Source organism: Ruegeria sp. K11, assembly GCF_056531905.1.
Map to the genome: position 1 here is coordinate 56,322 of NZ_JBQFMP010000006.1, position 111,963 is coordinate 168,284.

Here is a 111,963-nt window from a genome sequence, read left to right on the forward strand (position 1 = left end):
GACTTTGCGCAAAGCCGTGAGATATTCCTGACCTTCTCGAAACCTCAGAGCGGGGGTGCAGGCACCGCTGTGGCCGTCGCCCGTCTGTCAGAAAGCGGGAACCGGCTGACCAACCTGCGCGTGATCTTCGAGGCCATACCGGGCGGAAGCGGTGGTCGTCATTTCGGCAGTCGTGTGGTCGAGGCGCAGGATGGCCGGTTATTCTTCACCATTGGGGATCGGGGCGACCGTCCGCAGGCGCAGGACACGTCGAACCATATGGGCACGGTGATCCGCATCAACCGGGACGGCTCGGTTCCGGCGGACAATCCGTTTGTGGGGCAAGCAGGTGCCAGGCCCGAAATCTGGTCATACGGTCATCGAAATCCGCAAGGGGCCGGGTTGGATGCCCGCGGACGTCTGTGGGTGTCAGAACATGGTGCGCGTGGGGGAGATGAGGTTAATCTTGTTAAGCCCGGCGCGAACTATGGCTGGCCGGTGATCTCATACGGCCTGCATTATTCGGGCAAAAAGATTGGTGAAGGGACCGCAAAACAGGGGCTCGAACAGCCACAGCATTACTGGGACCCGTCCATCGCTCCGTCCGGCCTGCTGGTCTATTCGGGCAAGCTTTGGCCGGAATGGAAAGGGGACATCTTTGTAGGGTCGCTGAAGTTCGATTATATTTCGCGCTTGTCGGGCAATCCGTTGCAAGAGGTTGAGCAGATCAAAGGCCCGGAAACGGAACGCGTCCGCGATATTGTCGAGGCTGCGGATGGCTCGATTTGGTTCATTTCTGTAGGCGAGGGGGCAATATTCCGGCTTTCTCCTGACAGATAGGGGTCCGGTTTCAATCCTTGACTGTTGGTTCTGAACCGGGCTTGATCTGGGACTTCGGAACCATATCAATCCATGTCAGGGAGCGCTCCATTGCGCGATTTCTCGATAGAACTGTGTCAAAGCCTGCCGGATCGGGAAGAGCTGAACGGCATCCTGTCTCAGTACTATGCGTTGATTGTTGAGCGTATGACGGCAATGGGGTTTGATATTGACCCGGCTGTTCCGCAAAGCGCGTTGGCCGAGTTTTGGGCGCGGTCGGATGACTATCTGCCGCCGAACGGCTGCCTTGTGCTGGCCAGAAACCACGCGGGCCAGATCATTGGCTGCGGTATGATGAAACGGCTGGATCAGAGCACCGGGGAATTGAAACGGATGTTCGTCACAGAATCCGCACGCGGCACAGGTGCGGGGCGCGCCATGGTTCAAGCCCGAGAGGAGGCGGCCCGAGCGCTGGGGCTAAAACGCATTGTGGCCGACACGCTTACACCGAATGTCGAGATGCGAAACCTGTACCCGAAACTCGGATTCGTCGAACTGTCCGAACCTATTGAGACGACAACCTATCTGGACCAACCCATGCTGAGACCACACCTGCATTATTTTGCAAAGAACCTGTGAATCTGCGTCAGACCGAAAGCCGCCCGGCCTGCGCCCCGCGTTCGCGGTAGGGCGTTGTGTTGTAATGCGCCCGGTAACATTTCGAGAAATGGCTGGGCGACGCAAAGCCACAGGCTAGCGCCACATTGATGACGCTCATATCCGTTTGCATCAGCAGGTTGCGTGCCTTGTGCAGGCGCAATTCCATGTAATACCGCTTGGGTGACCGGCTCAGGTACCGGCGGAACAGACGCTCAAGCTGCCGCGTCGACATTCCCACATCCTTGGCCAGAACGGATGGCGAGATTGGCTCTTCGATGTTCTTTTCCATCATCATGATGACCTGGCTCAGCTTGGGATGCCGCACCCCGATACGCGTCGGGGTCGACAGGCGCTGGGTGTCCTGATCCGTGCGGATCGAGGAATAGATCATCTGATCCGCAACCGCATTTGCCAAATCCTCACCATAATCGTCTGCGATTATCTTCAACATCAGGTCGATCGAAGATGTACCGCCAGCCGTCGTCATGCGGTTGCCGTCGATCAGGAAAACGGATTTCGTAAGCTCGACCGTATCAAATTCCTCGGCAAAACTGTCGGAGTTTTCCCAGTGAATGGTGGCTTTCTTTCCATCCATCAAACCGGCTTTGGCCATTGTATACGCCGCCGTGCACAACCCGCCGATTTTCAGGCCCTTGCGCGCTTCGCGTCTCAACCAGTTCAGAATCCGTTTCGTGGTGGCGGTGTGAACGTCCACGCCGCCACAGACAATAATCACCTCGTCGCGCTGCAATTCCAGCAGGTCGCAATCGAGCTTGAATGTTGTGCCAGCCGAACACTTAACGACCTCACCACCTTCGCCCGACAGCTGCCAGGTATAAAGCTCGCGGTTGGCCATCCGGTTTGCAATGCGCAGGCTGTCCAGTGCCGACGCAAAGGACAAAAGGGAAAATTTGTCCAGAAGAACAAATACAAAATTATGTGGCTTGGCGTCGCTGTGGTCCACGGTGACAACTTGGCGTTGCTCTTGCATTGCGAACTGTCCTTGATTCGATGCGCACCGGAATTCTCGCGGTGGCGGATGTGCCTGCCAACATGCTCAAAGCTTGTTTGCGCAGTCAAGAGGGTCAAATCGGATATGGTCACTCTTCAAAGCATTTTGTATAGAGGCCACCTGAAATACCTCAGCGGAGATCAAGGCTATGACCGAATGGCAAAAAACGAACTGGCGCAACAAGCCCCGGGTTCAGATGCCAGACTATACCGACGCGGCCGCGTTGGTCAAAGTCGAGGCCCAGCTGTCGCAGTATCCCCCCCTGGTCTTTGCCGGCGAGGCGCGACGTCTCAAGCAACAATTGGGTGCTGCCGGGCGCGGTGAGGCATTCCTGCTTCAGGGCGGCGATTGCGCGGAAAGCTTTGAACAATTCAGTGCGGATGCGATCCGCGACACGTTCAAAGTGATGCTGCAGATGGCGATGGTGCTGACCTATGGCGCCAAGGTGCCGGTGGTCAAAGTGGGTCGCATGGCGGGCCAGTTTGCCAAACCGCGCAGTGCGCCGACCGAAGTGGTGGATGGCGTGGAACTGCCGAGCTACCGTGGTGATATCATCAACGAGCTGGACTTTACCCCCGAGGCCCGAATCCCCAATCCGGGCAAGATGCTGCAGGCTTATACGCAGGCTGCAGCAACGCTGAACCTGCTGCGCGCGTTCTCGACCGGTGGGTTTGCCGATATGAGCATGGTGCATTCGTGGACCCTTGGTTTTGCGGATGAACAGGACGTTCAGAAATACTCGGAAATCGCGGACCGGATTCAGGACACGATCGATTTCATGGGGGCAGCCGGTATCACAGCGGATACCACCCACGAATTCTCGACTGTGGAGTTTTACACCAGCCATGAAGGTCTGTTGCTGGAGTATGAAGAAGCGCTGACCCGACTGGATTCGACATCGGGTAACTGGCTTGCGGGCTCTGGCCACATGATCTGGATTGGTGACCGCACCCGTCAGCCTGACGGCGCGCATGTCGAGTTCTGCCGGGGTGTGCTGAACCCGATCGGCATGAAATGCGGTCCCACGACCAGCGCAGAGGACCTCAAGGTTCTGATGTCCAAGTTGAACCCGGACAACGAAGAAGGTCGCCTTACCCTGATCGCGCGCTTTGGTGCGGGTAAGGCGGGTGAGCACCTGCCGCGCCTGATCAAGGCCGTCAAAGAAGAAGGTGCCAATGTTACATGGGTCTGCGATCCGATGCATGGCAATACGATCAAATCGGCTACGGGCTACAAGACTCGTCCGTTTGATTCGGTTCTGCGCGAAGTCCGCGACTTCTTCGGCGTGCATCAGGCCGAAGGCACCATCCCCGGTGGCGTGCATTTCGAAATGACCGGGTTGGACGTCACTGAATGCACGGGTGGCGTGCGTGCGGTGACCGAAGAGGACCTGTCAGACCGGTACCACACCGCCTGCGATCCGCGTCTGAACGCGACCCAATCGCTGGAGCTGGCCTTCTTGGTGGCCGAAGAATTGACCCAACTGCGTGGGGGACGCACCAAGCGCGTTGCCAGCTAAGGTCGACTGACAAATATTGGTAAAGGCGGGTCTTGTGCCCGCCTTTTTCGTTTGTCGATCAGTCGTCCCGGGATGACACAAGTTTAAGATGACCGCGCTGGGGCCGAAACGCGCTTTGCTCTTCTGCAAATCCAGCTGCGTCCTGCAACACAGGGTGCGGCGGCTGGCGAATGCCAGATACCGGGCGAATGGCACTGTCTGAAATACGGAACCTGCGCGGGGTCATCCCGATTGCGCCGTCACTGACGAAAACACCCAAGGCCCGGCTTACATCACCCAGATCGCTTTTCAAGGGCAACAGGATCATCCGCGCCTGCAATTGCGTGCGACCGATTTTGCCTTTGGACACAAGGCCCAACTCGGCAACGGCCGGCGCGGAAAAGACATTGTTGAGATGTTCGGTCACTGCGTCGCGCGCCGGGGCTTCGAAAAAGGATGTCAAAGGCATGCCCCGCACCTCCATTCCCGCAAGCGCGTTCAAATGGCGCCCGGCCAGACGAAACCGGGCCAGACCCGGTGCGATCCGCTCCAGTATGAATGTGTATTGCAGAATATTCTCTAACCCACGCGGGTCGATCTGGGATCGCATCGGCACTTCGTTGCCGTTGAGCAAAGCGGTCCAGTAGGCCTCGGCCTGACGGATGGGGGCCACGCTGCGTCCATTGTCAAAACGGTCCATTGCGACGATCTTTCCAAATCCCTGGCCCGATCCGAACCCGAAAAAGGTTTTCATTTCATCACCCTAACGTCTTTCCGTCGCGATTTTCCTAAAATGCCACATAACGGGCAGAGCTGCGACACACCAACCTCTGTGACAGACAGAATGACACGGGGTAGCTCTATTTTGGAGCAATTCATTAACGATTGGTTAACGCGGCCTGCGACCGGCGGGAATCAGCAAGGACTTGCCCCGACTGAGCGGATGGCATTAGGTGCGGCAAGCGGTACGGGGACCGTTGAAGAAGGAAAGGGCAGGTATGATCAGATCCATGACCGGGTTCGCCTCGGGCAAAGGTGCATTCGGTGCATACAGCTGGGCATGGGAGCTGCGCAGCGTGAACGGCAAAGGGCTGGACATGCGCGTCCGCGCACCTGATTGGCTGACCGGCCTTGAAGCTGCTTTGCGGGCGGACATGTCCAAGGCGCTTGGCCGAGGCAATGTCACGCTCTCCTTGCGGCTCACGCGTGAAGAGGCTGTGACCGAGATACAACTGAATACCACAGCCATGCAGGCCGCCTTGAATGCGGTCGCGCAGACCGAGGCGATGGCGGCCCGGCAAGGTGTCACCCTTGCGCCATCTTCGGCCAGCGACTTGCTGGGCCTCAAGGGTATGCTGGAGGCGGGCAGCGATGACGAGGACATCACGCCTCTGGTCGCGCAGCTGAAGGCTGAGTTTTCCGACCTGCTGGCGGCATTTCTCGACATGCGCCAGACCGAGGGCGCATCGTTGGCCAATATTCTGGGGGAACAATTGCGGCGGATTGCCGAACTGACAGAACAGGCCGCCGCGCTGGCGGAAAAGCGACGGGATGAAACCGCCAAATCCCTGCGCGACAATCTTGCGCGTGTGTTGGACAATGCGCAGGGCGCGGACCCTGACAGGGTGGCGCAGGAGCTGGCGCTGATCGCGGTCAAGGCGGACATCACCGAAGAAACTGACCGGCTCGCCGCGCATGTCGAGGCCGCAAAAGCACTGCTGACCCAGGATGGTCCGGTCGGGCGCAAGCTGGATTTCCTGATGCAGGAATTCAATCGCGAGGCCAACACGCTGTGCTCGAAATCTCAGAACGCCGATCTGACCGCGGTGGGTTTGGACCTGAAAGCGGTGATTGATCAGATGCGTGAACAAGTGCAGAACGTGGAATAAAGACAGGAGCCAAAACATGGCAGATCGCCGAGGCCTACTTATTATTCTGTCCTCACCTTCGGGCGCGGGTAAATCCACTCTGGCCCGACGGCTGATGCGTTGGGATTCCGAACTGGAATTCTCGATCTCGGCCACAACCCGTGCGCCACGTCCGGGCGAAGAAGACGGGCGAGAATATTACTTTCTGACCGAGGACGCCTTCAGACAGCAAGTGGCTGACGGGCAGATGCTGGAACACGCGCACGTGTTTGGCAATTTCTACGGCTCGCCCGCCGGACCGGTACGCGAGTCTATCAACACGGGTCGGGATGTTTTGTTCGATGTGGACTGGCAGGGCGAGGTGCAGATTCGCAATTCCGATCTGGGTAAGCATGCGCTGTCGATTTTCATCCTGCCGCCCTCGATCCCCGAGCTGCGCCGCAGGCTGGAGAGCCGGGGGCAGGACAGTGAAGAGGTGATCGCAAAGCGGATGCTCAAAAGCTGGGACGAGATCAGCCACTGGGGCTATTACGACTATGTTCTGATCAACGACGATCTGGACGCGACCGAAGACAAATTGAAAACCATTGTCAGCGCCGAGCGGATGCGCCGCATTCAGCAACCGCGCCTGCAGTCTCATATCCGCAAGCTGCAAAACGAGTTCGAGGGGATTTCATGACAATATACGCTCTGGGCCAGGACGCACCCGAATTGCATGAAGACACTTGGGTGGCCCCCGATGCCAACCTGATCGGCAAGGTGGTTCTCGAGGCCGGGGCCTCGGTTTGGTTTGGTTGCACCATCCGGGCAGATCACGAAGAGATCCGCGTGGGCGCGGGCAGCAATGTGCAGGAAAACTGCGTGATGCATATTGATGCCGGTTTTCCGCTGACCATCGGCTCCAATTGCACCATCGGCCACAAGGTGATGTTACATGGCTGCACCATTGGCGATAACTCGTTGATCGGGATGGGTGCCATCATTCTGAACGGCGCTCGGATTGGCCGAAATTGCCTGATCGGGGCAGGGGCGCTGATCACGGAAGGCAAAGAGATTCCCGACAATTCTTTGGTCATGGGATCCCCGGGTAAAGTCGTGCGGCAATTGGACGATGCGGCGGCGCAGCGCATCACCTTCAGCGCGCTGCATTATCAGGATAATATGCGAAAGTTCCGCACCACTCTGAAACCGGTCACTACCTAGCAGGAAAGCGTCCGCTATGTCAGAGGAATTACTTGCCGAAATCGTTTCGGCGGTTCCGATGCCCGCCCTGATCGTTGATCAGACAGAACGCATTATTGCCGCCAACACCGATGCCCGCACATTGTTGGGGCAGAGCATACAAGGTCGCCATTTCGCCACGATCCTGCGCCAGCCGCAGGTGATCGAAACGCTGGAAAAATGCCTGGGAACCAAGGAGAGTGCCAGAACGCGACATCTGTCCAGCGATGGCGCTCAGGATACCACCTTCGAAGTTGAGTGCCGGTATATGAACGGCGTAGGTACGGTGGCGGGCGGTGCAGTAATGATCACATTTCAGGATGTCACGCATCTTGAGCAAGCCGGTCAGATGCGACGTGATTTCGTCGCCAATGTCAGCCACGAATTGCGCACACCGCTGACCGCATTGATGGGCTTTATTGAAACACTTCGGGGGCCTGCCCGCGACGATGCCAATGCTCGCGAACGGTTCCTGCAGATCATGACCGATGAGGCCAACCGCATGAACCGGCTGGTCGGTGACCTGTTGTCGCTGAATCGTGTGGAAAGCGAAGAGCGCGTTCGTCCGCGCGAGCAGCTGGAACTGGTCGGGCTGCTACAGTCGACGCTGAACTCACTAAAACCGCTGGCCGACGACGCGTCTGTGGTTCTGCAAATGAATGCGCCAAGTGGACCCGTTCTGCTGCCCGGCGACAGCGATCAGTTGCGCCAGGTGTTCACAAACCTGATCGAGAATGGAATCAAATATGGCGGTAGCGGCGGACGTGTCGAGGTGAGGGTGATCCCATCAGACCGTGACACGGCGATGCGGGGACCGTCGGTCCGGGTGCAGATTGTCGATCAGGGACCGGGCATCGACGCCGTTCATCTGCCCCGCCTGACCGAACGATTCTATCGCGCCGACAGTCACAGATCACGAGAGCTTGGCGGGACCGGTTTAGGGCTGGCGATTGTGAAACATATCGTGAATCGGCACAGAGGTCGGCTGCGAGTCGACAGCGAGCTGGGCGAGGGCGCGGTTTTTACTGTCATTCTTCCGCGTTAGGCGGGGCGCCCGAAGTTTCAGTGGCCGTGCTGCGTTAACGTTTTCCCTGCGTTATCTAAAGTTTTTTTCACACTGTCATGAAACCGTTACATACCTGTCACAAAAGGCTTACGCGCGGTCCTTAGGGGTGCCCGCAAGATCATCATGGGGGTGATCAAAACCAATTTTCTCAAGGAGACTGTGATGTCCTTTGTAAAACTGTCGGCTTCGGCCCTTTCCATCGCTGCTGTTTCGGCCACTGCTGCTGCGGCCCGTGATCAGGTACAGGTTGCCGGTTCTTCGACCGTTCTGCCCTACGCTTCGATTGTTGCCGAAGCCTTCGGTGAAAACTTTGACTTCCCGACCCCGGTTGTTGAATCCGGTGGTTCGTCGGCTGGTCTCAAGCGGTTTTGCGAAGGCGTTGGTGAAAACACCATCGACGTCGCAAACGCGTCGCGCCAGATCCGCGAAAAAGAAATCAAGGCCTGTGCCGACGCTGGCGTGACCGACATCATCGAAGTGCAGATCGGTTATGACGGCATCGTTTTCGCATCCGACATCAACGGCAACTCGTTCGAGTTCACGCCGGATGACTGGTACAAAGCGCTTTCCGCTCAGATCGTTGTTGACGGCCAGCTGGTCGACAACCCGAACAAGACCTGGGCCGACGTAAACCCGAACTTCCCGGCGCAGCCGATCGCGGCTTACATCCCGGGCACCAAGCACGGCACCCGTGAAGTGTTCGAAGACAAAGTGATCCTGGCTGGCTGCGAGCACACCGGTGACTTTGACGCCTACAAAGTGGCCAATGGCGACGACAAGAAAGCCGCTGAAAAGGCTTGCATCGCGCTGCGCACCGACGGCGTGTCGGTGGACATCGACGGCGACTACACCGAAACGCTGGCTCGTATCGACAGCAACAAAGACGGCATCGGCGTCTTTGGTCTGGCCTTTTACGAGAACAACACCGACAAGCTGCAGGTTGCAACCATGTCCGGTATCGTTCCTTCGACCGAGTCGATTGCAACCGGTGAATACCCTGTCTCTCGCCCGCTGTTCTTCTACGTGAAGAAAGCGCATATCGGCGTGATCCCCGGCCTGAAAGAATATGCCGAGTTCTTCGTCGCGGACGAGATCGCAGGCCCCGATGGCCCGCTGGCTGAATATGGCCTGGTTTCTGACCCAGAGCTGATCAAGGTTCAGGAAGCCGTTGCGAACGAGACCGTTCTGGGCGGCGGCTCCTGATCTCTCTTGCCTATGTAACCGGGGCGGGTTAAGCGCGCCCCGGTTCTTTTTGACTCTCCCACCGCCATCCCAACGGGGCCTCCCATGTCATTATCCTGGCTGCTGCTTATCCTTCTTGCTTTGGCAGTAATCGGTTACCTTTCGGGGCGGGCACGCGCTCTGGCCAGTGCCGGAGGTGACGCGCGCGATCTGCATTCCCTGCCGTCCTATTACGGGTACAACGTCGCGCTGACTGCGCTGGTTCCGGCGCTGGCGCTGCTGATCGTCTGGTTGCTTGCACAGCCGGTGATCGTAAACAGCACGATTTCAGGGATGATCCCGGAAGCAGCAATCGCAGAAGGTACCGACCGAGGGCTTGTACTGAGCGAAGTGCGCCGCGTTGCAGATGGGCTGGACGGTGCTGTTAACCTGGGCACGATGACCGAGGCGCAGGCCCGAAACGCCGAGGCCGATATCGACGTGCTGACCCAGCAGCTGAAAGATGCCGGACAGGTACTGACGCAGGACATCACCAAACCGATTTTGGTCGCCGCACAGAAATACCGCAGCATGACTGCGACCGGGACGGTCGCGATGCAGGTTCTGGTTTTGCTGGTGGCACTGATCGGGGCCGCGTTCGCCTATATTCGTACGCACAAAGAGTTCCGCGCGCGTAACGTGGTCGAACAGGGGGTTCTGGCGCTGCTGCTACTGGCTGCTTCGATCGCCATTTTGACCACGGTCGGCATCGTGCTGTCGATGTTCTTTGAAACGCTGAACTTTTTTCAACTGCATTCTTGGAAAGACTTCTTCTTCGGCAGCACATGGGCTCCTAACTTTCGGGGCGGCAGTGAGCTGTCGATCCTGCCGCTCTTGTGGGGCACACTTTATATCTCGCTGGTCGCGTTGCTGGTGGCGGTTCCAATCGGCCTGTTTGCCGCGATTTATCTCTCGGAATACGCCTCGGGCGCGGTGCGCTCTGCCGCCAAGCCGTTGCTGGAAATCCTCGCTGGCATTCCGACCATCGTATACGGTCTGTTCGCCTTGCTGACCGTTGGCCCCGCACTGGTTTCGATGTTCGGAGAGGGCGGCGCGTTGGGCGTGGGTTGGATGGCCAGCTCGAACGCCGTGCTGACCGCCGGGCTTGTGATGGGCATTATGCTGATCCCCTTTGTCTCGTCCCTGTCGGATGACATCATCAACGCGGTGCCGCAATCGATGCGTGACGGCTCGCTGGGACTGGGCGCGACGCATTCTGAAACCGTGCGTCAGGTGGTTCTGCCCGCCGCTCTGCCGGGGATCGTAGGTGCGATCCTGCTGGCCGCCAGCCGCGCCATTGGGGAAACGATGATCGTTGTGATGGCTGCCGGGGCAATCGCTAAATTCTCGGGCAACCCGTTCGAGGCCATGACCACGATTACCACCCGGATCGTCAGCCAGCTGACCGGGGACACCGACTTTGCCAGCCCCGAAACGTTGGTGGCCTTTGCGCTGGGTCTGACCTTGTTCGTCATCACGCTGGGGCTGAACATCTTTGCCCTCTACATCGTACGTAAATACCGGGAGCAGTACGAATGACCGATATTTCTCAATCGCCGAACACTGCTCCGGCCGCAAAGCCCAAAGGCGGATCGCTGTTCGAACAGGACGCCCGTACCAAAAAGCGCAACGCGGCCGAAACCCGGTTCAAGATGTACGGTATCATCGCCATCGGGATCGGCTTGCTGATGCTGATTGTTCTGGTCACAAACATTATCACTGCGGGAACCGGTGCCTTCCAGCAGAGCTTTCTTGAACTGAATGTTGAGCTGAAGGAAGACAAGCTGGACAAGAAGGGCAATCGCAATATCGACGACATCAAGAAGGTTTCGACTTTCGGGTATGCCCCTCTGATCGCATCGGCCATCGTAAGCGAAGTTCAAAAGCTGGGCATTCAGACGGACCTGAAACCCAAGGATATGGGAAAGATTCTGTCTAAAGCGGCACAAGCTGAACTGCGGAACTATGTCATAGCTAACCCCGATGAGATCGGTAAAACCATCAGCTTCCGCTTTCTGGTCAACAGCCGTGTCGATGGCTACATGAAGAGTCGTGTGACGCGCGAGTCCATCGCCAATGACAAAAGCACATCAGTCGAGCAACTGAATCTGGTTGATCAACTACGCGATGCAGGGGTGCTGTATAAAGCGTTTAACCCTGACTTTATCCTGGGCTCGGACGCATCCGATCAACGGCCGGAAGCCGCCGGGATTGGTGTGTCGATGCTGGGTTCGCTGTTCATGATGCTGGTGGTTCTGGCGCTGGCGTTGCCAATCGGCGTTGCGGCCTCGATCTATCTTGAGGAATTCGCCCCGCAGAACCGGCTGACCGACATCATCGAGGTGAATATCTCGAACCTGGCCGCCGTGCCGTCCATCGTGTTCGGTATTCTGGGCCTTGCCGTGTTCATCAACTATATGCACCTGCCTACGTCGGCGCCGCTGGTGGGCGGTCTGGTGCTGACGCTGATGACTTTGCCGACGATCATCATCTCGACCCGCGCGTCGCTGAAGGCGGTGCCGCCGTCAATCCGGGATGCCGCACTTGGGGTAGGGGCCTCGAAAATGCAGGCGGTGTTCCACCATGTTCTGCCACTGGCCGCGCCCGGTATCCTGACCGGCACAATCATTGGTCTTGCTCAGGCTTTGGGTGAAACTGCACCACTGCTGCTGATCGGGATGGTGGGCTTTATCGCCTCGAACCCGCCCGACGGGCTGGTGGCGGGCTTCCTGTCCCCGAACTCGGCCATGCCGGCGCAGATCTACGAATGGTCCAAACGCGCCGACCCGGCCTTTTACGAACGCGCATGGGGGGGCATCATCATTCTGCTGCTTTTTCTCGTGACGATGAATACAATCGCGGTCATCTTGCGCCGCCGCTTTGAACGCCGCTGGTAAGAGGGGGCTGTGATGAACGATATGACACGAGTGGAGAGAGACGTGGACTCCAAAACAATCAAGATCGCCGCTAAGAACGTGCAGGTCTATTACGGCGATACCCATGCCATCAAGGACGTGGATGTCGAGATCGAAGACAAGACCGTGACCGCGTTCATCGGCCCTTCGGGCTGTGGCAAGTCTACGTTTCTGCGCTGCTTGAACCGGATGAACGATACGATCGATATCTGTCGGGTAAAGGGCGATATCCTGCTGGATGGCGAGGATATCTATGACAAGCGCGTCGATCCGGTGCAGTTGCGCGCCAAGGTGGGTATGGTCTTCCAGAAGCCCAACCCGTTCCCCAAGTCGATCTATGACAACGTGGCCTATGGCCCGCGCATTCATGGGCTGGCCAAGAACAAGGCGGAACTGGACGAGATTGTCGAGAAATCCCTGCGCCGAGGCGCAATCTGGGACGAGGTCAAGGATCGTCTGGACGCCCCCGGCACCGGCCTGTCGGGCGGTCAGCAGCAGCGACTATGCATCGCGCGCGCTATCGCTACAGCGCCCGAGGTTTTGCTGATGGACGAGCCGTGCTCGGCTCTGGACCCGATTGCAACCGCACAGGTTGAGGAACTGATCGACGATTTGCGCACACGCTTTTCAGTTGTGATCGTGACCCATTCGATGCAGCAGGCCGCGCGGGTCAGTCAGAAAACGGCGTTTTTCCATCTGGGTAATCTGGTCGAGTTTGGTGAAACGGGTCAGATTTTCACCAACCCCGAAGATCCCCGCACCGAAAGCTACATCACTGGCCGGATCGGCTGAGGACAGGTAATTGAGTATGACCGAACAACATATTGCATCCGCCTTCGACCGTGATCTCGAAGCCATTCAGGCGCACATCATGAAGATGGGCGGGCTGGTCGAAGCCGCGATCATGAACTCGGCCCGATCGCTGGAATCACGCGACGAAGAGTTGGCGCAGAATGTGCGGCAGGGCGACAAGGCCATCGATGCGCTTGAGGAACTGATCAACGAAGAAACCGCGCGTCTGATTGCCCTGCGCGCCCCGACAGCAGGGGACCTGCGTCTGGTCCTGTCGGTATTGAAAGTCTCGGCAAACCTTGAACGGATCGGTGACTATTCCAAAAACATTGCCAAGCGGACCACGGTTCTGGTGAACACGGGCGAGATCAACGGCAGCGCCGCCGCCTTGCGTCGTATGGCCCGCGAGGTTGAGCATATGCTGCGTGATGCCCTGGACGCCTATATTCAGCGCGATGCGGAGCTGGCAACCGATGTGATCGAACGCGACGAGGAAGTCGACCAGATGTATAACGGTTTGTTCCGCGAGTTTCTGACATTTATGGCTGAAGATCCGCGAAACATCTCGTCCTGCATGCACCTGCATTTCATTGCCAAGAACATCGAGCGCATGGGCGACCACGTCACCGCGATCGCCGAGCAGGTGGTTTATCTCGTTACGGGCGAACGTCCAACCGAAGCACGTCCGAAGGCCGACATTACATCACATACCCCTCAGGAGATCTGACCAATGTCTGCGGACCAACCAACAGTTCTGGTTGTCGAGGATGAACTGGCCCAACGCGAGGTGCTTGCCTACAATCTGGAGGCCGAGGGTTTTCGCGTCTCCAAGGCCGAAAACGGCGACGAGGCGATGTTGCTGGTGGATGAGGATTGCCCCGACATCATCGTTCTGGACTGGATGATGCCAAATCTCAGCGGGATCGAGGTATGCCGGCGTCTGAAAACCCGACCGGACACGCGATCTATTCCGATCATCATGTTGTCGGCGCGGTCTGAAGAGGTCGACAAGGTCCGGGGGCTGGAAACCGGTGCGGACGACTATGTGGTCAAACCTTATTCCGTCGTGGAACTGATGGCGCGGGTCCGGACTCAGTTGCGGCGCGTGCGCCCGGCGACTGTGGGCATCCGTCTGGAATTCGACGATATCATCCTGGATTCCGAAACCCACAAGGTCAGTCGGGACAACAAACCGCTCAAACTCGGCCCGACCGAGTTTCGCTTGCTGAGCACCTTCATGGAAAAGCCGGGCCGCGTCTGGAGTCGCGAGCAATTGCTGGACCGGGTCTGGGGTCGCGACATCTATGTAGATACGCGCACCGTGGACGTTCATATCGGGCGTCTGCGTAAGGCACTGACTCAGCATGGCGGCGAAGATCCGGTTCGGACCGTGCGCGGTGCGGGATATGCGCTTGGCTAAGACCTAACGCGGCAGCGTTTCATCTGTTTGTGCCTGTGACGCGAGCCAGTGCCGAAACTGCCTGAGGGTGGGGTCGTCCGATTTCTCTGTCGGCCAAACCAGATAATACGCGCCCACCGTCTCAACGGCGTCCGAAAAGGCGGCGATCAGCTGACCGGTCGCAAGGTCCTGTTCGATCAGGTAATTCGGCAGCAATGCGATACCCAGCCCGTGCAAAGCGGCCTGGTTCAGGGTCGTGAACTGATCGTGGACCATGCCGGGCAGGGGGGACGGGGCCGTCACACCCATTTGCCGGAACCAGTCCTGCCAGGCGCGCGGTCGTGTCTGAATGTGCAATAATGGCAGTTTCAGCAACTCATCTGGCGATTGGGGCATGCCCTTTGGCAGCAGGCCTGGCGCGCACACGGGCAGAACACGTTCGGTTTTTAACAGCAAACGGTCCGTTCCCGGCCAATCCGGTTCACCAAAATGCAGCGCAGCATCGAAAGATTCATTGGCAAAGTTGAAGGGGCGCAGTCGGCTGGACATGTTGATGGTGATATCGGGATGGCCGCGCGTGAAATCCGGCAGTCTTGGCACCAGCCAGCGCATCCCGAAGGTCGGCAGAATTGCTAGGTTAAGCGTCCCGCCGACAGGTGCGATATGCAGTTTCAGTGCCGCCTGCGCGATCTGGGCCAAAGCGGGACGAATATGTTCGACATAGTCTTGTCCGGCTTGCGTCAGCCGTAGTCGCTTTCGATCCCGGTGCACCAGAACAGCGCCCAATTGGGTTTCAAGGGTTTGAAGCTGACGGCTGATGGCGCTCTGGGTCAAGGCCATTTCCTCGGCCACGGCAGACGCGGAACCAAGCCGATCTAGGGCTTCCAGTGCACGCAGGGTCGAGATTGGGGGAAGAACAGGACGGTTGGCTTTCATCTATGCGTTTTAGTCATGAAAACTTGAAAATGTCTCGCTGTTTTTTGCGGAATACTCAGATTACAGTACGGCCAAGCAGTTTCCATGGAGCCCAAAAATGAATGCGCCTGACCGCAAACCGACATTGAAAGCCAAAGATGCACCCGAACTGGGCGGTTTCTCGTGGGAGGATCCGTTTCGTCTGGCAGACCAGCTGGAAGAAGATGAGCGCCTGATCGCCGACAGTGCGCGAGCCTATTCGCAGGAAAAACTGCAACCACGGGTTACCAAAGCGTTTCAGAACGAAGAAACCGACCCGGAAATATTCCGCGAAATGGGCGAAATGGGTCTGCTGGGTACCACAATCCCAGAAGAATACGGAGGGCTTGGCGCAGGGTACGTAACCTATGGTCTCGTTGCGCGGGAAGTTGAGCGGGTGGATTCCGGCTATCGCTCGATGATGTCGGTGCAAAGCTCGTTGGTGATGTATCCGATATATGCCTATGGCAGCGAAGAACAGCGTCGTAAATACCTGCCAAAACTGTCGAGCGGTGCGTGGATTGGCTGTTTTGGTCTGACCGAAGCTGACGCAGGTTCGGATCCGGCGGCGATGAAGACACGGGCCGAAAAGATCGACGGCGGCTATCGCCTGACTGGCAGCAAAATGTGGATATCGAATGCGCCGATTGCGGATGTGTTTGTCATCTGGGCCAAGTCCGACGCTCATGACGGTAAAATCCGGGGCTTCGTTCTGGACAAAGGCACAAAAGGCCTGAGCGCACCGAAGATCGAAAACAAACTCAGCCTACGCGCGTCGATCACCGGCGAAATCGTTTTGGATGGCGTCGAAGTGGACGAGGGCGCCTTACTGCCGCATGTGCAGGGTCTGAAAGGCCCGTTCGGCTGTCTGAACCGCGCGCGTTATGGCATCGGCTGGGGCGTGATGGGTGCTGCGGAATGCTGCTGGCACGCGGCGCGGCAATATGGTCTGGACCGTCGTCAGTTCAATCGTCCTCTGGCACAAACGCAGCTGTTCCAGCGCAAGCTTGCGGATATGCAGACCGAGATCGCGCTGGGTTTGCAAGCCAGCCTGCGCGTTGGACGATTGATGGATCAGGCCGAAGCGGCACCCGAGATGATCTCGATCATCAAGCGTAACAACTGCGGCAAAGCACTGGATATTGCACGGATGGCGCGGGATATGCACGGGGGGAATGGCATCTCGCTGGAATTTCAGGTGATCCGTCACATGGTGAACCTTGAGACAGTCAATACTTATGAGGGCACACATGACGTCCATGCGTTGATCCTGGGGCGGGCCCAGACTGGACTACAGGCGTTTTATTAAGCCCATCACTATGTTGCAACCAAGTAGAAATGTCACCGGGTTCGCAAAGCAGGAATGTCAACATAGTGCGCTACGGTAGCAAAACCTGACAGGGCGGAGACTTCATATATCGCAGCCCTGGCTGGCTTTGCGTTTTCTGTCCGCGAGTGTGTTCCAACCGTTGTTTCTGCGCCCGTTCTTGCGATATCCATTGCGATCGCTTTCTGGTTTGACTGTGGTTTTGATTGGGCCTCTTTCCTGTTCTTCCTTGATATGGGCGAGGACAGCGCCGAGGCGCTTGTTTTCCGTGATTGCGGCATGTGTGACGCGCTGCTGGTGCGGATCGAAGATGCTGCAGGGCAGGGCAACGCCTTTTGCACGTACTTGGATCCGACCATCTGCGAACTCGTAGGTATCGACGTATTTGCCGACCAGGCCGCGCGAGAGATCATTGACCTCTAATCTGATGCGCTTGCGGTCGTACTTCGGCGTCAAATCTCTGGTCACATAGCGTTTGTTGCGCAGACAGAAGACTTCGGCGAGGCGATCCGGTTCAATGTTCAAAGCGCGGTGCAGGTTGTCTGGCTTAGCCGGAGCTTTGGCGAACCTGGCGTTATAGCGCTCGACAAAGTCTGTCAGGAACGCGTTGCCATCATCTATGTTTGAGATGCCCGCAATGCGCAGTTCTTTGACCAAACGATCTTGTAGCGTCCGGTTTGCACGCTCGACCCGACCTTTGGCTTGAGAGGAATTGGCGCAGATGATCTCGACGTTCAGTTCCGCCAGTGCGCGGCCGAACTGTGTCATGCCAGTCATATGTTTGTTAGGCTTGGGAACTCGAAAGACGGTGTGTTTGTCACTGTAGAAAGCGACGGGACGGCCATGCTTAAGCAGGTAGCGCTCCAAGGCTTCGAAGTAGCTGAACGTGCTTTCGGAAGTCACAAACCGCAACTCCATCAACGTGCTGGTAGCGTCATCAATGAAGACGAGCAGGGTGCAGGGGTCGTTTCGATCCTCGAACCATCGGTGATCCGAACCATCAATCTGGATCAGCTCGCCATAGCATTCACGGCGTAGACGTGGCTGGTGGAAAGTCCGTCGCTGTTTGCGCGACAGCCAAATCCCGTCTTCGACCATCCATTTGCGCAATGTCTCGCGTGAGACCTTGAACCCGTGATGTTCAGCCAATTTTTCAGCGGCCAAAGTCGGCCCGAAATCAGCATAGCTTTCTTTGATCAACGCCAAGGCATAGTCGCGCTTTGCCTTGTGAATCCGGTTGTTCGGAGGTTTGCCGCGCGCCTTGTGCCGGATCGCAGTTGCTCCATCCACGCGATATCGCCTCAACAGCCGAAACACCTGGCGCCGCGTCAGATCCAGCAGGTTGGCCGCATTATCAACTGTCAGCCGGCCATCATCGACCTGCGCCAACACCTCTACGCGGTTCAAATCGCGCTCGCTCATCATCACCCAACCCATGTCCACTCGTCCTCAATGATTTTTGAGGGTAGAGTGACATTCCTGAATTGCTCATGGGTGACATTTTAGCTTTGCGGCTACATCACTAAGTTTCGTATAATTGGTATTATGTAAAAGAAAGATACCGCCATGTAACCCAATTGGCGGTGCCTTCTCATGGTGTTACGCTGGTTTGTGAAACCAAACGTCACAGGATGTGCCATGCAGCTTCAGAACAAAACCGTCGTGATCACCGGCGCAGCCAGTGGCATTGGCAAAGGTCTCGCGCAGCGGTTTGCCAAAGATGGCGCGCATGTCATTTGTTCGGATATCAACGTGACAGGTGTCGAAACCGTTGCACGTGAGATTGGTGGCCGCGCCCTGTCTTGCGATGTCGCGGATGAAACTGCGATCCAGACTTTGATCGAAACGGTTGAGCGTGACTGCGGCCCAATCGATCTGTTCTGCGCGAATGCGGGTATTTTGACATTGGGTGGCCTTGACGTTCCGGATGCAGAATGGGAACGGATTTGGAAGATCAACGTGATGTCGCATGTATGGACCGCACGGCATTTGATCCCGCGCATGGTTGCGCGCGGCGGCGGCTCTCTGATGATGACGGCATCGGCCGCCGGATTGCTGAACCAGCCGGGTGCTGCGCCATATGGAGTGACAAAACACGCCACCATCGGTTTGGCTGAGTGGATTGCGCTGACCTATGGGCACAAGGGTATTCGGGTCTCGGTGCTGTGTCCTCAGGCTGTGCGATCAGAAATGACCCGTGGGTTCGAGGATTCGGTGGCATCCATCGATGGGATGCTGGAGCCGGAAGACGTAGCTCAGGCCTGTGTTGACGCGTTGGAAAAAGAAGAATTCCTGATCCTGCCACACCCGCAAGTTCTTGATTACATACGCATGAAGACAGCCGACTATGATCGATGGTTACTTGGTATGAACAAGCTAAATCAACAGTTTATCGGCAACTCCTAAGGCTTCGTCCGTCGCCGTTGCAATCCCTCCTGCGCGACGGATGCAACCAATGTGCCGTCCTGTGCGAAGATTGAGCCCCGGTTGAAACTGCGTCCCTGCCCGGTCCAAGGAGCCTCCATCGCATAAAGATGCCAATTCTGAAACTGCACCGGCGCGTGAAACCACAGGGCGTGGTCCAAACTGGCGGCGTCGACCTCCCCCGTAAACCAACTCAGCCCATGCGGCCGTAAACCAGAACTCAGCAAACTCATATCCGACGCATAGGCCAGCAATAGATGTTGCGTGACCGTATCCGCACGATCCGCTGCACCCATACGGAACCAGAGCTGGTGCTTGTCATCTGCGATCTCTGGCTGAAACAAGTCCAAAGGCGCAACATCGCGAACCTCGATCGGGCGTTCGCGCAGCAATTCGGATTTGAATTTCTCTGGCACACGAGACAGGTATTTCTGCCGAAGTTCATCGCGCGAGCGATGATGTTGCGGCTCGGCAATCCCTGGCATCGGATGTTGATACGTCCAGCCGTCATCTTGTTTGTGAAAGGATGCGGACATGTTGAGAATCTGTTTGCCATGCTGGATTGCAACCACTCGGCGGGTGGTGAATGATCCTCCGTCCCGGGCGCGATCCACCTGATAAATAACAGGAATAGATGGATCACCGGGGCGAATGAAATACGCGTGCAGCGAATGACATAACCGGTCTTCGACAGTCCGGTAAGCCGCCGCCAGGGCCTGTGCAATCACCTGACCGCCAAAGATGCGGGTCGGCGTTTCACCGCCCGAGCCGGTGCCGCGGAACAGATCGACCTCAAGCCCTTCAATATTCAATAAATCCAGCAGGATACGTTCAGCTTCGGTCATGTTTGCGCTCCGCATTGGGTGGCACAGCGGTAGCATTCACCGCCGTGTCAATCAATCAGTGCCCCGAGGACAAGCGCCTTGAGTTCAGAGCGCGACGGGTATGAGCTGGAGGGCGATAGTTGGGTGAAGAATACACAGGACACTGCGTTAACCGGATCGATCCAGTAATAGGTCGATGCCATCCCGCCCCAGCCGAAATCACCGACCGAGCCCGGCGTACGAGTGCGTGCCGGGTCGAGGACGACGGCGCCACCGATCCCAAACCCGGTACCGTCCATTGGCTGTTCGGCAAAGCTTTTTGGTCCCATTGATGCAATGTCGCCGGGCAGATGGTTTCGCATCATGTAGTCGACGATTGCCGGGCTTAGAAGCCTTACGCCGTCAAGATGCCCCCGGTTTAGCAGCATTCGAGAAAACCGGCTGTAATCGTCCAGAGTGCTGATCAACCCGCCGCCTCCCGAAAAGGTCGTCGCCTTCAGAAAGGGTGAATCTGTGGCGTCATCCACCAATCGCAAAGTCTCGCCGCCCGATTTTGACGCATTCAGCGCCATCGCATCGCCTTCCAGCGGTGTGTAAAGCGATGCGAACCGGTCCCCTGCCCCATCCGGCACCGAGAATCCGGTGTTGTGCATGTTCAGCGGGTCGAGAATCCAGTCGGTAAAGAACCTGTCCAGCGGTTGTCCGGACACCACTTCGATCACCCGACCAATGACATCGATGCCGACCGAGTATTCCCAGCGTGACCCCGGACGAAACGCCAAAGGCAAGTCTGCCAAAGCCAAGACCCGATCTGCCAAGGGACCCTGGTTCGGCCCGAAGATCAGATCTTGATCGTCCATGGCCTCTGGCAACAGCCCCGGATTGAACGGGTAACTGAACCCGCTCGTATGTGTCAAAATCTGATGCAGGGTTGGCGTCGGAACGTTTTCGGTCTGATCTATCCGTGTTGCACCCGGAACAAGAGCCTGCATCGATTTGAATTCCGGCAGAAATTCTGAAAGCGGTGCGTCCAGGTGAAACAACCCGTGTTCCAGTAGCATCATCAGGGCCGCGGATGTGACGGGTTTTGTCATTGAATAGATACGTACCAGGCTATCACGTTGAAACGGTAAGCCGTGTTCAACCGAGCGATGGCCACAGGCGTGAAAAAAGACCTCGTGACCTTTGTGGTGTATCAGGACGGAACTGCCGGGGTATTTCCGTTCATCCACATAACGTTGCATCCAGTCGCTGATGCGGCCGAGCGAGGACGGATCGAATTCCATACGGTAACTCCGGTCTGGTGTTTCCTGAACTTTGCCGCGAGACGCGCCGAAACAACAGAGAAATCCATTTTGGCACGGGGTTTATATTCACGGTGCGTAAAATATCTACGGTCGATGTGACATGTGGCCCCGCCGGTCGTGTTTGGTGTCAATGTACCTGTGTAACCATCTGATTAATACTACATCAACGCGTTTAAGCCATGCCGGGAAAATACGGGCACATAGGCCCCAAAAGCACGTGCGCGGGTCGGATCAGACGCGTTCCCATCCAACGCGCGCTTGTAGACGCCCTGTAAAATCGCCGCCATTCGGAAGAAGTTGAATGCGAGATAAAAGCCGAAATTGTCAATTCCGGCGATATCTCGACGGCGGCAATACGCATCTACAAAGACCTGATCAGACGGCAGACCCAACGCCGCACGATCTACTCCTGCCAGCCCACGCCCTTCTTTGCCTGGCGGAAGCTGCCACTGCATAATGACGGCCGCCAGATCGGCATAGGGATGCCCGATTGTCGAAAGCTCCCAATCCAGAACGCCGATGCAGTTTGTTCCATCCGATTGGAACATCATGTTGTCGATACGGTAATCTCCGTGGACCAGCGTGCGCTGGCCGTCATCCGCTGGTATCTGCCGTTCAAGCGTGGTGATCAGGTTATCCATTTCCGGGATCGTCTCAGTTTCGGAGGCGCGGTATTGCTTGGTCCAGCGTGCCAACTGCCGTTCAAAGTAGTTCCCCGGCGGCCCGTAATCCGACAAACCTACGGCGTCGATATTAACCGCATGCAGCGTCGCCAGCACGCGATTCATCTCGTCCAGAATGCGTGCGCGGGTTTCATTGCTCTCACCCTCCATCAGCGGGTCCTGAAAACTGCGGCCCTGCAGATGCTCCATGATGTAAAACGCCGATCCGATCACACTTTCGTCTTCGCACAGCACATGCATCCGCGGCACCGGAACGCCGCTGCCCGCCAAGGCCTTCTGAACGCGGAATTCGCGATCCACAGCATGTGCCGATTTCAGCAATACGCCCAAAGGCTTGCGACGCAATACATAAGACTGCCCCGGACATTCCAACAGATAAGTCGGGTTCGATTGGCCAACCGCAAATTTCGTGGCGCTGACGGGGCCATGAAACCCCTCAATGTTCGCTTCAAGATACGCAGTTACTGCGTTCAAATCCAATGTGGTTGTCGGCTCTGACATGTGGACACCCTAGACGATTACAGCGCTTCGGCAAAGATATTGCCTGCCGTTTGCACGTTGATCCCGCCGGATACTGGAATGACGCCGCCGGTCACATAGCTACCGCCCCGTCCACACAGGAACAAAAGGCATCCGGCAATGTCGTCGTCGCGGCCCACCCGGCCCAGAGGCACAGATTTGCCCACTTTTTCACGGGTCTCCAGGTCCTGCGTTGCAAAGGCGGTCATGCGTGAGACAAACGGCCCGGGAGCCAGTGCGTTCACTGTGACGCGGTAAGGGGCCAGTTCCTTGGCCATGATTTTGGTGAGGTGGATAACCGCGGCCTTGGACGCGGAATAGCTGTAGGCACCATCTCCCATCGGAACCTCTCCCATAACCGAGGCGACATTTACGACCCGGGCCGGGTCGTCGTCCGAGCCAGAATGCATCAGAAGGGGCAGCAGTTTTTGGGTCAGCTCGAATATCCCGGCCACGTTCACCGACATCACCTTGTCCCAGGCGTCATAGGGAAACTGACCCATTGGTGCACCCCATGATACACCGGCGTTGTTCATCAGAATATCAAGAGTTTGCGTCCGACTTTTAACTTCGTCTACCAGCGCTTGTATGCCGACTTCGCTACCGATATCCCCGGCAAACCCTTCTGCCGACCCGGGGGCATCCAGTGCGTTCATCTCTTCCGCCACGGCTACGCATGCCTCGCCCTTGCGGGACGCGATCAGAACCCGCGCACCCGCGCGCACCAAGGCCTCGGCGGCCATGCGCCCGATGCCGGTTGCGCCACCAGTCACCAGAGCCGTTTTGCCGTTCAAAGAAAACAATGTTTCGGGTGTCACAGGGCATCCTCCGTCAGTATTTGCATTAACCATCGAAGCTGACCCCAAGGAAAACGGTCCGCACTCGGCTATTGGCTTGACAACATCTGTTTGCAATCCAACGATTTCACAAACCATGAGGCAAGGGGCAAGAACCACAGATGCAAGCATTACTCAGCGTAACGCCGGGCGGGCCTGAAACTCTGGAGATGACCTCGCTGCCGGATCCCACGCCTCAGAAGGGGCAGATTCTGATCCGGGTGCACGCGGCAGGAGCAAACTTTCCCGATACGCTTGTGATCCGGGACTTGTACCAGATCAAACCACCCCGGCCCTTTGCACCCGGCGGTGAGGTCGCCGGCGAGGTGATCGCGTTGGGCGAAGGTGTCAGCGGATTTGTCCCCGGTGACCGGGTTCTGGCGCTGACCGGGCATGGCGGGTTTGCCACGCACCTGACCCTAACGGCCAAATCTGCGGTGAAGATGCCAGACGCGATGCCATATGAAGACGCAGCCTGTTTCATCTTCACTTATGGAACATCCTATCACGCGCTCAAGGACCGGGCGGCGGTGGCTGCTGGTGAGACGGTGCTGATCCTCGGGGCGGCAGGCGGCGTTGGCTCTGCCGCAATAGAACTGGCCAAAGCAATGGGCGCACGGGTCATTGCTGCGGTCTCATCACAAGACAAAGCTGCGTTCTGCAAAGACCTTGGTGCAGATGAAACCCTTGTTTATCCGCGTGATCTGGACAAGGCCGCCCAAAAAGAGCTGTCAGCCCAGATCAAGGCGCTGGCGGGCGGAGAAGGCGTCGATGTGGTCTATGACGCGGTTGGCGGAGATTACGCCGAACCAGCGTTGCGCAGCATGGCATGGAACGGTCGTTATCTGGTGGTTGGCTTCCCGGCGGGTATTCCAAGCCTTCCGCTCAATCTGACCTTGCTCAAAGGATGTCAGGTCGTAGGCGTGTTTTGGGGGGCATCCGTGTTCAGGGACCCCAAAGGTCATGCCCAGAACATGTCAGACCTGTTCAACATGTATGCATCTGGCGAGATCAAACCGCGGATCACAGCCCGATTTCCACTGAAACGCGCTGGTGATGCGCTGGAAATGCTGAGCAATCGGTCGGTTCTGGGCAAGGTTGTCGTTCTGATGGACGATATGTGACGCGCGTTACAGCGCAAACCCGTGCTCTTTGACAACATAATGAACCAAGTGTGGTGGCGCGACCCTGACGCCGCTGGACCTCCGCATGTTTCATGCGTAAGGAAAATATTAAGTTGGGGACAGTTTGACGATGCAGAATATCCTGGTTTTGAATGGTCCGAACCTGAACATGCTGGGTATCAGGCAGCCTGAGGTTTACGGTCGTACATCGCTGAAAATGCTCGAGGAGCTGTGCGTGTCGCATGGCGCGACGCTGGGGCAGACTGTCACGCATTTTCAATCCAACCACGAAGGTGCCTTGGTTGACGCAATTCACGCCGCGCGGGGGACGCAGGACGGCATTGTCCTGAATGCCGGGGCGTATACACATACATCGATTGCCCTGATGGACGCGATCTCGTCCGCCGAGGTTCCTGTGGTCGAAGTGCACATGTCCAACATTCACGCACGCGAATCATTTCGGCACAAATCCTACATTTCCCGAGTTGCCATCGGCCTGATTTGTGGTTTCGGGGCGCAAAGCTATGTCCTCGCCCTTGAGGCACTGGCAGCGCATATTCGTGCGGAGGGCGCGGGATGAACCTCAAAGAGTATCTCAATTTTCTAAGTTATACGAAAACGCTGGAAGAGCTTTGGGATGCACATTGCCGTCAGATGGCGCAATTTGGTTTTGACCGTCTCTTGTACGGCCACACCCAGTTCCGCACGGCGACCTCGTTGGGCGATCCGGAAGACTTTGTCATCCTGACCAATCACTGCAATGACTATCTGAACGGTTTTCTCCGCTCGGGCCTGTATTTCCATGCGCCGATGTTGAAATGGGCGCTGAAGAATGAAGGGGCCGCCAGTTGGAGCATGATCGGGGATATGATGTCCAATGACGTACTGTCAGCGGATGAACTCAGAGTGTTTGAATTCAATAAATCCCGTGGAATCACTGCAGGTTACACCGTCAGCTTCACATCAGTTTCCATGCGGTCCAAAGGGGCTATCTCGCTGTGTTCCAGAAACAGCGAGAGCCAGGACGAGGTCGATGAGATCTGGCGTGAACATGGCGACGACATTCTGTTGATGAACAACGTGGCGCACCTTAAGATTCTGACCCTGCCCTACAATGCGCCCAACCGCGCGTTGACAAAACGCCAACGCGAGGCGCTGCAATGGGTGGGTGACGGTAAGACCACGCAGGACATCGCGTTACTGATGGGGCTGACTGCCGCTACGGTCGAAAAACACCTGCGTCTGGCGCGCGAATCCCTGTGTGTAGAGACAACGGCACAGGCCGTTCTAAAGGCGTCTTTGCAGAATCAGATGTTTGTGATGGAAGCCTAGGGCTGGCTATGATGCTAAGCCGCGTCAGTTGACGCTAGGTAAGGAAATCATTACTTTCCAAAGACACCCTCTAAGTTGCAAAGTGATAATGTTCCGTGAGTGGTGGCTTTAGCCAGGGAACATTTGGTCAGACCTCTGCAATACCAGAGCTCTCTGATCGCTCTGACATGGGGGCGCCTATTTGTCCGCGTGCCTACGTTGGAATTTGTGAGGGGTCCTGTCCATCCCCATCATGCAGGGCCCCTCATTCTATTTCAGGACCCGTTTTCTGCAGTTCTTGTTACGCATGAAAAAACCGGCCACGCGATGCGGCCGGTTTCATAACATTCAAAGGACCCTTTTCTGGGGCCAGCGTCTTTAGCCCTGAGCGGCCTTGGCGACTTCGGCTGCGAAGTCTTCTTTTTCGACCACGATGCCTTCGCCAACTTCCAGACGGATAAAGCCTGTGATGGTGGCACCCGCTTCCTTGGCTGCCGCTTCGACGGTCAGGTCAGGGTTCACAACAAAAGACTGGTTCAGCAGAGTCGACTCGGCCACGAATTTCTTCATGCGGCCTTCGATCATCTTTTCGATCACCTGCTCCGGCTTGCCGGATTCGCGGGCGATGTCCATCTGAACCTGCTTTTCCTTTTCGACAACAGCCGGATCCATGTCCGCCTCGGACAGGGCCGCCGGGTTCACAGCCGCGATGTGCATCGCAACCTGTTTGCCGATCGCTTCGTCGCCGCCAGTCAGAGCAACCAGAACACCGATTTTGCCCATGCCGTTGGTGGCTGCGTTGTGGACATAGGACACAACGGTGTCGCCCGACAGCTTCGCCATACGGCGCACCGACATGTTCTCTCCGATGGTCGCGATCTTGTCGGTCAGAGTGTCGGCAACGTTCTTGCCGCCCAGATCAGCGGCCAGCAGGGCCTCGACGTCAGCAACGCCTTCCGCTGCATAAGCGATCTTGCCGACCATTTCCTGGAACTCGGCGTTCTTCGCAACGAAGTCGGTTTCCGAGTTCACCTCGACCGCAACACCGTTGCCGCCATTGACGTGAACAGCAACCAGACCTTCGGCTGCGGTACGGCCCGATTTCTTGGCCGCTTTGGCCAGGCCTTTGGTGCGCAGCCAGTCAACGGCTTCGTCCATGTTGCCGCCAGTTTCGGTCAGCGCTTTTTTCGCGTCCATCATGCCTGCGCCAGTCGAGTCGCGCAGTTCTTTCACCATTGCTGCTGTGATTGCCATCTTTGGCTCTCCTCAATTCAAACGGATTAGGGGCAGGTCTACCCTGCCCCATATGTCATTCACGTGACGGGCAGCTTACGCCTGCGCCGGAGCTTCGGCTTCGGCGGGCGCTTCTTCCGCAACGACTTCTTCAACCGGCGCTTCCTCGAACGCACCCAGGTCAACACCTGCAGCACCCATCTGAGCGGTCATACCGTCCAGCGCGGCACGAGCGGCCAGATCGCAATACAGAGCGATTGCGCGGGCTGCGTCATCGTTGCCGGGGATGATGTAGTCAACACCGTCGGGCGAGCAGTTGGTGTCGACAACAGCCACAACCGGGATACCCAGTTTGTTGGCTTCGGCGATGGCCAGTGCTTCTTTCTTGACGTCGATGACGAACAGCAGGTCAGGAACGCCGCCCATCTCGCGGATACCGCCCAGCGAGGCCTGCAGCTTCTGCTGGTCACGCTCCATGCCCAGACGCTCTTTCTTGGTCAGGCCCTCGGCGCCCGATTCCATCGCTTCGTCGATCTGGTTCAGACGGTTGATCGACTGGGAAACGGTTTTCCAGTTGGTCAGCGTGCCGCCCAGCCAACGGTGGTTCATGAAGTACTGGGCCGACTTTTCGGCCGCTTCAGCGATCGGGCCAGCGGCCTGACGCTTGGTCCCAACGAACAGAACGCGGCCACCTTTTGCGACGGTGTCACGCACGGCCTGCAGCGCCTGATCCAGCATCGGAACAGTCTGGGTCAGGTCCATGATGTGGATGCCATTGCGCGAGCCGTAAATGAACGGGCCCATGCGGGGATTCCAACGCTGTGTCTGGTGACCAAAGTGAACGCCAGCTTCCAGCAGCTGACGCATGGTGAACTCGGGAAGAGCCATGCTTTACTTTCCTTTTCCGGTTTACGCCTCGGCGGGGGTGAAAGAAGCGGATGCTCCAACCGGCGGGCCGGATAAGGATGTCTCCCCTAAACAGCCCAAACCCCGCCTGCGGGTTTGAATGGCGCGCGTATATGACAGGATTGGATGGGGCGCAAGGGTCAAACGCCCTTATTTTTCAAGCCGTGCGAGGGCATGGGCATGGCGCACGACCTCTTCACAATGCGCGGCCAGTTGTTTGCGGTTGTCGAAATCGTTAACCCGCGCGGGTGCGTGATAGATCAACTCAACCGATCCCTGTCGGCGCGCGCCCAGCGTTTTGATCAGATGCGGTCCGAAATCCATATCGCCCCACCAGCCATAGAACCTGTCAGGCTGGCCTTTGGGTGCGTGAAAAATAACCGAGACCGGTTGCACATACATAAAACTACGCAGATCATCTGCAAAGAATGCCGCGAAGAGTGTTGTTTTAAAAGGTAAAACGCGCAGCCCGTCGGTCGAGGTGCCCTCGGGGAAAAACAACAGTTTATGCCCTGCATTCAAACGTTCCTGAAAAACACGGGTCTGTTCGCGGGCTTTCTTCGGGTTGCGTTCGATAAAGACGGTTCCAGTGGCCCGGGCCAGCCAGCCGATGCCAGGCCAACTGGCAACTTCGGCCTTCGACACAAAGTAAATCCGTTTGCGTGCGTTCAGCGCAAAGATATCCAGCCACGAGGAGTGATTGGCCACTACTGCACCATGTTCGTGCATCAAAGTGCCTGAGGTGCGAAATCCCATGCCCAGGATGCGGAATGCATTGCGGCACACGAATTGGGTGATAAACGGCGTCACCGGGCGGCGGACGCCAAACAGCGGACGCTCGACCAAGCGGACGCTTAGTAGTACGATAAGCCCCCCGAAGACCAGCAAAGCCAACGGCAACCCACGCAACAGGACCAACGTCCAGCCAAGCAGGCCAAGCCGGATCGGGTCAGGTGCGTCGTCGCTGTCCCAAAGGGGTTCGTTCACCGGATTACGCCCCGCTATACATACGGCGCTGTCGCTCGTTCATCCGTGCCGTGTCGAGGATCAGGCACACATCGGTGGTGTTAAAGCTGTGATCGATGAACGCGCCCTCGCCCACGTAACCTCCCAACCGCAGATAGGCTTTGATCAGGGCGGGAACCTGCACCATCGCTGCGCGACGGTCCAGGTCGTCGGGTGCAACCAGATCCATGGATTGAAACACGCCGGGCTGGGCGCGCACGCGCAATTCTGGTGGGGCAATATGGTTGTGGTGAAGCAAGGACAGCGGTTGGGCCAATGCCTCAATATCGGTGCCGTGGAAACTGGCGACGCCGAACAAAACCTCGATCTTGTGCTCGGCCACATACCGCCCCAGACCGTTCCAAAGATGGTACAGCGCCGTACCTCCGCGATAGTCGGGATGAACGCAGGACCGCCCAAGTTCCAGCAACTTGCGCCCGCTGTTCTTCAGAACAGTCAGATCGTATTCATCTTCTGAGTAGAACTGCCCGAGTTCCGCTGCACGTTCGCCCGGTAACAGTCTGTAAACGCCAACAACTTTGCCGGTTGAGTTGTCATAGACCAGCATGTGGTCGAAATAGGGGTCAAAGCGGTCCTGCTCCAGGCCGGATGCGTGGTCGACCAAGTCACCACCGCCGCCCAGTTCGCGAACAAAGACATCATAGCGCAGCCGCTGAGCGGCCTTCAGCTCGACCTCGGTCTCGGCGAGTTTCACGGTGAATGAGGGGCCTGCATCCGGCATGTGCTGTGTCCGTTCTTGCTTCTGCGCGCTGATACCTCAGTTTTTCGGCGGAAGGCAACTGCCGTAGCTCTGGCCAAGGTTGTTAACCTTTCCTAAACCAGTTTCACGGATCAAAGACCGGCATCAGGGCGATGCGTGTCCCGTCGATCACCACTTTCCCCTGCTCGCGAAAGTTAACGGTGATCTTGCCGCCGATGTTGGACTGTACCTGTCCAACGCCCCAGTCGGGGTAGTCGGGGTGACGGACATACATGCCCGGTGCAAGAATTGCATTGAGGTCTGACATGGCTGGGCTCCGGGTCCGGCGGCAGATCGTATCAGGAGGTACGCATGAGCGGTACGGACGTCAACCTGGCCGAATTGATCGGGTCGCGGATTTGTCATGATCTGATCAGTCCCATCGGGGCGATCACCAACGGGTTGGAACTGCTGGAAATGGTCGGCGCCGCACATGGGCCTGAGATGGAGTTGATCACCGGCAGTGTGGGCAGCGCCAAAGCCCGGATCAGGTTCTTTCGCGTGGCCTTTGGCGGTGCTGGCGATCAACCTTTGGGAAAGGGGGAAATTGCCGAGCTTTTGCAGGATGTGGCTGGCGTCGGGCGTGTACGCGTCAACTGGAACCTGACCGAACCTGTTCCGCGCAATCAGGTGAAACTGGTGTTTCTGGCGGTGATGTGCTGCGAAAGCGCCATGCCCTTTGGTGGTCAGGTGAACATTCAGACCGCCGGGAAAAACTGGAACGTGACCGGAACAGCAGACAAGCTGAATATTGAGCCTGAGCTTTGGAAGGGTCTTGCGTCCGGCCGGTTCGTCAACAAGGTGACCCCGGCACAGGTTCAATTCGCGTTGCTGCCCGAAACGGCTGCCTCCATGGGGCGACGGGTGGCGGTGGACACCACCTCTACCCGCGTGGCTATCCGCTTTTAGGCGCGCACGGTTCCGTTGCCGCGAACCAGATACTTGAAGCTGGTCAGTTGCGCCGCGCCCACTGGCCCACGTGCATGCATCTTGCCGGTCGCGATGCCGATCTCGGCTCCCATCCCGAATTCACCACCATCAGCGAACTGAGTTGAAGCGTTGTGCATCAGGATCGCACTGTCGAGCCGTTCAAAGAACCGCGCCGCCGCCTCAGCATCTTCGGTCATTATGCAGTCGGTATGGTTGGATCCGTATTGGCGAATATGAGCAATTGCGGCATCGACATCTGCGACCGGTCTGGCGGCGATCATGCTGTCGAGATATTCCTTGCCCCAATCCTGCTCGGTCGCGGAGACGGTGCCTTCGACTGCCAGCGCCCCTTCGGCGTGAACCTCAACCCCGGCTGCTTGCAGCGCGGCGATCGCGTCGCGGCCAAGAGTATTGACGACATCCTGATGTATCAGCAGGCATTCAGCTGCGCCGCAGATCCCGGTGCGGCGGGTCTTGGCGTTCAGCACCACGTCGAGGGTCTTTTGCGGGTCAGCAGCCTTGTCGATATAGATATGCACGATGCCTTCAAGATGGGCAAAAACCGGCACCCGCGCCTCACGCTGCACGAGACCGACCAGACCTTTGCCACCGCGCGGAACGATGACGTCCACATAATCCGTCATGGTCAGCAATTCCTGCACCGCCGCACGGTCGCGGGTGGGCACAAGCTGAATGGCATCCTCGGGCAGGTTGGCCGCTTTCAGCCCCTCGACCAGACAGGCGTGGATCGCGCCCGAAGAATGAAAGCTCTCGGACCCGCCGCGCAGTATCACGGCATTGCCGGACTTCAAACACAACGCGCCTGCATCCGCCGTTACGTTCGGGCGGCTTTCATAAATTACGCCGATCACACCCAGCGGCGTGCGCACGCGCTGAATGTTCAGGCCCGAGAGCATGTCCCATTCGGCGATCACCTCTCCCACCGGATCGGGCTGATCGGCCACGGTCCGCAGCCCGTCAACCATGCCCTGCACGCGGGCCTCGTCCAGCATCAGGCGGTCCATCATGGCCGGGCTCAGGCCCTTATCACGTCCGAATTCGAGGTCTTTTTTGTTGGCCTCAATGATGTCCGCACGGTTGTTCCAGACGGCTTCGGCGGCGGCGATCAGCGCTGCGTGCTTGCGTTCGGCACTGGCAAAGGCAAGCTCGGCCGAGGCCCCTTTGGCGCGTGCACCAAGGTCAGCCATCATTGCGGGAATATTGTCAAAATCCTTCATCTCAAGCGCCTTTCGGTCTCAGTATATCCAATTGGGCCATCACAGCGCCAGGTCATCGCGATGTATCAGCACCGCCCGGCCGGGATAGCCCAACGTCGCCTCGATCTCGGACGATCTCCGCCCTTTGATCGCGTCCGCTTCCTGCGCGGTATAGCGGCTGAGCCCTTGCGCCAGCCTGCGGGCCTGCGCATCCAGAACAGCCACCGGATCGCCCCGGCCAAAGTCTCCGGTGACCTCGACTATGCCAGCAGGCAGCAGGCTTTTGCCATTGGAAAGCGCCTTGGCCGCACCGTCATCAATCACGATTTCGCCGCGCGGTTTCATGGCCGAAATCCAGCGCTTCCGGGCCGCATGCGGATCAAGCGTCGCCGTGAACCAAGTACAATTCGCGCCGTTTTCAAGCGTTTTCAATGGGTTCAAAGGCGATCCCTCGGTGATCGCCATATCACATCCCGCAGCCGTCGCCATCTTGGCGGCCAACAGTTTGGTCTTCATGCCACCCTTGGACAGACCTGATCCGGCGTCGCCTGCCATGGCCTCGATCTCGGGCGTGATCTGTTCGATCACATCGTAGCGGGTGGCGGAGGCGTCCTCGTTGGGATTGCCGGAATAGAAACCATCAACATCCGACAGCAGAATCAATTGATCCGCCCCAATGGTCACGGCAATCTGCGCCGCCAGCCGGTCATTGTCGCCATATCGGATCTCATCCGTGGCGACTGTATCGTTTTCGTTGACAATCGGAACGACACCAAGCCCCAGCAGGGTTTCCAGCGTCGCGCGTGAATTCAGATATCTCCGTCGGTCCGCGCTGTCCTCCAGCGTGACCAGCACCTGCGCAGTTTTGATCTCATGCGGCGTCAGAGCCTCTTCATAAGCGCGCGCCAGCCTGATTTGACCGACCGCCGCGGCGGCCTGAGACTGTTCCAAAGGCAGGTTCTGCATCGGTAGGTCCAACACGCCGCGCCCCAGGGCGATTGATCCGGACGAGACCAGCACGACATCCGTGCCCTGCCCTTTCAGCCAGGCCACGTCCTGCGCCAGCGATTTCAGCCAGTCCGATCTCAGCAATCCCGTATTCCGGCCGACCAGAAGGGCCGACCCGATCTTGACCACCAGGCGGCGGGCCTGCGTCAGGGTTGCCAAGGCGCGGCCTCCTCAGCGGGTTTATGGCGCACGCGGTTGTCGTCAATCCGGGCACGCAGGGCGCGCAGCACCTCGGTCACGCCCAGATGCGCGACGCCGGACATGGTCATGACCGGGCCGCCGACGGCCTCTTGCAATTCGGCCTTGGCCAGTTCCCGTTCCTCATCATCCAGCGCATCAACTTTGTTCAGGACGGTGATGCGCGGCTTGTCGGCCAACTCTCCGCCATAGGCCTCAAGCTCATGGATGATGGTGCAATAGTCTTCGGCCACCGTGTCCGAGGTGCCATCGACCAGATGCAACAGGACGGCACAGCGTTCCACATGGCCCAGAAAGCGGTCTCCGATCCCCCTGCCCTCATGAGCGCCTTCGATCAGACCGGGGATGTCGGCGACGACGAACTCCACGTTATCGACACCAACGACGCCCAGATTGGGGTGCAGCGTGGTAAACGGATAATCTGCAATCTTGGGTCGCGCGTTCGACGTGGCCGCCAGAAAGGTCGATTTGCCCGCGTTCGGCATACCCAACAGACCCACATCCGCAATCAGTTTCAGGCGCAGCCAGATGGTGCGGTCGATCCCCGCCTGCCCCGGATTGGCCCGACGCGGCGCCTGATTGGTCGCCGATTTGAAATGCAGGTTGCCGAAACCGCCATTGCCACCCTTGGCCAGCAGCACACGCTGGCCAACCTCGGTCAGGTCGCAGATGACGGTCTCTTCGTCTTCGTCCAGAATCTCGGTGCCCACCGGTACGCGCAGGATGATGTCGTCACCATCCTTGCCGGTGCGTTGCTGGCCGCGACCGGGCTGGCCGTTCTTGGCGAAGAAATGCTGCTGATAACGGAAGTCGATCAGAGTGTTCAGGCTGTCCACAACCTCAACCCAGACCGAGCCGCCTTTACCGCCATCCCCGCCATCAGGACCGCCGTATTCGATGTACTTTTCGCGCCGAAAGCTGACGCAACCGCCACCTCCGGCCCCGGACCGGATGTAGACCTTTGCAAGATCGAGAAATTTCATGACTGTCCCCTACTGCAAAGGCCCCATCGGCCACAAGTCAGAGTTTCTTGGTATAGGTCCAGGTGGGCACATTCGCATCGCGCGCCACCGAATAGGTTTCTGCATCACCAAGGTATTCAAAACCGCAATGCGTCAGCACCCGCGCCGAGGCCGGGTTATCCTGAAAGACGCTCGCGAACATGTTCGCGTTTTCCAACGGGTTGGCATTTACCAACGCCTCAACCGCAAGCGACGCGATGCCGGTGTTCCAATAAACCGGAGCGACCCAATAGCCCACCTCGGACTGGTTGCGATCCAACCGCGTCAGCGAGATCAGGCCAATCAACTCGGGGCCATCCTCCTTAGTAGCATCCATTGCCCAGACATCCTCGTCCCGGTCTTCAGCCATCGAACGGGTCACGAACGCTTCGATCGAGCCGGGTGGCAATGGGTGTGGAATCCGAGTGGTCATGCGCGCCACGCGCTCGTCGCCTGCATAATGCTCGATGAGACCCATATCCGACCGACGCAGAGGGCGCAGGTCGAACCGCTCGGTTTCGATGACCGGCTGGTTTATTATCGTCTCAAGTTTCATGAATGCGTTCCTCCTCCGAACAACACAAAAAATACGGACGCAACCGTTAGGCCGGCCAGTGTCCACATCAGATATTTTTCCGCAGGCCGTCCTTCAACCGTATGGGCGATCCGATCCCCCGCGAAGGTCCAGATCGGGTGCAAAACCGCCTGACAAAGCAATAAACAGAGAGCAATCGTGAACGTGGCGTTAACGCTGGACGTTCCCGCCGCAACAAATCCGGTAAATCCGGCGATGATCATAGCCCAGGCCTTTGGGTTCAGCGGGTGTACGATCAAACCCGCCCAAAACCCGGGTACATCTCGCGGGCTGGTCCCGCGAGACAGCCGCAGATTGGCGATTTTCCAGGCCAGCCAGCAAATATAAGCGGCCGACGCGTATTTCAGCACCGAGAACACCAGCGGCGCCTGCTCGGCCACCTGCATCAGGCCGAATCCGACCGGCCAGATGATCAATTGTTTGCCCAGTATGACCCCACCGACAAAGGGCAGCGCCGCCCGAAAGCCATAGCGCGCACCGGTGCCCAGCAGGACCATGTTGGCCGGTCCCGGCGTGCCGACCTGGCTGGCGGCAAAGATCAGGAAACTGGTGGTTGCGACGGTCACTGCAGCGCCTCCCACGAGGTCCGCGTCAACTGCATGTCCTGTATGATCACGTCTTTGTTGGTCGAGCGCACTGTCGCCCGATGCTGCCCGCCGGGCTGGAATCCAAGCCGGTTCAAAACTGCTGCGGACCGCGCGTTACCTTCGTGATAGCCAGACCTAAGCACCTGCACATCAGACCGGAAGTGACGCGAGACCATCGCCCGAGCGGCCTCGGACACAAATCCCCGTCCCCATGAGGGCTTCCCGACCCAATATCCCAGCTGATTGCCGATCGAGATGCAGCCGATCAGCGTGTCATCATTTGTGATCGCAAACGCATCCTGTTCGTCAGCCATCGTTTCGATGAAAGCCGACGCATCCTCGGGGCCATAGGGATGCGGAACGACAGTCAACCACCGCACCACATCCATGTCGTTCAGAAGCGCGACCAGACGCGCCGAGTCGTCACGCCGAAAACGACGCAAGACCAGACGTTCTGTTGTGATCACTTCGGTCATAAGACCACTCCTGAAAACGAGAAAGGGGACCGGTATTTCTACCGATCCCCTGCTTTTTCAAACCTTATGGGTTTCGGCTTACTCTGCGGCCTCCGCCACTGGCAGGACCGAAATAAAGGTGCGGTTTTTGAGCCCCTTGTGGAACTTCACAGCGCCATCGACAGTTGCAAAGATGGTGTGATCCTTGCCCATACCCACGCCTTCGCCCGGCCAGAACTTGGTGCCGCGCTGACGTACGATGATGTTGCCTGCGATGGCCGCCTGGCCACCATAGAGTTTCACGCCAAGGCGACGACCCGCTGAGTCGCGACCGTTACGGGAGGAACCGCCAGCTTTTTTATGTGCCATTCTCTCTCTCCTTAGCCTTGGGCCAGTTCTTTGGCCTGCTCAACCCATTCGGGTTTCACTTTGACGGTGTCGATAGCAGCAATCTGCTCGTCCGACAAGGCGGCCAGAGCGGCAAAGCTCTCGATACCGGCCTCAACCAGCTTTTTGGCAGCGGCAGGGCCGACACCGTTCAGCTTGGTCAGATCGTCAGCAGCAGCCGCAGCGGCGGGTGCCTCTGCCTTGGCTTCCGCTTTCTTGGCAGGCTTTGCAGCAGGTGCCGCTTCGCCAGCCGGAGCAGAACCGGTTGCAGCTTTGATGCCCGACTTGTCAGCGCCCGACGACAGGATGTCGGTGATTTTGACCAGAGTCAGTTTCTGACGGTGGCCAACGGTACGCTTCGAGCTGTGCTTACGACGGCGCTTGACGAATTTGATGACCTTGTCACCTTTGATCTGTTCGATCACTTCGGCCTGTACGCCAGCGCCTTCAACGAAAGGTGCGCCAACAACCGGAGCGTCACCGCCCAGCATCAGAACATCGTTGAATTGAACTTTTTCACCTGCGTCGGCAACCAGCTTTTCAACACGGAGCACGTCGCCCGCCTGAACCTTGTACTGCTTGCCGCCAGTCTTGAGGACCGCAAACATGCGTCTTTCCTTTGTCTAACCGCGTTCTGTGGTCCCCGTCTGGGTGTTTTGGCCCCAAGAAACTTGAAAGCCACCTCGAACAGCGCGCCCTTTTCGGGCTGTGTGAAGACCCTGAGGCGCACGCCTTGGGTCAAATAATAACGAGACCCGGCGCGGAAGAACCGGCCGGGATGCGGGCTTATCCAAACAATAGGGGGTAAAGTCAACCCTAAACGAACATCACAAATCCGAGGCCCGCATAGCTTGCGCAACCGCCGCACCGAGCTGGTAGGAAATGTCATTTATCAAAGTGTCGAATCCCTCGAACAAGGCATGGTTCAGAGCCTGGCCGGTGTCGGTTCTGGAAAAGGCGATGTTCTCGCGCAGTTGGCCTTCGTTCAGCGGTTGATAGGCCAACAGGAGAAACGCATACATCCATTCCGTGGTTTCTTCTTCGGTATTGTCCTGGTTTGACAAAAGTTCGCTCAGGATCGCCTCATCATCCGCAGGCACGCCCGGCCCCGATGAAAGACCGCGATAAAAGCTGAAATCCGCGCTGATTGTGCCGCGCACGTTCTGGTCGATCAGATCGTTGACCCGGATATACTCGTCCACAAGCTGATAAAAAGCGCTGTCCGTATCCACGGTCTGATAGGTCGACCGCGCCATGTCTTCGATGGTGTCTTCCCCCATCGCGCGACGGGCCGAGTTTTCCAATGACACGATGGTCTGCCCCAAATCGCTTTCAAAAAAGATCGCTGCCTGTTCAAGCTGCGCCTCCGTCATGTGAAGACCAACGGTTTCAGCCATTTGCGCCGTCATCTGTTCAGGGTCATAAAGATCGGCCACCTGTGCCGCGAAATAGGCACCGCCTGAACCGCCCAGCAGCCCCTCATTCATCATGCGGCCCTGTTCCCGCCCTTCGTCACTCAAGATCTCCATGAAGGCGGGCACCTGCATCGCTTCCATCAATCGATCCACATTGGGATTGGCGGATGCCGACACAGCCCAGATCGCGCAGATCAAAGAGATGGCAAACGCGCGCATCAGATGTCTTGCGCCGGGCGCAGTTCGGACATCCGCGCGGCCAGAACTTCGAACCGCATCGCCATGATCTCGTATTGGATAGCATTCAGAAGCTCATAGACTTCCTGCATCAACGGGTGCTCCAATGCCACGACATAGGCATCGACTTCGTCATCCGAGAAGTCCTTGTACGTAGCGGCTGATCCCGCCAAAGCCGACAATTGCAGCGACCGGCGCATATCGGCCTCGTTCCGCTTCATCCTTTCGCGCAGCTCGTCACCGCTCAGTTGCAGGTCGATTACCCCGGACGCGCTGGCGGCCAGCAGGAACCGCACCTGAATCTCTTGCAAAGCCCGCAGCGAGGTGCCGCTGGCATCCACCGCCCGGTTCATCCGTTTGAAACTTTCCACCCGCTCCGAGCCGTTCTTGATCAGCTCCGAGACGATTTTCTGTCCCTGCAACTGTTTTGCTTCGTCGTCATCATCCATATGCGCCGCGTTTTCTGCCTCGACCAGCCGTTGTCCCAGATCGCTGGCATAGAACGTGACCGCATGGGTCAGCGCCTCATCGCTGAGGGTTTGTTCAAGGATGGACACAGCGGTTTCGTGCATGCCTTCGGTGTCGAACACCTCATTCGTCAGGCGCGTCCAGTCCGAGCCGAACCCGTCCGCGTCAATCCCCAGCATGTCCGGTGCCGAGGCCGACGCAAACGCAATGCTTTCCAGCGCCACGTCAAAGCCGGTCGTGGTCAAAAACGCCTCAATCCGTTCACGGCTGGCGGCGTGCGTTTCCGAAACAGTCCAGCACAGGGCGAAGATGGCGATGCAGAGGTTCAGGGCGAATGTGCGAATGTGTTGGGTCATAACAAACAGCGTAGGAGATTTCAGCCCGCTGGCAATGGAAAATCCTTCTATCTTGAAAATCGGGAATTTTCTGCTTGCACCCCTGCCCGTTCCTCACTAAATCCCCCCTTCACAGACCCCCGCGGAGAGGTGCCGGAGTGGTCGAACGGGGCGGTCTCGAAAACCGTTGTGGGTGCAAGCCCACCCAGGGTTCGAATCCCTGTCTCTCCGCCACTATCTCGTTGAAAAAACACTATTATCGCATTAAGGACGTTCCGCGATTCCCTTTGTAGCGGCAATCTGGAGCCAAAGGTGTCATGCTATGACACCCTGTGCTGCCTCTGTGATCCTTGCGCTAAAACGCCGTTCAAGACTGGAAAGGTCCGAACGTGATCAAGCCCACGTGTTTTTCCGTTCCAGTGGTGCAAGCTCAGTTTCCTCGCTCATGGCATGAATCCGCCACGCGAATGTGCGGCGATCAGCGTCGCGTGGCTCAAAACCATGCCGTGATTTCAAACCGGAAGTTTTCCCCTTTGTTATCAGATATTTTCAAATCATCTGGCGACACATTTTCGCGGAAGGAGATCAGCATGTCGCGATTAATCATTATTACAATCATCGCAGTCATAGGTGTCGGTGCCTATTACTATGCAACCCAACCCGAACCCACTCCGTCTGAACAACTGCAATCGGCGGCAGAAGAGGCTGGTGACGCGGTATCCGAAGCTGCAAGCGCCGTTCAGGAGGCCGCCAGCGCGGCGGTTGACGCAGCGACGCAGCAAGGCGCAGACGCCGCAGCGGAGGCCCAGGATCAGGTTGCGGCTCTGGCGGCTCAGGGACAGGAACTGCTCAACAGCTGGGTGCAGGACGGTCTGTTGACAGCGCAAGAGCTTGACTATGATGCCATGATTGCATCCGTTCAGGACAGTGCTCTGGCGCAAGACGTCAAAACCCGGGTGATCCGGATTCTGGAAGACATCAAGGCCTCCCCAGATCTGGCCGCCGAAAAGATTCTGGAACTTCGCAACTATCTGTCTTCACAATAAATGAAGGTATGGACGGGTGATTTAAATCCGTCCCACCATTTCGCCGTAGGGCAATTCCGCGACGTTAGGGCTGCACGCGATTGACGCTCACGCTTCCATTTGTTTGGTTTGCACAATACGCACAGCCGGGCGCTCGGATACCACGACAATGCACTGAACGCCCGTTCCGAATTCGCCAAAACCTTATTGTCTGCAGACCAAGGATACACATATGACTTCCCTGCCATCCACAATGTTCGCCGTTGTTCAGACACATGAGGGATACGCAGCGACAGCATCCGGGCCGACGCTTGACAACGCTTCGGACTGGCTGGCAGATGCCGAACTACCGTTGCCGCAACCCGGGCCGGGACAGGTTCTGATCCGGCTGCGAACAGCCTCGGTTAACCCTTCGGACATCCATTTTATAAAAGGCGAATATGGCCAACCCCGAGTCAAAGGCGCGGCAGCGGGGTTCGAGGGATGTGGTGATGTGGTTGCCACAGGGGCTGGTGCCGAGGGCCTGCAAGACAAGCGCGTCGCCTTCGTCGCGGCGGGTTCAGGCGCATGGGCAGAATATGTGGTCACGCAGGCCCAGATGTGCATCCCCCTCCGGTCTGACATCTCGGACGAGGATGGTGCTGCACAGATCGTCAACCCACTGACGGCGATGGCCATGGTGGATATCGCGCGACAGGCGGGCGATGCCTTTATCGTATCTGCTGCGACCAGCCAGTTGGGCAAGCTGATGTGCAGCCTTGGCCGCGATCTGGGGTTGAAATCCATCGCTCTTGTACGTCGTGCCGAAGCGGTTTCGCCGCTGAAGGCCCTGGGAGCGACCGAGGTTCTGGTCACCTCTGACCCGGACGTAGTGCAGAAATTCGCGGCTATCAGTGCGGAACTGAAACCACGCGTGTTTTTGGATGCCGTGGCAGATCAACTGTCTGAACAGGTTTTTTGCGCCATGCCCAATCGGGCCAGATGGATCTGTTACGGAAAGCTCAGCACCGAGTTTCCGCAACTGACCCAGACCGGGCAATTGATTTTCATGAACAAGCGGATCGAAGGGTTCTGGCTGACTCAGTGGATGATGTCCACGCCGCCGGAAGATCAGATGCGCGTCATTGCCGAGGTGCAGGCGCGTTTTGCCGATGGACGTTGGAAAACTGACGTGTCCGGGCACCTGTCTCTGCGCAATGTGGTCGCCGATCTGGCGGGCGCGCTGAAAAAGAGTGACGGCAAGGTGATTATCACGCCATAATGGCATAAGACCTGCGAAGACGGACAGAATCCGGGGCGTCAAACAGGCCGGACATAACGGCATGGGAGGATGAGTTTGGATAACGCACAGCTGCTGATTAGCGGGCTGGCGAATGGCTGTGTCTATGGCCTGATCGCCCTTGGCTTTGTACTGATTTACAAGGCGACCGAGGCGGTGAACTTCGCGCAGGGCGATTTCATGATGCTGGGGGCGTTTGTCACGATCGGTCTGACCAACACCGAATATATGGGGTTGCCGTTTCTTCTGGCCTTGCCGATCTCATTGGCCATCATGGGTGCGCTTGGATATCTGATCGACCGCCTGATCATTCGCCGTCTGTTCGGAGAAAGTCAGGTTGCCGTGGTGATCCTGACCATTGCCTTGGGCTTTGTCATCCGCTTCGTGGCAGGCCTGATCTGGGGCCACGAACCCCAAACCCTGCAAAACCCGCTGGCCGGGAAAGAGGTCCGATTTGGCGGCTTGGTGCTGGGCATGGAAGATGTGGCCGTGATTGTTGTCACCATCCTGCTGACTTGGGGCCTGTATGTGTTTTTCAGCAAAACAAAACTGGGTCTTGCGATGCAGGGCGCATCTCAAAACCAGTTGGCGGCGTATTACATGGGCATTCCCGTGAAACGGGTTCAGGGCTTTATCTGGGCTCTGGCCGGGGTCGTTGCCGGCATTGCAGGCATTCTGTTCGCGGCCAAGGGATCTGTCGATCCGACAACGGGACTTTTGGGCATCAAGGCCTTCGCCGCTGCAGTCATCGGAGGCTTTGGCAGCCTGCCCGGCGCATTGGCCGGAGGCCTCATCGTCGGTGTGATCGAACCCTTCGCCAGCCGGTATATCGCTGCCGGGTACAGCCAGATTGCGCCTTACGCTTTGCTTCTGGCCGTTCTGATCTTTCGCCCACACGGTTTGTTCAGTCAGGTCAGGGTCAAGAAGGTCTGAGCGCCATGAGGATTGTCTTCAAAACCAATTACATGCAGGATATCCGACCCTGGAAAGATGGCTATCAGCTTTGCCTCTATCTGATCCTGCTCGCGGTGGTGGCCGCCGCCCCGCTGTGGCTGGACGCATTTTATCTGGGAGAGCTGACAAATGTTCTGATCTGGGCGATTGCGGGCCTTGGGCTGATGATCCTGACCGGCCATACGGGGCAGGCCAGCCTGGGCCACGCGGCGTTTCTGGCCGTGGGCTGCTATGCGAATGTCGTGCTGATCGAATCGGGCGTGCCCTTCCTGATCGCCTTTCCGCTGGCCGGGGTCATCACCGGTATCGCGGGGGTCACGGTGGCGATCCCTGCCCTGCGTCTGCATGGGATTTATCTGGCGATCTTCACATTGGCGCTGTCGGTTCTGATGGATGACATCATCGTTCTGGCGGAATCGATCACCGGTGGCGTCGCCGGAAAATTCCTTGGCGGGGTTGAGATTTTCGGCGTTCTGGTCGACCGCTGGGCCACGCCCAACCTGTTCTTCTGGCTGGTTCTGTCGGTCGCCGTGATTGTGACGCTGGGCTACATCAATCTGCTGCGCTCGCCCCTTGGGCGCAGCTTCATCGCCGTTCGGGATTCCGAGGTTTCGGCACAGGCCATGGGTGTCGATCTTGCCAGAACCAAGATGATTTCGTTCGCCTTGTCCTGCGCGATCACGGGATGGGCGGGCGCCTTGATGGGGCTGTTTGCCGGAGCCTTCAACAACGAGACCTTCAGCGTTGTGATCTCGATCCAATTGCTCATGATGATCGTGATCGGCGGTCTGGGCTCGATCCATGGTGCATTTTTGGGGGCGACGGTGATCGGCTTCCTGCCGCAATTTCTGTCCATCTCGAAAGAATATGTCGGCGCGATTTTTGGCGGCAACACCGTCGCGATACCGGGGCTGGAGTTCGGCATTTTCGGCATGATCCTGATCGCCTTCATTCTGTTCGAGCCGATGGGCATGTATGGTCGCTGGCTCAAGATCCGTACGTGGTTCGAACTGTTTCCCTTCTACCGTAAGGATATGTTCAAAAAGCAGAAATCCTACCTCAAGACGGAGCGTCTGAGATGAGCCTGCTGGAGTTCCAAAACGTCACCCTGAAGTTTGGTGGCCTGACGGCAGTGGATGATCTGTCTTTTTCAGTCGATGAGGGCGAAGTTTTTGCCATCGTCGGTCCCAATGGCGCGGGCAAGTCCACTGTGTTCAACCTGATTTCGCGGTTTTATGACCCGTTTGCAGGGTCGATCCGCTTTGACGGGCACGATCTTCTGCACGTCAAGCCTTCGGGCGTTGCGTCCTTCGGGGTGGCGCGGACCTTTCAGAATATCGAGCTGTTCGAACATGCCTCGGTCCTGCAGAACCTGCTGGTCGGACGACATCGTCACCGCAAAACCAACATGCTGTCAGACATCCTGTTCCTGCCGTCGGCACGCCGACAAGAGATCGAGAACCGAGAGAAGGTCGAGCAGATCATTGATTTCCTCGATCTTCAGGCGTTCCGCGACAAGATGATCTCGGGCCTTCCTTACGGTGTGCGCAAGGTGGTCGAGGTCGCCCGCGCGCTGGCGACAGACCCCAAGCTGCTGTTGCTGGACGAACCGGCCTCGGGGCTTTCGGTCGAAGAGACCACCGACATGCGCTGGTGGATCGATGATATCCGTCGGCAGATGGGGATCACGGTGCTGATGGTCGAACATGATATGGGGCTGGTCTCGGGTGTCTCGGACCGTGTTCTGGCGATGGCCGATGGCGCGATGCTGGCGCTTGGCACGCCTGCTCATGTGCAGTCCCATCCGGCTGTGGTCGAGGCCTATCTCGGGAAAGCCTCATGACTGAGCCGGTCCTGAAAATTCGCAATATCGAAAGCTTTTATGGACCCATCATGGCCATTCGGGGCGTGTCGCTTGATGTGTACCCGGGCCAGATCGTCTCGATCCTGGGCGCGAACGGTGCGGGCAAGACCACGTTGATGAAAACGGTATCGGGTGTCATGGACCCGGAAAAAGGTACGATCACATTTGACGGGCGCGAAATTCAAGGGTCGGAACCCCATACGGTCGTGCAGCAGGGCATTGTCCATGTTCCTGAAGGGCGCGAGGTTTTTCCCCTACTGACGGTCGATGAAAACCTCAGCCTTGGGGCTTATACCTTGTCGGACAAGGGGCAGATCGACCACGACCGAGAGCTGGTGTTCTCGTATTTTCCGGTCTTGAAAGACCGGCGCAATCAAGAAGCAGGCACCTTGTCCGGCGGGCAACAGCAGATGCTGGCAATCGGACGCGGCTTAATGGCCAGTCCAAAGGTCATGTTGCTGGATGAACCTTCGTTGGGACTGTCTCCGTTGTTGGTTCAAGAGATATTTGGCATCCTGAAACGTTTGAATGATGAGCAGAACATGACCATGATGCTGGTCGAACAGAATGCCAACGCGGCGCTGGAACTGGCGCATCGGGGGTATGTGATGGAAATCGGTCGGATCGTAATGGACGGAGATGCGAAGGCTTTGATGCAGTCCGAAGACATCCGGAATTTCTATCTGGGCGTCCAGGAAGAAGGCGCGCGTGAAAACCGACGCTGGAAACGCAAGAAGACGTGGAGGTAAGCCAGATGGATGCTATCTCCCTGCCCCCGCAGAAAACGATCAATGGTGTGCAGTTCAACGCCACGCCCGGCCAACGCCCGCTGCGTGTGGATGGCTGCCTGACGATTACAGAGTTGTTCCAGAAAAGATGCGCTGAACTGGGGTCGCGCACAGCACATCGCGAAAAGGACTTTGGCATCTGGAAGTCCTATTCCTGGGCCGATTACTGGCAGCACGCGAAATGGATCGGTCTGGCTTTGCGCAAACTGGGTTTGAAACGCGGCGAGGTGGTGTCGATCTTGTCGGAAGACCGGAAAGAGTGGTGTTGGCTGGATATGGGCATTCAAGGTGTCGGCGGCATTGCGTCCGGCGTCTACACAACCGACTCGGCCAGCCAGTTGCAGTACCTTATCAACGACAGCGCAAGCCGCGTTCTGATCGTCGAGGACGAGGAGCAACTGGACAAGTTCCTCGAGATCGAGAAGGACGTGCCGGATCTGATTAAGGTCATCATTCTGGACGACGAAGGGCTGCACGACCTGAACCATCCCCGATGCATGATGATTGCAGACCTGTACGCATTGGGCAAACAGGCCGAAGCCGAAGACCCCGGTGCGTTCGAAGCCGAAATTGCGCAAACGACGCCTCAAGACACTGCCCTTCTGGTTTACACGTCAGGCACGACCGGCAAACCCAAAGGCGCGATGCTGAGCAACGAGAACATCATGGCCGCGATCGAGGCCGGAGCGCTGTCCCTTCCCGCGCTGGAGACGGACGAACAACTTTGTTTTCTGCCGCTCTGCCATATCCTCGAACGCGACGTGTCCGTCTTTTACCCGCTGGCCGCAAAAAGCACCGTTAATTTTGCCGAAAGCACCGAAACGGTTTTTGCCAATCTGCTGGAGGTTTCGCCCACGACATTCACGGCCGTGCCCCGTGTGTGGGAAAAGATCTATTCACAGGTTCAGCTTATGGCCAGACAAGCCACTCCGATCGGGCGCGCCGCCTTTGACATGGCGCTCAAGGCTGGCGCGGCGCGGGCGGCGTATATTCTGGACAACAAAACCGTACCCGTACCGGTCGCGGCGTATTTCTGGCTCTGGGACCGTCTGGTTCTGCGCAATCTGCGGCGGATGCTGGGCCTCGACAAACTGCGTCGGGGCGGATCTGGCGCCGCGCCGATCTCACCCGAGCTTCTGCGCTGGTTCTGGGCCATTGGTGTGCCCATGGTAGAAGGGTTTGGCATGACCGAAACATCAGGCATTGCCGCGTTGAACACGCTTGAGGCCAACAAGATCGGCACAATCGGGCAGGCGGTGCCCGGAAACGAATTACGGATTTCGGACGAGGGTGAAATCCAAGTCAAGGGGTTGAACGTGTTTCAGGGATATTGGCGCAACAACGCCAAAACCGCTGAGACATTCACAGCCGACGGGTGGCTGCGCACCGGCGATATGGGACATGTCGATGCCGATGGGTTTGTCGCGATCACCGGACGCCTCAAAGACGTCATCATCACCGCCGGAGGCAAGAACATCACGCCAGCCGAAATCGAAACCCGCCTGAAATTCAGCAATTACGTGTCCGACGCCGTGATTATCGGCGACAAGCGCAAGTATCTGACGGCCCTGATCATGATCGATCAGGAGAATGTCGAGAAATTCGCGCAGGAAGCCCGCGTGCCGTTCTCGAATTTCGCGTCGCTCTGTGCGGCACCCGAGGTTACCGAGCTGATCCGCGCCGAGGTCACAGCCGCCAACAAGTCATTCGCACGGGTCGAACAAATCAAGGATTTTCGACTGATTGATGTATTATTGTCCGCAGACGACGAAGAACTGACGGCCACGATGAAGCTAAAACGCAATCTGGTTGAAAAGAACCACGCACATCTCATTGAAGACATGTATAAATAATTGGATAGAAAGGGAGGAACATTATGAGGAGTCTGATCCACGGATTGGCTGCAGCAACTGTTTTTGGTGCCGCGGGAACGATGGGCTGGGCGCAAACCCAGGGCGTCACCGACGATGAAATCGTCATCGGTTCCGTCAATGACCTGAGCGGTATTTTTGCTGCCGTAGGTGTACCCGCCACCAAGGGCGCGAATGTTGTGTTCGATCGGGTCAACGCCAATGGCGGCGTCCACGGTCGAACGATCCGGTTTGTGGTCGAAGACAACGGCTATCAGATGCCGCGCGCCATGCAGGGCTATAACAAGCTGCTGAACCGCGACAAGGTGTTTGCCATGCTGCAATCCCTCGGCACTCCCATGAACATGGCCGGATTCAAGCTGCTGGACCCCAAAGGCATCCCGAATGTGGCCCCTCTGACAGCTGCGCGACAGATGCTGCAGCCGCCGATGAAGAACAAGTTCACCTCGTTCTCGACCTATTTTGATCAGGCCCGGGTTGGCGTGAAATACCTGAACGCGCAATTCGACTCGCAAGCGGTGTGCACAATGTACCTGCCCACGGATTTTGGAGAAGAAATTCTGGAAGGCAGCAAGGCCGGAGCCGAGGAAATCGGGGTCGCGTTTGTCGCCGAGACCACGCACAAGCCGGATGAAACAGATTTTGTCGGCTCGCTTAGCAAACTCAAAGAGGAAGGCTGCGACATCGTTACGATGGCGCTTGGCGTGCGTCAGGTGATCACCGTGGTCGGCACCGCCAAGAAAATGGGGCTGGAGGATATGAAGTTCCTCGGTACATCGGCCAGTTTCCTGACCGTGGTCGCGCAGGTTCCGGGCGGCGTGACCGATGGGTTTTACGCGGCGGCTTCGTGGCAGGACCTATGGGCCCGCGCGGATGAGCCCGCCCCCGCCGCTTTCATTGAAGAATACAAAGCCGCAACCGGAGAAGATCCTGTTGGCTTCGCCATGCTGGGCTACTCTGCCGCGGAAATGATGGTCAAAGCACTGGAGGCCGCTGGTCCGGACCTGACCCATGACAGCTTTATTGCCGCGATGGAGTCTCTGGACTATCGCGATGAGCTGGTCGGAAACCACATCACCTATGGGCCGGACGACCATCAGGGCGCGGATTCCGTTTATGTCAGCGTTGTCGAAAACGGAGCCTGGAATATCGTTTACGAAGAGTGACGCGAAGAACGCGGTCTGAGACGAAAAAGGGCTCGCAAGTGCGAGCCCTTTCTTTTTCGTGGTTCTTGGCGAATTAACGCTTCGAGAACTGGAACGAACGACGCGCTTTGCGCTTACCGTATTTCTTACGTTCCACAACGCGGCTGTCGCGGGTCAGGAAGCCAGCGGCTTTCAAAGCGCCACGCAGGTTGGGATCGTACAGCTGCAGCGCTTTCGAAATGCCGTGCTTGACCGCGCCGGCCTGACCGGTCAGGCCACCGCCTTTGACGGTTGCGACAACGTCGAACTCACCTTCCACACCGGCAACCTGGAACGGCTGGCGAAGGATCAGCTGCAGAACGGGACGTGCAAAATACTTGTCCTGGTCCTTGCCGTTCACGGTGACCTTGCCGGAACCCGGCTTGATCCACACGCGGGCAACAGCGTCTTTACGCTTGCCGGTGGCATAGGAACGACCGAGCTCGTCACGCACGGGTTCGCGCACGATGACTTCTTCGGCCACGGTTTCAACGCCTGCGACGGCGCTCAGCTCTTCGAGAGTATTGATCTGATCAGCCATCGGTCATTAGCTCCGGGTGTTTTTCTTGTTCATGGACTTCACGTCCAGAACTTCGGGCGCTTGCGCCTCGTGGGGATGCTCGCCACCGGCGTAAACGCGCAGGTTGGTCATCTGCTTACGGGCCAGACGGTTGCCCGGCAGCATGCGCTTGACGGCCTGAACGACAACGCGCTCGGGGTGTGCGCCTTCCAGGATCTGCTGTTTGGTGCGCGACTTGATGCCGCCCGGGTGGCCAGTGTGCCAGTAGAAGTTCTCTTCGCGCTTCTTGCCGGTCATCTGGATTTTGTCAGCGTTGATCACGATGACATTGTCGCCCATGTCCATGTTCGGGGTGAACGACGCTTTGTGCTTGCCACGCAGACGCATGGCGACGATCGAGGCAAGACGGCCCAGAACAACGCCTTCGGCGTCGATCAGGATCCATTTCTTGTCGATGTCTGCAGGTGTTGCAGAAAAGGTTTTCATGGCAGGATAGTCCTGTTTGATGTGAAAGACCGCCCCCTAACGGAGCGGCCCGAATTCGATGGACGGGTTTTATGAGGTGTGCACGCGCGCGTCAAGCACACAAGAATACATTTAATTATGCAAAAACAGATGCTTACAAAATAGGTATTAATTTACCCCATATTTCTGCCACTCTGTTTTGGGCAAAACCCACCGCATCCACATGGCATCGCCATTGCCAAGATCCCGCGGTCGGGTATCGACGTGATGCGCCCCAAGCTTCGCGGTGGCCTTCTGCGAACGGATATTCGATGGGTCGATGTGAAACCAGACCTCATCCTGGTCCTGAAACGCATGGTTCAGCATCAGAGTCTTCACAGCCCCATTGCTGGTCCCGCCCCAATGATCCCGCACAAGGAAACTGTAGCCGATCGCGATCCCGCCGGGCGTCTCGGGTGGCTCGTAGTATCTTGAACACCCAACAACCCGACCACCTGTTTCACGAATTGTGACGGTGCCCCCTGCCCCCAACAAGAAATCGAAATACGGACGAAACACCGCTTTTTCATGCCGAGTCTTCGCCGGATGCCCGGCCCAGATCAAAGGGTCACTGGCGGCTGCATAAAGGGGCCCGAAGTCGGTCTCGATCATGGGAGAGATCACAAACCCGCTGCCGCGCAATTCTGGGATATGCATCGAGCCCTCCTCTCAGACCGAAATCTGTTCCGGCGGATTGTCCAGCAACCGACGCAGGCGTTGCATCGCGTCCTCGAACCTTTCAAGCGAAACATGTCCGTTCATGGCAATGCGTATTGCGTTGGGGGCACGCCCATCACGCAGCGCAAACTCGTCCGCCGAACGAAGCTGAATGCCCTCTCGCTCGGCTGCGCGGCTGAACGCGGCCGCTCGCCAGCCGGATGGCAGGTTCAGCCAGACAAAAGGCACCTCGGGTGCCCAATTCAGGTCAAACCCGCCCAGAGCATTCACTGCGATCCGAACGTATTCTCCCATTTTAGCTCTCACCTCCTGCGCAATCTGACGGGTTCGGGGATCGGTCAGAAGCAGACGCGTGAGTTCGGCCAAAGGTTGCGCCAGGCCAAAATATCCATATTCGGCCGAGCGCCGCAGATCGACACTGCGATCCCGCGGAGCAATGGCAAAACCCACGCGCAAGGCCGGCGTCAACGTCTTCGAGATCGACGACACGTGCCAGCCACGCTCCGGCGCAAGGGCCCGATAGCTGGGCTCGCGCGCGTCACCCATGCGATAGCAATCATCCTCGATGATCTGAACATCATACCGCCTGGCGATCTCGACCACTTCCTTGCGCCGTTCCAGCGGCGCATGTGTGCCTGTGGGGTTCTGCACCTCGGGTGAGACACACACAGCCTGCGCCGGGGTCTGCCTGAGGACATGTTCCATGGCGTTGGGATCAATGCCCCACTTGTCCATCTTCACGCCCACGGTGTCAGCGCGCATCAACTCTCCGGCCCGGCGGAACCCGGCATAGGAAAGATCTTCGACCAAAACGACGGGCTTGGCGCCTCGCAAAATCGTCTGGAACACCAGGCACAATCCGTTCTGTCCCCCATGAGTCAAAACAATGTCGTCATGCGACAAGGGCCCGAGCGGTAAATCGGACAACCATTCAACCACGGCCTGTCGCATCGGCTTATAGGCGTCGCGGGTCGGATAGTTCAGAAACAACCCGGGATCGGATTGTGCAACCTTCTGCAGACATTCCCGGATCAGCGTCACCTGCCCGACATCTGCCAGCCGAGGGCTGAACAGGCTGACATTGGCGTTGTATTTGTCGTCCCGCAGATGAAGTTGCCGCGCCCAGACATCATCCAGTATCGGCGATTTCGGAGGGGCCACGAATGTACCACGCCCCACCTCGGCATGTAACAATCCCTCATCGGTCAGAATCGTGTAAGCGCGTGCTACGGTGCCTGGTGTAATTTGCAATCGATACGCCAGCTCACGCACTGGTGGCAGTTTTGTTCCAACCTCCAGCATTTTGTTATCAATGGCTTTTCGAATTGTCTCGGCCACCAATGTATATTTGGGACCTTTGGATTTCGGCAGTACGTCCGGCCAAATTGTATCCATTACAATTCTTCCTTTGATTTTGACACAATGTCGAATGTATCAAGGACATATACCGAACAACTCTACTTTGTGTCAATACAATTTGAAAGGATACCCAGATGACACGCGCAACGTACAACCCCGCCCTTCTGCTGCTGAACGACAGTCCCCGGCTGCCGTTGATTGCTGCTCTGGCCGTGCGGTTTGCGGCGACGGTCACGAAATGGGAACAACGTCGCCGCAGCAGAATTAACCTCGGCCGGCTTGATGACAGGTTGCTTCGTGATGTTGGCCTGACGCGCCATCAGGCCGGAACAGAAAGCAGCCGCTATTTCTGGATGAGTTAAGAAATCCCCAGTCCCTTTTGGGACCTCTTCCTGGCCGGGGTTCGCCCCGGCCCTTTTTTATCCCGCCGCCGCAGCAACGGAACCTTCGGGCGGTATCGAATAGGTCATACTGGCCCGCGCGACCGGTTTGTCAGACCCCTCGGAATAGATCAGGACATCACCGACTGCCAACGTGCGCCCCAGTTTCAAAAGGCGACATTGGGCGATCATATCGGCATCTCCTTTCGGTTTGCGCAGAAAGTCCATCGAACTGCTGGTGGTCACCGCCAGCGACTTGCGCCCCTTTCGGGCGAGCACCATCGCATATACACACACATCAGCCAGACCAAACATCGACGGACCCGAAACGGTGCCGCCCGGACGCAAATGCCGGTCCTGGACCAACAGTCGCATGGTGATCGCGTCTTCGGACAGCGCTTCGACCACAAAGTCTTTGTGCACCTGCGGGAAGACCTGTTTTAGGTAGTCCGTCAGCTCTTGCTTGTTTAGGGCCAATGACATGCTTCCCCTCCGTTATCTGCCGCATTAGAGTTGGCCCGGATTCAGGCTGGAGGACAAGATGGGAATTCTGGAACGTAGCGACACAGGTGCAATTGCGCGCCTGACGATGAATGCCCCCGACCGGCTGAACGCCCTGAGCGACGAGATGATTGCCGCGCTGCAGGCGGAACTTGATGCACTGCGCGAGGACCGCTCGATCCGGGTGGTGATTCTGTCCGGCGCAGGCAAGGCCTTTTGCGCAGGGCATGATTTGAAGCAGATGACACAGGGTCGACAATCGGAAGATGGCGGCAAGGCATATTTTCGCGACCTGTTCGAGCGTTGCGCCAAAATGATGATGTCGATCCAAAGCCTGCCGCAGCCGGTGATTGCCCAACCCCACGGGATTGCGACCGCCGCAGGGTGCCAATTGGTCGCCACCTGCGATCTGGCGGTTGCGGCTGAAGGCACGCGGTTCGGGGTGAACGGCGTCAATATCGGCCTGTTCTGTTCAACCCCCATGGTCGCGCTCAGCCGCAACATCCCACGCAAACAAGCGTTCGAAATGTTGACGACCGGAGATTTCATCGATGCCTACCGCGCGTCCGAGCTTGGTCTGGTCAACCGGGTTGTCCCGGAAATGTTGCTGGAACATGAGACAAACGCGCTGGCCGAAACGCTGTCGTCCAAGCTGGGAGCGGCGGTCAAAATCGGCAAGCAGGCGTTTTATGAACAACTGCAAATGCCGTTGGATCAGGCCTATGCCTATACCGCCGAGGTAATGACACAGAATATGTTGGACCGTGATACCAAAGAAGGAATCTCGGCGTTTATCGAGAAACGGCCGCCAAATTGGCAGCAATAAAGCAATTATTTTAGGTAAATATGACCACTGTTCGCATTTTTGGACTTTTCAAAAGGGCGACACTGTGGCAATGGTGGGTCAAGGCTAAGGCCTTGTGGATACTTTTGGGTCGCCGTAGGCGGAAGGTCCCTCCTGACTGGTTTCTCTCACCAGTCGCGACATTCCCGCAGCGGCGACCCCAAGACCTCCCTCCTCGAACTCCATTGAAACCCCTGTTGCGATAGGCGTGTGACTGCCCTATGTGGCAGCCCATGACTGAGATTTTGCATATCGTGGGCGGCGGCATGGCCGGGTCCGAAGCCGCTTGGCAGGCAGCCGAAATGGGCGTGGACGTTGTGATCCACGAAATGCGTCCCAAAGTGGGCACTTTTGCGCATCAGACCGGCAATCTGGCCGAGATGGTGTGTTCCAATTCCTTTCGCTCGGATGATGATGAACAAAATGCCGTTGGCCTGCTGCATTGGGAAATGCGCGCCGCAAATGGCTTGATCATGGGCACCGCCGACGCGCATCGTCTGCCCGCGGGCGGCGCGCTGGCGGTTGATCGCGATCCCTTTGCCGAAACCGTCACCGCCAGGCTGCGCAACCATCCGCGCGTGTCTGTCACGGACGAGGAAGTCACCTCGCTGCCCGACACCGGACACTGGATCTTTGCCACGGGCCCGCTGACCTCAGCCGCCTTGGGGGCCTCTATCCGGTCCGAGACGGGTGCCGATGCTCTGGCCTTTTTCGACGCAATTGCCCCGATCGTCTATGCTGACAGCATCGACATGAGTCAGGCCTGGATGCAGTCCCGCTATGACAAGGGCGACACCGAACAAGAGCGCACGGCATACCTGAACTGCCCGATGGATCGCGACCAGTACGAGGCTTTTATCGACGCATTGCTGGCGGCTGACAAAACCGAGTTTCACGAAGGTGAAACCGCCGGGTATTTCGATGGCTGTCTGCCAATTGAGGTTATGGCCGAACGCGGCCGGGAAACTCTGCGCCACGGACCGATGAAGCCGGTCGGCCTGACAAACCCGCATCGGCCGGATGTTAAGCCTCATGCGGTTGTGCAACTGCGTCGCGATAATGCGCTTGGAACCTTGTTCAACATCGTGGGGTTTCAGACCAAGATGAAATACGGGGCGCAGACGGATGTGTTCCGAATGATACCGGGGCTTGAGACTGCCAGCTTTGCCCGTCTCGGCGGCATTCATCGCAACACCTTCATCAACTCGCCCACCCTGCTGGATGCACAAATGCGGTTGAAGTCGCGCCCCAATATCCGCTTTGCCGGTCAGATCACCGGTGTTGAAGGTTATGTGGAAAGCGCCGCGATGGGGCTGTTGGCCGGGCGTATGGCGGCAGCCGAGATTCTGGGGGCTCCGCTGCCCGACATTCCGCAAGACAGCGCCATGGGCGCCCTGATCCACCACATCACCGGTGGTGCCGAGGCCAAGACTTTTCAGCCCATGAACGTGAATTTCGGACTGTTTCGTCCGGTCGATGGTCTGAAAGGTGGACGTCGAGGCCGCAAAGACCGTTACAAGGCCTACACAGATCGTGCCAAATCCGCATGGACGGCCTGGCTCTCGCATTGCTGAGTGGACGGCACATGCGTGCTGGGCCTAACATGCATCCATGACCAAAAAGTTCCTGAAAGACACATACGGGTTGGACACGCCGCAAGACACGCGGGATCATTATCAGAACTGGGCCGCATCCTACGATGACGAAGTCGGCGAGAATGGCTATGCCACTCCGGGTCGCGTGGCGTCGGCCCTCAGGTCCTTTATCACCGATGACCAGATCCCGGTTTTGGACTACGGATGCGGCACCGGCCTGTCCGGGTTGGCGCTGCATCAGGCCGGGTTTCGGGTGATTGATGGCATGGACCCCACACCGAAAATGCTTGAGGCTGCAGATGCCAAAGGTGTCTACCGAAAACTCATCAGTTTCGAGATCACCGATCCAGACCCGCTTCAGGCTCACACGTACACGGTAATTGTGGCAACCGGTGTCATTGGCGCGGGCGCAGCCCCGCCAGAAACCTTCGACTTGTTGATGAACGCTTTACCCAAAGGTGGCCATCTCGCCTTTTCCTTCAACGATCACACACTCGCTGAACGAGCCTACACATGCCGCCTGAACGATTGGCTGGATATGGGGCACGCACGACTGCTGTTTCGGGAATATGGCCCCCATCTGCCTGGGCTCGACATGAAATCTGACGTGTATGTTGTAGAAAAAGCGTGACGTTCATCACCCGGTTCGCGCCTTCACCCACAGGGCCGCTTCACCTTGGACATGCCTATTCTGCGCTTCTGGCGCATGATATGGCGCAGGCCAATGCCGGCCAGATACTGCTGCGGATCGAGGATATAGACCAATCCCGATCCCGCCCACACTGGGAAACCCAAATCCATGACGATCTGGCGTGGCTCGGTCTGACATGGCCCGAACCGGTGATGCGACAATCCGACAGGCTCACTCGATACCGTCAAGCCCTGGACAAGCTGATCACTAAGGGTCTGGTCTATCCCTGCTCATGCAGCCGCTCGGATATCGAGGCGGCAGCCAGCGCCCCGCAGGAAGGTGTGCCCCAATTTGGTCCGGACGGTCGTATCTACCAGGGAACCTGCCGGCAACGCCCCATGACGGATGCGCGCGCGCAAGACGTACTGCGGCTCAACATGCAAAAAGCCATGGATGCAACCCGACTTGTTCAGTTTCAGGAAACCGGGCCGAGACATCAGGGAACGCACCCCCTCACCGCCAACGACCTCCTGACGTCCGTCGGTGACATAATTCTTGTGCGCCGCAACATGGGCAGCTCCTATCACCTGTCTGTCGTGGTCGACGACGCGGATCAGCGGATCACCGATGTCATCCGCGGAGAAGACCTGTTCGAAGCGACCCGAATCCACGTCCTGCTGCAACATCTGCTTGAACTGCCCACTCCCACATATCACCATCACCGCCTGATACGGGACGACACAGGCAAACGTCTCGCCAAGCGTGACGATGCGCGCGCCATCGCACTCTACCGAGACCAGGGCAACACCCCGCAACAGATCAGAGCCATGCTCGGTCTCTGACCCGGTCTTCATCTTTTCAAAAATACTCTCGCCGAAGGCATGACGCCGCAGGCGGCATTCACGCCATCGGAGGCATCAACTCGGTTTCGGCCCCATCCCGTATCGCCGTGTAAAAACAGCTCCGCCGGTTGGTATGACATGCAGGCCCGGTCTGACGCACCAGAACCAACAGACAATCGCGATCACAATCGACACGAAAATCCACCAATTCCTGCACATGACCCGAGCTTTCGCCCTTGACCCAGAATGCCTGTCGCGAGCGGGACCAATAGGTGACCCGACCCGTTTCCAGGGTCCGCTGGACGGCTTTGGCATTCATCCAGGCCATCATCAGAACCTCGCCAGTCCCTTCTTCCTGCGCGATGGCCGGGATCAACCCGGCCTCGTTGAACTTCAAGCTCGACACATCAAACGCCACAGTTGCCGACATGTTAAAAACCTTTTGCATCCCCGAGTCAGGCTACTATGTATGGGGAACCTGCAAAGAGGGAAAGCCATGAGCGGCGAAACCGATCTGATCAAGCTCTATTCCGGCCGCATTCTTGCGCTCGCGGCGGACATCCCGCATCTGGAGCGTCTGGAAAACCCGGATGCGACCGTGAAAAAACGCGCTCCGCTTTGCGGCTCGACCGTGGCTGTCGACGTCAAGGTAGAGGACGGGAAGATCTCGGCATTCGGGCAGGATGTGAAAGCTTGCGCGCTGGGTCAGGCCTCGGCTTCGGTTGTAGGCAGCGCTGTCATAGGCGCCACACGGGCGCAGGTTGAAACCGCCCGCGATCAGTTGTCCGCCATGCTCAAGAAAGACGGCCCCGCCCCTGACGCGCCGTTTGACGGGCTCGAAGTTCTAATGCCCGCGCGCGACTACAAGAACCGTCACGCATCAATCTTGCTGGCACTGGACGCAACCGCCGAGGCGATGGAACAGGCAGAGCAGGCCGATTGCGCCTGATGGTGTTTTTCAGCGTTCCGGTCTAGGCTCCTTACAATTAAGGGAGCTTTGGTTTGAACAATCTTTTGGAACATTTTGTTACGCTTTGGGTGGTTATCGATCCCATCGGCACCATTCCGGTGTTCATTGCCGTGACAGCCGGTGTCGAGGCCGCAGCGCGCCGGCGTACCGCATTGTTGGCCGCTCTTATCAGTGCCGGTGTTCTTATGTTCTTTTTGGTGTTTGGCCAGCTTCTGATCGAGGCCTTGGACATCGGTCTCAATTCGTTTCAGGTCGCAGGCGGTATCATCCTGTTCCTTTTTGCGCTCACCATGATTTTTGGCGAAAGCAAACAGGATGTCGAGGCTCGAGAGGCGGAAGAGGATCAGGCCGACAAAATGCATCAGCACAACCCGGCGATATTTCCATTGGCTGTGCCGTCCTTGGCATCGCCCGGCGCCATGCTGGCCATCGTCATACTGACCGACAACAATCGCTACAGCGCGGCAGATCAGGGGATCACTGCTTTGGTCATGCTCAGCGTGATCGCCATTGCCTTTGTCCTGATGCTGTTGGCCGAGCCCATCATTCGCTGGATCGGCCATTCCGGCGCGGCCATCATTAGCCGCGTCATGGGCATGATTCTGGCTTCGGTTGCCGTGAATTCCGTACTCTCTGCATTGCTCGAGATATTCAGAACCGGGCAGCTATAAAAAAGCCGCCGCACCTTCCGGGCGGAAAGGGCGGCGGCAGGTCATGCGTGTCTCGCGTGGGGTCCAGAGAACCGCGCGGGGCCGAGGCTGGCCCCTTCAAAGGGTATGGGACAGGCAGGTCACCCTTGTCATATGGGGACGACAAACACGGGTCATCGGCACGAGATCGCAGGCAGAAAGGGTCAGAATCCGGTTGGCAGGTGAAGGGCAACCACCAGCATGACAACCAGGGAAACCGCACCGATCGCATCTTGCAGGATGGTTGATTGCGAACGGCTGAACGCGGTCTTTATCTGGGTCAGCATGGTCTCACCTCCGGTCGGGATTTAACTCTTTGTTGACCTTTTGTTCTCATATTTTTCCGAGTCGGTAAAGAACTTTATGAGAACATTTGTGAGCTTTCTGAAAAATCAAGCTTAACCCACTGAAATCAAACGGATCGCTTGATCCTGTTTCATCAGCCACAAAAGAACGCGCACGGCGCGACCCCTGTCGGACGTCAGTTTCGGGTCCGCAGACAGCAGCGCCCGGGCATCCGACTGCGCAACCGCCATCAGGCCGGTCTGCCGTTCCAGATCGGCAATCCGGAATTTCGGCAATCCGGATTGCGCGGTCCCGATCAGGTCCCCGGCGCCGCGCATTTGCAGATCGGTTTCGGCGATCCTGAACCCGTCTTCTGTTTCACGTAGAACCTCCAACCGCCTGCGACCACCTTCGCTGAGCGGAGACTGATACATAAGTAAACAGGTGGAAGCGTCCGCGCCACGCCCGACACGGCCCCGTAGCTGATGCAATTGGGCAAGCCCGAAAATCTCAGCCCGTTCAATCACCATGATTGTGGCGTTCGGTACATTGACGCCGACCTCGATCACAGTCGTGGCAACCAGAGCCTTGGTGCGCCCGCTCTGAAATGCCGCCATCGCGGCATCTTTTTCAATCGGAGGCATCTGCCCATGCACCAGCCCAACAACGTCATCCCCAAGCACAGCCCGCAGTCTTTTGAACCGCTCTTCTGCGGCGGTCAGATCCGAGACCTCGGATTCGTCCACCAAAGGGCACACCCAGTAACACTGTTTGCCTTCATCAATGGCCCGGCGCAGATGCGAGACCACGTCGTCCATGCGCTGCGTGCTGATAATTGCCGTTTTGATGGGTTTACGCCCCGGTGGTTTTTCATCCAGAACCGAAACGTCCATGTCGCCGTATTGCGCCAAGGCCAGACTGCGTGGAATCGGAGTAGCAGTCATGACCAGCACATCCGCCCCCTGCCCCTTGTCTGACAGCTCCATACGCTGCCGAACGCCAAACCGGTGCTGTTCGTCTACGATCGCCAACCGCAGGCCGTGAAATTCCACGTCGCTTTGAAAAACCGCATGGGTGCCGACCAGAATGTGAATGTCGCCGCGTTTCAAGGCCTCCAGTTTGGCCCGGCGTTCGGCCCCCTTGTCACGCCCGGTCAAAATCTCCAACACAACTCCGGCCTCTTCGGCCAGCGGGCGCAAGCCTTCAAGATGCTGGCGAGCGAGGATTTCCGTGGGGGCCATCATGACGCCCTGCCCCCCGGCCTCGACGGCAACCAGCAGCGCCATGAATGCCACCAGAGTCTTCCCGGCACCCACATCGCCCTGCAGCAACCGGTTCATGCGCGCCTCGGACGCCATGTCTGCTGAAATTTCAGCAATCGCGCGCGACTGCGCTTTTGTCGGCCGATAAGGCAGGCTGGCCAGTACCTTGGATTGCAGCGCGCCAGTTGAGACGCTGATAATGCCGCGTGCCTTTCGTTCTCGCTGCCGCGCCAGAGCCAGCGTCAATTGATGCGCCAGCAACTCGTCATATGCCAGCCGCTCGCGGGCGGGCGCGAATGGTGCCACATCATCGGCCCCCTGCGGTGCGTGCGCAGCGTGAACCGCGTCATGCCATGCGGGCCACTCTTGTTTGGCCACCTGTGCAGGGTCGGCCCATTCCGCCAGTTCGGGCGCACAGGCCAAGACGCTGCGCGCCGCCTTGAACGCGGTTTTCTGCGTGACACCCTGTGTCAAATGATAAACCGGCTCAAACTCGGGCAACGCTCCGGCCTGATCCACGGGCACCATATGGTCCGGGTGCACCATCTGGGCCATGCCATCGAACAGCTCAAGCTTGCCGGATACGACGCGGCGCGCGCCCTCGGGCAGAACCTTTTTCAAGTAGTCGCCCCGAGCATGGAAAAACACCAACTGAAAATCCGACTGGCTATCCTCGACATGCACACGATACGCTCCGCCCTTGGTACGCGGAGGCCGGTGCGGACCGATGGTAACTTCAACGGTTATCGTGGATGGAAGGTCCACGCCCTGAATCGTGTCACGCCGCCTGCGATCTATCACAGCGTAGGGCAAGGCAAACAGCACATCACGCGGTGCCTCGATCCCCAATTGGCCCATAAGTTGCGCCGTTTTTGGGCCTATGCCATCCAGAGTCTCCAGCCGGGCAAACAGGGGAAACAGTTCTTCGGGGCGACCGCTCATGCATCCCCGATCAGCTGCAACCAGCCATCTTCGTCCAACGTTTCGATCCCAAGATCCGCAGCTTTCTTTGCCTTGGAACCCGCGCCCGGCCCTGCAACCAGAAGGTCGGTCTTCTGACTGACCGAGCCTGAGACCTTGGCCCCCAATGCCTCGGCCCGCGCCTTGGCCTCGGCCCGCGTCATCTTTTCCAACGTCCCGGTGAACACAACCGTTTTCCCCGCAACCGGACTTTCCGATGCCGGGGCCTCGGGCGGAACAATCGTAAGATGCGCGCGCAGATCATCGAATGCTTTACGCTCATCCCTATTGGCGAAAGCGTCCGAGAGAGACAGGCCCAAGGTCGCCCCGATACCGTCTATGCCAATCAGTTCTGCCCAGGCGGTCACAGCAGAGTCCGGCAGGTCGTATGTTTTGGTTACTGCCAAGCGGGCCTCTTTGATGTTCGCCCGCCGGCCTTCACTGGCGGCGGCGGCACGTTCTTGCTCCTCAGCCTGATCTGCCGCTCGCTGTGCCAAAGCGGCGGGGCGCGCGGCATCAATCGCCTGCGCCATCGTGTCCCAATCGCGATAAAACAGCGCCAAATCGCGCGCGCCAACCTCTCCGACATGTCGGATGCCCAGGGCAAACAATACACGTGAAAAGGCAATGTTGCGCTTGTCGTCGATGGCTGCAAACAGGTTGGCGGCAGAGGTATCCCCCCAACCGTCACGGTTCTTCAGGCGCGATATGCTCTGAGCGTCACGCGCTTGCAGCGTGAAGATGTCCGCAGGCGTGTTGATCGGCAGCACCGGGTCACTGTGGAACATTTCGATCTGCTTGGCCCCGAGACCTTCGATATCAAACGCCTTGCGCGACACGAAATGTTTCAGTTTTTCCACGGCTTGCGCCGGGCAGATCAATCCACCTGTGCATCGCCGCACGGCGTCTCCGTCTTCGCGGATGGCGGCACTGCCACATTCGGGACATACGGTCGGGAACAGGTAAGGCTGCGCGCCATCCGGGCGCTTCGACAGGTTCACATCCGAGATCTTTGGGATCACGTCACCAGCGCGATAGACCTGAACCCAATCACCGATCCGAATATCCTTGCCGTCGCGAATGGTTCCACCTTTCGCATCCCGTCCTGCAACGTAGTCCTCGTTATGCAAAGTGGCGTTGGACACCACGACGCCGCCCACCGTCACCGGGTGCAACCGTGCAACAGGGCTGAGCGCCCCGGTGCGACCAACCTGAATGTCAATCGCCTCGAGCCGCGTCCACGCCAGTTCCGCCGGGAATTTATGTGCGATGGCCCATCGCGGTGTCGTCGAGCGGAACCCGAGCCGAGCCTGCAACCCCAGATCGTCGACCTTGTACACCACGCCATCGATGTCATAACCCAACGTGGCGCGTTGTGCCTCGATCCTGCGATAGTGCTCCAGCATGTCGCCGGTTGAGCCACATTGGCGGGTCAGCGGATTGACCTGAAATCCGAATCTCTGCAAGCGGTCGATGGCGCCTGACTGGGTTTCCGCCAAAGGCGCTGACACCTCACCCCATGCATAGGCAAAAAAGCGCAAGGGGCGCGATTTGGTGATTTCGGCATCCAGTTGCCGCAACGATCCCGCCGCCGCGTTGCGCGGGTTTGCAAAGACTTTTCCACCCGCCTCCGCCTGTCGGGCATTCAGCGCATCAAAATCCTGATGCGACATGTAAACTTCGCCCCGAACCTCGAGGATGGCCGGAGCATCCGGGATCTGCTGGGGAATATCCGAGACGGTTCGCGCATTTGCCGTGACATTCTCGCCCACTTCGCCATCGCCGCGGGTGGCCGCCTGAACAAGCTGGCCATTTTCATAGCGCAGAGACAAGGACAAGCCGTCAATCTTGGGCTCTGCTGTGTAAGACAGCGGCTCCGCCTCGGGCAGGCCGAGGTACTTTCGGATGGAACGATCGAAATCCGCGACGTCGGCATCGTCAAACGCGTTGCCCAGCGACATCATGCGCACGGCATGCGTGACTTTGGAAAACCCGTCCGCCGGCCGCGCACCCACTTGATCAGAGGGGCTGTCGGTACGTTTCAAGCCGGGAAAGCGCGCCTCGATTGCCGCGTTTCGTTGCTTGAGCCTATCATAAGCCGCGTCCGAAATTTCGGGGCTGTCGTCGCGGTGGTAGAACTGATTGGCACGCTGCAGCGCGACGGCCAAACGCGCCAGTTCTTGCCGCGCTTGATCTTCGCTCAACTCTGATACCGGGATGGTGTCGCTCATGGCCTCGCCCTGTCACGTCTTCTTGGACCTCAGTGATAGGGCGAGGCCATGGCAAGGTCCAGTAGTGTGCTGAGCCGTGAGTGTGGGTGCCGCCCTGGACCAGCGACGGCAGATTACGTGCGGGATCAGGCGCTGACGGCCATTCGGGTTTCATCCATGGTGTTGGACTGTGGATCGCGCAGGACATATCCGCGGCCCCAGACGGTTTCGATGTAATTCTCGCCATTTGTTGCGTTGCTGAGCTTCTTGCGCAGCTTGCAAATAAAGACGTCGATGATTTTCAGCTCCGGCTCGTCCATGCCGCCGTACAGATGGTTCAGAAACATCTCTTTCGTCAGGGTGGTTCCCTTGCGCAGGCTCAGAAGTTCGAGCATCTGGTATTCCTTGCCGGTCAAATGCACTGTCTTGCCTTCGACTTCCACGGTCTTTGCATCCAGGTTCACCGCAATGCGGCCGGTATGGATTACAGATTGGGAATGCCCCTTGGAACGCCTGATGATCGCATGGATTCGGGCCACCAGCTCTTCTCGGTGGAACGGTTTGGTCAGATAATCATCCGCCCCGAACCCAAAACCTTTGATCTTGCTTTCCGTGTCATCCGCACCCGACAGGATCAGGATCGGTGTTTCTACCCTGGCAATGCGCAACTGCCGCAAAACCTCGTGCCCGTTCATGTCCGGCAGGTTCAGGTCCAGGAGGATCAGGTCGTAATCATACAACTTTGCCAGATCGATCCCTTCTTCACCAAGGTCTGTCGCATAGACATTCAGATTGGCATGCGTCAGCATCAGTTCGATACTTTTGGACGTTGTTGGATCGTCTTCGACAAGAAGGATGCGCATTCTACTGCTCCAATTTTTTCCGGGTCAAAATTCTCTGTCCAACCCGAGCCTGATCAAAAATGGTTAATCTGACGTTACCGTTGAATCATTTATTCACTTTCATCTTTAAGTTGTCGATATTTTTTTAGCGTGGTGACCTTCAAAGCGTCCACACCGTGTTCCGCAACCGCTGCTACCCAGCTGTTGAATTCCTCATCGCTGATGCCATAGCGCTTTTTGGCATCAGATAATGAGATGAGCCCATACAACACCCCCCGGACGACAATGACCTTGCGCGACGCCACCCAGCGGCTTGTATCCGGCGACGGCAGATCGGCGCGGGTCAGAACCGACCCATCCGGCAAAGTGACTGATCTTGGCCCCTCAACTTTGTGCAAATACATCTTTCCGGCCCTTTTCTTGCTGCGACAAAGTTGAGCGCAGTGTACTTAACGTCGTGTGAAACCGCCCCTTGAGAGTGTCTAAGATTTTCCTATATTCTGCCGGTCTTCTTTAATCCTGACTGGACTCGTTATGGCCCTCGATACAGACGCCCCGATGAACTCGCTTGGCTTTGCCAAACCGCCCTCGGAAACGCGGGTGGTTGTCGCCATGTCCGGTGGTGTCGATAGCTCGGTCGTGGCGGCCTATCTGGCTGATCAGGGCTATGACGTGGTGGGCGTGACGCTGCAGCTTTATGACCACGGTGCGGCTCTGGCCAAGAAAGGCGCGTGCTGCGCGGGGATCGATATCCATGATGCGCGGCGTGTGGCCGAAGAGCGCGACTTTCCGCACTACGTTCTGGACTATGAAAACATCTTCAAAGACGCGGTGATTGACGAATTCGCCGATAGCTATCTGGCGGGCGCAACCCCGGTGCCCTGCATTCGCTGCAATGAGCGTGTGAAATTCAAGGACCTGCTGGAAACGGCCAAGGACCTTGAGGCTGACTGCATGGCGACCGGGCACTACATCCAGCGCAAGATGGGCGCAAATGGCCCCGAGTTGCACAGCGCCGAGGATGCCAACCGCGACCAGTCCTATTTCCTGTTCTCGACCACGCCTGAGCAGTTGGATTACCTGCGCTTTCCTCTGGGCCACCTGCCCTCGAAAGACGCCACGCGTGAGATGGCGGCGCAATACGGGTTGGCAGTCGCAGACAAGCCGGACAGTCAGGACATCTGTTTCGTGCCCAATGGCAACTATGCCAGCGTCATCGAAAAGCTGCGCCCCGGCGCGGCTGAACCGGGCGAGATCGTTCATGCCGATGGCCGCGTGTTGGCGCAGCATGACGGTGTGATCCATTACACGATTGGCCAACGGCGCGGGCTGGGCATCGGCGGCCTGAGCGAGCCGCTTTATGTGGTCAAGCTGGACGTGGACAAGAAACAGGTTGTCGTCGGCCCGAAAGAGATGCTGGCCACCCGGACCGTTCCGGTGCGCGAGATCAACTGGCTGGGTGACGCGCCATTTACCTCGCAAAAGGAATGGCACGTTTCGGTCAAGGTCCGCTCAACCCGCCCCCCGCGTGAGGCGATCATTAGGCCCTTATCTGATACCACGGCCGAGGTGGAATTGTTCACCCCCGAAGAAGGGATTTCCCCGGGTCAGGCTTGCGTGTTCTACGAAACCGGCGGCAGCCGCATCTTTGGCGGCGGCTGGATCTGGCGCGGGTACTAGGCCGAAACCGGATCCACCTCGGTTTCGATCTGGATTTGCAGCGCGTCGTTGAAACGGTTGAAGGCCCCGGTCAGGGTAATGCGCCACGTCAGTTCGACAATCTGGGCATCGCTGAACCATTTGCGCAGGTCCGAGACCTCGGCATCGCGCATCCGGCCTGACCGTGTCGTCACCGCCTCGGCATAGCGCACCACCGCTTTGTCGCAGGCATCCAGTTCAGGGTGATCCTCAACATCCGGCAGGCGCGCTGCACCTTCAGCGCTGAGCCCCGTCACGGTCAGCCAGGGCGTATGGTGTGAGACGCAGTAGTCGCAGGCATTCAGTTTGGACACTGTCACCATCGCCAATTCCAGCGCCCGCCGAGGCAGGTTGTCCTGCGCCCGCAAGGTCGTCAGCATGCCCGTCACATGTTCCAGCACCGGCGGGCAATGGGCCGCGACCCGAGACCAATTGTCGAAAGAACCATAATCGGCCAATGCCGCGTGCGCGGCGCGGGCCGTGTCCGTCATTTCTTCGTCGTTCAGGGGTGGGATTCGGGTCATCGGCAATCTCCTTCGCGACAAACATACCCATGCGTACAGGCGCGCAACAGGTAGGTCTGGATCACAACACGTCCGTGGGTGAGTTGAACAGGATGTAGAGCCCAACACAGACCATGATATAGGGTGCGATCCGATCCATCCGGGCCACCTTCGGACCAAGGCTTTTCGCCCGGGGTGCCCCCCATGACGCCACCGCAACCAATACAATCGCGGCCAAGGCGGCCCCGGTCAAGGCGGCAAGGCGGAATGTCGGTGTCGAATCCGCAAGCAACGGGGTCATGACGGCAAAGCTGTCCACCGACAGGCTGAGAAACAGGGTCACGACCGAGCTTACGGCCCCTTTGGAACTCACCTCTTCCACCTCGGTCTCGCGAAACTGTCGCCAGATGCCGCGCAGACCAAAGAGCAGCGGTACAAAGCCCAGATAACCGATCCATTGCGGGATACCGCTTTGGTCCAACCCGACGGCGACGGTCATGGCAAGCGACAGAACAATCGCCTGCGCAATGGCGAAACCCGCTATGGTGCGGCGTCGGTCCATGATCAGGATCAGGCCGAGCAAAACGGCCAGATTGTCGAGGTTGGTCGAAATCATCGCAATCCCGGCGGAAAAGGCAAAGACGAAAAGGTCAAACATGCTGCTGCGGCATCCGTTCCAGAACCGCACGTGCCGCGCGCAGACCGGGCGCTTCTCCACCGCGTCCCAACAGGTTCATCGTCTGGGTCATGGCCTGTTTTTGTGCATCCGGCGTTGCCGCGACTTGCTTGAGGGCCTGTGCAATCTTGTCTGGCTGACACGCCTCCAGCAGGCACTCAGGAACCGCCCGCGTATCCGATACCAGATTGACCAGTGTCACCGTGTCCAGCTTGACCATGCGTTTGGCGATCCGGGTGGTCAGCCAGTTCAGGTTATACGCAATCACCATCGGTGTGGCCTGCGCCGCCAGTTCCAGCGAAACCGTCCCCGACGCGGCCAGTGCCAGTTCGGCCCCGGCAAAGGCCGCGCGTTTTTGCGCCTGCGCCTGATCCTGAGGCAGCGATTGCGGGTCAACGACAACGGGCTGCCCCGGCCAGTCCTTTACATGCGCGGTCATCGCTTCGGCCAGATGCGCAACAGTGGGAACCACGACGCGCGTGTCGGGGCGGTCCTGTAGAAACACCCGTAAAGCCTCGCCGAAGATTGGGGCCAGACGGTCCACCTCGCCCCGGCGAGACCCGGGTAAAGCCAGAACATAAGGGGCGTCGTTCAGGCCGTTCTCGGCGCGAAAACGGGCGATCTCCGGTTCCGTAGCAATAGGCTCATTGACGACCGGGTGCCCGACGAAATCGCACTCCATCCCGGCGCGTTCCATATAGGGCGGCTCGAACGGCAGCAACGCAAGAACGTGATCTATCACTTTTGCCATCTTGTCGGCCCGGCCCGGTCGCCAGGCCCAGACGCTCGGGGCCACATAATGCACGGTGCGGATCGTGCTGGAGGCCTTGACCAGCCGCGCCACGCGCAGCGAGAAATCGGGGCTGTCGATGGTGATCAGAACGTCAGGCTGCGTGTCCAGCACCGCGTGCGCCGTTTCATTGATCCGACGTTTGAGGTGAAAGAACTTCGGCAGAACCTCGACCAAACCCATCACGCTGAGCTCGCTCATCGGGAAACGACTGTCCAGCCCTTGCGCCTGCATCAACGGCCCCCCGACACCGTCCAGTTCGATATCGGGTACAAGGGTCTTCAACCCTTCGATCAGCGCGCCGCCCAGCCGATCGCCCGAGGGTTCACCCGCGACCAGAAAGACGCGCATCAGACCGCGCGCTCGCGAACCTGCAGAAACAGGCCCAGACGGTCACATTCCTCGACCACGCGGTCGCGGTGCAAAACGATGACGCCGCCCTTTTCAATCACGATGCCAGCCAAACCTGCGGCGACAGCGGCACTGACCGTGTCCGGCCCGATGGCGGGCATGTCGGCGCGCCGGTCCTGATCGGGCTTGGGGCCTTTGAACAGGATACCGCCGCCAGCGTCCGGGCGCTGGGTCAGAGATTGCAGCATCCAGGCGGTGCCGAAAATGCCCTCGACGGCCAGCGCCTGTCCTTTCGAGACAACGCAAGCCTGTCCGATATCCGCAGCGCCCATGGCGCGCAGGATACCGGCTGCCTTGTCTGCATCGCGCAAATCCGTCTCACTGGGTTGAGCCTGTGTCAGACACCCCAGTGGTGGCAAAAGATCGGGCGCGATCTCGTGCGCCGCGCGTACCGTCAGCCCGGCCTGTTCCAGAATTCCGATCACAGCGCGCAGGGCCCCGTCATCGCCGGACATCATGGCCTTTTGGATCACCGGCACCAGCGGCAGGGTCGCCGCATCGATGCGAGACGGATCAACCACCGGACGACGCACTGCGCCTGCCATGCAAATCTGGGTGACACCGCGCGCCTGCAGGTCGGCAATGAAACTGCCCAGATGTTCCAGCGGGAACACGATGTCGGGCTTTAGACTGTCGGGCTCGAACCCCTCGAGCGCGCAGATCAGCGGAGGTTCCGTCAGCTGGGCCACTACCGCGTCCGGTAGCGCTCCGGTGCCTGCGATCAGGGCCAGCATGGGGTTATTTCCTCGGGGTCAGGAAAGAGCGGTCGGTCTCGCCCGTCACGAACTCGACGATATGGCGGACATAGTCGCTGTTGGCATCCTCACCCAGGCGTTTTGCACGGTCCATGAAGGTGCCATCGCCATCGGTCAACTCGCGAAACGCTGCCCGCAAAGCGGAGATATCCTCGCGCGCGACACCGCGCCGTTTGAGACCCACGAGGTTCAACCCATCCAGTTCACCTCGCGGAGCCTGCACCAGCCCGTAAGGAATGACATCATTTGCAACCATGGTCAGCGCACCGATAATGGCCCCGCGCCCGACACGCACCCATTGGTGCAGACCCGAGATACCGCCAACGATCACGTCATCTTCTATGATACAATGACCCGCCGCACCGGCATGGTTCACCATGATCACCCGGTCCCCGATCTGGACGTCATGGGCGACATGCACACCAGCCATCAGCAGGCAATCATCGCCCAGACGGGTGACTCCACCGCCGCCATCGGTTCCGGTATTGACCGTCACATGCTCGCGAATGCGGTTGCGCTTGCCAATTTCAAGACGGGTGTTCTCGCCACCGAATTTCAGATCCTGCGGGATCTCTCCGATGACCGAGAAATTAAAGATCACAGTGTCATCCCCGACACTTGTATTCCCGGTCACAACAACATGAGACTTCAACTCAACCCGATCCGCCAGACGAACCTGAGACCCGACATAGCAGAACGGACCGATCACACAGTTTTGCCCGATCTGTGCCCCGTCTTCGATGATTGCACTGGCGTGGATATTGCTCATGTTGTCTTTTCCATGTCCCAATCGACATAGGCCGAGAATTCAGCCTCGGCGGCCACCTCGCCTTCCACCGTGGCCCGGCCGGCGAATTTGAAAATCTTGCCGCCCTTTTTACCGCGCACAGTTTCAACATGCATCTCGAGCACATCGCCCGGGATCACCTTGCGGCGGAATTTGCACTTGTCGATATTCATGAAATAGATCAACAACTCGCTGTCGATCACATCCATGCCCACACCCAGCATTACACCCGCGGTCTGCGCCATCGCTTCGACAATGGTGACGCCCGGCATGATTGGTGTACCCGGGAAATGGCCCTGAAAATGTGGCTCGTTCATGGTGACATTCTTGATACCCACAGCTGACTGGTAGCCTGCGATATCAACCACCTTGTCGACCAGAAGAAACGGATAGCGGTGCGGCAGAATGCGCTGGATCAGCTGAATGTCGGCGCTTTTTGTTTCCGTCGTCATAGTACAGATGTCCCGTTTTGGATGTCTCGTTTCCGCGTGGTTAGCAATACCGTCACGCAAGGGCAAGCCAAGCTAGTTTTCCTCTTTACGTTCCAAAGAAGCACCATCCCCGATCGCTGCATTGATGCGCGCGATTGCGGCATCCGTAATGTCAGAGGCGTCCGAGCTGAGAATCACGTTCGAACGTTCAATGACGATCGAGGCCCGGTATTCTCGCAGCAGGTCTATCAGGATGGGCTGGGCCATCTCGAAAAACCGAACCCGCGCCTCCTCTCCGCGTCGCGCCAATGCGTCCAGCTTGGCCCGCTGTCCTTCGCGATGAGATTGCACCTTGGTATCAAAATCCTCGGCCAAGGGGCGAAACTCTTCCGGGGTCAGCGTCGCACGCTGTTCTGTCAGTTCTTTCTCTTCCTTGCTGAGCTCGGCGACGATGCGTTCGTTTTCTTGCGCCAGCAAGGCGCTTTCGGCGTCGATCTCGTCAAAGACACGTTGACCAAAGGCCGAGCCAGCAAACAAGCGTTCACTGGACATTGTCAGGACATCTGATTGCGGGATGCCCAATTGCTGCGCTTGCCCGACGGCTGCGAATGTCACGAGCCCAAACACCAACAGGGCCCGCGACAGGCCCTGCCAAAATGCTGATCCGACACCGATCATTCGCGATCAGAACCGCGCCTGAACGGTCAGGTCAAAGTTCCGCTCTTCGTCGAAGTCTTCTTTCTTGATGGCTTGCGAGAAGTTGAAGCGCAGAGGACCAAATGGCGTGGTCCACAAGATCGACACCCCGATGACATGGCGAACCGAGCCGTCAGCGCCTACGATATTGGCGCCTGCGGTGTTCACGTCATCAATGTCGTAAAGGTTCCCGACGTCATAGAAAACACCGCCGCGCAAGCCCAGTTCTTCGGGAAGACCCAGCGGGAAGTCCGATTCGAACCGTGCCACCCAGTAGTAGTTGCCACCGATGGCGTCGTCCTGACCGTTTGACAGGTCGCGCGGGCCGATACCGGCCGGTTCAAAGCCGCGGAACGTGCTGGGTCCCAGAACAAAACGGTCGATGGTCCGGCTGAAATCGTCGCCGCGCCAGCGGAATGCGCCCAGCTCGAGCGTGGCTCTCAGCACAACTTCTTCGTTCAGAACACGTTGCTGCGCGATGGCACGGGCCGTCGATCTGAGATATTCATTATCGCCGCCCAAACCTGCTGCGTCCAAACCAACCTCGAACAACACACCTGCGTTCGGGTTCAGACCACCCAGACGGCTGTCATAGGTGTAGGACACGCCAATCGAGCTCGTGTTTCGCTCGCCCTGCGCAATCTCGGACGCAATGACCGCGCCGTTCGCTTCATTCGCCTGAGATGTCATCTCACTGCGGTCGTAGTTATAGCGCAGGCTCAGCGATGACAGCTCACCAATCGCGTAGGTCAGCGACGGGCTAAAGAACAAACGCTCGGAGTCGAAGCTGGCAAAGCTGGAGTTCGTCGTTTCCAGACCCAGCCCCAGATCAAACCGCAGCCTGCGCCCCAGCAGGAATGGTTCGGTAAATGTCAGGACATATTGCTCGGAGTCCTGCGCGGTCGAGATAGAGAGGCCCACATTCTGACCCCGTCCCAGAAAGTTGGATTCGTTCAGCCCGATCGCAATCCCGAACCCGTCCGCAGCCGAAAAGCTGCCTCCGAGGCTGAGCGAGCCGGTCGGTTGTTCCTCGACGTCCACATCGACAATAACCTGGCTTGGGCTAGAGCCCTCGCGGGTCTCAACATCGGCTGTGGCGAAAAACCCAAGGGCGCGGATGCGTTCTGCGCTCTGCCGGATTTCACGCGGGTTGAAGGGGTCACCTTCGACCGTGTCGAACTGGCGGCGGATTACGCGGTCCAGCGTGGTGGTGTTACCCTCGATATCGATGCGTTCTACAAAAATCCGGGGACCTTTGGTCAGAACAAATTCAACATCCAGCGTCAGGTCGCGTGCATTACGCGTCACACGGGGCTCGACCCGCAGAAAATCCACGCCCTGTTTGATACCCAGACGCTCCATCCGCGCAATAGAGTTGTCGACCAGTGTCGGGCTGTAGATCACGCCCGGTTTGATCTTGAGCGCTTCTTGGTAGATCGCGGCATCGACGCCGGGAATTTCGCTGACCGTGCTGATCCGACCAAACGAGAACTGCTGCCCTTCGGTGATATTCATGACCAGGAAAAAGGCGTCGCGTTCCCGAGTGAATTCAACATTGGTGCTGTTGACCCGGAAATCGACATAACCCCGCGACAGGTAGAAATCGCGGATCACCTGCTGGTCAAATTCGATCCGGTCGGCGATGAATGTATCGCTGCGGATGAACGTCCGCAGAATATTGGCCTGTTTGGTCTGCAGGATGCGGCGCAGGCGGCGGTCCGAATAGGCGCGGTTCCCGACAAAGCTGACACGCTCAACTTCGATCGTCGTGCCCTCGGCAACTTCGAACACAAGATCGACCCTGTTGTCGTTGCGCCGAATGATACGCGGAATAACCGTCGCCGAGACGCGCCCCTGCGACGAATAAATCTGAGCGATCAGATCAGCGTCCGCTTCGGCCGCTTGCGGGGTATAGACACGGCGCGTTTCAGACGAAATCGCATCAAGCAGAACGTCGTCTTTGACGCGGCGGTTCCCTTCGATGCTGATCCGGTTGATGGTCGGGTATTCCTCGACCTCGATCACGAGGGTTGAGCCCCGTGGCGTCAGTTCGACTGTTTCAAAAACACCACTGTCAAGCAAACGCTGAAAAGCGTCGTTGAGCTGCCCGGCTGTCACGGTTTGTCCGGGTTCGATTCCCGTACGGGCAATGATGGTCGAGGTCTCGATCCTTCGGTTGCCCTCAACCTCGAAGGCATTGACCGTGAAATTCTGAGCCCGTGCCGGCTGCGGCAAAGCCAATAAAATCAATGCGAAAAACAGAACGAAAAGCGATAGTGCCTGCCACAAAATGTTGTTTCGCGGCACCTGTGCGCCGCAGAATGTGCCCGAGCCTCTGCTGTCAGTCATTTTTTTCTCTACCCAGAAATTATAGGACTTTATGAGGTCAGTAGCGGGATTAACCGGTCTTGTCAAAAGACCAAATGCAAGAGCGGCCCATTGGACCGCTCAGAGAAAAAACATCATATGAGAGAGAATCAGAGACCGACGAGGTAGCCCCCGACAGCCAGTGCCAGAGCCGTTACTCCAAAGCTAAGAATAACGTCCCAGTTCAAGACGAACAGAACGCTGAAGCTCCGGTAGGATTTTTGCAGTGCTTTTGCCATCGACACGTTTTCCGAATGCTAGTCTGGATTTGAAGGTACACATCAAATGAGGCAATTTTACGTCCGAACCATGTAATCCGCGCCATATTCAGCAGAACAGGTCATTACTGACTGCAAACAGCATCAGCGACAGGATCATCGTGATCCCGATCCCCATCAAAATGCGCAGCGCCTTGTCGCTGGGCGGTTTTCCGGCGACAGCTTCGTAGGCATAAAACACCAGATGCCCGCCATCCAGCGCCGGGATGGGAAACAGGTTCAGCAATCCCACCGCAGTTGACAGCACCGCAATGAAGAAAATGAAGTTCTGAGCGCCCTGGCTGGCCATCGCTCCGGACGTTTCGGCGATGCCAATCGGGCCGGATATGTTGCAAGTGCTGATGGCGCCCGTGATCATATGCCACATGCCCGACAACGAGCCGTCAATGATGCGAATAGTCTGTTCAACCCCGCCAGTCATCGACGACCACAACCCGGCTGGAACGGTCGCAGGTTCCAACATCATGCCGCCCACGATCCCGATCCGCCAATGGGTCACGAACCCGCCGTCGGCCTGAGGCTCGTCGGTGCGCCGCGGGGCCAAAGCGAATTCCAACTCGGCCCCGTCGCGCCAGACATCCAGCAACAACGCCCGCCCGTCCGAGGTTTCGACTTTTTCCTTAAGCTGCGCGAAGGCAAAGATCGGATCACCATCCACGGCGGTGATGACATCACCCGGTCTCAATTGAATATCCATCGCGGCACTGCGTGGTGCAACCTGTTGGATCAAAGGCGGAAAGAGCCACGGCGCTGACACGACCAAAGTCTCACCATCGCGGATGACGGTATATTCCAGTTCAGGCTGCACAGGCAAAGCCGAGGTGAATTCCCCCCAGGTTTTCGAGTTGTCGATATCCGGCGTCTCGATACCCTCAATGGCGACAATCTCATCCCCGTCGCGCAGTTCCTGGACGGTGCCGGGCAACGGGCTGAGCGAGCCAACGGTCAAAGGTTCGCGCGACACCCCCTGAGACCAGAAAATCAGCCCAAACACCAGAATGGACATGATAAAGTTAAAGACCGGACCTGCTGCAACAGTCGCTGCGCGTGCCCAAAGCGGGGCGCCATGCATTGTTTTGCGCAACTCTTCCGGGTTTTGCTGGGCAATCTCGCCCATCGTGTCTTCGTCTTTGCCCGACGCAGCATTGGCATCGCCCAGAAACTTGACATAACCGCCAAAGGGCAACAGCGCGATCTGCCAGCGGGTGCCGCGCTTGTCGATACGGCTCCATAACACAGGGCCAAAGCCGATCGAGAACACCTCGGCATGGATGCCGGACCAGCGGCCTACGATGTAGTGGCCATATTCATGTACGGCGACAATCGCCGACAAAGCGACCACAAATGCCGCAATCGTATACAGCAGATTGCCGAAGTTCGGGATCAAAGAGAAAATATCCAACGATTTTATCCTGCTCGTTCTAGTACGGCTTCATCGACCCACTTACGTGCCAGATGGTCCGTTTGCAGCACGTTATCAAGGGTCATAGGGGCATCAATAAGGCCATCTGAGGCCTCAAAACGCTCAAGTACAATCGAGACGGCGTCTGCCATGTCCGTGAACCGAATTCTCTGGGCAATGAACTGATCCAGTGCCCGCTCTTTCGCGGCATTGAACACCGCTCCTGCCAATCCACCGCGTCTCATGACCGTATCCGCCAGTCGCAAGGCGGGGTAACGCGCATCATCGGGGGTTTGAAACCGCAATTGACCAAGCTGGGCCAGATCCAGACGATTGACCGGCAGATCACGCCGATCCGGCCAGTTCAACGCATACCCGATGGCATGCCTCATGTCTGGTGCACCAAGATGGGCCATCAACGCACCATCGCGAAACCCGACCAGAGCGTGCACGATGGATTCCGGGTGAACCAGAACTTCGATTTGGTCAGGTGAGACACCAAAGAACTCTTTGGTTTCGATGACTTCCAGCGCTTTGTTGAACATAGACGCACTGTCAATCGTGATCCTTTGGCCCATGTTCCAGTTCGGATGGTTCGACGCCTGCTCGACCGTCGCACTGGCCAGCTTGCTCAGCGGCCAATCCCGGAACGCTCCACCGCTGGCAGTGATAATTATGCGTTCGACTGCGGCCCGATCTTCGCCGGTCAGTGCCTGAAAGACAGCAGAATGCTCGCTGTCGACGGGCAAAAGACGCGCATTGTGTCGCGCTGCCGTCTGTATCACGAGGGGACCGGCACAAACCAGAGTTTCTTTATTGGCCAGAGCCAGCGTTGCACCCTGTTTCAAGGCCTCGAGCCCTGGCGCAAGTCCGGCAGAGCCGACGATGGCTGACATGACCCAATCGGCGGGCCGGGCGCCGGCCTCAATCAAAGCCGCCTGCCCTGCAGCTGCCTGAACACCTGACCCGGCCAGAGCGTCTTGCAGGTCGTCAAGCCGATCATCAAATGCGGTGATCGCAATATCAGCACGCAAACGGATCGCGTCATGAGCAAGCTGTTTGATATTCGCCCCACCGGTCAGCGCCACGACATCATAAGCATCAGGGTCTCGCGCGATCAGGTCGATGGTGTTCTGCCCGACCGACCCGGTTGCGCCAAAGATCGAAACTCTGCGCATTACATCCCTCCGGGCGAATAGAACTGCGCTGCGACCAGTACAAACAACGACGCCCCCATCATCCCGTCAAACCGATCCAGAAAACCGCCATGCCCGGGGATCAGGTTTGAGCTATCCTTCACGCCGAATTTGCGCTTGGTGGCGCTTTCGGCAATATCGCCCATTTGGCTGGCCATAGAGGCTAGGACCGAAATCAGGACAAACAGGATGCCATAACCGGTATAGGAGGCAAAGACCGCACCGACGACAGCTGCGGCAACCCATCCGCCCGCAGTACCTGACCATGTTTTCTTCGGACTGATCCGGGGCCAGAACTTTGGCCCGCCGATCGCCTTGCCGACAAAATACCCCGCCACATCCGTCGCCACCACGACCGAGATCAGCCAGACCATCCAGACAAAGCCCATATTCTCGCGGATCGAGATAAAGCCCAGACCGGCAGCTGCGATCCAAAGCGCAAATAGAATAAACGTCCCACGAGCCTGGCGAACCTGCCCTGCCCCAACCAAAGCCGGAGCGACGAGAAACGGAAAAGTCATCATTGGCGGCACGTGGTAGTTGAGCATAACGGCGACGGTCATAAGCATGGCCAGCTGTGTGGCGACCCCCCCGCGCTTCGGGTCGATCATCTTGACCAGTTCCCACGTCATCAAGCCACAGGCAATGGCGATGAAGGCTTCGAACCAAAGGCCGCCGAGCCAAACCTCGACCGCGCCGATCAGAACCAGAACCGCAGCCGACAACACCCGTGTGGTCAAATCAGACCATCGGCCATCGCTCATGCCAGAACCGCTCCAAACCGCCGCTCGCGGGCACCGAAATTCCGACACAGTCGCTCAAGCTCGGCGGCGGTGAAATCGGGCCACAGAGTATCGATAAATTCGTATTCGGAATAGGCAGACTGCCAAAGAAGAAAGTTCGAGATGCGCGCCTCGCCGCTGGTGCGGATCACCAGATCCGGATCCGGCAGAACGCGGGTATCAAGGTATTTCGGCAGCGTTTCCTCGTCGACATCCTGAGGCCGCAACAAACCCGCCGCAACGTCCTGTGCCAGACGCTTGGTGGCGCGCGCAACCTCGTCCCGACCGCCATAGTTCAGGGCAACGGTCAGGTGGATCAGGTCATTCTGTTTGGTTTCCTGCTCCAGCGTGTCCATCAGTTCGATCAGCTTGGCATCAAGCCGCACACGATCCCCGATAAACCGGACCCGAACACCATTTTCTTTAAGCGTCCGGGTCTCTTTGATGATGTAACGCTTGAACAGGCTCATCAAACCGGCAACTTCCACCTGCGTCCGCTTCCAGTTTTCGGTCGAAAACGCAAACACGGTCAGATATTTGATCCCCAGTCCCGGACAGGCCTCGACAACCTCGCGCACGCGGCGCGCGCCTGCGTGATGGCCAAACAGGCGGGGTCGGCCCCGCGCCTGTGCCCAGCGACCATTGCCGTCCATAATGATGGCAACGTGACGGGGTCCGAGCGCGTTGTTATCTTGGGGATTGTTGAGCATGTTACGGGGTTAAACCTGCATAATTTCAGATTGTTTGGTCTCAAGTGCTTCGTCCACGACCTTGATCATCTGATCCGTCAGGTCCTGCACTTCGGATTCCCAGAATTTCTGGTCATCCTCGGACATGCCGTCCGCCTTGGCTTTCTTGATCTGGTCCATCCCGTCGCGCCGCACGTTGCGGATCGAGACCCGGGCGCTTTCGGCATATTGACCGGCGACCTTGCCCAGTTCACGCCGACGTTCTTCGTTCAGTTCGGGAATCGGCAACATGATGATTGTGCCATTCAGCTGAGGATTGATCCCTAGGCCACTTTCACGGATCGCCTTTTCCACTTTTCCGACCAATGACTTGTCCCAGACATTTACAGTAACCATGCGCGGTTCCGGCACGTTGACTGTGCCCACCTGGTTGATCGGTGTCATCGAACCATAGGCGTCCACCATGACTGGTTCCAGCATCGAGGCCGAGGCACGGCCCGTGCGCAAGGACGCAAATTCAGTCCTCAGGTTCGCCATCGCGCCGTCCATACGGCGTTTCAAATCGTCGGTGTCCAGTTCGAAATCGTCAGACATACTGCTCACTCCCGGTCTTCAAGTGCTAATTGGTTGGGTCTTACGCCATTGCACATGGGATGTATAGCAATCATGGGGGTGAATTGTGCCCTAAGCCAGAACTGTTTCCGGCATTTTTGTGAACTGTTCAAAAAAAAAAATCCGGCCAGTCAGAATAACCAGCCGGACAATGGTGGTGTGACCTCGTCAGGCGTTCACGTCAACAACAACGCGCCCCTTGACCTGCCCTTTGAGAATATCGGCCCCGAGTTGTGGCAAATCCGACAACGTGGCTGGATGAACCATCGCCTCCAATTTATCCATCGGCAGGTCGGTCGCGATGCGGGACCACGCACGCACGCGGTTGTCATAGGGCTGCATCACACTGTCGATGCCCAGCAGATTCACTCCGCGCAGCAGGAAGGGAATGACCGTCGCCGGCAAAGCCGCACCGCCGGCCAGACCAACAGCAGCAACGGACGCGCCATATTTCATCTGTCCCAGCACACGGGCCAGCATCTCGCCGCCAACCGCATCCACGCACCCGGCCCAGGTTTCGCTTTCCAACGGGCGCTTGGTGGTCTCGTTCAGTTCCTCCCGCGGAACAATCGTCGTGGCTCCCAGAGATTTCAGGTATTCCCCGGTTTCCGGCCGTCCGGTGACTGCAGCGACCTCATATCCCAGATTCGCAAGAATAGCGGTTGCGACGGACCCCACCCCTCCGGCGGCGCCGGTGACCAGAACCGGCCCGTGCCCAGGCTCCAGACCGTGATCTTCAAGCGCCATAACGGCCAGCATGGCGGTAAACCCGGCCGTTCCAACAGCCATGGCCTGACGCGCAGACAACCCTTCTGGCAATGGAACAAGCCAATCGGCGCGGGCGTTCGCCTTCTGCGAATAACCGCCCCAATGCGCCTCTCCGACGCGCCAGCCGGTCAGCACCACCTTGTCACCAGCCTTGTACCGGTCATCAGAGGAGGCTTCGACGGTTCCGGCATAGTCAATCCCCGGAACATGTGGATAAGCGCGAACCAGCCCGCCCCCTTTCGGTGACATGCACAGCCCGTCCTTGTAATTCACTGTCGAGAACTCGACGGCAACGGTCACCTCACCTTGAGGCAGCGCGTCCAGCGAAAGCTGCCGGACCGACGCACCGGCCAGCCCGCTGTCTTCGTCTTTGTCCATAACCAGAGCATTGAACATGTTTGTTATCCTTTCGTTTTCCGGTGATCCGCCGCAGCGTTTCGCCTGATCAAATCCAAAAATGAGGCCGCACAACCGCGTCGCGCATGCCGACGGGTGTCTCAACTTCCAGCGCAGTCCCGGGGTCCCAATGGCTGAGCCGCAACATCCCGATAGACACGTTGGTTTCGTAATCGGGGGACCAGGCCGAAGATGTAACCTGCCCCACGCGCTTGCCATCGACGAAAACAACCCAGGGCCGGTCACAGATCGGGACTGCATCGCCTTCGATCGAAATCGGACGAATTTGTTGCACCGGCCCTTCCTTGGCAACCCGCAACAACGCGTCCCGTCCGATACAACCGATGGCCGTATGAGTGTTGCAGAACTTGCCTAGGCCGCATTCATGCGGCGTGTTGTCGTCGGTCATGTCATTGCCATAGGACAGCAATCCACCTTCGATGCGCTCGATCAGGTTCGGGCATCCGGCGCGCACATTCAGGTCTTCGCCCGCTGCAAACAGAGCATTCCACAGCGGCATGCCGATATCGCTGCCCTCGACATAAATCTCAAAGCCGCCTTGTTTGGAGTAGCCCGAGCGTGCAACCGCCAGATCACGGCCCTCAAACTGGAACATGTCGAACTTGAAAAAGCGGATATCCCGCACGCGGTCGCCAAAGACCCGTGACATCAACTCATCCGCCTTGGGGCCCTGAACTGCCAGCGGAGAGACGTCCGGTTCATCCACCAGAACGTCCAGACGATATCCGTTGGCCAACCCTTTGACCCAATAAAGCAAATCGCTATCCGCAATCGAAACCCACCACCGATCCTCGGACAGCTTAACCGCCACAGGATCGTTCAGCATGCCGCCAGTTTCATCGACAATCGGGACGTAATAGCACTGTCCGGGCAACATGCCGCGCAAGTCGCGCGGAGTCAGCATCTGCATCAGCCGCGCCGCATCCGGTCCGCGCAGTTCGACCTGCCGCTCGCACGAGACGTCCCAGACCTGAACATGTTGCTTCAGGTGACGGTAGTCATCGACCACGCTTTCAAACACGGTCGGCAGCAGCATCCGGTTGTAAACCGTGTATGCCTTGACCCCTGCGGCCTCGACACCTTCGGAAAACGGTGTTCTGCGCAGTCGACGAGATACGGAAATCTGAGCCACCTAGACCTCCTGAGGTAGAAAAACCAGATCACTGACCGGCGCGGCCGAGCCTGATTGCGTCAGCATTTGATGCAACTGGCCGCGATGATGGGTCTGATGGTTGAACATATGGATTACGCATTGCGCGTAATCCCTTGTCACATCAGCTTCTTTCGCTGCTGAATACCACGTGAAATCACCTGTCAAAGGCGCGGTACCCAGGCTGTTTGCCCAGTCGGCAATTCGCTGGTCGATCTGGTCGCGCAATGGCAACCATTCGGACAGATCAGCACAAAGACCAGTGCTTTCAGGTATTCCGCCTCCCGGTCCTGCACCTTTGTCAAGACGGGATATCCAAATCCAATCCCCCCACAGAAGGTGGTTCGCCGTTCCCATGATCGAGCCAAAAAAGGCTCCCTGATCGCGGGTGAGCACCTCTGCAGGCAACGCAGACAGAAAGCCCTTCAACTGGCTGTTTTGCCAGATATTGTAGCGGGCCATTTGCTGCACATATGCCCCGGTTATCATCATTTTGGTCCGTGCCAGTCGATCGGGCAGATCTCGGCCGACTTGCCGCCGAAATCCCAGACGCGGCCATAATCGCGCACTTTGGATTTTGTACCCCGCGCAACGATAATATCCGGCCCCATCCAGTATTTCGAGTTCGACACCATCACCGGATGCTCGGGGTCTTTCCCTGCCAGCATCTCGATCTCGCCCTGAATTTTGCGGCCAATGGCGATCCGGCGCTTGTTGCCATCGCGTTCGATCTGAACAGGGGCACGCTCGGCGCCGATAATGTCGCTGACCAGCATGGTAAACAGCCCCGTCGTGCCTCCGGCCTGTCCGCTGAAGATTTGCAGCAGGCCATTATAGGCCTTACCGCTGGCGCGCTCGTCCACATAGGCCGCGACTTTCCACTGGCCTTCCCCCATACGGCCTGGGATGTCGACCAGAAGACCCACGTTTAGACCCGACAGGTCTTCGCCCTCAAAGTGACCCTCGTCGATGATGATCCCCATCCACGCGTGGCAATGCCCCTCGGTCGGAGGATGCGCACCAAGCGAAACGACACATGGGCAAAACACATCGCACGAGCAATTGAGGATCAGCTCACCCTTGACGGCCCAATCTGTCGGGCTCATCTCGCGCCGCTTGGGGTTGGGCATACGACTGTCGATACGTTGACTGATCGGTAACCGGTCGGCATCTGGTTTTCTGTTTTTAGCCATAAGGTTAACCTCCGTAGATAAAGGGATAGACGAACAGGCCAACGCCGCCTGCAATTAGAACGAAGCCCATTGGGCGCGTGATGACATGACCGATCTGGGGCAGCTTTTCGACCACCATGAACAGGGTCGCCAAACCCATCCACAACAGGCTCATGACACCGCCGACAAAGCCGAGCGCCATGAATCCCCAGCAGCAGCCGACACAAAATGCGCCAAGGCCAAGACCCATGCGAAGACCGCCGGTGAATCCCGTTTTCCAGTGACCTAAAAAATAGGTAATCGGAGCATGGCAGACGCCATGGCAGACCTCTTTCGCTCGGGAGAACTGAAAGGCACCGACGACAATTAGCAAACCGCTGGCAAAGGTCGTGGATTTCGCAATGCCCAGCATGTCTACAACGCCGCCAAACAACAGCATCAGCTGCACCCCGGTGATCAGTGCGGCGAACCCGACCCAGACAATGAAATACCCGGTTAACACGCCGATCCAACCGGCGCGCGACCCATTGGCGCTGCGGATCAGATCGTCATAGCTGCGCAAGGTCGGCACCAGTGTCGGCAGCATCATTGCTGCCATCATGATCGCCCACATCCAGAACAACGGTCCAAATTCTGCCATGGGCATATACATGTCCATGCGCGGATCCATCGCGGCCATGGCCTGCCCCATAGGGCCCGGGCGTCCGATCCAGTCCAGATCCATGCTCTGGCTCATTGCGTACATCATCCACCACGCCCAAAGGATCGCAGCGTAAAATCCCAGCCACATGCCATTGCGTAGAACCGTGCGACTCACCTGCCCCTCCCGACTCAGAGCTTGCAATTCAAATGTCAGACTTTTAAATGTCAGACAAATAAAAAATCAACACCGCAGGCCCTTGCCTTGAAAATCGACCCCCAGAACCCGGCCGACCTGTCGGCCCAGATCGCTCAGGCCATTCGCGACGCCATCATTTCGGGCCGGCTGATAGTGGATGAGCGTCTGCCGTCGGAAACTGAGCTGTCAGAGCAGTTTCAGGTGTCGCGCCCTACAGTGCGCGAAGCTCTTAAACGCCTTGCTGCACAGTCGTTGATCCGCACCCAACGCGGTGCAACCGGGGGTGCGTTTGTCAATCGTCTGAGTTTCGAAGACGCCTATTCGCAACAGATCACAACCTCGACCCTGTTGCTGTCGATGAATGCGGTCAGTTTCGATACCGCCTGCGAGGCGCGTTATGCGCTGGAACGCGCCTGCGCCCCGATGTCAGCTCAGCGCCGCACCGCGGATCATTTGGCCACAATGCGGGCCGAGATTTTTCGGCAATCCCAGCCGGGCCTGACGGATGAGGCATTCTGCGCCTCAGACGTGGCTTTTCACCGGGCTTTGGTCGATGGCGCGGGCAATCCGGTTCTGTCCTATCAGCTGGCAGGCGCGGTCGAGGCCATGCAACCGCTGATGAACATGATCACGTTTACCGAACGGTCGCGGGAAGAAATCATCGCCTTGCATAATCAAATCGCTGACGCGCTGGACGCGCAGGATGCGGCAAAGGTTGACGAAAAACTCGTGGCATTGGAAGGATACACCCGCCAACTGGCGCAAAATGTGGCCGAGAGCCGTCGCAAACGTGGATAATGCGCCCTTTTCAACAGGCTGGAACGGGTTAACTGTGTTCAATGCAATCCGAGTGAGAACCGAATGACCACGACCCTGAACGTTATCGCTGCGCTTCTGACAATCGGCTTTGGCCTGTTCGGATTTCTCGCCCCGGCCTGGACCGCAACATCACTGGATCTGGCCCCGACAGACAGCACCATGGGCCTCAGCGAAATGCGCGCCTCGGTCGGCGGCTTGTTTGTCATCACCGGGATCGCTGTGCTGTGGCTGAACGCGCCGATGGCCTATGCGATGTTGGGCGTGGTTTATCTGGGCGCCGCCTCGGGGCGCTTTCTGTCGGTCATTCTGGATAATCCACCCTTTGCCAAGGCGATGGTTTTTGGTGGAATCGAATTGGTTCTGGCGATCTGGCTGATTGCCGCTAACATGAACCGCGCCACGTAGAATATTGTTAACCCAGTAACTTATTCAGTGTATTCCGCGTTTGCATCCCTGCCGATCCTCACCTATATACAAAGGGTCCTTCGGGACTATGGACATAAACGCGCTCGTAATAAGCGGATCGGACCCGGGGGCGGTACCCGGCGGCTCCACCAACCATCCTTCGTTTGGGGATTTCGGGGCCGAAACAGGATCGACGAACGTCTAAAGGGGTTAGCTTTGTCTCGGCTGTCTGCCACCGTTACCGGCGAAAATAGTACAATTGCAAACGACAATCGTGCTCCGGTTGCAGTTGCTGCGTAAGCAGTAACAAGACCGAAACTTAAGCCCTTGCGCCTAGCCGCGTAAGGCGGGGTTCGCAGGTACCTGGCAACAGAAACCTGCATTTTTCCGATTATGTCTGCTTTTTGTTGTCTTGCTCAGGCAAAATTCAGAGTTTGTTCATTTCTATCGGTCACCTTCAGGTCGAAAGACAGGAGGGCCAAGATGACGAATTCCGACAGGCTGCGGGCGTGGTATTCCGAGGTTTGGGAAAAAGGGAACACGGACGCGATTGACGACTATTTCGCTCCGGACACATTAGCCGAGGGGCTGATCCCGGAAATGCAGGTCGGCGCGGATGACTTTCGCGATCTGGTCATGGCGTTTCGGCATGTTCTTGGCAAGATCACCGTGGAACTCCCCAAGGTGATCGAGCATGGGGATTGGGTTTCCGGCATCCTGCATGTTCGCACGTTCCGTGCTGACAATGGTGCGCCTCTGGAAGTCTCGGGTCAGGTCATGGCCCGTTTTCAAGGCGACAAGATGGTCGAGGCATATAACCAGTTCGATTTCGTATCTCTGTTCGAACAGTTGGGTCAGTTTCCGCAAGACACGTTACCGATATGTATGACCGGGCAACGTCTGGATTGGGCCTGACCTTGCCGCAAGCTTGACCGCACAGCCCTGCCACGTTAGCAAAATCCCCAAGGGGTTAGCTTGCGAACACCCCACCAAACGGCAGTTCAAGTTCGCATGGATCCGATCTGATAAGGAGACATGCTGTGGCTGCCCCAAAAGCGATTACCACGAAACAACACATGCGTTTGGTCGAATCGCCGCATGCGCCGGTTCTGATCGACAGGGATGCCGATGTCGATGTTGCGGTCGACCCTTTACTGATCTTCGATCCGCCGATCTGCATGGCGGAAATCATCCGCGCAGCGCGTAACAATCGGCACCATCTGTTGCCAGAAGCAGTTGGTTTGGGGGCGGTATCTATGCGTCGGTATTGTCGAGTCCACGACGATCACCAACGGCCAAAGGCAGGTATGTCGCTTTGTGATGCATTGTTTCGACGGGACTGCGACGGGTTCGGGGAAGGTCACGCATGACCCCGCCCTCGCTACGCGAACTGTTCCGGGTTTTCGGCCGGATCGGCCTGTTATCCTTCGGCGGTCCTGCCGCTCAGATTTCGCTGATGCATCAGGAACTCGTTGAACACCGCTCCTGGTTGGACGAGCAAACTTTCCTCAGGGCATTATCCCTGTGCATGTTGCTGCCCGGACCTGAAGCCATGCAACTTGCCACCTATGCGGGTTGGCGTTTGCGTGGTGTCCGAGGCGGTATGATCGCCGGTTGCCTATTCATCCTTCCCGGTGCGCTGATCATCGCGGTTCTGGCCGTCGCCTATGCCTTTTTCGGAGCGCTTCCGCTGGTGCAGGCCGGATTTCTCGGGGTCAAAGCCACGGTGATCATCATCGTTTTGCAAGCCTTGCGGAACCTGTCACGCAAGGCAATGACCGAACGGTCACATCGTCTGATCGCCGGTCTGGCATTCTTTGCAATTTTTGCGCTTAACTTGCCCTTTCCGCTGATTATCCTTGTGGCGGGTATTTGGGGCTATTTCTGCACGGCTGAAAACGTCGGCGCCGTAGACACTTCCCCTCAGTTTCCGTCGTACCCTCTGCGCACGGCCTCGGTTTGGTTGGTTTTGTGGCTTGCTCCACTGGTTGCCTTGCAGGTTTGGGGGCACGACTTGCTGAGCGATTTGGGATGGTTCTTTGCGCGTTTGGCCGTGGTCACATTCGGCGGTGCATATGCGGTTCTGGCCTATATGACACAAACCGTGGTCGAGACTTACAACTGGATCAGCACCGATCAGATGATCGATGCGCTTGGGCTGGCTGAAACAACCCCCGGCCCGTTGATTCTGGTCACCCAGTTCGTAGCCATGCTCAGCGGGCAGATTGCGGGTGGAACACCGCTGGCTATTGCTGCTGGCATTGTGGCCCTTTGGGCGACATTTGTACCGTGTTTCTTGTGGATTTTCCTCGCTGGACCGTTCCTCGACCAAATCTCGGCGCGACCGCGCCTGAGCGCGGCGATGCGGGGCATCACGGCTGCGGTCGTCGGCGTGATTCTCAACCTTTCGGTGTGGTTCGGATTGAATGTCCTGTTTGCCAATATATCGAACCGCACCTTTGGACCGGTCACCGTTCCGGTCCCTGACGTTATGACATTGGACCTGTCAGCTCTGATTTTAACAGTTCTGGCAGGGGCGTTGATTTTTCAGCTCAATTTCGGCCTGGCCAAGACATTGACGATCATGGTTCTCGCCGGGATCGGGATGCAATTTTTGTGATCAATACTGTTTCAACCAGCCTTTCGTTTCCGACCGAATCCCTTATGCTGAACGCGACCACTTTCGAGGATTGATAATGTCGCAAGACATCGACTACGGGAATCTGATGCACTCGGCGATGCGCAGTCTGATTCAGACTGTGCTGACGGATGTGGCGGAAAAGGGCCTGCCCGGGGCACATCATTTCTTTATTACTTTCGACACCCGGTACGAAGGCGTCGAACTGGCCGATTGGCTGCGTGATCGTTACCCGGACGAAATGACAATAGTCATGCAGCACTGGTTCGAAAACCTTGAGGTCGGCGATGACGGCTTCGCCATCACGCTGAATTTCGGCGACGCGCCCGAGCCGCTTTACATCCCCTATCTGGCGATCAAGACATTTGTCGACCCGTCAGTAGAATTCGGGTTGCGATTTGAAAGCCCCGATGACGAGGACGAGGCTGACCACTTCCCTGAAGAGTCGATCGAAGTCGAGGCCGAGGACGAACCTCAGCATGACGCAGACGTGGTCTCGCTGGACAGTTTCCGCAAGTAAGTCGCGCTCAGTAAACAAACGCCTCAGCGTTTTTCGAGAAATGTCTCAACCGAGCGCGATTTGACCCCATCGCGAAACCGCGAGAAGGACAGGTTCAGGCCACCTTCGGTCAAGGTGCGGTCGAATTGCTGCAGCTCGTACCCCCCCGTTTCCGAGATGAATAGAGAGAATACTGTCAGGGTCTCGCCGTCGATTCGGCCCCATACAAAAGGTTCCCCCTTCATCGGGTCCAGCGGCACTTCGTGACCGAAAACATTGCGCCTCATTGCGGCGGAATAGACGTCTGGGCGGTCTGACACTTGAAAATCGACCGAGTACTTCTCGTCTTTGACACGGCCATCCGGCTTGTAAGTCGTCGTCGTCCAACTGATGTTGAAGCCACCTTTTACCTCGTGAATCGACACGCTCATGTCGCGCGGCGTGGCGGTGCCATCGGTGTCCACCACCTCGGCTGAGCCGACATAATCCCCGACGAAGGGCTCGATGCTGGCCGCATGCGCCTGATTGGCCCAGGCGGCAACCCAAATTGTGATTGCAACGGCGCAGTACGCAGCGTGCAAAGGCATATCAAAAAGTCTTACACGCATCAGAGCCTCCGTTGATGTCTGATCTCTATCTTAAACCTAGTGCGGTCGGGTACAATGGCACTGTTTTCGCTAACGTGCATTATTTGCGGGTTCGTGCCGTCTATACCTTTGAAAGGTCCGGGTTTATGGTGCGCGCAACTGGCCGATTGCGCTACGGCTCTGCTGTGGTAAACGGCATGCAATTGCATACCAGACGGAGTGACCGATGTCCCAGACCCGCACCGAATCCGACAGCTTTGGCCCGCTTGAGGTGCCTGCCGACAAATACTGGGGCGCGCAGACCCAGCGTTCGATCATGAACTTTCCCATCGGCTGGGAAAAGCAGCCGGTTGCGATTGTTCGCGCGCTGGGCGTGATCAAGAAAGCCTGCGCGATGGAGAATAAATCGATCGGCAAGCTGGATGCCAAAATTGCGGATGCCGTCATTCAGGCCGCAGGGGAAGTCATTGATGGCAAGTTCGATGACAATTTCCCTCTGGTTGTCTGGCAGACCGGTTCGGGCACGCAGTCGAACATGAACTCGAACGAGGTCATTGCGAACCGCGCAATCGAAATTCTGGGCGGCGTGATCGGATCAAAGGACCCGGTACATCCGAACGATCACTGCAATATGGGCCAGTCTTCGAACGATACATTCCCCACCGCGATGCATATCGCCACAGCGATGAGCGTACGCGATGTTCTGATGCCGGGTCTGGAAAAACTGGCCTCTGGTCTTGAGCAGAAGGCAAAGGAATTCGCAGGCATCATCAAGATCGGGCGCACGCATACTCAGGATGCGACCCCGCTGACGCTCGAGCAGGAATTTGGGGGATACGCACACCAGATTCGTCAGGGCATCGCCCGGGTCGAGGCCGCCATGCCCGGAATTTACGAGTTGGCACAAGGCGGTACAGCTGTCGGCACCGGTTTGAACACGCATAATGGATGGGACACCGCCGTGGCCGCGAATATGGCCGAGATTACCGGCCTGCCCTTCGTCACTGCGCCCAACAAGTTCGAGGCTTTGGCCGCGCATGACGCCATGGTCTTCTTGTCGGGCGCGCTGGCGACCGTCGCAGGGTCCTGCTACAAGATCGCCAACGATATCCGCTTTCTCGGGTCCGGTCCCCGGTCCGGTCTGGGAGAGTTGGTGTTGCCGGAAAATGAACCGGGCTCGTCCATCATGCCGGGCAAGGTCAACCCCACACAAGCCGAGGCGCTGACTCAGGTGGCCGCGCATGTGATGGGCAATGATGCGGCGATCAAGTTTGCCGGTTCACAGGGCCATTTCCAACTGAACGTCTACAACCCGATGATGTCTTACAATTTGCTGCAATCCATTCAATTGCTGGGCGATGCAGCCGACAGCTTTACCGAACGGATGCTGCTGGGCATTCAGGCGAATGAACCGCGCATCGACAAGCTGATGAAAGAATCGTTGATGCTGGTCACCGCACTGGCCCCGACAATCGGCTATGACAACGCGACAAAGGTTGCAAAAACGGCGCATAAAAACGGCACCACCCTCAAGGAAGAGGCGATTGCGCTGGGCTTTGTCGATGCCGAGACCTTTGACGCGGTTGTGCGTCCGGATCAGATGATCGGCCCGAAAGACTGATGGGCAAGCCGATTAACCTCAACCGGTATCGCAAGGAAAAAGCGCGGGCTGAAAAGAAGGCCCGCGCGGATCAGAACGCTGTTAAGTTCGGTCTGTCCAAATCTGAAAAAGAAATCGACCGACGGCTTCAGCAGAAACAACAGCGCAACCTCGACAATCATGAGTTGGATGAATGAGCGGACCTCCGGTCAAACGCTCATTGACTTTGCAGGGACACCGGACCTCGGTCTCGCTTGAGGATGAGTTCTGGTCGGCGTTCCGTGATATCGCCAGAGAAGAAGAATTACCCATCAATGTGTTGGCGGCGCAAATTGACGCACAGCGCGATCCCGAAACCGGTTTGGCCTCGGCCATTCGGGTCTTTATCCTGAACCGTTACCGAAACCCGGATTGATCCCCTTGCACGTTGTTCACTCTGGCGGTTAAGCTTTGGAGGAACAAAGAGAGTACATATGACCGATACTGTGACCGGTCCTGACGGACAGCCGAGATGCTTTTGGTGTAACGCCGCGCCCGAGTTCTTTGAATACCACGATAAGGAATGGGGATATCCCGTTGCCGAGGATCAGAGGTTGTTCGAAAAGCTCTGTCTTGAGAGCTTTCAGTCGGGGCTTAGTTGGCGCACAATTCTAGCCAAGCGCGAAAACTTCAGAAAGGCGTTTTGCGGCTTTGATTTCAACAAGGTGGCGGCGTTTTCTGATATTGATATTCAACGGCTTCTCAACGATCCAGGTATCGTGCGTCACAGCGGCAAGATCGAAGCCGTGATCAACAATGCGCAGCGCGTGTTGGAGTTGATTGAGGCCGAAGGCTCTCTTGCCGCATATGTCTGGCGTTTTGAACCGGAACACCCGCCCGAACCCCGGACGGTGTCAACTTCGGTCGAGTCGATCGCGATGTCCAAAGACCTGAAAAAACGAGGCTGGAAATTCGTCGGCCCAACAACGGTCTACGCGTTCATGCAGGCGATGGGCTTGGTCAATGACCACGCAAGGGATTGCGTGATGCGCGAAAAAGCGGCGCAACTGCGCCGCGATTTCACCAAGCCGGAATAACCCCGGGTTTACACCGAAGCGCGATAAATCTTGTCGATATTGCTGCCCAACGCACCGTTGAACACGTCATCGGATTGCTGCTTGGACAACCCTTCGGTCAACGCGCGCGAGAATGATGCGATCATTTTGGTGTTCTGATCCAGCAATTCACAGGCCTCGGCGGTCGAATACCCGCCCGACAACGCCACAACCCGGATAACGCGCGGATGGTCGGCCACGTCGTCATATAGGTTGGCCTGACTGGGCAGGGTCAGTTTCAGCATCACCTCTTGCCCTTCGGACAGTTGATCAAGGTTCTTGAGAAGCTCGGCCTTCAGGATATCTTCGGCCTCGACCTTGGTTTCCGAGTGTATGTTCACCTCGGGCTCGACAATTGGAACCATGCCGGCATCGGTCACCTCACGTGCAACATCGAATTGCTGTGCGACAACGGCGGCGATCCCTTTGGCGTTTGCCTCATGAATAACCGAGCGTTCCTTGGTGCCAAACACGCCCTCGGCATTCGCAAGGGTCTCGGCCAAGCCGGGAATTGGCTTCATCAATTGAACGCCGTCTGCCTGATCCTCAAGTCCTTTGTCGATCTTAAGAAATGGCACGATGCCTTTGACAGACCACAAAAAATCGGCAACCTTTCTGCCGTCAATCTCTTCTGCCAAAGTGCGTTCGAACAGGATCGCGCCTATTACCTTATCCTTGGTGAAATCGTCAGCCAGAATGATCCGGGCGCGCATTTTCTGAATTTCGTCGAACATTTCGGCGTCCGATGCGTAATCCGAAGCTTCCACACCGTACAAGGCCAGCGCTTTGGGGGTCGAACCTCCGCTTTGGTCCAAGGCTGCGATGAATCCTGCACCGTTGGACATTTGCGCACGCTGTTCTGACTTGGACATAACCAATTCCCATTCAATATGATTCCGCTTTGAAAATCGCATACATCAAGGCGTGGTCGGATGGTAGCGTGTTAGCGCTCAACCACGCGCAACCAGATGCCGTCTTTTGATCGGACGGTCAGGTGCGCGACCGGTACGGGCGTTCTGCCCTCGATTGTTTCGAACCTGAACCGACGCAAAAGCATCGACAGAATCAAGGGACCTTCGATCATTGCAAAGCCCGCACCGGTGCAGACACGTGATCCGGCCGAGAAGGGTATGAACGCCGTGCGTTGGCAGGTGCGACCGTTTTCGGTGGCCCAACGCGCCGGATCAAACGCATCCGGGTTGTCCCACAGGCGTTCATGCCGGTGCAAATGCCAGGGGCTGACCACGATCTGTGATCCTTTGGGGATATCTCTGTCACGGAACCGCTCGGGGCAAATCGACTGCCGTACCATCATGGGAACTGGCGGGTAAAGGCGCAGAGCCTCCCGAAATACATCCCGGCTGATATGCAAGCGCGACGCAGACGAGAACGAAATCTCTCCAATAGCCTCTATCTCGGAAGCAATCTTATCCTGCCAGTCCGGATAAAGCGCCACGAGATACAGCGTCCACGCCAAAGCCGAAGCACTGGTTTCATGACCGGCCAGAAAGAAAATGGCGACCTGATCGACCATTTCCTGCGTGTCAAAACCCCGGCCCGTTTCAGGATCGGTTGTGGTCATGATCTTGGTCGCCAGATCATCCGGTGCCAGCCCCGAGGCAATGGCCGCCGCCCGGTCCGCTGTCAGGCCCTGAATCAACCCCCGGATATCGCGCGCGGTCTGGCGAGTTTTTCGGGAATGAAACCGGGGCATCCAGCGCGGCATCGGAAGGAATGCGGCGAGGTTCAGCAAAGGCTGCTCGCGTTGATAATCCCTGAATTTCTCAAAGACCTGCGCTGCCACCTCATGCTCGATGGGAACCGAGAACAAGGTTCGGAAAATCACGTCCGCAGCCGCGTGGCTTGTGATTTCCTCGCATTCAATTGCGCCGCCAGCATGATTTCGCAGACGGTCCACGCAGGCCTCAGCCGCCGCGCGCATGGCGGGAAACGTATCCTTTAGCCGACCTCCGGCGAAAGCCGGGTCAATGATACGGCGCTGGCGTTCCCAGTCTTCTCCGTTCGTCAGAAAAACCGAATTCCCAAGCAGGGGGCGCAAGCCTTCGCTGATCCGGCTGGATTTCGGGAATGCTTTGGGACGGGATTTGAGAACGGTTTCGACAAGTTCCGGCTGGTTGATCATGTAGGATCGGAAAAAGGGTGTCCGAAACTCGGCCATCCACGCCCGGTAAAGGCGCTGAGGTTGCGCCGAAAGCAGGTCACGCCGAAACAGCCTGAGATATTGCCACAGAGACACCTGGTCCGGCCGGGCCTCCGGTTTGGGCGGGGTCATGCCGTCACCGTGGTGTATTTCGATACTGATCTTTCTACGCGTGATTTTGACGGTGCGCGACCGGCGAAGCGTTGCCCAAGTGTCAACGGGCCCGCAGTTATCCGAAAATAGTCATACTCACCGGGCTTATCAAACGCGCAGAGATATTGGAAATGCAGGCGGAAAAACCGCCACCGCAAGCTGGTCCAGGTCTCTGGCGACAGGGTTTGCGTGAAGGCGGCGGACAGGACCAGCGGCCAGCGTTTCGCCGGGCCGGCCACGCCACTGACGGCCACCGGATCACATAGGGCAAAGGTGCAACCATCGCCCGGGGCGGAAACGTCGATCCACGTCAGCTGCTCGTGCTCCGACAGGTATTTCAAATCCGCGCGCAGTTTATGGGCATTGGGAAGAAAGGACATCATCGGCACCACCTGACCGAGCGTCAGGAACGACAGGGTTGGTCCCTGGTGCCTAGTGCTGCGTCGCCTTAAGAGATTTGCCATCACAGTTGCCCCCAAATGGGCACCAGAGCTGTGACCGACTATCAGAATTTCATCTGCATCCGACGCGGTCGCCTGATCAATCAGATCGGTAAACGCGTCCAACCGGGATTGCAAATCGGGCGAATATGACCCTTTCAATCGGGCCGAATGCGCATAGTCGTGCATCAGGTAATAGGCGAATAATTTGTTGTCGACCTTTCGAAACCACCGCAGCAAAGCCCAGAACAACACCACAGCCGGGGCCAGCGCTGTCCACCACAGCATAGGTTTCAGTACGTAGAGAACCGCAACAGACAAAGCCCCGGCAATGAGCACCTGCAGAACCAACATGCCAACCGGATAAAGCGCTGCGATAACAGGTCCTTTGCGCAAGGTCATCAACCGCCACAACGTGCCTGTGGACGCGTAGATCCACGCTGTTTGCAACAGTTGCAGATAGGTAGCCGGGATCGATCGGTCCATGCTGTTGCGCACGATATCTGACCAGAGCAGAACTTCGATATCCGTCTGAACCTCTGTGCCGTCCTGCGTCGACGTTATATGCCATCCATAAGGGCCGTCACCAGATTTTGCCCACACAGCGATTTCATAACCCGAGATTTCCGCCTGGATACTGCTTTCTTTGCGATACAGTTCCCGGTACCGACGCGGATGGATCGGATCATAGCCGGGAATATAGAAAACCCTGCGTTTTCGGACCTGTGGTTTGGATCGCACACTGCTCATTTCGGCGCAGCGTAGCGCAGCAATCTTAACAAGGTAAGACCATTTGCCCTGATCGCTGCGCGCCGTTTTACCCGAAGGCGGCCAGCGCGGGGAAGGTCTCCAGCAGCCACCAGCTGAACTCGGTGAATAGCCCGGTGATCAGCATAATGCCAACAAACAGAAGCAACCCGCCCATCAACTTCTCGATCGTGGCCATATGCGGTTTGATCCGGTTCATCACCGCCATTGAGCGGTTCAGGAACATTGCTGCCAGCAGGAACGGAATGCCCAATCCGGCTGCATAAACGCCCAGAAGGAAAGTCCCGCGTGCCACCGACGCCTCAGACGCGGCCAGAGACAGGATCGCACCCAACTGCGGACCGATACAGGGCGTCCAGCCAAACGCAAAGGCCAGTCCCAGAATATAGGCCCCGAAAACTGATCCGCCGGATTCCCCGGTTTCGACCCGGGCTTCACGGTCCAGCAGTGGAATACGGAAGACGTTCAGGAAATGCAGTCCAAAGACAATGACCACCGCGCCCGATATCTTGGCGAACAGAACCTGATTCTGTATGACGAAAGCACCAAAGGCAGAGGCCGTGAAACCAAGCAACAGGAACACGGTCGACAAGCCCAGCACAAAAAACAGCGCGGTCAGGGTTGCCTTGCGGCGGGCTTGGGCCTGATCCTGCATCTCATTGATGGACACGCCGCTCATATACGCGAGATAGGGCGGCACAATCGGCAGCACGCAGGGCGACAGAAAGCTGATCAAACCACCCAGCATTGCGATGAACATGGCGGGCAGCAGGCCCGCGTCTATGATATCAATTCCGAACATGTGATTGCACATATGGTATGAAACGCGCCACGTCACGAGGCCATTCGGTCACATCATCGTGCGCGCCCGCTGGACAGTAGCGCGGGTTGCAAATATTTGAAACGTATGACTGAAGATACCGAGACACTGGACGCACTGGGTTTGTTATGCCCCCTGCCCGTTCTGAAAGTCCGCAAACGGCTCAGATCCGTGCCAGCCGGAGGGTTGTTGCGTTTGCTGGCGGATGACCCTGCCGCCGCAATAGATGTGCCGCATTTCTGCGCCGAGGCCGGACATACCCTGGTGTCGCAGGACGACGCCGAGGACCATCAGGTCTATCTGATCCGAAAGTCCGAATGATACCGGCGGAATTTACTAATGCCCATAAAAGAAAGGCGAGCCCTCAGGCTCGCCTTTCTTTTTATTTCCCAAGCGACCACCACCCGCGCCGCTTTGGCTTGGCAGGAGTCGGGTCAGGTTCTTCCGCAACTGTTTCGAGAACGGGCTCCGGTGCCTCGTCAGGGGTCACATCCACGGCACCCTCTGCTGGCAGCTCTTCACCCGAAGCAGTCACCGCCTCAACGGACGGCTCATCCTCGGTGCCGTCCTGAGCAGCTTCGATCGCTTCCGGTGCTTCAGTCGGTTGCGTATCTTCCGCATCTGTCGCTACAGCCTGATCAGAGGCTGCTGCATCAACAGTATCGCTGTTTTCTGCCGATTGTTCAGTGTCTGATGCCACCACCTCAGCCACAGTATCCACATCTGCGGTTTGCTCTGCGTCGGCTTCCGCTGTCTCAGCGGCTTCGGCTTCGACATCCTTCTTCCGACGACGCGGTGCGCGGCGCTTCTTTGGTTTAGCAGGCTTTTCAGCGTCTTCCTCGGCGGTCTCAACCGTTTCCGACGCTGCATCCGACTCAGCCGCTTTTTCCACCTCGCCTTCCGCAGGTGCCGCATCCGGTGCGTCGGCCTCGGCTTCCGGCGCTTCTCCATTGCCCGAGCCCTTTTTCCGGCGGCGACGACGACGCTTGCGTTTGGGTTTGGTTTCCTCTTCGGCCTGAGCGACCTCTTCCTCGACCTCTTCCTCGTCAGTGGTGTCAACCAGATCCATCAGCGACGCATCAACCGACACCACAGGCGCGGTGGCCTCAGGCACCACACGGCTGGCGGTCTTGAACTTCTCCATCGAGAAATCGGGGCTGACCAGATGCACATCACCCTCGATCCGCACCGAAAGGCCATAGCGCGCCTCGATCTGCGCGATATGTTCGCGCTTCTGGTTCATCAGGAAGTTTGCAATGCTGACCGGACAGCGCACCAGAACCTCGCGCGAGCGGCGGCGGGTGCCTTCTTCTTCGATCTGACGCAGGATCGACAGCGCCATGTTGTCATCCGAACGGATCAGACCCGTGCCATGGCAGGCCGGGCATGGTTGCGTTGTTGCCTCGATCATACCGGGGCGCAAGCGCTGGCGGCTCATTTCGAGCAGTCCAAAACCGGAAATCCGACCAACCTGAATACGGGCACGATCGGTTTTCAGCTTGTCTTTCAGCCGCTTCTCAACCGCGGTGTTGTTCTTGCGCTCGTCCATATCGATGAAATCGATAACAATCAGACCGGCAAGGTCACGCAAGCGCAACTGGCGCGCCACTTCTTCGGCGGCCTCCAAGTTGGTCTTAAGTGCGGTTTCCTCGATCGACCCTTCCTTGGTCGCCCGGCCCGAGTTCACGTCGATCGCCACCAGCGCTTCGGTCACACCGATCACGATATAACCACCGGATTTCAGCTGCACCGTCGGGTTGAACATCCCGGCCAGATAGCTTTCCACCTGATAGCGCGCAAACAAAGGCAGCGCGTCCTCATAGCGTCTTACGTTCTTGGCATGGGACGGCATGATCATCTTCATGAAGTCCTTGGCGATGCGATACCCGCCCTCGCCTTCAACCAGCACTTCGTCGATGTCGCGGTTATAAAGATCACGGATCGACCGCTTGATCAGGTCACCTTCTTCGTAGATCTTCGCAGGCGCGATGGATTGCAGCGTCAGCTCGCGGATTTGCTCCCACAAACGCTGCAGATACTCATAGTCTCGCTTAATCTCGGATTTCGTCCGTTTCGCCCCGGCTGTCCGCACGATCAGACCCGCGCCAGTCGGCACGTCGATTTCCGAAGCGATATCTTTCAGTTTCTTGCGGTCCGCCGCGTTGGTGATCTTACGGCTGATACCGCCGCCCCGCGCAGTGTTTGGCATCAAGACACAGTAACGACCGGCCAGAGACAGATACGTCGTCAGCGCCGCGCCCTTGTTGCCGCGTTCTTCCTTGACGACCTGCACCAGCAGAACCTGGCGCACCTTGATGACTTCCTGAATCTTGTACCGCCGTGGACGGGGTTTGCGCGGTGGACGAATGTCTTCGCTGTCGTCTTCATCCGCCACCGACTCAATCGATGAGTCCTTCGAAGTCGCATCAACGCGTTCTTCACCTTCATCCGCATCGGCGTCGGAATCCGAGGCTTCTTCCGACTTGTCAGCCTGTAATTCAGCAACGGGTGCCTCTTCGTTCGCGTCTTCCGAGATACCCTCTGCGGGCTCTACTTCGACGTTCGCTGCTTCATTCTCCTCCGCAGACGGTGCCTCAACGGCGGGCGCGTCCTCTGCAATGACCGCGTCCGACCCGGCCGCGTCATCCTCGCTCACAGCCTCTGGCTGCTCTGCCGCCTCAGTTTCATCGGCTGGTTCTTCAACCGGCGTATCCGCGACCCGCTCTATCGGAGAGGTACCTTCGGGTACAGCCAGATCAGCTGCTTCTTCGCCTTCATCCAGATCAATGGTTTCCATCCCATTGGGTTCTGAAGACACCTCAAGCGTTTCGACAGCATCCTCCGATTTGACGTCCGCAGCCTTGCTGCGAGAACGGGATCGGCGCTTTTTCTGCTTGGCCTCATCGGCCTCATCCCGCGCCTTCATCGCCTCGGCATAGGCGCGCTCTTCCTCCATCAGTGCCTCGCGATCCGCGACGGGGATCTGGTAATAGTCGGGATGAATCTCTGAAAACGCCAGGAACCCGTGCCTGTTCCCGCCGTAATCAACAAATGCCGCCTGCAGCGACGGCTCGACCCGAGTTACCTTTGCAAGATAGATGTTGCCAGCAAGCTGGCGTTTGTTTTCGGATTCAAAGTCAAATTCCTCAACCTTGTTTCCGTCGACCACCACGACGCGGGTTTCCTCCGCGTGGGTGGCATCGATAAGCATTTTCTTAGCCATGTGTCCTTGGTGCACCGCGCCAAACGCGTTGTCCTGACCCGTCCAGGCGGACAGGCGCTTTTGGGGAGGTGTCTTGTACGGGCGATATCAGACGGCGCGCGGCAGGGTCTGGCGCTTTGGCCCCCTGCCCGTATGTTCAATCGTTGCGCGCGCGTCATCGCGGTTCTTCTCCGACAGGCGCAGTGTGCTGCTGCCTGCCCATTTATTCCTTTCGCCCGATAGCGCGGGCTCAGGTACTCAACTGCCCCGGGTGGGGCACAATCGGCCTGCTGAACCGTGGGGGTTTGATCCTCAGCACCGGATCAGCAGCGAAACTCAAAGGTGCGGGACTTGCAGGCGTGAAATCGCCCAGCCCGTTCCGACACCATAAAAGCAGTCCTGTGGAAAAGACAATGGGCAAACTGCATGACCGCAACAGAAGGGCTACTGGATCTCTTCATCTGGCCAAAAATATCCCGGGGGTGAATTGAGCCGCAGGCTCAAGAGGGGGCTGGCCCCCTCCTGTCACAAATAATCAGATCGTTGCAGACCGTATTTGGCCATCTTCTCGTTCAGCGTCCGACGCGGCAGGCAAAGCTCGTCCATCACCGAGGCGATCGACCCCTTGTGCCGACGCATCGTGTTGTCGATCAGCATCCGTTCAAACGCCTCGACATATTCTTTCAGCGGCTTACCTTCGGTGGTCATCACCGGCTGCATTTCCTCATGATCCGACATCAACAGCGAGGCAATTGTTCCGGACCCGCGTCGCGACTGAAGCACGGCACGTTCCGCTATATTGATCAATTGCCGTACGTTCCCCGGCCACGGAGCTTGCAGCAACTGCGCAGCCTCCTGCGCGCTGACCTGAGGCGCGTCACAGCCGTATTCCTCGGCAAATTGCTCGCTCAGACGCGTGAACAGCGACAGAATATCCTCTCCGCGCTGACGCAGCGGAGGCATGGTGATCCGCAGCGCGGCCAGCCGGTAGAACAGATCGGGGCGCAGAACATCCTCGCTGGTCTTGCCCGCTTCCTGCAGGTTCGAGATCGCAACAATACGCGTTTCCGCCGGCGTGCCCTGCTGATTCATCACGCTCAACAAACGGGCCTGCAGTGTGTCACTCAGCGCCTCGACATCCTCCAGCACCAACGTCCCGCCGCGCGCCTCTTCAATGGCGGGCAATTGCGTGTCTTCGGGCTGCATCGGACCGAACAGACGCTTTGACAGGGCGTCCTCCTCCAACGCCGCGCACGAGACCAGAACGAATTTCTTGCCCGCCCGGCTGCCCACGGCGTGCAAGGCATGAGCGACCAATGTCTTTCCAGTGCCGGTCTCTCCGTCGATCAGAACGTGACCATCCGCCTGCCCCAGATCGAGAATATCTTCGCGCAACCGCTCCATCACAGGGCTGGCGCCGATCAGCTTGTTCATGATCTGGGTGCCGCCTGACAGCTCACGCCGCAGTGCCCGATTGTCCAATGTCAGACGCCGCGCATTGCTGGCACGTTTCGCAAGCTCGGACATGCGATCAGGATTGAAGGGCTTTTCCAGAAAGTCGAAGGCCCCGACACGCATCGCTTCAACCGCCATGGGCACGTCGCCGTGACCGGTGATCATGATCACCGGAAGCGTGCTGTCCGCCCCCATCAGCTTTTTCAGCAACTGAATACCATCCATTCCCGGCATCTTGATGTCCGAGATCACGATACCCGGGTATTCCGGCCCCAGAACCTTGAGTGCATCCTCGGCGCTGGAAAACGTCTCGGTGTCATAGCCCGAAAGCGCCAGCCACTGGCTGATCGACTGACGCATGTCCTGTTCGTCATCCACGATGGCAATCTTCATGGCCTGTGCCATAGTCTTCCCTTTTATTCTGCGGCCTCCAGGCCGTCGCTGCCCAATATGGGCAATTGCATCTCAAATACTGCGCCGCCATGCTGGGCATTGCGCGCGGTCAACCGTCCACCATGGTCGTTCACGATCCCGGACGAGATGGCAAGCCCCAGACCCACGCCATCCCCGGGGCGTTTGGTAGTATAAAACGGCTCGAACAAGTTTTCGATGTCCTCAATCCCGTGTCCATTGTCGCGTACCGTCAGAACCGCCTGGTCACCGGCGGCCAGGATGATTTCGACATCCGGCTCTGCAACAGATTTGGTGGCGTCCAGCGCATTGCGCAAGAGGTTGACCATCACCTGCTCGATCCGCATCCGGTCCCCCATAACCACCACCGGCGCTTCCGGCAAAATCTGAGTGATCTTCACGTGGCGCTGACGCAGCTGAGGTTCCATCATCGACAGGGATGAGGCCAGCGCTTCTCCAAGATTTACAGGCGAAAACGCGTCTGCCCCTTTGCGGGCATAGGATTTGAGTTGTCGTGTGATCGCGCCCATCCGCTCGATCAAACCATCGATACGACCAAAGCTGGCCAGCGCCTCTTCCGGACGGTTGCGGCGCAGCAGCAACCGGGCCCCCGCAAGGTAGGTTTTCATCGCTGCCAGAGGTTGGTTCAACTCGTGACTGACCGCCGCCGACATCTCGCCCAAAGCTGCCAGTTTCGAGCTTTGCGCCAGCGTCTGTTCGGCAACTTCCAGCGTCTTTTCAACTCGTTCCCGCTCAGCAATTTCCCGCTGCAGGCGGGCATTCAATGCGCGAAGCTCTGCCGACTCGCGTTGAAACAGGGTCATCCGCGACGTCGCGCGACGGCTGAGCGCATAGAAGGCCAGCGCCAGAAGAATCGCAAACCCCATAATTTCCAGCGCCAAAACCCCGTTCACCCGTTCGCGAATGGACGAGTATGTGGTGAACGAGGTCATCTGCCACCCCCGGAACGGAATGCGCGTTTCCATCCGCATCACCGCCTCGCCTTTCAGATAAGCATCGGCAGGCAGCGCCGTCCAATCGGTCGTGACCCGGATCGCACGTTGGATGGCGTTTTGCGGCGGTTGCAGCAACAGGGCTGAAGCCTCATCCTGCCCCCGCCAGCGCGGCTCGGTCGACAGAATGATCGTTCCGGTGCTGTCCATCACCATCACCGCGTCGGAAATACCCGACCAGGCGCGTTCAAACTTCTGCAGGTCAACCTCGACCACGATGACGCCAAGGATTTCCGATCCGGCTTCCATCCGACGGGAATAGACAAAGCTATAGCCTCCGGATTCCTTGGAAATGACCGAGAATATGGTGGCGTTGGATCGGATCGCATCAATGAAATAAGGCGAGCTTCGATGCGCCTCGCCCAGACGGTTCCGGTCGGTTGCCGCCACCGTGCGCCCATCCCCATCCAGCAACATCAACGAGGCGGCTCCGATTTCTTCAACAAACGAAATCAGCCGCTGCGTCGACAGCGAGTAATCGACCGATTGCAAGGCCGAGATCAGAGTAGGATCGCGCGCCAACAATTGCGGCACAATGGCGTTGCGTCTCAGTTCGCTCAAAAGGTTGCCGGAATACAGTGCCAGTCGCAATTCTGCGCGGTTGCGCGTCGATTCTGTAAACCGGTCGGTCAGCAGATTGTTCGTGACCCAGACCGTCGCAAAGGCCACCACCAACAAGGTAAACAGCGCAAGCCGCAGACGCCAACCCATCGGCGCGCCACGCAGACGCGACAGCAACCGTTTTGGTTTGGGTTGGTTTTTTGCATTCATCCCAAAACGCTACGCGCCTGCGGCGGGGACCTCAAGTCACGCGGGGGTCAATACAGATGACAATGCGCGGAAGAGCGCCGTTCCGTCGGTGCCGCCGTGGCCTGAATCCGCCGCACGCTCTGGATGAGGCATCATGCCCAACACGCGCCGGTTGTGCGACAGGATGCCCGCAATATCATCGCGCGAACCATTTGGATTTTCAGCATAAGTGAAGGCGATCCGGTCCTCGGCGCGCAACTCTGCGAGGGTTTCGTCATCGGCGAAATAATTGCCATCGTGATGCGCGATCGGAATACCGATCACATCCCCTGCATTATACCCCTCGGTAAAAGCGCTGTCGCTGGTGACAACCTTCAGGCCAACCGTGCGGCAGATGTATTTCAACCCGGCATTGCGCAACAGCGCACCCGGCAAAATGCCGGTTTCGGTCAGGACCTGAAAGCCGTTGCAGATGCCCAGAGCGTAACCGCCCCGCTCGGTATGCCCCGCAAGCGCCTTACAGATTGGCGATTGGGCCGCGATTGCGCCGCAGCGCAGATAATCACCATACGAAAACCCGCCGGGAACCCCTACGATATCGATGCCCTGCGGCAGCTCGGCGTCCTTGTGCCAGACCATCTCGACCTGAAAGCCCGCGTGTTCGAAGGCGACGGCGAGGTCACGGTCACAGTTCGAACCGGGGAAAACGATGACAGCTGCACGCATGGCGGGCCCTCCTAACAGGCAAAATCGGTAACGACCGCGACTCCGGCGGGCGCTGGGACGTCAAAGGCGGCAAGCTCGTCACTTACCTGGTTCAAAGATATGTGTCGCGTGACAAGCGGGCTCAGGTCTACAGAGCCGCCCGAGATCAGGGACAAAAGCGACGGGTAGCGCCAGCTTGGCATTCCGCGGGTTCCATAGATTTCAAGCTGACCCGAGTAAAGAGCATCCATCGGCAAAGCCATCGTCACATGCGCGCCGGCAGGCATTCCGATTTGCACCATACGGCCCAGCTTTCGCAGAGATCGCAGTGCCGCCACTGTGGTAGTTTCGATCCCCAGCGCCTCGATCGTCACATGAGCCCCACCGCCGGTGATGTCTTTCACGGCTTCTACGGCGTCTGAAGTGGCGGCATTCACCACAGCGTCAGCACCCAGACGGGTGGCATAGTTCAGCTTTTCATCAGTTATATCGACCACAACAACCCGCGCGCCCAGAGCCTTGCCCAGCAAAAGGGTCGAGATGCCGACACCGCCCCCACCAAACACGGCCAGCCACTCTCCACCCTGCACGCGGGCCCGGCCAACAAGCGCCTGCCACGCAGTGGTGACACGGCACCCCAGCGCAGCCGCGATGTCAGGGGCCAGGTTGTCCGGCAGTACAGTCAGGTTGGCATCGGCATGGGCGACGGCGATATATTCCGCAAAAGCACCATCACAGGTAAAGCCCGGCACAACTTGTCTGGCACAAATCGTCTGATGGCCCTGCGCGCAATCCGGGCAATGGCCGCAGGCAAGAATGAAGGGTGCGATCACCCTGTCCCCGACCTTCCAGCGATTGACTCTTGCACCGGTGGCCGCGACCTCGCCGCAAAACTCGTGTCCGGGAGTGATAGGCAGAACGACATCAGGGTCCGATCCGGTCCAGGCGTGCCAGTCGGACCGGCACACGCCACAGGCCAGAACCCGAACGACGACGCCATCCTCTGACGGTTCAGGGTCCGGGATGCTCGTCAGTTCCAGCGGCTGACGATAGGTGATCAGTCGCGCGGCCCGCATTTGGTCAGACCAATTCGATCTCGTAGCGTTCGATGACCGTGTTGGCCAACAGCTTCTCGCACATCTCGGTAATGTCGGCTTCGGTGGCCCCGTCGGCCAGTTCCAGGTCGATCACCTTGCCCTGACGCACGCCCTCGACCTGATCAAAGCCCATGGCACCCAATGCGTGACGCACCGCTTCACCCTGCGGGTCGAGAACCCCGTTCTTGAGCATCACATGCACCCGAGCCTTCATCTTAAATTTCTCCGTTCATGGGCCGGTTTCCGGTCCGTTTCAATGTGCGCGGGATCCTCCCCCGCTTTGACTTGTTCGAGTATCCTGCCAGAGCCCGGCAGGATCAGTTGATCAGTGTCGGTTTGGTCACGTTGCTTTTTGGCAGAACACCCAAACGGCGCGCGACCTCGGAATAGGCGTCGGTCAGGTTGCCCAAATCGCGGCGGAACACGTCCTTGTCCAACTTCTGACCCGTTTCGATATCCCACAGACGGCAGCTATCGGGGCTGATCTCGTCTGCCACAATCAGACGTTGGAAATCGCCCTCGAACACGCGCCCGATCTCGATTTTGAAATCAACCAGCCGGATACCGACCGCAAGCATGACACCGCTGAGGAAATCGTTCACGCGCAGCGCGATGCTGAGGATATCATCCATATCCTGCTGGCTGGCCCAGCCGAAGGCGGCGATATGCTCTTCGGTGACCAGCGGATCGCCCAGAGCGTCATCTTTATAGCAATACTCGACAATTGGACGCGGCAGTTGCGTGCCTTCGGCGATACCCAGACGTTTGGACATAGACCCGGCCGCATAGTTGCGCACAATCACTTCCAACGGAACGATCTCGCAATTGCGAACCAGTTGCTCGCGCATGTTCAGACGACGGATGAAGTGGTTCGGTACGCCGATCTGGGCCAGGCCGGTCATGAAAAACTCGCTCAGGCGGTTGTTGAGAACGCCCTTGCCATCGATGACATCCTTTTTTTCCGCGTTGAAGGCGGTGGCGTCGTCCTTGAAATACTGCACGATTGTGCCGGGCTCGGGGCCTTCATACAGGATCTTTGCCTTACCTTCATATATCTTCTTGCGACGCGCCATAAGCGACCTTTCACGACCGGGGCGAGGGAATGAGTCCCTTCGCGTTGGCGCCCTCATAGTGCAAGCCCCGCCTTCCCGCAAGTTTACTGACCCGAGAGGGTTTGACGCAGCGCAAATACCTTGCACCCGACGCGTCGTATAGTCATATCATCAGGAAAGAACATGTTATCCAAGGGGTCCCCACCAATGACCACATTCGACGAGCGTGAAGCCGCGTTTGAAAGCAAATTTGCCCATGACGAAAAGATGCAGTTCATCGCAAGGATGCGTCGCAATCGGTTCATGGCTGTCTGGGCGTCCGCGCTGAAAGGCGAAACCGTTGAGCACGCCCGCAAATACGGTCAGCAGCTTGTCCATACGGACCTGCAGAATGTCAGCGAAGACGACGTTGTCGAGGCTGTTAAGGGCTATCTTGGCGACCTGGCAGACGAAGCCAAAATCCGCGAAAAGATGGCGGAACTTCTGGCCGAAGCCAAGGTTCAGGTGATCTCGGAATCCGAAGCCTGATCCCATAAAAGACAAAACTCATTATCTTCATGAGTTTTATGAGTTTGATTTGACGCCCCGGTCATGAGACACGGGGCGTCTCTATTTGATAGGTTTTGGCCTTATATTTTGGAATACCCCATGACGAATGCACTCAGCACCCTACTGGATCGTGTCGATGTTATCCTTGCGGATGGCGCAACCGGAACCAACCTGTTCAATATGGGTCTTCAATCCGGAGACGCGCCAGAGCTGTGGAACGTAGACGCCCCGGATAAGATCAAGGCGCTGTATCAGGGGTCTATCGATGCGGGCAGCGATCTGTTTCTGACCAACACGTTCGGTGGCACCGCAGCGCGCCTGAAACTGCACGACGCGCAAAACCGGGTGGGGGAGTTGAACCGTATAGGTGCCGAACTGGGCCGCGAGGTCGCCGATGCTTCGGACCGGACGGTGATTGTTGCAGGTTCTGTCGGCCCCACAGGCGAGATTATGGAACCTGTTGGCAGCCTGTCTCATGCCGACGCGGTCGAGATGTTTCACGAACAGGCCGAGGCTCTGAAAGATGGCGGTGCCGATGTGCTGTGGCTCGAGACCATCAGCGCCCCGGAAGAACTCCGCGCAGCCGCCGAAGCCTTCGCGCTGGCAGATATGCCATGGTGTGGCACCATGAGCTTTGACACCGCTGGCCGGACGATGATGGGCGTGACCTCCTCGGATCTGGCGATGATGGTCGATACCATGGCCAACCCGCCGGTGGCGTTTGGTGCAAATTGCGGCACGGGTGCCTCGGACATCCTGCGCACGGTTCTGGGTTTTGTCGCGCAGGGTACGGAAAAGCCGCTGATTTCGAAAGGCAACGCCGGTATTCCGAAATACGTCAACGGACATATCCACTATGATGGTACGCCCGAGTTGATGGGCGATTACGCTGCCATGGCGCGTGATTCCGGTGCAACCATCGTGGGCGGTTGCTGCGGTACCACACCCGACCACCTGCGCAAGATGCGCGAGGCCCTGGATACCCGTCCGCGTCAGGATCGCCCGACCCTGGATCAGATCACCGACGCGCTGGGACCCTTTACATCGGCCTCGGACGGCACAGGCGATACCGCCGCGCCCGAGCGGCGGACACGCCGCCGCCGCCGCGCTTGAATGTGCTGCTTTAGCGCCCCTCGAATTTCGGGGGGCGTTTTTGCATGAAGGCCACGACGCCTTCGGAAAAATCCCGCGTTCGTCCGCATTCCCCCTGCAAATGTGCTTCAGTCTTCAACTGTTCCGACAGGCTGTTGTCATAGGTGCCGCGAATGGCCTTCTTGATCGCGCCAAACCCGGCTGTTGGTCCCTTGGCCAGATAATCCGCGCGTTTGCGCCAATGCGCGTCAAAGCTGCCATCCGACACAGCTTCCCAGATCAGCCCCCAATCATCAGCCTGCCGGGCACTGATCTTGTCTGCAAAAAGCGCGGCCCCCATGGCTTTGGCAAAGCCCATTTGGCGCGGCATGAACCACGTGCCTCCGGCGTCCGGCAACAAGCCGATCCGGGCGAATGCCTGCAGGAAATAGGCGCTTTCTGTCGCGATCACCACATCCGCGCACAAGGCCAGATTGGCCCCTGCCCCAGCAGCCGCACCGTTGACGGCTGCTATGGTCGGCACCGGACAGGCATAGACCGCCTCCAGCATGGGTTCGTATTCGTCGCGCAAAGTGCCTTCCAGATCGATCTTGCCAGTGCTGGACGCATCGCCCAGATCCTGACCAGAACAAAAAGCGGGCCCTGCGCCGGTCAACACAATGGCGCGGGCATCCTGCGCTGCAATTTTCATGGCATGAGTGATCTCGGCCCGCATCTGCGTGGTCAGCGCATTCATCTTGTCCGGACGATTCAAGGTCAGAACCGCCAAATCGTCCGAAATCTCCAGCCGAATTTCTTCGTACTCCATCATCCCCCCTCTGTTCCGAGTTTCATGCAACTCTGACTGAGATGCTCGAGAAGGGAAAGGTGAACGGCGCGTCAGTTTTCCAGAATTCGCCGCAGACGCTCCTGCTCTTCGTCGCTGAGCTTGTCCTGATCTGCACTTACCTGAGGCTGCGATCGCTTGCGCAGAAAGTTCCAGCCCATGCCTGCGGCAACCAATAACATGATCGGCCCTGCCAACCAGAGGAACAGGTTTGCCCCCTTGGTTGTCGGGTTCAGCAGAACGTATTCGCCATAACGTTCGACGATGAAATCCACAGCTTCCTGATCGGTGTCGCCCGCCACCAACCGTTCGCGCAGCAACAGGCGCAAATCCCGCGCCAGTTCCGCGTTGCTTTCATCAATGCTCTCGTTGCGGCAAACAAGACAGCGCAAGCCCGTGCTGATATCCCGCGCCCGCGCCTCAAGCGCCGGGTCGTCAAGAACTTCATCCGGCTGAACGGCGAAGACCGGCGTCGCAATCATCATGAGGATCAGGACCAGACGTTTCATTCTGCAGGCACTCCTGTCGCAGGCGTCTTGCGCGCGCCTGCCGCCACGCGGAACCGGCGATCCATCAGGCTTAGCAAACCGCCCAATGACATCAGAATGCACCCGCCCCAGATCCAGTTGGCCAGAGGCTTGATATAGGTCCGCATCACCCAGCCACCATCGGCCTGCTGATCCCCGATGACGACATAGAGGTCGCCCAAGAACCGGTAATCGATGGCCGCTTCGGTTGTGGGCATCCGCGCCACCGGATAGTCGCGCTTTTCAGGATGCAGAGTTGTCATCTGCCGCCCGTTTTTTTCGATCCCAACATCCGCAGTGGTCGAAAAGTAGTTCGGCCCCTGCACCCGGCGGACATCCTGCAAGGTCAGGGTGAATTGCCCGACCTCGAACGGTTGCCCGGGCTGTGCGACACGAATATCTTCGACCTCCCATGCGGTCAGACCGGCAATGGCGAAAATGGTCACGCCCAATCCGGTATGTGCAACGGCTTTGCCCCAGTCTGCGCCCGGCAGGCGGAACAGACGCGTCAGGCTGCCCTTGCGGCCTGTCCGGCTCCAGAGATCAATGATCGCTCCAAACGTGATCCACGCGCCGAGGAAAAGCCCCACCGGCCCCAGCGCGCTACGGCCTGTCTGCATAACCCAGACCAGTATCGCCAACGCCACGGCAAGAACAAAAGCATAGCGCAGCGACCACGCCGCACGCCCCAGTCGACCGCGTTTCCATGGAAGGATAGCCCCGACCGGCAGAACCAACCCCAACACGACCATGAAGGGCGTGAAAGCGAAGTTGAAGAACGGCGCCCCGACCGAGAGTTTGCGGTCAAACGCCATCTCGGCCACCATCGGCCACAACGTGCCGAAGAACACCACGAAACAGCTGACGGCCAGCAGGATGTTATTCACCACCAGCGCGCTTTCGCGGCTGACCATTCCGAACACGCCTTTGGCCTCCATCGCCTGCGCACGCGCCGCAAACAACGTCAACGCTCCGCCAATGAAAATCACCAGAATGAACAGGATGAACACCCCGCGCTCGGGGTCATTTGCAAAAGCATGAACCGAGGTCAGCAAACCCGACCGCACAATAAACGTCCCGATCAGCGAGAACCCGAAAGCGATGATCGCCAACAGGATGGTCCAGCTTTTCAGCGCCTCCCGTTTTTCCACAACAATAGCCGAATGCAGAAGCGCCGCCGCCAGAAGCCATGGCATGAACGAGGCGTTCTCGACGGGATCCCAGAACCAGAATCCGCCCCAGCCCAACTCGTAATAGGCCCACCATGATCCCAAGGCGATGCCGATGGTCAAAAAGACCCACGCTGCCAGTGTCCAGGGCCGCACCCATCGTCCCCAGGCCGCATCGATGCGACCTTCGATCAGGGCGGCAACCGCAAAGCTGAATGCCATACTCAGCCCTACATAACCAAGATACAGAAACGGTGGGTGAAAGGCCAAACCCGGGTCTTGCAACAACGGGTTCAGATCGCGCCCGTCAAAGGGCGGGACCGGAAGCCGGTCGAACGGATTCGATGTGAACAGAATGAACGCAAAAAACGCGACACCGATCGCCGCCTGCACTGAAAGCACCCGCGCCTTGAGCGTTGGCGGCAACCCTCCGCCGAACACCGCGGCCATGGCGCCAAACAAGGTCACGATCAGCACCCACAGCAGCATGGAACCTTCGTGATTGCCCCATGTTCCGCTGATCTTGTACAACATCGGCTTCGCGGAATGGCTGTTTTCCACCACAATCCGCAATGAGAAATCCGAAGCCATGAAGGCCCAGACCAACGCAGCAAACGAAAACCCGGTCAAAAGGAACTGCGTTACCGCAGCGGGTTCAGCAAACCCCATCCAACCCGGCCACCGTTTTGCGGCTCCAATAAAGGGCACCACCGCTTGCACGATGGCAACCAGAAACGCGAGGATTAAGGCGAAGTGACCGAGTTCTGTAATCATGGCCCATTTATACGCGCAGCGCGGGGCAAGGACCATTCACTTTCACTCAACGTTGCTGCACATAGTGTCGCGGCCTATCCACCACGTCGCCGTTTCCAATCATCCAGAGCGGGATTATGATCCGCCGACATGATCGCCTTTGACCTGTCGTCCGGGTCGCCGTCTTCCCGCAAGTCCAGCAATTGATCGAGATTGGCAACGACATCCGGCGTCCGCCTCAACGCCGCACCGACCTCTCGCTGAAACTCCTGTGCCTTTGCCTGATGACGGGCACCGAAATAAAAGCTGACGATCACCCCCAAAAGCCACCACAACGGCTCGGGAACCAGCGCAATCCCCTGCATCCGCGCGGCAAACCACAAGGGATCTATCATGGCCGCCAAAAACAGCCCCAACGTCCCCAAAGCCAGGGCCGGGCGCGGCAGGCGGTTCAAACCGTCCACAAAACGGTCGAACATACCGCGTTGTGTCAGTTGAAACTCAGCCCCGAATTGCGCCAATGCATCCGTGCGCAAAGAAACGGCCCGCGCGGCACCTTCATCCGCCCCTTCCCGAAAAATCTCGGCTGTCTCCCTCACCACGTTGCGCCCGCCACCGAACAACAATCCGAAAATGCTCGCAATCAGTCCCATGCGGATATCCTTTGTTCAAATTCAACTTTGCTCAGATGATATTTCGGCGAAACAAAGGCCTCGGCTCGCTTGATCCAACCGCCTTTGCCACCAACCCGAGTACGTACATATTTTCGCGAGGCCGGTCTGCGATCCGCCAAGCGGAAATAAAAATTGCGCCGGGCGATCCCGTACGCATCCCGCAAAAGCCCCACGTCCGATGCCCCGGCATCCGCCGTCGCCTGCGCGGTCTCAGGGCCGATGACGCTGTCGACCGCCAGATCATAGCCCATATGCCGCAGCAACGTTTGCAACAGTTTCACCGCCTGTCCGCCGGCATTCACATACATATCAAAAACCGACGGCCTAACTGCCGCAGGCAACATTTGGATACGTGGCTTTTCGTAATAGTGCTCCAGAAATATTGCGATCGCCTGATCCTCACTCAGGGCGCGCACATCGCGACGATCCACTTTGCCGTCCCCGGTCAGGTCCATCCCCAAATGCCGCAGCGTATGTATGGTGACACCACGTTTTGTCGCACCCCCGGGATCATCAGGATCATCCACGTAACCGCCTTCCCGGGCGACGATCTCCCGGGCAATCTGTCGAACCGTTTTCATACACCCATCCCTTGATCAGATGCCCAAACCGTCCCGCATTTCAATTAACCCATCAAAAAGGCAAAGGGCGCTGCCCGCCCATTCGGCGCAACGCCCCTTCTTCTTCTGTTCAAAAATACCTCCGCCGGAGGCATGCAGCAAAGCTGCATTCAGCTTTCGTCACCTTCCTTGTAAACGCCTTGTTCTTTCAGCGCGTCAACAACTTCCTTCGGCATATATGTCTCGTCATGTTTCGCCAGAATCTCAGTGGCTTCAAAGACGCCGTTCACATAGCTTCCGGTTCCCACCATTCCCTGATTTTCCGAGAACAGATCCGGCAATACCCCGGTGAACGCCACCGGCACGCTTTCCCCGCCATCCGTCACGACAAAATGCACCGTTTCGCCCTGCCCGCGAATGATCGAGCCTTCCTCGACCAATCCGCCAATGCGAAACACTTCACTCGGCTTTGGCGGCTCCGCAATCACCTCGCTGGGCGAGCGGAAAAAGTTGATGCCATCGCGCATGGCGTAACCGATCAGACCCGTGGCCAGCACAAGGGCCACAACGGCCAACAGGATCACCTGAACTCGACGACGTTTCTTGAGCGTTTTCATACCGTCCTCATGGGAACAATGGGGCCATCATCAGGCCTGCGGTTTCGGTTTCACCTAACATCAGGTTGGCGTTCTGCAAGGCTTGCCCACTGCTACCTTTCGTCAGGTTATCCAACGCGGCGACAACAATTGCACGCCGCTCGATCCGGTCCCCGACAACGCCGATATGGCAGTAGTTCGACCCCCGAACATGATGTGTTGAAGGGGTTTCGCCAAATGGCAGAACCTGAATAAAGGGCTCGGCCTCATAGGTTGATTGCAGTGTTTCATAAACGCTTTGCGGGTCGCCCTTCACGTACGAGGTCGCCAGAATGCCCCGGTTCGCCGGGATCAGGTGCGGCGTAAACTGCACATGTACCGTACGTCCGGCGAGTTTGGAGAATTCCTGATCAAACTCGCCCAAATGCCGGTGCGTACCACCCACGGCATAGGCGTTGTAACCTTCGCTCAATTCCGCGTGCAGCAGGTTTTCCTTTAGCGATCGCCCTGCCCCGGACACCGCGCATTTCAGATCCAGAATGATATCATCCAGATCAATCACGCCCGCGGAAATCAAAGGCCGCAACACGTATTGGCCGGTCGCCGCGTTGCAGCCTGTGCCCGCAACCAACCGCGCCGACCGGATGTCGTCCCGGTAAAATTCTGTCAGGCCGTAGACGGCCTCGGCCTGCTGATCCAATGCCCCATGCGGGTTCCCGTACCATTTTTCATACTCATCTGCCTCTTGCAGGCGAAAATCAGCAGACAGATCAACGATTTTCAGGTTTTTGGGCAACGTGCGGATGACGTCCTGGCTGGTCTTGTGCGGCAAGGCGCAAAAGCAAAGGTCCACCGATGAAAAGTCGATCTCAGATATCTTGCACAACACAGGCAGGTTCAGATGGCGCAGGTGCGGAAAAACCTGATCCATCGATTGCCCGGCTTTCCGCTCGGCCGCCAAGGCTACAATTTCCATGTTCGGGTGCTCGGCGATCAGCCGCACCAGTTCGGCACCGGTATAGCCAGAGGCGCCCAGAATTGCGATTTTATGGGTCATGTCAGACCTCGTTTCCTTCGTATGTCACATGTATCGACCGCCGATGCGACGGTCATTGAATTAGAGAATCGGGATTGCGCCGTCCTTGACCTAGGTCAGGCGGCTTCAAAGGTGATTTGTCGTCGCAAAAACTGCGTTGCGCGATCTGAAACAACCGGGGCTTTGCCCGTGGTCAGAAACCCGCCGTCGCCTTCGCCCAGCATGGCCGGATGCCGCTGCAGGTAATCTGCAAGGCTCTCTGCCACCAGATCTCCCTGACTGTAGACCTTCACATCAGGACCCAGCGCGGCCTGAAACTCTTCGGCCATCAACGGGTAATGCGTGCAGCCCAAAATGGCTGCCTGAGGTTCGGGCATCTTGCGTTTCAACGCGTCGACATGCGACCTGACCAGCGCCTCGGCCAAAATCAGGTCCCCGTCTTCGATGGCATCCACAACACCGCCACAGGACTGCGCCTCGACGTCCACTCCGATCGCCCGAAAGGCCAGTTCGCGCTGAAAGGCCCGGCTGGACACGGTCGCGGGCGTGGCAAACAAGGCCACATGCTGAACCGCGACCTCGCGTGGCGGAGAGTTGTCGCCCCATTGCCGCTCGGTCAGCGCTTCGATAAGCGGCACGAACACGCCCAATACGCGCTTGCCCTCGGGCACGCCTTCTTCCTGCATCCGACGCAACGCCGCCGCGCTGGCTGTGTTGCAGGCCAGAATCACCAGATTACACCCCCGCGCCCACAAATCGTTTACCGCCCGGCGGGTCAGTTGATAGATATCCTCGGCATCCCGCACGCCGTAGGGCGCATGCGCGCTGTCGGCGTAATACAGGAAGTCCACCTCGGGCAGACGTTTCTGCGCGGCGTTCAGGACGGTCAGACCGCCCAGACCAGAATCAAAAATACCTACTGCCATTTACCCTTCAGGCGCGATGCCGTTCCTCAAATTCATAGCCATAATCATAAGACTTCAGCGGCTTCGGAGACAGCTCATACGTGGCTTCGCGCAGGAAATCCATCATCTTGCGCGTATCCTTGCCCAATGGGTCCAGAACGTCGCGCCCGATAGGCTCACCAATAACCACCTGAACCGGCGTATCCACACGTTTCTTGAACTCTTTAATGAGCAAGCCCATGCGTAATGTATTGTGCAAATGGCTTGCGATCTGGAACAGGCGCGACGTATGTCCGTCAAAGAAAACCGGCACCACGGTGGCCTCGGACTTGGCCACCATCCGGGCGGTAAAGCCACGCCAACCCGGGTCCATGGGGTGCGAGAAAGGTTTCGCGCCGGTGCTGACCGTTCCGCCCGGGAAAATCCCGATGGCACCGCCATCGCCCAGGTAATTCAGCGCGGTCTTTCGGGTGTCGAGGTTCAGCTTCATCGCCTCTTTCGTGGCATCAAACGAAATCGGCAGCACGACGCGATTCAAATCTTCGGCCTTGCGGAACACGTGGTTGGCGAGAATGCGAAAATCTCCGCGGGTCTGTGACAGGATATGCCCCATCATCAACCCGTCCAGAATACCATAAGGGTGATTGGCGATCAGG

General features: G+C 57.9%; 121 protein-coding genes, 1 tRNA gene and 1 other RNA gene (2 of these 123 running past the window's edge). 50 read left to right on the forward strand and 73 right to left on the reverse strand.

The window, feature by feature from the left end; all coding sequences use genetic code 11:
- Together ACR0K4_RS10925 and ACR0K4_RS10930 are read left to right on the forward strand one after the other, a co-directional pair.
- Positions 1-819, forward strand: partial view of a PQQ-dependent sugar dehydrogenase gene (locus ACR0K4_RS10925; RefSeq protein WP_480853975.1) — the 3' portion only. It extends 279 nt beyond the left edge of the window; the window shows 819 of its 1,098 coding nt (coding positions 280-1,098); its start codon lies beyond the left edge, outside the window; its stop codon occupies positions 817-819.
- Between the two features lie 90 nt (positions 820-909).
- Positions 910-1,437: a GNAT family N-acetyltransferase gene (locus ACR0K4_RS10930; protein ID WP_480853976.1), complete on the forward strand. Its 528-nt coding sequence runs from the start codon at positions 910-912 to the stop codon at positions 1,435-1,437.
- Between the two features lie 7 nt (positions 1,438-1,444).
- Here the strand turns inward: ACR0K4_RS10930 and ACR0K4_RS10935 are convergent, their stop codons facing one another.
- A complete protein-coding gene (locus ACR0K4_RS10935) occupies positions 1,445-2,449 on the reverse strand; it encodes a GlxA family transcriptional regulator (RefSeq protein WP_480853977.1) in 1,005 nt (334 codons plus the stop codon).
- A 169-nt stretch (positions 2,450-2,618) separates the two neighbouring features.
- Here ACR0K4_RS10935 and ACR0K4_RS10940 point away from each other — a divergent pair, with 169 nt between their 5' ends.
- Complete coding sequence (locus ACR0K4_RS10940) at positions 2,619-3,989, forward strand: class II 3-deoxy-7-phosphoheptulonate synthase (RefSeq protein WP_480853978.1); 1,371 nt, start codon at positions 2,619-2,621, stop codon at positions 3,987-3,989.
- Positions 3,990-4,047: 58 nt separating this feature from the next.
- Here ACR0K4_RS10940 and ACR0K4_RS10945 read toward each other — a convergent pair whose 3' ends face one another.
- Positions 4,048-4,722, reverse strand: a complete 675-nt coding sequence (locus tag ACR0K4_RS10945; protein WP_480853979.1) for a PAS domain-containing protein — start codon at positions 4,720-4,722, stop codon at positions 4,048-4,050.
- Positions 4,723-4,966: 244 nt separating this feature from the next.
- Here ACR0K4_RS10945 and ACR0K4_RS10950 point away from each other — a divergent pair, with 244 nt between their 5' ends.
- From ACR0K4_RS10950 to phoB, 10 genes are all read left to right on the forward strand, one after another.
- Positions 4,967-5,857: a YicC/YloC family endoribonuclease gene (locus ACR0K4_RS10950; protein WP_480853980.1), complete on the forward strand. Its 891-nt coding sequence runs from the start codon at positions 4,967-4,969 to the stop codon at positions 5,855-5,857.
- Between the two features lie 16 nt (positions 5,858-5,873).
- Entirely contained in the window at positions 5,874-6,515 is a 642-nt protein-coding gene (gene gmk, locus ACR0K4_RS10955; RefSeq protein WP_480520438.1) for a guanylate kinase, read from the forward strand.
- Positions 6,512-7,039, forward strand: a complete 528-nt coding sequence (locus ACR0K4_RS10960) for a gamma carbonic anhydrase family protein (protein WP_480520436.1) — start codon at positions 6,512-6,514, stop codon at positions 7,037-7,039. Before gmk ends, ACR0K4_RS10960 begins: the two co-directional genes overlap by 4 nt.
- Before the next feature lie 16 nt (positions 7,040-7,055).
- On the forward strand, positions 7,056-8,102 hold the full coding sequence (locus ACR0K4_RS10965) for a sensor histidine kinase (RefSeq protein WP_480520435.1): 1,047 nt from the start codon (positions 7,056-7,058) through the stop codon (positions 8,100-8,102).
- Positions 8,103-8,285: 183 nt separating this feature from the next.
- A complete protein-coding gene (locus tag ACR0K4_RS10970) occupies positions 8,286-9,326 on the forward strand; it encodes a substrate-binding domain-containing protein (protein WP_480853981.1) in 1,041 nt (346 codons plus the stop codon).
- A gap of 84 nt (positions 9,327-9,410) precedes the next feature.
- Positions 9,411-10,883, forward strand: coding sequence for a phosphate ABC transporter permease subunit PstC (pstC, locus tag ACR0K4_RS10975; protein ID WP_480853982.1), 1,473 nt, complete (start codon positions 9,411-9,413; stop codon positions 10,881-10,883).
- Positions 10,880-12,241 carry a phosphate ABC transporter permease PstA gene (gene pstA, locus ACR0K4_RS10980; RefSeq protein WP_480853983.1) on the forward strand — a complete coding sequence of 454 codons (1,362 nt, stop codon included), beginning with the start codon at positions 10,880-10,882 and terminating at the stop codon, positions 12,239-12,241. The genes pstC and pstA overlap by 4 nt, the downstream gene beginning before the upstream one ends.
- 12 nt (positions 12,242-12,253) lie before the next feature.
- Positions 12,254-13,051: a phosphate ABC transporter ATP-binding protein PstB gene (gene pstB, locus ACR0K4_RS10985; RefSeq protein WP_480853984.1), complete on the forward strand. Its 798-nt coding sequence runs from the start codon at positions 12,254-12,256 to the stop codon at positions 13,049-13,051.
- A 16-nt stretch (positions 13,052-13,067) separates the two neighbouring features.
- Positions 13,068-13,778: a phosphate signaling complex protein PhoU gene (phoU, locus tag ACR0K4_RS10990; protein ID WP_480520426.1), complete on the forward strand. Its 711-nt coding sequence runs from the start codon at positions 13,068-13,070 to the stop codon at positions 13,776-13,778.
- 3 nt (positions 13,779-13,781) lie between these two features.
- Complete coding sequence (gene phoB, locus ACR0K4_RS10995) at positions 13,782-14,471, forward strand: phosphate regulon transcriptional regulator PhoB (protein WP_480520425.1); 690 nt, start codon at positions 13,782-13,784, stop codon at positions 14,469-14,471.
- A gap of 3 nt (positions 14,472-14,474) precedes the next feature.
- On the opposite strand, the gene ACR0K4_RS11000 is transcribed toward phoB, so the two are convergent.
- A complete protein-coding gene (locus ACR0K4_RS11000) occupies positions 14,475-15,386 on the reverse strand; it encodes a LysR family transcriptional regulator (protein ID WP_480520423.1) in 912 nt (303 codons plus the stop codon).
- 97 nt (positions 15,387-15,483) lie between these two features.
- Here ACR0K4_RS11000 and ACR0K4_RS11005 point away from each other — a divergent pair, with 97 nt between their 5' ends.
- Positions 15,484-16,713 carry an acyl-CoA dehydrogenase gene (locus ACR0K4_RS11005; RefSeq protein WP_480853985.1) on the forward strand — a complete coding sequence of 410 codons (1,230 nt, stop codon included), beginning with the start codon at positions 15,484-15,486 and terminating at the stop codon, positions 16,711-16,713.
- A 102-nt stretch (positions 16,714-16,815) separates the two neighbouring features.
- Here ACR0K4_RS11005 and ACR0K4_RS11010 read toward each other — a convergent pair whose 3' ends face one another.
- Positions 16,816-18,168, reverse strand: a complete 1,353-nt coding sequence (locus tag ACR0K4_RS11010) for an ISNCY family transposase (RefSeq protein ID WP_480853986.1) — start codon at positions 18,166-18,168, stop codon at positions 16,816-16,818.
- A gap of 201 nt (positions 18,169-18,369) precedes the next feature.
- Between ACR0K4_RS11010 and ACR0K4_RS11015 the strand changes: the two genes are divergently transcribed.
- Entirely contained in the window at positions 18,370-19,137 is a 768-nt protein-coding gene (locus tag ACR0K4_RS11015; RefSeq protein ID WP_480853987.1) for an SDR family oxidoreductase, read from the forward strand.
- On the opposite strand, the gene ACR0K4_RS11020 is transcribed toward ACR0K4_RS11015, so the two are convergent.
- The 4 genes from ACR0K4_RS11020 to ACR0K4_RS11035 all read right to left on the reverse strand — a co-directional run bounded on the left by ACR0K4_RS11020 (position 19,134) and on the right by ACR0K4_RS11035 (position 23,306).
- Positions 19,134-20,000, reverse strand: coding sequence for an acyl-CoA thioesterase (locus tag ACR0K4_RS11020; protein ID WP_480520417.1), 867 nt, complete (start codon positions 19,998-20,000; stop codon positions 19,134-19,136). The two genes, ACR0K4_RS11015 and ACR0K4_RS11020, sit on opposite strands and share 4 nt — an antisense overlap.
- Before the next feature lie 47 nt (positions 20,001-20,047).
- The gene (locus ACR0K4_RS11025; protein WP_480853988.1) at positions 20,048-21,265 is read right to left on the reverse strand and encodes a serine hydrolase domain-containing protein; all 1,218 of its coding nucleotides are present in this window, start codon (positions 21,263-21,265) and stop codon (positions 20,048-20,050) included.
- A gap of 179 nt (positions 21,266-21,444) precedes the next feature.
- Positions 21,445-22,470, reverse strand: coding sequence for a phosphotransferase family protein (locus ACR0K4_RS11030; RefSeq protein ID WP_480853989.1), 1,026 nt, complete (start codon positions 22,468-22,470; stop codon positions 21,445-21,447).
- Positions 22,471-22,487: 17 nt separating this feature from the next.
- Complete coding sequence (locus tag ACR0K4_RS11035) at positions 22,488-23,306, reverse strand: SDR family NAD(P)-dependent oxidoreductase (RefSeq protein WP_480853990.1); 819 nt, start codon at positions 23,304-23,306, stop codon at positions 22,488-22,490.
- 140 nt (positions 23,307-23,446) lie between these two features.
- Between ACR0K4_RS11035 and ACR0K4_RS11040 the strand changes: the two genes are divergently transcribed.
- The 3 genes from ACR0K4_RS11040 to ACR0K4_RS11050 all read left to right on the forward strand — a co-directional run bounded on the left by ACR0K4_RS11040 (position 23,447) and on the right by ACR0K4_RS11050 (position 25,780).
- Positions 23,447-24,448, forward strand: a complete 1,002-nt coding sequence (locus ACR0K4_RS11040) for an NADPH:quinone oxidoreductase family protein (RefSeq protein ID WP_480853991.1) — start codon at positions 23,447-23,449, stop codon at positions 24,446-24,448.
- Positions 24,449-24,578: 130 nt separating this feature from the next.
- Positions 24,579-25,028, forward strand: a complete 450-nt coding sequence (aroQ, locus tag ACR0K4_RS11045) for a type II 3-dehydroquinate dehydratase (protein ID WP_480853993.1) — start codon at positions 24,579-24,581, stop codon at positions 25,026-25,028.
- On the forward strand, positions 25,025-25,780 hold the full coding sequence (locus ACR0K4_RS11050; protein ID WP_480520405.1) for an autoinducer binding domain-containing protein: 756 nt from the start codon (positions 25,025-25,027) through the stop codon (positions 25,778-25,780). Before aroQ ends, ACR0K4_RS11050 begins: the two co-directional genes overlap by 4 nt.
- 357 nt (positions 25,781-26,137) lie before the next feature.
- Here ACR0K4_RS11050 and tsf read toward each other — a convergent pair whose 3' ends face one another.
- From tsf to ACR0K4_RS11075, 5 genes are all read right to left on the reverse strand, one after another.
- Positions 26,138-27,013: a translation elongation factor Ts gene (gene tsf, locus ACR0K4_RS11055; protein ID WP_480520403.1), complete on the reverse strand. Its 876-nt coding sequence runs from the start codon at positions 27,011-27,013 to the stop codon at positions 26,138-26,140.
- A gap of 75 nt (positions 27,014-27,088) precedes the next feature.
- Positions 27,089-27,880, reverse strand: coding sequence for a 30S ribosomal protein S2 (gene rpsB, locus ACR0K4_RS11060; protein ID WP_480520402.1), 792 nt, complete (start codon positions 27,878-27,880; stop codon positions 27,089-27,091).
- A gap of 168 nt (positions 27,881-28,048) precedes the next feature.
- Complete coding sequence (gene olsA / locus ACR0K4_RS11065) at positions 28,049-28,885, reverse strand: lyso-ornithine lipid O-acyltransferase (RefSeq protein WP_480520401.1); 837 nt, start codon at positions 28,883-28,885, stop codon at positions 28,049-28,051.
- Between the two features lie 4 nt (positions 28,886-28,889).
- Positions 28,890-29,645: an L-ornithine N(alpha)-acyltransferase gene (gene olsB, locus ACR0K4_RS11070; protein WP_480520399.1), complete on the reverse strand. Its 756-nt coding sequence runs from the start codon at positions 29,643-29,645 to the stop codon at positions 28,890-28,892.
- 103 nt (positions 29,646-29,748) lie between these two features.
- A complete protein-coding gene (locus ACR0K4_RS11075) occupies positions 29,749-29,931 on the reverse strand; it encodes a DUF3553 domain-containing protein (RefSeq protein ID WP_480520397.1) in 183 nt (60 codons plus the stop codon).
- Positions 29,932-29,975: 44 nt separating this feature from the next.
- Here ACR0K4_RS11075 and ACR0K4_RS11080 point away from each other — a divergent pair, with 44 nt between their 5' ends.
- Positions 29,976-30,572, forward strand: a complete 597-nt coding sequence (locus ACR0K4_RS11080; RefSeq protein ID WP_480853994.1) for a histidine phosphotransferase family protein — start codon at positions 29,976-29,978, stop codon at positions 30,570-30,572.
- On the opposite strand, the gene ACR0K4_RS11085 is transcribed toward ACR0K4_RS11080, so the two are convergent.
- The 10 genes from ACR0K4_RS11085 to ACR0K4_RS11130 form a co-directional block, all read right to left on the reverse strand.
- Entirely contained in the window at positions 30,569-31,831 is a 1,263-nt protein-coding gene (locus ACR0K4_RS11085) for a glutamate-5-semialdehyde dehydrogenase (protein WP_480853995.1), read from the reverse strand. The genes ACR0K4_RS11080 and ACR0K4_RS11085 overlap by 4 nt on opposite strands.
- Positions 31,832-31,870: 39 nt before the next feature.
- Positions 31,871-32,977 carry a glutamate 5-kinase gene (gene proB / locus ACR0K4_RS11090; RefSeq protein ID WP_480853996.1) on the reverse strand — a complete coding sequence of 369 codons (1,107 nt, stop codon included), beginning with the start codon at positions 32,975-32,977 and terminating at the stop codon, positions 31,871-31,873.
- Entirely contained in the window at positions 32,965-33,999 is a 1,035-nt protein-coding gene (gene obgE, locus ACR0K4_RS11095; protein ID WP_480853997.1) for a GTPase ObgE, read from the reverse strand. Before obgE ends, proB begins: the two co-directional genes overlap by 13 nt.
- A 37-nt stretch (positions 34,000-34,036) precedes the next feature.
- The gene (locus ACR0K4_RS11100; protein WP_480520387.1) at positions 34,037-34,573 is read right to left on the reverse strand and encodes a GNAT family N-acetyltransferase; all 537 of its coding nucleotides are present in this window, start codon (positions 34,571-34,573) and stop codon (positions 34,037-34,039) included.
- A complete protein-coding gene (locus ACR0K4_RS11105) occupies positions 34,570-35,178 on the reverse strand; it encodes a LysE family translocator (protein ID WP_480853998.1) in 609 nt (202 codons plus the stop codon). Before ACR0K4_RS11105 ends, ACR0K4_RS11100 begins: the two co-directional genes overlap by 4 nt.
- A complete protein-coding gene (locus tag ACR0K4_RS11110; protein WP_480853999.1) occupies positions 35,175-35,675 on the reverse strand; it encodes a GNAT family N-acetyltransferase in 501 nt (166 codons plus the stop codon). Before ACR0K4_RS11110 ends, ACR0K4_RS11105 begins: the two co-directional genes overlap by 4 nt.
- 78 nt (positions 35,676-35,753) lie before the next feature.
- Entirely contained in the window at positions 35,754-36,023 is a 270-nt protein-coding gene (rpmA, locus tag ACR0K4_RS11115) for a 50S ribosomal protein L27 (protein WP_010440093.1), read from the reverse strand.
- 11 nt (positions 36,024-36,034) lie between these two features.
- Positions 36,035-36,649 (reverse strand): 50S ribosomal protein L21, encoded by a 615-nt coding sequence (locus ACR0K4_RS11120; protein WP_480854000.1) that lies wholly within the window; start codon positions 36,647-36,649, stop codon positions 36,035-36,037.
- 219 nt (positions 36,650-36,868) lie between these two features.
- Positions 36,869-37,675 (reverse strand): DUF2059 domain-containing protein, encoded by an 807-nt coding sequence (locus tag ACR0K4_RS11125; protein WP_480854001.1) that lies wholly within the window; start codon positions 37,673-37,675, stop codon positions 36,869-36,871.
- Positions 37,675-38,517 (reverse strand): DUF2059 domain-containing protein, encoded by an 843-nt coding sequence (locus tag ACR0K4_RS11130; protein ID WP_480854002.1) that lies wholly within the window; start codon positions 38,515-38,517, stop codon positions 37,675-37,677. Before ACR0K4_RS11130 ends, ACR0K4_RS11125 begins: the two co-directional genes overlap by 1 nt.
- A 123-nt stretch (positions 38,518-38,640) precedes the next feature.
- Between ACR0K4_RS11130 and ACR0K4_RS11135 the strand changes: the two genes are divergently transcribed.
- The 9 genes from ACR0K4_RS11135 to ACR0K4_RS11175 all read left to right on the forward strand — a co-directional run bounded on the left by ACR0K4_RS11135 (position 38,641) and on the right by ACR0K4_RS11175 (position 47,443).
- A tRNA-Ser gene (locus ACR0K4_RS11135) sits at positions 38,641-38,730 on the forward strand.
- A gap of 356 nt (positions 38,731-39,086) precedes the next feature.
- On the forward strand, positions 39,087-39,542 hold the full coding sequence (locus ACR0K4_RS11140) for a hypothetical protein (RefSeq protein ID WP_480854003.1): 456 nt from the start codon (positions 39,087-39,089) through the stop codon (positions 39,540-39,542).
- 211 nt (positions 39,543-39,753) lie between these two features.
- Positions 39,754-40,782, forward strand: coding sequence for an alcohol dehydrogenase catalytic domain-containing protein (locus ACR0K4_RS11145; RefSeq protein ID WP_480854005.1), 1,029 nt, complete (start codon positions 39,754-39,756; stop codon positions 40,780-40,782).
- Positions 40,783-40,857: 75 nt separating this feature from the next.
- A complete protein-coding gene (locus tag ACR0K4_RS11150) occupies positions 40,858-41,733 on the forward strand; it encodes a branched-chain amino acid ABC transporter permease (protein ID WP_480520372.1) in 876 nt (291 codons plus the stop codon).
- Between the two features lie 5 nt (positions 41,734-41,738).
- Positions 41,739-42,836 carry a branched-chain amino acid ABC transporter permease gene (locus ACR0K4_RS11155; RefSeq protein ID WP_480854006.1) on the forward strand — a complete coding sequence of 366 codons (1,098 nt, stop codon included), beginning with the start codon at positions 41,739-41,741 and terminating at the stop codon, positions 42,834-42,836.
- Positions 42,833-43,597 (forward strand): ABC transporter ATP-binding protein, encoded by a 765-nt coding sequence (locus ACR0K4_RS11160; RefSeq protein ID WP_480854007.1) that lies wholly within the window; start codon positions 42,833-42,835, stop codon positions 43,595-43,597. Before ACR0K4_RS11155 ends, ACR0K4_RS11160 begins: the two co-directional genes overlap by 4 nt.
- Entirely contained in the window at positions 43,594-44,367 is a 774-nt protein-coding gene (locus ACR0K4_RS11165) for an ABC transporter ATP-binding protein (protein ID WP_480854008.1), read from the forward strand. The genes ACR0K4_RS11160 and ACR0K4_RS11165 overlap by 4 nt, the downstream gene beginning before the upstream one ends.
- A 5-nt stretch (positions 44,368-44,372) precedes the next feature.
- Positions 44,373-46,259 (forward strand): AMP-dependent synthetase/ligase, encoded by a 1,887-nt coding sequence (locus ACR0K4_RS11170; protein ID WP_480854009.1) that lies wholly within the window; start codon positions 44,373-44,375, stop codon positions 46,257-46,259.
- Between the two features lie 23 nt (positions 46,260-46,282).
- The gene (locus ACR0K4_RS11175) at positions 46,283-47,443 is read left to right on the forward strand and encodes an ABC transporter substrate-binding protein (RefSeq protein ID WP_480854011.1); all 1,161 of its coding nucleotides are present in this window, start codon (positions 46,283-46,285) and stop codon (positions 47,441-47,443) included.
- Positions 47,444-47,516: 73 nt separating this feature from the next.
- On the opposite strand, the gene rpsI is transcribed toward ACR0K4_RS11175, so the two are convergent.
- From rpsI to ACR0K4_RS11195, 4 genes are all read right to left on the reverse strand, one after another.
- On the reverse strand, positions 47,517-48,002 hold the full coding sequence (rpsI, locus tag ACR0K4_RS11180; RefSeq protein WP_010440030.1) for a 30S ribosomal protein S9: 486 nt from the start codon (positions 48,000-48,002) through the stop codon (positions 47,517-47,519).
- Between the two features lie 6 nt (positions 48,003-48,008).
- Positions 48,009-48,467 (reverse strand): 50S ribosomal protein L13, encoded by a 459-nt coding sequence (gene rplM / locus ACR0K4_RS11185; RefSeq protein WP_480854012.1) that lies wholly within the window; start codon positions 48,465-48,467, stop codon positions 48,009-48,011.
- A 147-nt stretch (positions 48,468-48,614) separates the two neighbouring features.
- On the reverse strand, positions 48,615-49,142 hold the full coding sequence (locus tag ACR0K4_RS11190; protein WP_480854013.1) for a GNAT family N-acetyltransferase: 528 nt from the start codon (positions 49,140-49,142) through the stop codon (positions 48,615-48,617).
- A 12-nt stretch (positions 49,143-49,154) separates the two neighbouring features.
- Positions 49,155-50,558 carry an aminotransferase-like domain-containing protein gene (locus tag ACR0K4_RS11195; RefSeq protein WP_480854014.1) on the reverse strand — a complete coding sequence of 468 codons (1,404 nt, stop codon included), beginning with the start codon at positions 50,556-50,558 and terminating at the stop codon, positions 49,155-49,157.
- A 98-nt stretch (positions 50,559-50,656) separates the two neighbouring features.
- Between ACR0K4_RS11195 and ACR0K4_RS11200 the strand changes: the two genes are divergently transcribed.
- A complete protein-coding gene (locus ACR0K4_RS11200) occupies positions 50,657-50,884 on the forward strand; it encodes a DUF1127 domain-containing protein (protein WP_480520352.1) in 228 nt (75 codons plus the stop codon).
- A gap of 57 nt (positions 50,885-50,941) precedes the next feature.
- Here the strand turns inward: ACR0K4_RS11200 and ACR0K4_RS11205 are convergent, their stop codons facing one another.
- A complete protein-coding gene (locus ACR0K4_RS11205; RefSeq protein WP_480854015.1) occupies positions 50,942-51,385 on the reverse strand; it encodes a PaaI family thioesterase in 444 nt (147 codons plus the stop codon).
- 58 nt (positions 51,386-51,443) lie between these two features.
- Between ACR0K4_RS11205 and ACR0K4_RS11210 the strand changes: the two genes are divergently transcribed.
- The 4 genes from ACR0K4_RS11210 to gluQRS all read left to right on the forward strand — a co-directional run bounded on the left by ACR0K4_RS11210 (position 51,444) and on the right by gluQRS (position 55,315).
- Positions 51,444-52,229 (forward strand): enoyl-CoA hydratase, encoded by a 786-nt coding sequence (locus ACR0K4_RS11210; RefSeq protein WP_480854016.1) that lies wholly within the window; start codon positions 51,444-51,446, stop codon positions 52,227-52,229.
- A 251-nt stretch (positions 52,230-52,480) separates the two neighbouring features.
- Positions 52,481-53,821: a methylenetetrahydrofolate--tRNA-(uracil(54)-C(5))-methyltransferase (FADH(2)-oxidizing) TrmFO gene (gene trmFO, locus ACR0K4_RS11215; RefSeq protein WP_480854017.1), complete on the forward strand. Its 1,341-nt coding sequence runs from the start codon at positions 52,481-52,483 to the stop codon at positions 53,819-53,821.
- Positions 53,822-53,858: 37 nt separating this feature from the next.
- Complete coding sequence (locus tag ACR0K4_RS11220; protein ID WP_480854018.1) at positions 53,859-54,473, forward strand: class I SAM-dependent DNA methyltransferase; 615 nt, start codon at positions 53,859-53,861, stop codon at positions 54,471-54,473.
- Complete coding sequence (gene gluQRS / locus ACR0K4_RS11225) at positions 54,470-55,315, forward strand: tRNA glutamyl-Q(34) synthetase GluQRS (protein WP_480854019.1); 846 nt, start codon at positions 54,470-54,472, stop codon at positions 55,313-55,315. The genes ACR0K4_RS11220 and gluQRS overlap by 4 nt, the downstream gene beginning before the upstream one ends.
- A gap of 58 nt (positions 55,316-55,373) precedes the next feature.
- Here the strand turns inward: gluQRS and hisI are convergent, their stop codons facing one another.
- On the reverse strand, positions 55,374-55,763 hold the full coding sequence (gene hisI / locus ACR0K4_RS11230) for a phosphoribosyl-AMP cyclohydrolase (RefSeq protein ID WP_480520340.1): 390 nt from the start codon (positions 55,761-55,763) through the stop codon (positions 55,374-55,376).
- Positions 55,764-55,811: 48 nt separating this feature from the next.
- On the opposite strand from hisI, the gene ACR0K4_RS11235 reads away from it, so the two are divergent.
- Positions 55,812-56,264, forward strand: coding sequence for an iron-sulfur cluster assembly scaffold protein (locus ACR0K4_RS11235; protein WP_480854020.1), 453 nt, complete (start codon positions 55,812-55,814; stop codon positions 56,262-56,264).
- Positions 56,265-56,317: 53 nt separating this feature from the next.
- Positions 56,318-56,956 (forward strand): MarC family protein, encoded by a 639-nt coding sequence (locus ACR0K4_RS11240; RefSeq protein WP_480520336.1) that lies wholly within the window; start codon positions 56,318-56,320, stop codon positions 56,954-56,956.
- Positions 56,957-57,138: 182 nt separating this feature from the next.
- Here the strand turns inward: ACR0K4_RS11240 and ACR0K4_RS11245 are convergent, their stop codons facing one another.
- The 5 genes from ACR0K4_RS11245 to sciP all read right to left on the reverse strand — a co-directional run bounded on the left by ACR0K4_RS11245 (position 57,139) and on the right by sciP (position 62,937).
- Positions 57,139-57,261, reverse strand: a complete 123-nt coding sequence (locus ACR0K4_RS11245; protein WP_480520334.1) for a hypothetical protein — start codon at positions 57,259-57,261, stop codon at positions 57,139-57,141.
- Positions 57,262-57,372: 111 nt separating this feature from the next.
- Complete coding sequence (recG, locus tag ACR0K4_RS11250) at positions 57,373-59,463, reverse strand: ATP-dependent DNA helicase RecG (protein ID WP_480854021.1); 2,091 nt, start codon at positions 59,461-59,463, stop codon at positions 57,373-57,375.
- The gene (gene ligA / locus ACR0K4_RS11255) at positions 59,460-61,712 is read right to left on the reverse strand and encodes an NAD-dependent DNA ligase LigA (protein WP_480854023.1); all 2,253 of its coding nucleotides are present in this window, start codon (positions 61,710-61,712) and stop codon (positions 59,460-59,462) included. The genes recG and ligA overlap by 4 nt, the downstream gene beginning before the upstream one ends.
- A 125-nt stretch (positions 61,713-61,837) precedes the next feature.
- Positions 61,838-62,554, reverse strand: a complete 717-nt coding sequence (gene ctrA / locus ACR0K4_RS11260) for a response regulator transcription factor CtrA (RefSeq protein WP_480520328.1) — start codon at positions 62,552-62,554, stop codon at positions 61,838-61,840.
- A gap of 89 nt (positions 62,555-62,643) precedes the next feature.
- Entirely contained in the window at positions 62,644-62,937 is a 294-nt protein-coding gene (sciP, locus tag ACR0K4_RS11265; RefSeq protein WP_480520326.1) for a CtrA inhibitor SciP, read from the reverse strand.
- A gap of 130 nt (positions 62,938-63,067) precedes the next feature.
- Between sciP and mnmA the strand changes: the two genes are divergently transcribed.
- Positions 63,068-64,213: a tRNA 2-thiouridine(34) synthase MnmA gene (mnmA, locus tag ACR0K4_RS11270; RefSeq protein ID WP_480854024.1), complete on the forward strand. Its 1,146-nt coding sequence runs from the start codon at positions 63,068-63,070 to the stop codon at positions 64,211-64,213.
- Here mnmA and ACR0K4_RS11275 read toward each other — a convergent pair.
- The 18 genes from ACR0K4_RS11275 to ACR0K4_RS11360 form a co-directional block, all read right to left on the reverse strand.
- Positions 64,210-64,755, reverse strand: a complete 546-nt coding sequence (locus ACR0K4_RS11275; protein ID WP_480854025.1) for a carboxymuconolactone decarboxylase family protein — start codon at positions 64,753-64,755, stop codon at positions 64,210-64,212. The two genes, mnmA and ACR0K4_RS11275, sit on opposite strands and share 4 nt — an antisense overlap.
- A 61-nt stretch (positions 64,756-64,816) precedes the next feature.
- On the reverse strand, positions 64,817-65,392 hold the full coding sequence (locus ACR0K4_RS11280) for a hypothetical protein (RefSeq protein WP_480854026.1): 576 nt from the start codon (positions 65,390-65,392) through the stop codon (positions 64,817-64,819).
- Complete coding sequence (lpxB, locus tag ACR0K4_RS11285) at positions 65,385-66,551, reverse strand: lipid-A-disaccharide synthase (RefSeq protein WP_480854028.1); 1,167 nt, start codon at positions 66,549-66,551, stop codon at positions 65,385-65,387. Before lpxB ends, ACR0K4_RS11280 begins: the two co-directional genes overlap by 8 nt.
- On the reverse strand, positions 66,551-67,345 hold the full coding sequence (locus ACR0K4_RS11290; protein ID WP_480854029.1) for an LpxI family protein: 795 nt from the start codon (positions 67,343-67,345) through the stop codon (positions 66,551-66,553). Before ACR0K4_RS11290 ends, lpxB begins: the two co-directional genes overlap by 1 nt.
- A 4-nt stretch (positions 67,346-67,349) precedes the next feature.
- Entirely contained in the window at positions 67,350-68,135 is a 786-nt protein-coding gene (gene lpxA, locus ACR0K4_RS11295) for an acyl-ACP--UDP-N-acetylglucosamine O-acyltransferase (protein ID WP_480854030.1), read from the reverse strand.
- Complete coding sequence (gene fabZ / locus ACR0K4_RS11300; RefSeq protein WP_480520313.1) at positions 68,132-68,605, reverse strand: 3-hydroxyacyl-ACP dehydratase FabZ; 474 nt, start codon at positions 68,603-68,605, stop codon at positions 68,132-68,134. Before fabZ ends, lpxA begins: the two co-directional genes overlap by 4 nt.
- A 72-nt stretch (positions 68,606-68,677) precedes the next feature.
- On the reverse strand, positions 68,678-69,199 hold the full coding sequence (locus ACR0K4_RS11305) for an OmpH family outer membrane protein (protein WP_480854031.1): 522 nt from the start codon (positions 69,197-69,199) through the stop codon (positions 68,678-68,680).
- A 69-nt stretch (positions 69,200-69,268) separates the two neighbouring features.
- A complete protein-coding gene (gene bamA, locus ACR0K4_RS11310) occupies positions 69,269-71,629 on the reverse strand; it encodes an outer membrane protein assembly factor BamA (protein WP_480854032.1) in 2,361 nt (786 codons plus the stop codon).
- Positions 71,630-71,974: 345 nt separating this feature from the next.
- Positions 71,975-73,327, reverse strand: coding sequence for an RIP metalloprotease RseP (gene rseP, locus ACR0K4_RS11315; protein WP_480854033.1), 1,353 nt, complete (start codon positions 73,325-73,327; stop codon positions 71,975-71,977).
- A 5-nt stretch (positions 73,328-73,332) separates the two neighbouring features.
- Positions 73,333-74,505 (reverse strand): 1-deoxy-D-xylulose-5-phosphate reductoisomerase, encoded by a 1,173-nt coding sequence (gene dxr, locus ACR0K4_RS11320; RefSeq protein ID WP_480520305.1) that lies wholly within the window; start codon positions 74,503-74,505, stop codon positions 73,333-73,335.
- Positions 74,505-75,287 carry a phosphatidate cytidylyltransferase gene (locus ACR0K4_RS11325; protein ID WP_480520303.1) on the reverse strand — a complete coding sequence of 261 codons (783 nt, stop codon included), beginning with the start codon at positions 75,285-75,287 and terminating at the stop codon, positions 74,505-74,507. Before ACR0K4_RS11325 ends, dxr begins: the two co-directional genes overlap by 1 nt.
- The gene (locus tag ACR0K4_RS11330) at positions 75,284-76,015 is read right to left on the reverse strand and encodes an isoprenyl transferase (RefSeq protein WP_480854034.1); all 732 of its coding nucleotides are present in this window, start codon (positions 76,013-76,015) and stop codon (positions 75,284-75,286) included. The genes ACR0K4_RS11325 and ACR0K4_RS11330 overlap by 4 nt, the downstream gene beginning before the upstream one ends.
- A 9-nt stretch (positions 76,016-76,024) precedes the next feature.
- Positions 76,025-76,588: a ribosome recycling factor gene (gene frr / locus ACR0K4_RS11335; protein ID WP_480520299.1), complete on the reverse strand. Its 564-nt coding sequence runs from the start codon at positions 76,586-76,588 to the stop codon at positions 76,025-76,027.
- A gap of 186 nt (positions 76,589-76,774) precedes the next feature.
- A complete protein-coding gene (gene acuI / locus ACR0K4_RS11340; protein WP_480520297.1) occupies positions 76,775-77,770 on the reverse strand; it encodes an acryloyl-CoA reductase in 996 nt (331 codons plus the stop codon).
- A 49-nt stretch (positions 77,771-77,819) separates the two neighbouring features.
- A complete protein-coding gene (locus ACR0K4_RS11345; RefSeq protein WP_480854035.1) occupies positions 77,820-78,923 on the reverse strand; it encodes a dimethylsulfoniopropionate demethylase in 1,104 nt (367 codons plus the stop codon).
- Positions 78,924-79,403, reverse strand: coding sequence for a DinB family protein (locus ACR0K4_RS11350; RefSeq protein WP_480854036.1), 480 nt, complete (start codon positions 79,401-79,403; stop codon positions 78,924-78,926).
- A 26-nt stretch (positions 79,404-79,429) separates the two neighbouring features.
- Positions 79,430-80,134: a DUF1326 domain-containing protein gene (locus tag ACR0K4_RS11355; protein WP_480520291.1), complete on the reverse strand. Its 705-nt coding sequence runs from the start codon at positions 80,132-80,134 to the stop codon at positions 79,430-79,432.
- A 4-nt stretch (positions 80,135-80,138) separates the two neighbouring features.
- Entirely contained in the window at positions 80,139-80,903 is a 765-nt protein-coding gene (locus ACR0K4_RS11360; RefSeq protein WP_480854192.1) for a DUF2182 domain-containing protein, read from the reverse strand.
- Between the two features lie 114 nt (positions 80,904-81,017).
- Between ACR0K4_RS11360 and ACR0K4_RS11365 the strand changes: the two genes are divergently transcribed.
- The 7 genes from ACR0K4_RS11365 (at position 81,018) to ACR0K4_RS11395 (ending at position 85,333) form a co-directional block, all read left to right on the forward strand.
- Positions 81,018-81,749 carry a FadR/GntR family transcriptional regulator gene (locus ACR0K4_RS11365; RefSeq protein WP_480854037.1) on the forward strand — a complete coding sequence of 244 codons (732 nt, stop codon included), beginning with the start codon at positions 81,018-81,020 and terminating at the stop codon, positions 81,747-81,749.
- A 63-nt stretch (positions 81,750-81,812) separates the two neighbouring features.
- Positions 81,813-82,175, forward strand: coding sequence for a DUF4345 family protein (locus ACR0K4_RS11370; RefSeq protein WP_480520287.1), 363 nt, complete (start codon positions 81,813-81,815; stop codon positions 82,173-82,175).
- Between the two features lie 36 nt (positions 82,176-82,211).
- Positions 82,212-82,559, forward strand: a transfer-messenger RNA (tmRNA) gene (gene ssrA, locus ACR0K4_RS11375).
- Between the two features lie 99 nt (positions 82,560-82,658).
- Positions 82,659-83,090, forward strand: coding sequence for an ester cyclase (locus tag ACR0K4_RS11380; RefSeq protein WP_480520285.1), 432 nt, complete (start codon positions 82,659-82,661; stop codon positions 83,088-83,090).
- 125 nt (positions 83,091-83,215) lie between these two features.
- A complete protein-coding gene (locus tag ACR0K4_RS11385; RefSeq protein WP_480854038.1) occupies positions 83,216-83,545 on the forward strand; it encodes a hypothetical protein in 330 nt (109 codons plus the stop codon).
- Entirely contained in the window at positions 83,542-84,795 is a 1,254-nt protein-coding gene (chrA, locus tag ACR0K4_RS11390; RefSeq protein ID WP_480854039.1) for a chromate efflux transporter, read from the forward strand. The genes ACR0K4_RS11385 and chrA overlap by 4 nt, the downstream gene beginning before the upstream one ends.
- A gap of 76 nt (positions 84,796-84,871) precedes the next feature.
- Positions 84,872-85,333: an SspB family protein gene (locus tag ACR0K4_RS11395; protein ID WP_480520279.1), complete on the forward strand. Its 462-nt coding sequence runs from the start codon at positions 84,872-84,874 to the stop codon at positions 85,331-85,333.
- Positions 85,334-85,356: 23 nt separating this feature from the next.
- On the opposite strand, the gene ACR0K4_RS11400 is transcribed toward ACR0K4_RS11395, so the two are convergent.
- The gene (locus tag ACR0K4_RS11400; protein ID WP_480854040.1) at positions 85,357-85,920 is read right to left on the reverse strand and encodes a hypothetical protein; all 564 of its coding nucleotides are present in this window, start codon (positions 85,918-85,920) and stop codon (positions 85,357-85,359) included.
- 205 nt (positions 85,921-86,125) lie between these two features.
- Between ACR0K4_RS11400 and fumC the strand changes: the two genes are divergently transcribed.
- Genes fumC through ACR0K4_RS11420 form a run of 4 tightly spaced genes read left to right on the forward strand, consistent with a single transcriptional unit; the run spans position 86,126 to position 88,575 of the window.
- The gene (gene fumC, locus ACR0K4_RS11405) at positions 86,126-87,520 is read left to right on the forward strand and encodes a class II fumarate hydratase (RefSeq protein WP_480520275.1); all 1,395 of its coding nucleotides are present in this window, start codon (positions 86,126-86,128) and stop codon (positions 87,518-87,520) included.
- Positions 87,520-87,696 carry a DUF4169 family protein gene (locus tag ACR0K4_RS11410; protein WP_480520273.1) on the forward strand — a complete coding sequence of 59 codons (177 nt, stop codon included), beginning with the start codon at positions 87,520-87,522 and terminating at the stop codon, positions 87,694-87,696. Before fumC ends, ACR0K4_RS11410 begins: the two co-directional genes overlap by 1 nt.
- Positions 87,693-87,914: a ribbon-helix-helix domain-containing protein gene (locus tag ACR0K4_RS11415; protein ID WP_480854041.1), complete on the forward strand. Its 222-nt coding sequence runs from the start codon at positions 87,693-87,695 to the stop codon at positions 87,912-87,914. Before ACR0K4_RS11410 ends, ACR0K4_RS11415 begins: the two co-directional genes overlap by 4 nt.
- A 58-nt stretch (positions 87,915-87,972) precedes the next feature.
- Positions 87,973-88,575: a DNA-3-methyladenine glycosylase I gene (locus ACR0K4_RS11420; protein WP_480854042.1), complete on the forward strand. Its 603-nt coding sequence runs from the start codon at positions 87,973-87,975 to the stop codon at positions 88,573-88,575.
- A gap of 8 nt (positions 88,576-88,583) precedes the next feature.
- Here ACR0K4_RS11420 and ACR0K4_RS11425 read toward each other — a convergent pair whose 3' ends face one another.
- The 4 genes from ACR0K4_RS11425 to ACR0K4_RS11440 form a co-directional block, all read right to left on the reverse strand.
- Complete coding sequence (locus ACR0K4_RS11425; protein WP_480854043.1) at positions 88,584-89,465, reverse strand: fructose bisphosphate aldolase; 882 nt, start codon at positions 89,463-89,465, stop codon at positions 88,584-88,586.
- Positions 89,466-89,536: 71 nt separating this feature from the next.
- Entirely contained in the window at positions 89,537-90,886 is a 1,350-nt protein-coding gene (locus tag ACR0K4_RS11430) for a cytochrome P450 (RefSeq protein WP_480854044.1), read from the reverse strand.
- Complete coding sequence (locus tag ACR0K4_RS11435) at positions 90,883-92,097, reverse strand: hypothetical protein (RefSeq protein WP_480854045.1); 1,215 nt, start codon at positions 92,095-92,097, stop codon at positions 90,883-90,885. Before ACR0K4_RS11435 ends, ACR0K4_RS11430 begins: the two co-directional genes overlap by 4 nt.
- A gap of 67 nt (positions 92,098-92,164) precedes the next feature.
- A complete protein-coding gene (locus ACR0K4_RS11440) occupies positions 92,165-92,917 on the reverse strand; it encodes a cytochrome c biogenesis CcdA family protein (RefSeq protein WP_480854046.1) in 753 nt (250 codons plus the stop codon).
- Positions 92,918-93,022: 105 nt separating this feature from the next.
- Here ACR0K4_RS11440 and ACR0K4_RS11445 point away from each other — a divergent pair, with 105 nt between their 5' ends.
- Positions 93,023-93,256: a sulfurtransferase TusA family protein gene (locus ACR0K4_RS11445; RefSeq protein WP_480854193.1), complete on the forward strand. Its 234-nt coding sequence runs from the start codon at positions 93,023-93,025 to the stop codon at positions 93,254-93,256.
- A gap of 61 nt (positions 93,257-93,317) precedes the next feature.
- Here the strand turns inward: ACR0K4_RS11445 and ACR0K4_RS11450 are convergent, their stop codons facing one another.
- The 7 genes from ACR0K4_RS11450 to purC all read right to left on the reverse strand — a co-directional run bounded on the left by ACR0K4_RS11450 (position 93,318) and on the right by purC (position 102,641).
- The gene (locus tag ACR0K4_RS11450; RefSeq protein WP_480854047.1) at positions 93,318-96,158 is read right to left on the reverse strand and encodes an Rne/Rng family ribonuclease; all 2,841 of its coding nucleotides are present in this window, start codon (positions 96,156-96,158) and stop codon (positions 93,318-93,320) included.
- 504 nt (positions 96,159-96,662) lie between these two features.
- The gene (locus ACR0K4_RS11455) at positions 96,663-97,997 is read right to left on the reverse strand and encodes a sigma-54-dependent transcriptional regulator (protein WP_480854049.1); all 1,335 of its coding nucleotides are present in this window, start codon (positions 97,995-97,997) and stop codon (positions 96,663-96,665) included.
- 11 nt (positions 97,998-98,008) lie between these two features.
- Entirely contained in the window at positions 98,009-99,727 is a 1,719-nt protein-coding gene (locus ACR0K4_RS11460) for a sensor histidine kinase (protein WP_480854194.1), read from the reverse strand.
- A 96-nt stretch (positions 99,728-99,823) separates the two neighbouring features.
- Positions 99,824-100,492 (reverse strand): phosphoribosylformylglycinamidine synthase subunit PurQ, encoded by a 669-nt coding sequence (purQ, locus tag ACR0K4_RS11465; RefSeq protein WP_480854050.1) that lies wholly within the window; start codon positions 100,490-100,492, stop codon positions 99,824-99,826.
- A gap of 11 nt (positions 100,493-100,503) precedes the next feature.
- Positions 100,504-101,547 carry a zinc-dependent alcohol dehydrogenase family protein gene (locus ACR0K4_RS11470; protein ID WP_480854051.1) on the reverse strand — a complete coding sequence of 348 codons (1,044 nt, stop codon included), beginning with the start codon at positions 101,545-101,547 and terminating at the stop codon, positions 100,504-100,506.
- A gap of 4 nt (positions 101,548-101,551) precedes the next feature.
- Positions 101,552-101,782 carry a phosphoribosylformylglycinamidine synthase subunit PurS gene (purS, locus tag ACR0K4_RS11475; protein ID WP_170354098.1) on the reverse strand — a complete coding sequence of 77 codons (231 nt, stop codon included), beginning with the start codon at positions 101,780-101,782 and terminating at the stop codon, positions 101,552-101,554.
- A 103-nt stretch (positions 101,783-101,885) separates the two neighbouring features.
- The gene (gene purC, locus ACR0K4_RS11480; protein WP_480520250.1) at positions 101,886-102,641 is read right to left on the reverse strand and encodes a phosphoribosylaminoimidazolesuccinocarboxamide synthase; all 756 of its coding nucleotides are present in this window, start codon (positions 102,639-102,641) and stop codon (positions 101,886-101,888) included.
- A gap of 186 nt (positions 102,642-102,827) precedes the next feature.
- On the opposite strand from purC, the gene ACR0K4_RS11485 reads away from it, so the two are divergent.
- Positions 102,828-103,148, forward strand: a complete 321-nt coding sequence (locus tag ACR0K4_RS11485; protein ID WP_480520248.1) for a DUF1476 domain-containing protein — start codon at positions 102,828-102,830, stop codon at positions 103,146-103,148.
- Positions 103,149-103,268: 120 nt separating this feature from the next.
- On the forward strand, positions 103,269-104,282 hold the full coding sequence (bmt, locus tag ACR0K4_RS11490) for a betaine--homocysteine S-methyltransferase (RefSeq protein WP_480854052.1): 1,014 nt from the start codon (positions 103,269-103,271) through the stop codon (positions 104,280-104,282).
- Between the two features lie 10 nt (positions 104,283-104,292).
- On the opposite strand, the gene ACR0K4_RS11495 is transcribed toward bmt, so the two are convergent.
- The 9 genes from ACR0K4_RS11495 to ACR0K4_RS11535 form a co-directional block, all read right to left on the reverse strand.
- Entirely contained in the window at positions 104,293-105,069 is a 777-nt protein-coding gene (locus ACR0K4_RS11495; protein ID WP_480854195.1) for an enoyl-CoA hydratase-related protein, read from the reverse strand.
- 71 nt (positions 105,070-105,140) lie between these two features.
- On the reverse strand, positions 105,141-105,596 hold the full coding sequence (locus ACR0K4_RS11500; protein ID WP_480520245.1) for a cytochrome c-type biogenesis protein: 456 nt from the start codon (positions 105,594-105,596) through the stop codon (positions 105,141-105,143).
- Positions 105,593-107,557 carry a heme lyase CcmF/NrfE family subunit gene (locus ACR0K4_RS11505; protein ID WP_480854196.1) on the reverse strand — a complete coding sequence of 655 codons (1,965 nt, stop codon included), beginning with the start codon at positions 107,555-107,557 and terminating at the stop codon, positions 105,593-105,595. Before ACR0K4_RS11505 ends, ACR0K4_RS11500 begins: the two co-directional genes overlap by 4 nt.
- A 74-nt stretch (positions 107,558-107,631) precedes the next feature.
- Entirely contained in the window at positions 107,632-108,189 is a 558-nt protein-coding gene (locus ACR0K4_RS11510; protein ID WP_480520243.1) for a holin family protein, read from the reverse strand.
- Positions 108,180-108,791: a holin-associated N-acetylmuramidase gene (locus ACR0K4_RS11515; protein WP_480854053.1), complete on the reverse strand. Its 612-nt coding sequence runs from the start codon at positions 108,789-108,791 to the stop codon at positions 108,180-108,182. The genes ACR0K4_RS11510 and ACR0K4_RS11515 overlap by 10 nt, the downstream gene beginning before the upstream one ends.
- A 149-nt stretch (positions 108,792-108,940) precedes the next feature.
- The gene (gene ccmE, locus ACR0K4_RS11520) at positions 108,941-109,387 is read right to left on the reverse strand and encodes a cytochrome c maturation protein CcmE (protein ID WP_480520239.1); all 447 of its coding nucleotides are present in this window, start codon (positions 109,385-109,387) and stop codon (positions 108,941-108,943) included.
- Positions 109,388-109,394: 7 nt separating this feature from the next.
- On the reverse strand, positions 109,395-110,423 hold the full coding sequence (argC, locus tag ACR0K4_RS11525; RefSeq protein WP_480854055.1) for an N-acetyl-gamma-glutamyl-phosphate reductase: 1,029 nt from the start codon (positions 110,421-110,423) through the stop codon (positions 109,395-109,397).
- A gap of 95 nt (positions 110,424-110,518) precedes the next feature.
- The gene (locus ACR0K4_RS11530; protein ID WP_480854056.1) at positions 110,519-111,328 is read right to left on the reverse strand and encodes a glutamate racemase; all 810 of its coding nucleotides are present in this window, start codon (positions 111,326-111,328) and stop codon (positions 110,519-110,521) included.
- Between the two features lie 7 nt (positions 111,329-111,335).
- Positions 111,336-111,963, reverse strand: partial view of a lysophospholipid acyltransferase family protein gene (locus ACR0K4_RS11535; protein WP_480854058.1) — the 3' portion only. It continues 251 nt past the right edge of the window; the window shows 628 of its 879 coding nt (coding positions 252-879); its start codon lies beyond the right edge, outside the window; its stop codon occupies positions 111,336-111,338.

Coding starts and splice junctions, on each gene's coding strand:
- ACR0K4_RS11355 (WP_480520291.1), bottom strand. CDS start 80,134: ATGGCTAAAAACAGAAAACCAGATGCCGACCGGTTACCGATCAGTCAA.
- frr (WP_480520299.1), bottom strand. CDS start 76,588: ATGTCTGACGATTTCGAACTGGACACCGACGATTTGAAACGCCGTATG.
- ACR0K4_RS11220 (WP_480854018.1), top strand. CDS start 53,859: ATGACCAAAAAGTTCCTGAAAGACACATACGGGTTGGACACGCCGCAA.
- ACR0K4_RS11020 (WP_480520417.1), bottom strand. CDS start 20,000: ATGACCGAAGCTGAACGTATCCTGCTGGATTTATTGAATATTGAAGGG.
- ACR0K4_RS11195 (WP_480854014.1), bottom strand. CDS start 50,558: ATGGATACAATTTGGCCGGACGTACTGCCGAAATCCAAAGGTCCCAAA.
- ACR0K4_RS11100 (WP_480520387.1), bottom strand. CDS start 34,573: ATGAAACTTGAGACGATAATAAACCAGCCGGTCATCGAAACCGAGCGG.
- purS (WP_170354098.1), bottom strand. CDS start 101,782: ATGAAGGCTCGGGTGCATGTGATGCTCAAGAACGGGGTTCTCGACCCG.
- ACR0K4_RS11110 (WP_480853999.1), bottom strand. CDS start 35,675: ATGACCGAAGTGATCACAACAGAACGTCTGGTCTTGCGTCGTTTTCGG.
- ACR0K4_RS11120 (WP_480854000.1), bottom strand. CDS start 36,649: ATGTTTGCGGTCCTCAAGACTGGCGGCAAGCAGTACAAGGTTCAGGCG.
- ACR0K4_RS11290 (WP_480854029.1), bottom strand. CDS start 67,345: ATGCTGGCCCTGATCGCAGGCACCGGAGCGCTACCGGACGCGGTAGTG.
- ACR0K4_RS11450 (WP_480854047.1), bottom strand. CDS start 96,158: ATGGCTAAGAAAATGCTTATCGATGCCACCCACGCGGAGGAAACCCGC.
- ACR0K4_RS10965 (WP_480520435.1), top strand. CDS start 7,056: ATGTCAGAGGAATTACTTGCCGAAATCGTTTCGGCGGTTCCGATGCCC.
- pstB (WP_480853984.1), top strand. CDS start 12,254: ATGAACGATATGACACGAGTGGAGAGAGACGTGGACTCCAAAACAATC.
- ACR0K4_RS11000 (WP_480520423.1), bottom strand. CDS start 15,386: ATGAAAGCCAACCGTCCTGTTCTTCCCCCAATCTCGACCCTGCGTGCA.
- ACR0K4_RS11015 (WP_480853987.1), top strand. CDS start 18,370: ATGCAGCTTCAGAACAAAACCGTCGTGATCACCGGCGCAGCCAGTGGC.
- ACR0K4_RS11380 (WP_480520285.1), top strand. CDS start 82,659: ATGACGAATTCCGACAGGCTGCGGGCGTGGTATTCCGAGGTTTGGGAA.
- fumC (WP_480520275.1), top strand. CDS start 86,126: ATGTCCCAGACCCGCACCGAATCCGACAGCTTTGGCCCGCTTGAGGTG.
- argC (WP_480854055.1), bottom strand. CDS start 110,423: ATGACCCATAAAATCGCAATTCTGGGCGCCTCTGGCTATACCGGTGCC.
- ACR0K4_RS11395 (WP_480520279.1), top strand. CDS start 84,872: ATGTCGCAAGACATCGACTACGGGAATCTGATGCACTCGGCGATGCGC.
- purQ (WP_480854050.1), bottom strand. CDS start 100,492: ATGCGTGCAGCTGTCATCGTTTTCCCCGGTTCGAACTGTGACCGTGAC.
- bamA (WP_480854032.1), bottom strand. CDS start 71,629: ATGACTGACAGCAGAGGCTCGGGCACATTCTGCGGCGCACAGGTGCCG.
- ACR0K4_RS11350 (WP_480854036.1), bottom strand. CDS start 79,403: ATGGCCCGCTACAATATCTGGCAAAACAGCCAGTTGAAGGGCTTTCTG.
- ACR0K4_RS11485 (WP_480520248.1), top strand. CDS start 102,828: ATGACCACATTCGACGAGCGTGAAGCCGCGTTTGAAAGCAAATTTGCC.
- ACR0K4_RS11425 (WP_480854043.1), bottom strand. CDS start 89,465: ATGTCCAAGTCAGAACAGCGTGCGCAAATGTCCAACGGTGCAGGATTC.
- ACR0K4_RS10935 (WP_480853977.1), bottom strand. CDS start 2,449: ATGCAAGAGCAACGCCAAGTTGTCACCGTGGACCACAGCGACGCCAAG.
- ACR0K4_RS11445 (WP_480854193.1), top strand. CDS start 93,023: ATGACTGAAGATACCGAGACACTGGACGCACTGGGTTTGTTATGCCCC.
- trmFO (WP_480854017.1), top strand. CDS start 52,481: ATGACTGAGATTTTGCATATCGTGGGCGGCGGCATGGCCGGGTCCGAA.
- ACR0K4_RS11175 (WP_480854011.1), top strand. CDS start 46,283: ATGAGGAGTCTGATCCACGGATTGGCTGCAGCAACTGTTTTTGGTGCC.
- ACR0K4_RS11125 (WP_480854001.1), bottom strand. CDS start 37,675: ATGCGCGCGTTTGCCATCTCTTTGATCTGCGCGATCTGGGCTGTGTCG.
- ACR0K4_RS11010 (WP_480853986.1), bottom strand. CDS start 18,168: ATGGGTTGGGTGATGATGAGCGAGCGCGATTTGAACCGCGTAGAGGTG.
- chrA (WP_480854039.1), top strand. CDS start 83,542: ATGACCCCGCCCTCGCTACGCGAACTGTTCCGGGTTTTCGGCCGGATC.
- ACR0K4_RS11200 (WP_480520352.1), top strand. CDS start 50,657: ATGACACGCGCAACGTACAACCCCGCCCTTCTGCTGCTGAACGACAGT.
- ACR0K4_RS11165 (WP_480854008.1), top strand. CDS start 43,594: ATGACTGAGCCGGTCCTGAAAATTCGCAATATCGAAAGCTTTTATGGA.
- ACR0K4_RS10940 (WP_480853978.1), top strand. CDS start 2,619: ATGACCGAATGGCAAAAAACGAACTGGCGCAACAAGCCCCGGGTTCAG.
- ACR0K4_RS11460 (WP_480854194.1), bottom strand. CDS start 99,727: ATGGGTTGGCGTCTGCGGCTTGCGCTGTTTACCTTGTTGGTGGTGGCC.
- rplM (WP_480854012.1), bottom strand. CDS start 48,467: ATGAAAACCTTTTCTGCAACACCTGCAGACATCGACAAGAAATGGATC.
- ACR0K4_RS11505 (WP_480854196.1), bottom strand. CDS start 107,557: ATGATTACAGAACTCGGTCACTTCGCCTTAATCCTCGCGTTTCTGGTT.
- ACR0K4_RS11530 (WP_480854056.1), bottom strand. CDS start 111,328: ATGGCAGTAGGTATTTTTGATTCTGGTCTGGGCGGTCTGACCGTCCTG.
- olsB (WP_480520399.1), bottom strand. CDS start 29,645: ATGCCGGATGCAGGCCCCTCATTCACCGTGAAACTCGCCGAGACCGAG.
- ACR0K4_RS11025 (WP_480853988.1), bottom strand. CDS start 21,265: ATGGAATTCGATCCGTCCTCGCTCGGCCGCATCAGCGACTGGATGCAA.
- ACR0K4_RS11005 (WP_480853985.1), top strand. CDS start 15,484: ATGAATGCGCCTGACCGCAAACCGACATTGAAAGCCAAAGATGCACCC.
- ACR0K4_RS11410 (WP_480520273.1), top strand. CDS start 87,520: ATGGGCAAGCCGATTAACCTCAACCGGTATCGCAAGGAAAAAGCGCGG.
- tsf (WP_480520403.1), bottom strand. CDS start 27,013: ATGGCAATCACAGCAGCAATGGTGAAAGAACTGCGCGACTCGACTGGC.
- dxr (WP_480520305.1), bottom strand. CDS start 74,505: ATGCGCAGAGTTTCGATCTTTGGCGCAACCGGGTCGGTCGGGCAGAAC.
- ACR0K4_RS11430 (WP_480854044.1), bottom strand. CDS start 90,886: ATGACCCCGCCCAAACCGGAGGCCCGGCCGGACCAGGTGTCTCTGTGG.
- obgE (WP_480853997.1), bottom strand. CDS start 33,999: ATGAAATTTCTCGATCTTGCAAAGGTCTACATCCGGTCCGGGGCCGGA.
- ACR0K4_RS11325 (WP_480520303.1), bottom strand. CDS start 75,287: ATGAGCGATGGCCGATGGTCTGATTTGACCACACGGGTGTTGTCGGCT.
- ACR0K4_RS11515 (WP_480854053.1), bottom strand. CDS start 108,791: ATGAAAACGGTTCGACAGATTGCCCGGGAGATCGTCGCCCGGGAAGGC.
- ACR0K4_RS10960 (WP_480520436.1), top strand. CDS start 6,512: ATGACAATATACGCTCTGGGCCAGGACGCACCCGAATTGCATGAAGAC.
- ACR0K4_RS11440 (WP_480854046.1), bottom strand. CDS start 92,917: ATGTTCGGAATTGATATCATAGACGCGGGCCTGCTGCCCGCCATGTTC.
- ACR0K4_RS11370 (WP_480520287.1), top strand. CDS start 81,813: ATGACCACGACCCTGAACGTTATCGCTGCGCTTCTGACAATCGGCTTT.
- mnmA (WP_480854024.1), top strand. CDS start 63,068: ATGGCCCTCGATACAGACGCCCCGATGAACTCGCTTGGCTTTGCCAAA.
- ACR0K4_RS10945 (WP_480853979.1), bottom strand. CDS start 4,722: ATGAAAACCTTTTTCGGGTTCGGATCGGGCCAGGGATTTGGAAAGATC.
- ACR0K4_RS11470 (WP_480854051.1), bottom strand. CDS start 101,547: ATGCGGGCCGCGCGACTGATCACCTATCGTCAGCCGCTGGAACTGACG.
- acuI (WP_480520297.1), bottom strand. CDS start 77,770: ATGTTCAATGCTCTGGTTATGGACAAAGACGAAGACAGCGGGCTGGCC.
- ACR0K4_RS11050 (WP_480520405.1), top strand. CDS start 25,025: ATGAACCTCAAAGAGTATCTCAATTTTCTAAGTTATACGAAAACGCTG.
- ACR0K4_RS11040 (WP_480853991.1), top strand. CDS start 23,447: ATGCAAGCATTACTCAGCGTAACGCCGGGCGGGCCTGAAACTCTGGAG.
- ACR0K4_RS11080 (WP_480853994.1), top strand. CDS start 29,976: ATGAGCGGTACGGACGTCAACCTGGCCGAATTGATCGGGTCGCGGATT.
- ACR0K4_RS11245 (WP_480520334.1), bottom strand. CDS start 57,261: ATGCTGACCCAGATAAAGACCGCGTTCAGCCGTTCGCAATCAACCATC.
- ACR0K4_RS11510 (WP_480520243.1), bottom strand. CDS start 108,189: ATGGGACTGATTGCGAGCATTTTCGGATTGTTGTTCGGTGGCGGGCGC.
- lpxB (WP_480854028.1), bottom strand. CDS start 66,551: ATGCGCGTCTTTCTGGTCGCGGGTGAACCCTCGGGCGATCGGCTGGGC.
- ACR0K4_RS11155 (WP_480854006.1), top strand. CDS start 41,739: ATGAGGATTGTCTTCAAAACCAATTACATGCAGGATATCCGACCCTGG.
- ACR0K4_RS11275 (WP_480854025.1), bottom strand. CDS start 64,755: ATGACCCGAATCCCACCCCTGAACGACGAAGAAATGACGGACACGGCC.
- ctrA (WP_480520328.1), bottom strand. CDS start 62,554: ATGCGCATCCTTCTTGTCGAAGACGATCCAACAACGTCCAAAAGTATC.
- ACR0K4_RS11500 (WP_480520245.1), bottom strand. CDS start 105,596: ATGAAACGTCTGGTCCTGATCCTCATGATGATTGCGACGCCGGTCTTC.
- ACR0K4_RS10970 (WP_480853981.1), top strand. CDS start 8,286: ATGTCCTTTGTAAAACTGTCGGCTTCGGCCCTTTCCATCGCTGCTGTT.
- ACR0K4_RS11170 (WP_480854009.1), top strand. CDS start 44,373: ATGGATGCTATCTCCCTGCCCCCGCAGAAAACGATCAATGGTGTGCAG.
- ACR0K4_RS11205 (WP_480854015.1), bottom strand. CDS start 51,385: ATGTCATTGGCCCTAAACAAGCAAGAGCTGACGGACTACCTAAAACAG.
- ccmE (WP_480520239.1), bottom strand. CDS start 109,387: ATGAAAACGCTCAAGAAACGTCGTCGAGTTCAGGTGATCCTGTTGGCC.
- ACR0K4_RS11280 (WP_480854026.1), bottom strand. CDS start 65,392: ATGTTTGACCTTTTCGTCTTTGCCTTTTCCGCCGGGATTGCGATGATT.
- lpxA (WP_480854030.1), bottom strand. CDS start 68,135: ATGAGCAATATCCACGCCAGTGCAATCATCGAAGACGGGGCACAGATC.
- phoU (WP_480520426.1), top strand. CDS start 13,068: ATGACCGAACAACATATTGCATCCGCCTTCGACCGTGATCTCGAAGCC.
- ACR0K4_RS11435 (WP_480854045.1), bottom strand. CDS start 92,097: ATGAGCAGTGTGCGATCCAAACCACAGGTCCGAAAACGCAGGGTTTTC.
- ACR0K4_RS10950 (WP_480853980.1), top strand. CDS start 4,967: ATGATCAGATCCATGACCGGGTTCGCCTCGGGCAAAGGTGCATTCGGT.
- ACR0K4_RS11235 (WP_480854020.1), top strand. CDS start 55,812: ATGAGCGGCGAAACCGATCTGATCAAGCTCTATTCCGGCCGCATTCTT.
- purC (WP_480520250.1), bottom strand. CDS start 102,641: ATGGCGCGTCGCAAGAAGATATATGAAGGTAAGGCAAAGATCCTGTAT.
- ACR0K4_RS11495 (WP_480854195.1), bottom strand. CDS start 105,069: ATGGAGTACGAAGAAATTCGGCTGGAGATTTCGGACGATTTGGCGGTT.
- sciP (WP_480520326.1), bottom strand. CDS start 62,937: ATGTATTTGCACAAAGTTGAGGGGCCAAGATCAGTCACTTTGCCGGAT.
- rpsB (WP_480520402.1), bottom strand. CDS start 27,880: ATGGCTCTTCCCGAGTTCACCATGCGTCAGCTGCTGGAAGCTGGCGTT.
- ACR0K4_RS11085 (WP_480853995.1), bottom strand. CDS start 31,831: ATGAAGGATTTTGACAATATTCCCGCAATGATGGCTGACCTTGGTGCA.
- ACR0K4_RS11330 (WP_480854034.1), bottom strand. CDS start 76,015: ATGCTCAACAATCCCCAAGATAACAACGCGCTCGGACCCCGTCACGTT.
- hisI (WP_480520340.1), bottom strand. CDS start 55,763: ATGCAAAAGGTTTTTAACATGTCGGCAACTGTGGCGTTTGATGTGTCG.
- bmt (WP_480854052.1), top strand. CDS start 103,269: ATGACGAATGCACTCAGCACCCTACTGGATCGTGTCGATGTTATCCTT.
- ACR0K4_RS11420 (WP_480854042.1), top strand. CDS start 87,973: ATGACCGATACTGTGACCGGTCCTGACGGACAGCCGAGATGCTTTTGG.
- ACR0K4_RS11415 (WP_480854041.1), top strand. CDS start 87,693: ATGAGCGGACCTCCGGTCAAACGCTCATTGACTTTGCAGGGACACCGG.
- recG (WP_480854021.1), bottom strand. CDS start 59,463: ATGAGCGGTCGCCCCGAAGAACTGTTTCCCCTGTTTGCCCGGCTGGAG.
- ACR0K4_RS11190 (WP_480854013.1), bottom strand. CDS start 49,142: ATGCATATCCCAGAATTGCGCGGCAGCGGGTTTGTGATCTCTCCCATG.
- phoB (WP_480520425.1), top strand. CDS start 13,782: ATGTCTGCGGACCAACCAACAGTTCTGGTTGTCGAGGATGAACTGGCC.
- fabZ (WP_480520313.1), bottom strand. CDS start 68,605: ATGACGACGGAAACAAAAAGCGCCGACATTCAGCTGATCCAGCGCATT.
- ACR0K4_RS11400 (WP_480854040.1), bottom strand. CDS start 85,920: ATGCGTGTAAGACTTTTTGATATGCCTTTGCACGCTGCGTACTGCGCC.
- ACR0K4_RS11140 (WP_480854003.1), top strand. CDS start 39,087: ATGTCGCGATTAATCATTATTACAATCATCGCAGTCATAGGTGTCGGT.
- ACR0K4_RS11210 (WP_480854016.1), top strand. CDS start 51,444: ATGGGAATTCTGGAACGTAGCGACACAGGTGCAATTGCGCGCCTGACG.
- gmk (WP_480520438.1), top strand. CDS start 5,874: ATGGCAGATCGCCGAGGCCTACTTATTATTCTGTCCTCACCTTCGGGC.
- ACR0K4_RS11360 (WP_480854192.1), bottom strand. CDS start 80,903: ATGTGGCTGGGATTTTACGCTGCGATCCTTTGGGCGTGGTGGATGATG.
- ligA (WP_480854023.1), bottom strand. CDS start 61,712: ATGAGCGACACCATCCCGGTATCAGAGTTGAGCGAAGATCAAGCGCGG.
- ACR0K4_RS11130 (WP_480854002.1), bottom strand. CDS start 38,517: ATGACCCAACACATTCGCACATTCGCCCTGAACCTCTGCATCGCCATC.
- pstC (WP_480853982.1), top strand. CDS start 9,411: ATGTCATTATCCTGGCTGCTGCTTATCCTTCTTGCTTTGGCAGTAATC.
- rpsI (WP_010440030.1), bottom strand. CDS start 48,002: ATGGCTGATCAGATCAATACTCTCGAAGAGCTGAGCGCCGTCGCAGGC.
- ACR0K4_RS11145 (WP_480854005.1), top strand. CDS start 39,754: ATGACTTCCCTGCCATCCACAATGTTCGCCGTTGTTCAGACACATGAG.
- aroQ (WP_480853993.1), top strand. CDS start 24,579: ATGCAGAATATCCTGGTTTTGAATGGTCCGAACCTGAACATGCTGGGT.
- ACR0K4_RS11030 (WP_480853989.1), bottom strand. CDS start 22,470: ATGTCAGAGCCGACAACCACATTGGATTTGAACGCAGTAACTGCGTAT.
- pstA (WP_480853983.1), top strand. CDS start 10,880: ATGACCGATATTTCTCAATCGCCGAACACTGCTCCGGCCGCAAAGCCC.
- ACR0K4_RS11160 (WP_480854007.1), top strand. CDS start 42,833: ATGAGCCTGCTGGAGTTCCAAAACGTCACCCTGAAGTTTGGTGGCCTG.
- ACR0K4_RS11455 (WP_480854049.1), bottom strand. CDS start 97,997: ATGGCACAGGCCATGAAGATTGCCATCGTGGATGACGAACAGGACATG.
- ACR0K4_RS11075 (WP_480520397.1), bottom strand. CDS start 29,931: ATGTCAGACCTCAATGCAATTCTTGCACCGGGCATGTATGTCCGTCAC.
- rpmA (WP_010440093.1), bottom strand. CDS start 36,023: ATGGCACATAAAAAAGCTGGCGGTTCCTCCCGTAACGGTCGCGACTCA.